This is a genomic window from Hyphomonas chukchiensis, from assembly GCF_000682695.1.
Classification (GTDB): domain Bacteria; phylum Pseudomonadota; class Alphaproteobacteria; order Caulobacterales; family Hyphomonadaceae; genus Hyphomonas; species Hyphomonas chukchiensis.
In genome coordinates this window covers 1-85,624 of the sequence record NZ_AWFG01000013.1, presented here as the reverse complement: position 1 = coordinate 85,624, position 85,624 = coordinate 1, and the positions used below count along the sequence as shown (strand labels likewise).

Genomic DNA, 85,624 nt, shown 5'->3' with positions numbered 1-85,624 from the left:
GGCTCCAGGCCTACCTGCGCGGGCACACCGGCCAGCTGGAGGGATTCAACCTGGATCTGCGACTGCACGATCCCTGCACGGAAACCTGTGGACGCGGTAACGAACATCGTCAGGTCGTCGGTGGGCAGGTAGGAGAGGTTCACGCGCCATGTGGTGACGTCCTTTTCGGTCGCCAGCGAACTGGTTGCGTCCTCGAAGGTACGTTTGTCGTGATACTGACGAAGGCCGACAAGCGGAACCAGCTTGCCGTCGAACAGGTCATAGCTGACCTCTCCGAAGACGGCGTGGTTCTTCGTGATCGTGTTATTGTCCGCGTTGATCAGCACACCCGGGCGCTCAAGCGTGTTAGCCTGCGGGCCCTCACCGTCCTGATAGGACGCGCCGATAAGCCAGTGCAGAGGACCTGCACCCGTCGAGTTGGCGCGAACTTCCTGTGCGAACATTTCCGGGTAGAACTGGCTGGAGAAATAGCCTTGTGGCGCGAGCGGAACATAGATGCCGAAATTGCCCGTCAGGTCGCTTGTCGCGCTGGTGATCGAGAAATTGTCGAAGTCCACGTTGGCGGTGAAGCTCAGCAGTTTGAAATCGCCATTGCCGTAGCTGGGCTGGCCCGCCGTGTTGGCATAATAGGCTGGCTCGACCGAGGCCATGTTGCCGAGGAAATCCTGACGGGGCTGGAAGTGCCAGTACTGGGCACGCAGGGTGATATTGTCGGTCGGTTTGGCCAGGGCGACGATGCGGACATCGTCATTCTTCGAGCCGTTGACGCCAGTGGCATCCGGTGTGCCGTCATAGGCGCCGAAGTATTCGTCGGCCCAGCCGGGGTTTTCGGATGTGCCGCCGCTGATGCGGATTGCCAGCTTGTCCTTGATGAGCGGAACGGAGACAGCGGCTGCCGCACCAAAATTGTCGCCAACGGCGTCCTTGGTTTGCGAGGCTTCGAGTTCAGCGCTCCATTCCATGTCGGTGAGGTTCGGATCCTTCGTGTGGAAAATGAACACACCGCCGGAAGAGCCCTGTCCGTAGAGTGTGCCTTGCGGGCCACGCAGGACTTCGACGCGTTCCATGTCGAGGAAGCGGACGGGCGGCGCGATGCCGAAATTGGTCACGATGAACGGGACATCATCCAGATAATAACCGATGGGCGAATCGCCGTTCGCGTTGCTGCCGCCGGCGCCGCGCAGATTGTATGAGCGCGATGCGACGGACTGGCGTTGGCCTTCATAGGCGCCCGGTACGGTCGAGATCAGATCATCGATCGTGTTGATGTTGCGGACCTTGAGGTCTTCGCCGCTGAATGCCTGAACGGCAAGCGGCACGCTTTGTAGTTCCTGGGCGCCGGTTTTCGAGGCCGTGACGACGACGGTGTCGAGTTCATAGTCCTTGTCTTCCGGCTCGGACGTGCGCGCCTGAGCATAAGCAGAACTGGTCGCCATGGAGATCGCAATCACCAAAGACAATGCGGTTGTATTACGTGTACGCAGCATTTTATCCCTCCCTAAGGGTTTAATATTCTTTTGTAGTCCAAACGTTTGCATACTCCTAGTTCACGGATATTCCTAGAGGGCAAGATGTCGGCAAAAATATTTTTTATTGGGCGTTGCTGAAATGCACGGAAGGCGCGGCCAGCCTCTGGTTGATCCCATGATCGAAGCCCCATGCATGGCCCCTACCTTAGGTTTTTATCCCCCTGGCTTCCTCGGGACTTGCGTGTGCAGCGGTCCAGGCCTATTGAAATACAAACGGTTGCAATATTCAGAACAACCCAGAGGGAGCTGCCAATGATCACTAACAACTTGAATCAAAATCTATTTTGCGCGGGACGGAAGCTGCTGGCGCGCTTGGCTGCGCGTCTTGTTTCAATGCGTGCGCCTGCGATTGTCGGCGCATCGCTATGCCTTGCTGCGCCACTGGCGGCCTATGCTGGGCCCCTGAAGGTGGGCGCCGCAAAGGTCGACATAACGCCGTCCCCCCTGCCCGAGAATTTCCTTGGAGTGCTCGACCCGATTTATGCCCGCGCCATTGTCGTTGAGAGCGACGGTAACCGCGCGGCCTTCATTACGGTTGATACGGGCGGTATTTCCACCGACATCTGGAAAACCGTCAGCGAGCGCGCCGCGAAAGAGCTGAACATTCCCGTGGACCAGATGATGCTGACCGCGACCCACACGCACAGCGCGCCGTTTGGCAGAAAAGGTGACGCCTATGTGGACCTCATCTACAAGTCGGTGAAGGAAGCCGCCGCAGCGCTGCAGCCTGCGCAGATGGCCTATGGAACAGGCGTTTCCTATATCAATGTAAATCGTAACATTATTGATCCCGAGACGCATCGCTGGTGGGAAGGCCCCAACTATGACGGTCCGACCGACAAGACGGTCGCTGTTGTCAGGTTTGAAACGCCTGAGGGCGAACCGATCGCGGTTTACTATAATTACGGCGTTCATGCTGTATTGACGGGCAACCTGGACCTCATAAGCGGAGACCTGCCCGGCGCCACATCGACCTATATCGAGGACTCGCTGGGCAAGGATGTTATCGCTGTCTATTCGAACGGTGCAGCCGGTGACCAGAACCCCATCTATTTCCAGCAAACCTATGACCTTCGTGCGATCCGGATCGATGACTACGCCGCGCGCGGCGAAGACATCAGCAATGCCATGCCGCCGGGCGGCCAAGGCATGGATCGCAGTAATCCCGAAGTTGCGAAACTGATGGAACAACAAAAGCAGATGAAGCTTTCAATGGGTCAGATGCTGGGCGAAGAAGTGCTTCACGTAATGCGTCGCTCGCTGGAGCGGCCTGTATCTGAGGCGAGTATCCGCGGTATGCGCAAGACGGTATCCTGCCCCGGCCGAGTGCGTCTCGACAAGGGGCGTGCAGGCTATGCCGGGCAATATGAAGATGCTGACCCTGTCGACATACAGCTGAGCCTGCTGAAGATCGGCGATACGGTGATTGGCGGCGTCAACGGGGAGGTCTTCACGACCATTGCCCAGCGGTTCAAGCAACTGTCGCCCTACAAGCACACGATGATGACCACACTCACGAATGGCACGGCCAAATCAGGATACATTCCGAACGATGCGGCCTATGGCCAGTATACATTCGAAGTTATTTCCTCGCGCCTTAAGCCCGGTTGCGCCGAGACGGCGATTGCCGAAGGCCTTGTCGACCTGATCGACGCAGTCGAGTAGGGGCAAGGGGACTGACATCGGCTTAGACGGAGCCGTTCATCCGATCCGTTCAGGGTGCGCGTCTGCTTGGCAGGAGCGCGCCCTTTCTTTTGTGCCGACACCAGTCAGCCGTTTTGGCGCAGGCTCTGGCACCGCGTTCCACCGCCGCAGGTCCATACGTGTAGATACAAAAAAGGGGCGCCGTGCTGTCGCGCGGCGCCCCGAAGTTTAGAGGAGGAAGTCTTCCTCGGTGGTGGTGTGTCCGAATTAGACCTCCAAATGGTCCGGCCACATGGCATGGCGGGATCATTTCAGTTGGACCGGACCTCAGCTGCCGAGATGGCTGTTGAAGAAGTCGATCATGACCTTGTAGGCGTCGCGCGATTCCGGGACGTCGGGATTGTAGAAGAAGCCATGGAACATGCCTTCCCAGACGTGGAGGTCTGCTTCGACACCGAGCTTCACGAGACGGCTATGAGTGTAGACAGCGGCGCTCATTTCGAATCCGCGTGTGCCCGTGATGATCTGCGTTGGTGGAAAGCGGGACAGGATCTCATCGGACTCCGTTGGCGCGACGAGCGGATCGTATGGGTCGGCTTCGGACAGGTAAGGCATTTGCGAGCGTGCCGGCTTGTCGGAGGCCGGTGCGTCTGTCGGCGGCGCCATGAAGCGTCCCTCGCCAATGGCTGTGGCGGTATAGTTGGCGTCACCGCCGAAGCCCTTCACTGGCGGGGCTGCGCCTGCACAATAGATGCCGATGGCACCTGGCATCGGCAGATCATGGGTCTGGAACCAGGCCATGGACATGCCGGTCAGCATGCCGCCGGCTGAGCAGCCGTAGATGCCGATATTTTCAGGCGCATAGGTTTTGAGGAGCTCGGCATAGACCTTGGCGACATCTTCGCTGGCGGCCGGGAACTTGTACTCAGGGCCCTGGCGATATTCCACGGCAACAACCCGGAACCCACCCAGCGATGCCAGCGGAACGGACTCAAGTTCCGCACAGGCAGGCCAGCACGTCATGAAGCCGCCGCCATGAAGATCAATCAGGACGCGGTCCTGTTGCTCGGCGGAGACGCCGCCAACGGGCGTGTAATCATAGACATGGACACCGCCGATGCTGGTGTCCGTCTTGCTGAAGGGAAACAGCTCTGCCTGACGGTCCATATAGGTTTTCAGGAACATGGGCGCGCCGATCTCTTCGACGGTCTTCAGGAGTTCCGGATTCTGCATCGTGTTCAGGTGGTCGGTGAGATAGGCCTTGCCCTCAGGGCTGAGATAGTCAGAGACCGGCACGGACATGGCAGGAACCTGGACCGTACCGTCCGGCTGCACGACGACCTTGCTGGAGGCGGGCGGCACCTCGGCCGGGGTGCTTGCGCACGCCGCAATGGCCATAACGGAAAAGGCGATTGCGCACGCGAGTGCGAAATCTCCGGGTTTTCGTTGCGAGGTTGGCTTTGTATCCATTTCTCTTCTCCCTGGCGTTATTGTGAGGTTATCGGGCTTCATGGGTGATCTGCCATCGCGGCACCGTCCGCGGTGGCGACTTCGGTCTTGACCCACCAGACGGCCGCAGCCGCGCAGAACATGCAGACGCCGCACAGGCGCAGTACGTTGCGGGCATCGCCGCCGAGCAGCGGTTCGTAGTAGAATGGCAGGGTGGCGGCGAGCAGCAGCATCGGGATCACGATCATCATGTTGAAAATGCCCATGTAGACGCCCGTGCGATCTGGCGGGATGGCATTCGACAGGATGATGTAGGGATTGCCCATGATGGAGGCCCAGCCGATACCAATGCCGATGGCCGGGATGAACAGCATCCACTTCTCCGAGGCGAAAGGCAGGCTGAACATGCCGATGCCTGCCAGAATGAGGCAGAAAGCGTGAATGCGATGCGCGCCGAAACGTTTGGCAAGCGGCACCATGGCGAAGGCGAGGAGGAAGCCGAGGCCGTTGTAAAAGGCAGCCATCTCACCATTCGCCAGAACCGCGGAACGGAACCCATCCGAAACGGCATCCGATGTGCCGAACACAGAGTGGCCGATCGAATAGACGACATAGGCCCAATAAGCGGCCATCGCGTACCACTGGAAGAGGCTCATCAGGGCCAGCTTGCGCATGGCGACGGGCATCTCGATAATCGCCTGCCAGATCTCCGCGAAGACTGGAAGAAAGCCTTTCGGCTTGGCGTCGATGGCGGCTTCTTCCTCAGGGGTCAGGGGGAGCTCAGGTACCCGCAGAATGGACCAGAGAATGGTGGTGAGAGAGAGGAAGGCGCCAACCATGAAGGCATAGCGCGTGACATAGGGAATGTTGTGGCTGTCGATGGCGTTCATGTTCATGCCGAGCACGTAGACCATGAAGGAGGGGGACAGGAAGGCGAGCATCTGGGCAAGGCCGGTAAACGCGCTCTGGGTCAGGAATCCGAGTTGTCGCTGTTCCGGTTCAAGACGGTCACTCACATAGGCCCGGTAGGGCTCCATGGTGATATTGTTGCCGGCATCGAGGATCCACAGCAGGCTGGCCGCCATCAGGATGGACGAGCTGAGGGGCATGAAGAACAGTCCCAGCGAACATAGGATGGCGCCAAAAATGAAGTAGGGGGTGCGTCGGCCCCAACGTGACTTGGTCTTGTCGCTCAAGGCGCCGATGATGGGCTGGACGATCAGTCCGGTCATGGGGCCAGCCAGCGTCAAAATGGGAAGCGCTGCTTCATTTGCCCCAAGATAGGAATAGATCGGGCTCATATTGCCCTGCTGCAGACCGAAGCTGAACTGCAGGCCGAGGAAACCGAGATTCATTTCCAGGATGCGCAGAACGCTGACATGCGGACGGGGAATCACGCCCTCGTGTGCGGGTCTGGTGCCTGTAGACTGAACCATGTTGTCCTCCCAGCCCTGAAATATTTATGAGATCATCAGGATCAGACTTGCTTATACGAGGCATATTTGCGGCACACAACAATCGATTGCTTTTTTGCTTCTGCCATGGGAATTTTAGGTTCGGGAGTGTGTAGATGCCTAAACAGAATGGTCTTTTCGTCGGCGGTGTGGATGGGGGTGGAACCACCTTCAAGTGCTGCATCTCCACGGTTGAAGGCGAAATACTGAGATCCGAGCGCTTTGTCACGGAAAGGCCCAAAGATACGATAGACGCCTGTGCCGATTTCTTCGCGCGCTGTGCCAAGGATGGCCAGCCTGCTGAGGCTATTGGGATTGCCTGCTTTGGTCCACTCGATATTGATCCTCAGTCTGCTAACTATGGCTCCATCCTGAATACGCCAAAGCCTGGCTGGAGTGGTTTCAACGTCAGGAATGAGTTGGCCCATGGGGCGGGCCTTCCTGTCGTTGTCGATACGGATGTGAATGGCGCGCTGGCAGCCGAAATGGCCTGGGGCGCGGCGCGCGGGGCCAAAAGCGCTGTTTATGTAACTGTTGGAACGGGAATCGGTGCCGGGATATTCGCCAATGGCGACTTCCTCGGGCGCCCGACCCATCCGGAATTCGGCCATATCCGCGTGACCCGCCATCGGGATGATATCTATGCCGGGGCCTGCAGCTTTCATGGCGACTGCCTTGAGGGCCTTGCGAGTGCGCCAGCGGTAGAGGCCCGGTTTGGCCCGCCCGCACTGATGGCGGCGGACCATCCCGGCTGGGAAATCGTGGCCTGCTACCTTGCCCAGGCGTGTATCTCGCTGACACTGACTGTGCGCCCCGAAAAGATTGTGCTGGGCGGGGGATTGCTGCTGGCGCCGGGGCTGATCGATCACATTCGCGAACAGTATGCCGCCATGCTGAATGGTTATCTCGATATGCCGACAGACGCCGTTGCGCAGTTGATCGTGCTGCCGGGGCTGGGCGACAATGCCGGGCTGCTGGGCGGCGCCCAATTGGCGCTGAAGCGCCTGGCGGGCGAGTGATGGTGACGGCGGAGCAGCTTGCGCTTGAGGCGTGGTGCAGGGGCGAACAGGTATTCCTGTGGCCCGACGGCGTGCCTGGTGGGGCATTTGCTGCGCAGGCAGTGCCTGATGGGTGGCCGCAAACCCAGATACGCAATACCGCGCAGCCTTATGTGCGTGTTTTCCGGTCGGCGAGCCCCAACGGGCGCAGCCTTCTGGTCATTCCCGGCGGCGCCTACACATTTGTTTCCATTGCCAATGAGGGTGTTGATATTGCCCGGTCAATGACCGCCAAGGGGTATACGGTTTTTGTGCTTGTCCACCGTCTTCCGTGTGAAGGATGGGATTACCCGTCGAAGGTTGCACTTCAGGATGCGCGGCGTGCCCTTGCATTGATTGGTGAAATGTCGGCAGCGCTTGGGACAGACGCTACGCAAGTGCATGTCCTCGGATTTTCCGCTGGCGGGCATCTTGCCGCGTCACTGGCCACACGGCCGGGCGATGAGACGACAGATGCGTCGTCCCTACGCTCGATGGCGCTTATTTATCCCGTTATTTCGCACGAGAAGCGCATTGGAAATGCCCTGTCGACGCAGAGCCTGCTGGGCGACGATCCTTCGGCAGATATGATCGCGCTTCACTCGCCTGCGCAGCATGTTTCGGCGGATACACCACCGGGATTTTTCGTGCATGCGCTGGATGATGCTGATGTGCCATCCGAGAATAGCCTGCTCATGGTCGGAGCCATGCAGGCAGCTGGCCGTCCGGTCGACCTGCATTTGTTTGAAACCGGCGGACATGGCTTCGGCCTTGGCGATCCGCACCTGCCGGTGGGCCATTGGATTGAGCTCTACTGTGCTTGGCTCGACCGGAATGACGACAAACCAAAAAGCGCCCGTGATGCGCGATAGAAAATATAGAGGAGACAACGAGGATGGTTGATTTCAACAGACGGCAGTTTGCCATGCTGGGCGGCATGACATTGCTTGGCACGCTTGCGGCCGGGTCGCTTGGGGCGTGCGCCTCGGCCCCCACAGCGGTTAGCAGACCTGACCTAAGTATGGTCGATCCGGAACTGCGCGAAGCTGCGACACGGATCCTGGAAATGTCTTCCAAAGGCAGCGGATATTCAGATAAGACCCTGCCGGCAATGCGTGAGCGAGGCGCGTCCTTTGTGAAACCGTTTCTGCCAGACGTGCCGGTGGAGGAGCGGAAGATTCCCGGGGCAACTGGCATGCCGGATGTTGCCGTTTTCGTGGTCAATGGCGGAGGCGATAGGGGGCGCCCAGCCATCCTTCACACACATGGCGGCGGACATATTCTTGGGTCGGCAAAAGGCGAAGTCCCTTACCTCCAGGCCATGGCGCGCGAACTCGATTGCGTGATCGTGACCGTCGATTACCGGCTTGCGCCGGAAACCAAATATACCGGATCGGTAGAAGATAATTATGCGGGTCTGCTCTGGCTCTACAAGAATGCAGATGCGCTCGGTGTGGACAGGGCCCGCATCGCGCTTCTGGGCGAAAGCGCCGGCGGGACGCATGCGGCGCTGCTGGCGATTGCAGCACGCGATCGCGGCGAGGTGCCTATCGTTCTTCAGGCGCTGATATACCCGATGCTTGACGATCGGACTGGCAGCACGCGTTCCGTACCGCCCTTTATCGGCGCGATTGGGTGGGATGCGAAAGCCAACCGCTATGGCTGGACATCATTCCTGGGACAGGAAGCTGGAAGCGCGACTGTTCCAGCGGCTGGTGTGCCTGCACGCGTCACCGATCTTACGGGATTGCCGCCCTCATTTATAAGTGTCGGCGCGCTCGACTTGTTCGTGTCGGAAGACATCCAATATGCGAACCGGCTGATAGAGGCGGCTGTGCCGACTGAGCTGCTGGTGGTGCCGGGTGCGTTCCATGGATTTGACCGTATCGGTGCCGAAGCGGCTGTTTCGAAGCGTTTCGATGCCGCGAAGATGGCTGCTTTCCGGCGTGCTTTCGAACAGCCTGTGTAGGTCTGCGCTCTGCGCGATCCCATGCGACCACACAGGGTGTCTGTCGTTACGAATGAATATAGCAATCGATTGTATATTGCGGTAGACAAGCAATCGAAACGCCAAAGCCTTACCGGGCCTCTATCAGTCCGGGGACGAAGGACCTTATGAGATCGAAAGTTAGTGTGAATGTCCCGGAGGCATCGGCAACGCGCTTTACCAAAGGTATCGTGCATCCAGACCTATGGCTGTGGGACTCATGGACCTGCAAGTCTGAGGGCAAGGATCACCTGTATTGTCTGGCCTTTGCCCGGAAGGATTCCGAGGGACGTCCAACCTCACCGGCACAGAGGAATGATTTTACATTCCATATCCGGCATTTTGAAAGCGAAGACGCCGGAGCGTCATGGCACGACCGCGGCGCGGTCGTGCAATCAAGCTCTGAGCCGAATGTGACCTTGAGCGATAATATATGGAGCGGATCCACCCTAAAAGACAGCGATGGGAAGTTTCTGTTTGCTTATACCGGCCTGCCAAGGGTCTCGATGGATCGGCGGTTTCTTCAAACCATCTGTATCGCGGAAAGCGCTGTGCCAGACAATGTGCCAGGATTGCCCCTGACGCCTGTTTCAGACCCGGTACGCGATTACGACTCCATTCGTGCCGCGGGTTACTTCCTCGGCGAGCGTGAGATGCTGGGTGCTAATTGTGGCGAATCAGGTGGTCCGATCCTGGCCTGGCGCGACCCGTTCCTGTTCATGCATGGAGACAGAATCCATGCGCTCTGGGCGGCCAAGGCTGCGCCTTTGCAGCCCGCTGTGGCGCATGCGATCCTGTCCCGGAATGATAGCGGGGACTTCGTCGTGGACGAGTTGCTTCCGCCGATGCTGTTGCCCGATGGCGATGAGTTTACGCAGGCCGAAGTTCCGAAGATCTATTTTGATGCAAGCAATCAGCAATACTGGCTCATCATTTCTGCCTGCAATCGCATTTCGGAAGATCAGCCTGATGATGAAATCGTCAAAGACCAGCGGCTATATGTAAGTGAATCCCTGCGTGGCCCCTGGATCCAGTATCGCGGGACGACGAGTGTTATACCGGATATCGAACATCTGTTTGGTGCCAGCGTGATGGACGCAGACTTTCCGGCGGGTCAGCTCACGCTGATTGCTCCCTATACCGAAATGGCGGATCCCTCGTTGCAGCTGACATTCGCGCCGGTTGCAACTGTCGCGCTTCCGGGGCGGGACCAAATGACGGCACTATTGGGAAGAAGCCTGGCTGACGGAGCCTAGCCAGTGCGTGCGATGGGCTATCGCGTTGGAACGCTGGACTGACGGACAACAAGTTCGGTATTCGTCAGGCGTGATCTGACCCGCTCTCCATTGATCTTTTTCAGGAGCAGGGAAACCAGGAGCTCGCCGCCTTGCGCAATGTTCTGGTTGATCGTGGTCAGGGCAGGGGTCGAGAGAGCAGACTGGCCGATATTGTCATAGCCCACGACGCTGACATCATTCGGAACACTCAGCTTGACGGAGTGAAGGGCGTGGATCGCGGCCATGGCCAGCACGTCGGATGCCGCAAAGATCGCGTCAAATTCCACACCGGATTTCGCAAAGTCGATCACGGCCTTGTAGGCTTTGCGGCCACCGAAGTTCACGGGAAGAATGAGACGTTTGTCATGGGACTTGCGGGCTTTGGTGTGGACTGCGGCAAAGCCGTCATAGCGCAGCTGCACTTCCGGAAGCGAGACATCGCCCAGAAACAGTATGCGTCGGCGGCCCACGGAAAAGAGATGTTCAGCCGCGAGGCGGCCCCCTTTTTCGTTGTCACTGCCGACAAAGGTGTAACGGTTGTGCGCGAAGCGGCCGCCCCAGACCACGACATTCTTGCGAAGGTCGCTGGCTTCGTTCAGCCGATCTGACCGGCCGGCTTGCCCAATCACGATCAGGCCGTCAGCCCGGCCCGTCTGCAGGAGACGACGCTCAGCAATCTGACTCTCGGACTGGGGAAGACTTATGACCAGATCATAGCCAGCCCGTGCAGCGGCGTTTGACACCGCACCAACCATTTCCAGATAGAAGGGATCCGAAATGGTCTGTTCGGACTTCGCATCGATCGGGATCACGATTCCGAGCATGTTGCTGGACTGGCGCCGCAGGCTTTGCGCGGAAGCATTGACCACATAGCCGAGCTCATCGGCGAGTTTCATGATGTGATCTTTGGTCTTCTGTTTCACGAGGGGGCTGTCGGCCAATGCGCGCGATACCGTCGAAATATCGACTTGAGCCTGCTTCGCCAGCTCGCTCATGGTTACGCGCTTGTTCATTGTTTTTGCTCCAAACTTGCGCCTGCCCACGCCGCTTGTTTCTTATCTGCCAACCCAAGAAATACAAGAATTTTGTAAAACATATGGGGCATTTCGCGTTATGCAAGCAAGTGTGGCGTCCGGCACGCAAATCGATTGGCCGGAAATGGAAAATAGGCGAGATGGGAAATTCCCGAATGGCGCTAAAGATATATCTTGCCTGGATCCGCTCGCGGCGAATTCGGAGTAATGCCCCGCGGTGGTGCGGTCCCGGCATCACGTCAGTAAAGGGATATTACCACGTCAGGCGGTAATTGTTTCACTGAAAGATCTGGAGATCGATGGCATCTGCCATGGCGCTGTAGCCGGCGTCGGAGGGGTGGATCGAATCGCCTGAATTATAAGCCTCAGCCAGGCGGCCTCCATCCTGCGGATCCCTCACCACGGCATCAAAGTCAATCACGGCATCGAAGGCGCCTTCATTCCGTATCCAGTCGTTCACCTCCTGCCTGATCACTTCTTTTTCATCCGTTGCGTAACCGGGAAGGAATGAGCCGAGATCGGGCGTGAGTGTTGCGCCGATGATTGTCACGCCGCGCGCTTGGGCGCGGTCGATCAGCTGTGAATAGGCTGCGATGATGTCGCTCGTGCCGAGCGTGCGGTATGATTGGGACATACCATTCAAAGTGAGGCCGCTGAGGCCGATATCATTGATGCCCTCCATCAGGATGATGTGGGTAACGCCGGGAACAGACAGGGCGTCCCTGTCGAATCGCGTTAGGGCGCTTTCGCCAAGCACCCCTTCCTCGAGCAGGCGGTTGCCGCCGATGCCCTGGTTGGCAATGGCGACATTCTCCATGCCTTCCGCCCGCAAGCGTGCCGCCAGATAGTCGGGCCATCCGCGCATAAGGGGGTCGCGGCTGCCATTCCCGTCGGTAATGGAGTCGCCAAACGCAACGATCACGCGGTCCACGTCCTGATTATCGACAAGGACGGCCGTCACGAGAGGCCGCGCAACGACGGTCGTTGCGCCTTCGAGGGCTGTGTCGCTTGTCCTGTCATCGCCGGGTGCCATGCTGACAACCAGCTGCTTGTCGGCCTGTGGCGGACTGACGGGATCGACCAGATAGAGGCTGATGGCGACGACATCGCCTGCCGCGACAGACAGGGTTACTGGATCGCTCCACACCGTTCCTCCCGAAAGCACGGAGACGCCAGCCTTATCGTTGAAGGTGAGCTTTTGCATCGTGTCAGGCTTGATTCCGGTTGTATCACTGAGCGCGATGGTTGCGCCATCTATGGCAAGTTTCGGCACGCTCGGGCCGCCAGACATTGCGATACGTACCGAGTCGCCACCGGCGCTGACCCGCATGAGGTAGCGCAGGTTTCCCTCGAGTTGTGGCGAGGTGACACCTGGCGGCAGGATTTCAGGCGGGATCGGCGTGGAGGGGCTGCTTGTCCATGAGGCAACCCAATGCGCATCGCTTGTCGCTATTGGCGAAGCGTCAGGCATGGTCGCGCACGCGGCAGCCGCGACGAGCATGGCGGTTGCGAACAGTGTTCGCCGCGCTACGACGTGAATGGCAATAATGCGCATGGAATGCATCCTTTGAAATCTGCCGACGCTTTAGCCTGACGGTCGGGGGAGGGGACTAGTTTTCTGCCTTGGCGACTGCCTTCTTGATGGCGGCGACGGCATCATCGTGCATGGCAGAATAGCCGAGGCGCTGGGGGTGCACACCGTCATGCGTGTATCCGGCCTGCAGTTCACCCTCATCGCCGACCAGGGCGGCGTAATAGTCGACGTAAATGCCGCCGATCTCTTCAGCATAGTCCTTGAGCCACTGGTTGAGCGAGACGATGCGTTCAACAGGCTTGATGTCGGCGCGCCAGCCAAAGGATTTCGCGGGCGGGATGCTGGCAAGAATAACGACAATACCCTGACTTTGCGCCATGGCGGCCATGGCGCGAATGTTGTTCTTGTAATCCTCGTCTCGCACATAGCCCGTATTTTCGGCAAGATCGTTCGTGCCGGCCATGATGTGGACGGCCGTTGGATGAAGGGCGACCACGTCCTGCCAGAAGCGCGCCACCATTTGTGTGCTCGTCTGGCCGCTGATGCCGCGACCGATCACGCCATCAGAGAAGAGGTCTTTATCGCCGACAGTCCAGAATTCCGTTATCGAGTCGCCCATGAAGACGACTTTCGGGGCCGGTTCACCGGAAAGAGCAGCATTGGCGTCCTTGTATTTGCAGACATAGGCCCAGTCGTTTTTCTGGCGATATTTCTCGCCCTCTTGCAGGGTCGCCAGTTCTGGCGCGCCCCTAATGGACTGATGGGTAAAATTGCTGTCCGGATCGAGAAGGTCATGAACGACGCCGGCCATGAAGCTTGTCACGTCGGGGTCTTCGAGCTGGCATGGTGGCGCCGCATCTGCCGGTGCGCTTTGAGCATTCGCGGCAAAGGGAAGCGCGATACATGCGGCTGACAAAGCCAGGGTTATAGGCCAACGGATGAGCGGATCATTCTTCACTTCGAATTGCCTCCAATGCGTACTTTGTTTTGAGTTGGACATGACGATGCCGAATACGCAATGGCCGTCATTAGAGTCTGACAAGGTGGGTGCATCAAACTTTACTGATGCTGACAAACGATTGTATTGCGGCGGGGTGTTCAGTGCAAGCATGAAGTCTGATGGGCGGAATGTCCAAATGGCAACACTGTCCAAATATTTAATTGAGTGCATTGCGATGCTCAATACACGGTGATAAAGAGTCATGCAATCGATTGGATTTAAGATCGAGTAGATAGGGAGAGGAGCTAGCCATGGGCACTGATCGTGTTCGTCGGGATCATTCGACATCGTCTAAATATTTATTCCTGAAATCTGCGCGACTCGCAGGATTGAAATCCGCGACTAGTGCGATTGGGCTGTCGGCTATGGCGGTCCTTGCTGTTGCGCCAGCGGATGCGCAGGGCGAGGAAGCCTCCGCGCCGGATGACAGCGTGCGCCGCGAGGCCACAATCGTCGTGACTGCCACCAAAACCGGCGCGCAGGCGCTGGAAGATGTGCCGTTTGCGATCCAGGCCTTCAGCGGTGAATCCCTGACAAACCGTAACATCCGGGAAGGTGCCGACCTGATCGAGCTCATTCCGGGCGCGTCGCAGGTGCAGCAAATTGGCGCCGGGTATCGGATCTTCGCTTTCCGCGGAACGGGCGCAGGTGGTCCGGTTGGCGACGGGATGGTTGGCTATTACCTCGATGACACGCCGTTCGGCGTTCCGAATAACCAGACTGCTCCGCCGCTTCAGTATTTTGATATTGAGCGAGTCGAGGTTCTGCGTGGCCCGCAGGGCACACTTTACGGTCAGGGCTCAATGGGTGGCGCGATCATCTATCGCACCAAGAACCCTGACATGCGCGAGTTCACGACCGAGGGCGAAGCCGCCGTGTCGTCAACTGCCGATGCAAGCGATCCGAACTACAGGGTTTCTGCTGCGGTCTCAGTCCCTTTGATCAAGGACAAGCTTGGACTGCGCCTTAGCGGCGGATATGATTACCAGGCTGGCTATGTGGATGTCTATTCAGACGGTCCGGTTGGCAAGCCGCGTCTGACCGATGCCAATGACATTACAGCCAAAAACCTCCAGGCCGTTTTGCTCTGGCAGCCGACGGATGACCTTTCTGTGCGCCTGCGCGCCTGGGAATTCTCGACGGACCAGGACTTCCTGTCTGTCTTCGCCTCTGTCGATCCGCCATATGCAGCGAACCAGGGCGATGTGAATGGCTATGACAAGCGCAAGGCGCGGTTTTACTCCAACACGATCAACTATGATTTCGGCAATTTCACGCTGACGAATGCGACCAGCTATCAGGAATCCCTGCCGGGCGGCTTCAGCACCGGTCTCGGACTGGGCCCACCACTTGGCACGGGCGTCCTGAAAAATGGGGGCGATTCCGACAGCTTCGTGAACGAATTCCGTCTCGCGACCAATACCGACGGCCCGTTCCACTGGGTCGGTGGGCTGTATTACCAGAAAGCCGAGGGCCTCTATACGTTCAACCTCGACTTCCCTTCGCTGTCACTTGATGGCACGACGCTCACGAAAACAGAGAACAGCTCGGTCTTCTCGGAGATCAGCTATGACCTGTTCGACGGCAAGCTCGTACCACTCGTCGGACTTCGTTATTATCAGGACACCCGCAGTTCTGAATCGGTGTCAAATGGTGTGCCCGCCAACAGTAAGGCTGATCTCGACGCAACAACATGGCGTGTGAACCTTGCCTATTATCCGACAGAAGACTGGACGGTGTTTTTCAACGCCGGCACAGGATTCCGTAGTGGCATCCTTCAGTCGCAGGCGCAGGCCGATGCTGTTATTGCGGATGGCGTTCCGACCGACATCTCCCTGCGTCCGGATGAGTTGCGCAATATTGAAGTCGGCGTGAAAGGATCCCTCCTGAATGGCGCCCTGAATGTTGCAGCAAGTGTCTACGATGTGAAGTTCACCGACTTGCAGGCTGCGTTCAATACGTCGATTGGTCTCGCAGCCTTCGCCAACCAGGGTGACGGCAAGACGCAAGGCCTGGACGTTGAAGTCAGGTGGGAAACGCCTGTCGAAGGTCTGAGCCTGGCGGCAATTGCCAACGTAAACAAATCGGAATTCACCAATATCGTTCCTGAGTTTGCTGCAGCCGACCCACGCGCCGGCAATGGGCAAACACTGTTCAATACGCCGCCGCATAACGCCCGGGTTGATCTGGACTACTTCCGTCCGCTTTCCGGGAAGTGGGAGCTGAACGCGAACGCGTCGGCCACCTTCAACAATACCGGTAAGAATCAGGACGCATCCGTAGAACTCATCGGCAATTATGAGCTATTCGATGCGAGCGTGGGCTTCCGCCGCGACAATTACGAGATCCGGCTCTTTGGTGACAACCTCTCGGACGAGCGCGGGCCGACGACGGCCAACGGCGTAACATTGCTGGCTGGTCCTCGGCCCCGCACGATTGGCGTGCAGTTGAGACTGCTGACGAAATAGGTCGGCGAAGTTTTAACTGAGCTGGAGGGGGCGGTCTTGATGCTGGATCGCTCCCTTCCTGACGCACATTTTCTGTGCTGGCTTGTGGGAGAAGACTTATGGCGACCAGAGGTAGGAGTGAGGCGGAAGCAGGCGGCTCGGGTATTGCGCGTCGTGCTGTGCTTAAGGGATCTGCACTCTTGGCTGGTGGTTTGGCAACGGCCTGCGCCGCCGGCAGTGGGGCGAGTGCAGATCTGTCGCAGGCGTCCCGTCCGAAAGAAGATGAGGGTCCGGCCGTGAGAGCGGGAAAAGATACCGCGATCGTCGATACGCAATCCGGCAAGGTCGCCGGGTTTGTTCGAAACGGCATCTTTGGATTCAAGGGCTTGCCCTATGGCGCGCCCACGGGCGGCGAGAACCGGTTCCTTCCGCCCAAGCCCCCTGCGAGATGGACTGGCGTGCGCAGCTCGCGACACTACGGCCCTGTTTGCTTACAGGACAAGGGCATGGGCCGCTTCAATGACGAAGAATCCTTCATTTTCCAATGGAATGACAGCGTCGAGGCGGAAGACTGCCTTCGCCTGAATGTCTGGACGCCCGGACCCGACCAGACGGCGAAGCGTCCGGTCATGGTGTGGCTGCATGGCGGTGCTTTTTCAGCTGGGTCTGGACATGATCTGCCAGCCTTTGGTGGCGAGAACCTGTCGCGGCGCGGCGACGTGGTTGTGGTTACCCTTAATCACCGGCTCAATCTTCTCGGCTATCTCGATCTCTCAGCCCATGGCGACAAGTATGCCGCGTCCGGCAATGTCGGAATGCTTGACATTGTCGCCGCCCTAAAATGGGTGCGCGACAATATCGAAAACTTTGGTGGTGACCCGGGCCGGGTGATGATCTTTGGACAGTCAGGCGGTGGTGCGAAGGTTTCCACGCTGATGGGCATGCCAGCCGCAAAGGGACTGTTCCATAGCGCCGCTGTGATGAGCGGCTCGTTCGGAATGGTCAATACGACCGCAAATTCGCACCGTCTGACGGATCTGTTTCTGAAGGAACTTGGCCTCGACGCAGCCTCGGTCGAGCAGCTTCACACATTGCCTTATGACACAATGCAAAGGGCAGGCGATGCCGTGATGCAGCGCGAAAATGCACCCTTTGACGGCTATGTAGATATCCGCAAGATTCGCAACAATCTGAGCTTTGCGCCGGTTGTTGACGGCAAAGTGCTGCCCGCCTGGCCCTTCAAGGAGTCTGCGCCCGAGACATCAGCGGATGTGCCCATGATCATCGGCACCACCCAGAACGAGTTCGTGACCGGGATCAATAATCCCGAAGCCATGTCCATGACGGAATCGGCCTTGCGTGAGCGTGTCGAGCGTGCCTATCCGGGACGTACTGAGGCAATCATTGCCGCGTTCCGAGAGACAGCGCCTCAAGCGAAACCATTCGAGCTTTGGTCGCGCATTGCGACAGCGCCGATACGCGCGGCGGCCATCCGGCAGGCGAAGGTGAAGGCAGATCTGAAACAAGCACCAGCGTATCTTTACGAGTTCACGTGGCAGACGCCAATCCTGGAGGGCCGACCGATGGCTTTCCATTGCGCCGATATCCCGTTTGCCTTTTTCAATACCGATCGTTGTGACACGATGTCTGGCGGCGGGGCCGATGCACGCGCCCTGAGCGCAACTATCGCTGATGCCTTTATCCATCTGGCGCGTACCGGCGACCCGAACCATGCCGGACTTGTCGATTGGCCCGCTTATATGCCTGCGACATCCCCCACGATGATATTCGATCAGGATGTTCGCGTTTCACTGAACGGTGATGAAGACGCATTGGAAACACTAGGCGACCTTTAGGCGGTTCCAAGCCTCCGGAAGCCATGCAATATACAGCAAAAGCCGGGGGAGATGGGCTATGCAAGATAAGACTGAAATTGACGGCAAGGGCTATTGGCGCGCTGTGTTGCGCCTCACCCTGTCATTGCTCGCGATCTGGTTCCTGGTTTCGTATGGCGCTGGCATCCTGTTTCGCGACTTTCTGGATCAGATGAATATCGGCGGCGCGCCGCTTGGCTTCTGGTTTGCCCAGAACGGCGCGATCTATGTCTTCGTGGCGCTCATTTTCTATTACTGCTGGGCCATGGGTCGGCTGGAACGCAAGTTTGGTCTGAAGGGCTGAGATGATGGATCAGGACTTCTGGACTTACTTCTTCGTCGTTCTCACATTTGGTCTCTACATTGGCATCGCGATCTGGGCACGCGCGGGGTCGACACAGGATTTTTACGTCGCCGGACATGACGTGCATCCGACCATCAACGGCATGGCAACGGCCGCTGACTGGATGTCTGCCGCGTCATTCCTCTCTATGGCCGGGTTGATTGCTTTCCTCGGATATGGCGGTTCGGTCTACCTGATGGGCTGGACCGGCGGCTTCGTTCTGCTCGCGCTGCTGCTTGCGCCGTTCCTGCGGGAGTTCGGAAAATTCACGGTGCCGGATTTTGTCGGCGACCGCTACTATTCCACGACGGCGCGTGTTATCGCGGTAGTCTGTACCCTGTTCATTTCGTTCACCTATATCGCCGGCCAGATGAAGGGCGTTGGCGTTGCCTTCTCCGGCTTCCTCGGCGTGCCGTTCGAATGGGGTATCGGGATCGGCATGGTAATCGTGTTCATCTATGCTGTGCTTGGCGGCATGAAAGGCGTCACCTATACGCAGGTCGCCCAATACGTTGTAATGATATTTGCCTATACGGTGCCGGCGATCTTCATCTCCCTGATCATCACCGGTAATGCAATCCCGCAACTCGGCTTCATTTCCAATGTGCGTGGGGATGATATTTCCATGCTCGACAAGCTGAACGAAGTCGTCACCGGGCTGGGCTTTGGCGCCTATACTGAGACAAGCAAGTCAAAGCTGGATATCTTCGCCATCACGGGCGCCCTGATGTTCGGCACGGCTGGACTGCCGCATGTGATTGTGCGCTTCTTTACAGTGCGCAGTGCCAGTGCCGCGCGATATTCCGCCGGATGGGCACTCGTGTTCATTGCGCTCCTCTATACGACGGCGCCTGCGGTTGGAGCTTTCGCCCGCCTCAACTTCATTAATACGGTCAATGACGCGACCTATATCGAGGATGGCGAAGACTATGATGCGTCCGCTGCGGCCATTGTCGCCGAGGGCGGCAAGCCGGTGCCTGTTTGGTACAAGGATTGGGAGAAAACGGGGCTCCTGTCTTTTGAAGACATCAACGGCGACGGCATCATGCAGTATCGTGGGCCGAATGCGCCTGACGGCATTCAAAACGAACTCAAGCCGAGCAATGATATCTTTGTTCTGGCCAATCCGCAGATCGCGCAATTGCCCGGTTGGGTCGTTGGACTGATGGTGGCGGGAGGTCTGGCCGCGGCACTGTCGACGGCCGCGGGCCTCCTCATGGTGATCTCGTCGGCGGTCAGCCACGACCTGTGCCGGAAGACGCTGTTCAAGGACATGAATGACAAGACAGAGCTGATGGTGGCACGCGGTGCAGCGGCCTCTGCCGTGTTCGCAGCTGGTCTTCTGGGGATATTCTCGTCACAGCTTGGTTTTGTCGCACAGGTCGTCGCCTTCGCGTTCGGCCTGGCGGCCGCCTCGCTGTTCCCGACCATCTTCCTCGGCATCTTCTGGAAGCGCATGAACCGCGAAGGAGCGATCGCGTCCATGACCTTCGGGCTCGTCGCGACCTTCTCCTACATCGTGTATTTCAAGTTCGTGGACCTGGACCCGGCGCACTGGTTGCTTGGCGTGTCGCCCGAAGGGATCGGTTTCCCGTTCATGCTTGGGTCTCTGGTCGTTGGGATGGCCGTATCACTGATGACGGCACCACCTCCGCAGGAAATCCAGGACATCGTGGAGGATATCCGCGTTCCGGGCCTGCGGAGGACATTGGCCGTTGCGCAGGAACATACCGCGCCCTAGCGGCGCGGTTGGCTGGCAACATACAGTCCGTCTTTGATTCAGGCGGACTGTAGTTCCGAGCTGAGACGGTCACGCAGTTCGCGCTTGATGAACTTGCCGCTCGCATTGCGGGGCAGGGCGTCATCAAGGAACCAGATGTAACGCGGCACTTTATGCTTCGCCATGACTGCTGCGCAATGATCGCGCAGTTCTTCCTCCGTGAGGCTGTGCCCCGAATTGAGGACGATGGCAGCACCGACTTCTTCGCCCAGCCTGTCATCCGGCACGCCGAAGACGCAGCACTCTGCAATGGCAGGATGGGTGTAAAGCGTCGACTCAACTTCGGCGCAGTAGATATTCTCGCCGCCGCGCAGGACCATGTCTTTCTTGCGGTCGACGATGAAGATGAAGCCGTCCTCATCAATGCGCGCGACATCGCCCGTATGAAGCCAGCCGTCGGTGATGGAATCAGCGGTCGCTTCGGGGCGGTTGATATAGCCCTTGATGACGGAAGAGCCGCGGACCCAGAGCTCGCCGGTTTGGCCGGCGGGGACGGTCTCACCCATGTCGTCCACGCACTTGGCTTCGAAATTGGGCATGGCTGGGCCGGCGCTGTCCGGCTTGTCGACGAAGAAGTCGCCGGAGACCGACGTGATGATGCCGCATGTCTCGGTCATGCCGTAGCCTGTTCCTGGGCGCGCGGTTGCGACCTGGGATTCGATCTTCTTGACGAGGTCAGGCGGCACTTGCGCCCCTCCACCCGCCAGGGACGTGAGGCTGGACGTGTCGGATGTGGCAAAGTCGGGATGGTTGATCAGTTCGCGCGCCATGACGGGTACGCCGCTCATGGCGGTTACGCCTTCGCGTGCGATAAGGCGGAGCGCCTCGCCAGCGTCCCAGCGATACATCAGCACGAGCGTGCCGCCGCCGGCGGTGACCGCATAGGCGCCGCAATTGTTGGCGGTGACGTGGAAGAGGGGCGTCGTGATCAGGGTCACGGGGATCGGTGGATCTTCAGGAGGTGCCACGCCTGTGGCCCGCTGTGTCGCAAGCGAGGCCGAGGTGGCGGCGTAGACCATGTTGAACAGGTTCGCGATGCAGCCTCGGTGCGTTAGCTGCGCGCCTTTCGGGTGGCCTGTCGTGCCGGATGTATAGAAAATGCAGCAATCGGAATCCGGGTCAACGGTTATATCCGGCATCGTGCCGCCATGGGCGATGACCTCAGCCCATGGGGTGACGTCTGCGCTGGCATCAGGGATACGCACGCCGACGATCTTCATCTTGTCAGCCGTTTCGGGGCGTTCACGTAGTCGATCAAGGCGTTCCGCATCGAGAAATAACACCTTGGGCGCCGAGTCGGTCAGGGCATAGGCCATCTCTTCGGCGGTCCACCAGGCGTTCATGCCGACAACGGCAATCCCGCTGCAGGCGCAGGCCCAGTATATCAGCATCCATTCGGGATAGTTGCGCATGGCAATGGCGACGCGGTCGCCAGCCGTGACGCCTTGGTCTGCGAGCCAGGCCGCGACGGCGTTCACCTGCTCATGTGATTGAGCATATGTGAGTCGCTCGTCGCCATAGACGAGATAGGGGCGGTCAGCGAACTCAGCGGTCGACAGCCAGAATTCCCGCACGCTAGGAGGGGCATTCTTGTAGGTCCGGATCCGGTTGCCAAGCACCTCGGCTTCAATGATTTCAAAGTCGCCACCCGGCCCGGTCAGCTCTTCACGAGCTTTCAACAATTCGGCGTAATGCATGTTTCTTCCCAATGATTTTGAACGATCATACACGCAAGCTCACCGAGGGGAACACATGGCGCCGGGGCAAGTAGTGTCATCGGAAGCATGCCCTGAGCCGCGACGTCCAAGTGGAAGTGGTATGCAGCGGTGTAAATCGTGGGATCATGTAGTCCAAAGTGCATTATCTCATTATAGAACAATGTATTATGTAGCGTGTGCGGCGGTGTGTCAGTCTAATGCGATCCCATCTCTATTATTTGCGGACGAACAGGTATTTGGCAACGAGGAGGTCGCGCTACTCGCGAAGCGCCGCATCTCGTTTCTGTTTGAACCTTATTTGGCAGTTGATGTGCCTTTCGAGCCGGATGAGCCTTCATCACATCTCGCTTTATCGAAAGCCTTGGCCTCAGTCTGATGGCGGGGCGAGAAGATTTCAGGTGAAGTCTTGAACTGCATGGGCGCGCGTCTAGTTCATTTCGTGTCTAACTGAGGGCTACGGCTCTCCTGATCCACAAAACTCAACACTGTCGACCTTGGGGACTGCACCCGCTCCCAGATGGGATAACATGCCCTGATTGCCTTAAGTGTGCTAACGCAATCAAATTGAAGAGCAGAAATACGGAAGATGGCTGACAAAGAAGACAATGCGATTCCCGCCGAGCACGCGCCGGCATCTGTCCGGATCCGTCAGCGCATCGAGCGCGCGCGGAAACGTTTTCATGCTAATGACAATATTGCTGATTTCCTTGAACCGGGTGATCTCGATGCGCTGTTGGCTGAAGTTGAAGAGGGGATGAGGACGGTCCTTCAAAGCCTGGTGATCGATATCGACAATGATCACAACACTCGTGACACGGCGCGCCGGGTTGCGAAGATGTATCTTACCGAAGTTTTTGCCGGCCGCTATGTCGCGCCGCCGGCGGTGACCGAATTTCCAAACGCGGAATCCCTCAATGAGTTGATGATTGTCGGCCCGATCACGGTTCGGAGCGCGTGCAGCCATCACTTTTGTCCGATCATGGGACGGCTATGGATCGGGCTCATGCCTAATGAGCACTCTAACCTGATCGGCTTGTCAAAGTATGCCCGGCTTGCCGAATGGATCATGTCGCGGCCGCAGATACAGGAAGAAGCGATTGCCCAAATAGCGGAAATACTGATGAGCAAGGTCAGTCCTGACGGCCTCGCCGTCGTCATGGAGGCCGACCATTTCTGCATGCATTGGCGCGGCGTGAAGGACGAGGCGGTCATGATCAATAGCGCAATGCGCGGCTCATTCCTCAAGGATCATACCCTTCGTAGTGAGTTCCTGGCGCTGCTTAACTTGAGAAAGCGAGATTGAGATGATTGTTAGGTGCCTGTACGCGAGCCGACCTGCCGACGCCCTGAAGGGTACGTTTCTTGATAATATCCTCAACCAGTCGCGGACAAACAATCCTGCGCTCGGCATTACAGGACTGCTGTGCGTGTCGGACGATCTGTTCATTCAGGTCCTGGAGGGCGGTCGCGATGAGGTCTGTGAATTGTTCAACGCAATTGTCCGTGATTCACGCCACACCCATGTCCGCCTTCTGGACTATGCGGAGATTGACGAGCGCATGTTCGGAAACTGGACCATGGGGCACGTCAGCATCGCCAAGCTCAATCCGGGCATGCTTCTGAAATATTTCAAGCGCCCGACTCTCGACCCGTTCGAAACGTCCGGCAAGGCGACGCTGGCGCTCCTGTCTGACCTGGTCGCGACCGGATCCATCGTTCGCCGCGGCGATTGATCCAAACGCTGCCTGTGCAGGATGGCTGACGGCAAGAACCATTGCGAGCTAGTGGAAAACCGCATCCATCGGGCATTCATTTCGGCCCCCCCTATCGGTATCGAGAAGCACGGGCTCGCCCTCACGGCGCGCCCGATGTGCCAGAAATAGTTCGAATGAGACTGTTTCGTTCATTGAAGGCATACGCGGCGGCTCGTTTGTGTTTGAGTTCCCATTGCATACACTGCTGAAGACAACTGCATCAATTTCGGTGGAGGATACGTATCTTTGACATCACGTTTATACAGTTAGTGTCAAATGAACCGTTTTCTAACTCTGTGCTTGGCGACAGGCTTTGCGCTGTGTGTGGCGATCCTTATGTCATCTTCACTGCGCGGCAATCCGGGTCTGCTGGGCCCGAAAGCAGCGTGTTATCCTGAAGTGGTACAGGTCGCCGCGTCGCAGATCATCGCAGATCCGGATGATCAGGAAATCGCGATTCAGGCGGCACGCTTGTTCATCAACACTGGACGCAGGATTGGTGATGCAAGCCTGGTTAAATCTGGCCTCTCTGCATTGCAGCCCGCCCTTAATAGCCGGCCTGATGCGCGTCCGCTCATACTCGCCGCAGTCGGCAAGCAATACCTTCACGATTTTGATGGCGCACTGGAATTGCTCGGCCAGGCGGAAACCCTACAGCCGCGGAACCCGACTCTGCTGCTTACGCGCGCGAATATTCTTGTTGTTCAGGGTCATACACTAAAAGCGCGTCCGGAATGCCGGGGCCTTGCAAAAGCTGGCGCGTTCGACCTCGCGCTGATTTGCGCCGCCACGACCGATATGCTCTCGCCTGACGCTGATGCAGCTTACGCGAAACTGAGCCGCTATATGGAGTTGAAGCCGGTCATGGAGCCTGCATTGCGTGGATATGCACACAGCGTTTTGGCAGAAATTGCAATGTATCATGACTGGACAGATCTGGCCGCCGGACATTTTGTCCAGGCCATCAAGGCAGATCCGGCGAGCATTCGGTCTGCAGCGCTCTACGCTGATTTCCTCATAAGTCGTTCAGAGTACGAAGCAGCTCTCAAAGCGCTGCAGGGTAAACCGCCAACCGACGCGGTGCTGGTTCGAAGGGCCATTGTCTGCAGTCAGCTGAAGAAATTCGGCTGCCTTCTCAGATCGCGCAGGACCCTCCAAGCGCACCTTCTTGCAGAGAAAAAAATCGGAAGCTTCGCTCATGCGCGAGAAGAAGCGCGCTATCTGCTGGACGTCGAAGGCAAACCCTCTGAGGCGGTGGAACGGGCACGGCTGAACTGGACGCTGCAGCGAGAGTTTGAAGATGCTGATATCTTGCTTCGGGCAGGGAGAGCGGCTGGAGACATAGCGGCCGAACAAATGGTCAAGTCGTGGGTGGCCGAGAATGGGTTATCCATCCCCGCTCTGTCGGTTGAACTCGGTTTACATCCACACGCCAGTGCTGAGACGATACCAGGAAGAGGACCTGCGCTTTGATTTTTACATCGCCACAAACCCGCAAAGCCCTAATATTATTCAGCTTTCTGCTTGTGGCTGCACCTGCGGCGATAGCCCATACAGGCGAGGGGCTCAGTGGAGGATTATTGAGCGGGTTCGTCCATCCAGTTCGTGGTTGGGACCACGTCGCGGCCATGGTCGCCGTTGGATTATGGGGCACCTTTCTTGGCCGACCAGCCATATGGGTTCTCCCAGTCGTGTTTCCCCTCGTAATGGCATTGGGCGGCGCGGTGGGGGTACTGGGTCTGCCTTTGCCAGGTGTGGAGACAGGCATTGCGCTCTCGTCAGTCGTCCTTGGGGCATTGATTTTGGGGAAGGTTCGCATGCCATTGTGGGGCGCGGCGATCATTGTCGGAGTATTTGCGATCTTTCACGGCTACGCACACGGTATTGAATTACCAACAGCGGCCAATCCGGTTTCATTCGCGGTCGGGTTCGTTGTGGCGACGGGTCTGCTCCATCTCGCTGGTATAGCGCTTGGACTGGTCACAACGCGACCGAGAGGAGAGGTCTTTGTCCGCGCTGTTGGAGGATTGATCACGGCGGCTGGCGCTGGATTTCTGCTAGGCATAATCTGATAGGAAAGGGCGCCCAATGAACTCACTATATCTGCTTGCCGCTGTTCTTTCGCAATTTGGAGATGTCCGGGCAGGGTACATTCCTGCTGATCTGAAAGTTGCGCAGGTGATACTGGTTGTCGCTGCAGGCTTGTCGATTCGCTGTCTGGCCAAAGCGGGTATCAAACGGGCATCTGTCGCATTCTGCGGGGGCGTTGCCTTGGGAACTGTTGCTATATTGCATTTCGGGCAGCTGAACGGTCCGCCTGCAATCGTGATTGGCTTTGCAGTCGTGCTGGGCGTACTCACTGCGATGCGGTTTAGCGCAAATACTGCGACTGCTTCCATCATCATTTTCCTGATTGGCTCTGCGTTAACGGTAGCGAGTGTTCCGGCAAATGGGGAATTCCCACAGGCTTTCAGTCTTATGGCTGTAAACGTGATCGCAGGCGCCGGCGCCATCATATGCCTTTCGCAGCTTGTGGTGATTATAAATCCAGAACGCGCGCCAGCGTGGCGGTCAATCGCGGTTCGAATAGCGGGATCCTGGATCGTTGCGATATCAGTTCTGATCATCGCAGTTAGTTCGCAGACTAACCTTTTCTAACCGACACGCCGATTGTTTTGGATTGCCTGCACCATACGATGCCAGCGCTACGTATCTCTGATGCGTCTGATCCTTCAATGGCGCAGTTACAACCCGCCTTTTTACGCTACCAGCGTCCTTACAACACTCATGAGGGGCTTTGAGCGGTAGGCCAATCTGGAGATTACCAATGCAATTGAAGCGCTCCCTACTGATATCAAGCGCGGCTATCGGTGCCCTTTGCGCTGTGGCCATTCCGAGCTGGGCGTCCAGTCACCGCGAAGCGCCTGGCACCACCGAACAGCCCAAGATCGATGGAACAGACTTTTATATGTTCAAAAGTTATGAGCCGGGCCGTGACCAGTTCGTGACCTTTATCGCCAACTATCAACCCCTGCAGGACCCATACGGCGGCCCCAACTATTTCACGATGGATCCTGATGCGCTCTATGAAATCCACGTCGACAGCGACGGCGACGCGGTGGAAGATCTGACGTTCCAATTCGACTTCGACAATCGCCTCGTCAACGACACCGGCGTGACGTTGGACATTGCCGGCAAGGATATCCCGATTGCGTTGCGCGCGGCGGGACCAGTCAGTGCGCCTGAAGATGCGGCACTTGGCGAAAACGAATACTATTCGCTTACGCTCGTGTCGGGCGATCGCAGGTCGGGAACGCGCGACGCCATCACGAATGCTGCTGATGGCTCGGCGGAATTCGTCAAGCCTCTGGATAATGTTGGCAACAAGACTATCTCGGACTATCCGACTTACGCGGGACAGTTCGTTTATGACATTACGATCCCGAATTGCTCGACGCCTGGTCGTGTCTTTGTCGGTCAGCGCGCGGAAGCCTTTGCCGTCAATCTGGGCGAGATATTCGATCTGGTGAATTTAGTCCCTATTGAAGGTGACAGCGCCCCTGGAGCGGGTGACGGCGGTGGATTTCCCGGCGGCATCACCCAAGACCGAGCAAATGATGATCTCGTCGGCAAGGCCAATGTGACGTCGTTGGCAATCGAAGTTCCGGTGGACTGCCTTGTTGGTGCCGGCAACGGAACCATCGGTGCGTGGACGACAGCAAGCCTGCCTCAGGCAAACATCGAAGACCCGCTGCCAACATACAAGCAAACGTCTCTTTATGGCGGCGCCTACGTGCAGCAGTCGCGTCTCTCTGCGCCATTGGTAAACGAAGTGGTGATCGGTTTGCCGCAAAAGGACCTGTTCAATGCGGCCGAGCCAACTCAAGACGGTGCATTGGCTGATTATGTTACCAACCCTACTTTGCCCGCCATCCTGGACCTCTTGTTTCGTGATGCAGTCAACCAGACGCTCGGTACGAGTATCGCCAATCTCGCTCCCACAAATATTCCGCGGGATGATCTTGTTGCGGCCTTCCTCACCGGGATCCCGACGCTGAACCAGCAGTCGATTGTGACTCCGTCTGAAATGATGCGGTTGAATACCGGGATTGCTCCGACGCCGCGCGCAACTCAAAGCACCTTTGGCGTTGCGGGTGATGATCTTGCCGGCTTCCCGAACGGACGTCGTCCGGGTGACGACACGGTTGATATCGCGTTGCGCGTTGTCATGGGAGCCCTTTGCTATCCGGTGCCGATCAATGGGACACCGACGGATCTGGGCTTTTGCACGTCGGATGACGCACCAGTTGGTAATGTTGCCTTCACTGACGGGGCGCCGATCAGCGCGACTGAGCTGAAGAATGCGTTCCCATACCTGAACGACCCGCTTGCAGGTTCGCCAAACAACTGAGGATAAAATATATGACCAAGAACATATGGAAACCTTTGCGGTTGGTGATGATAGCTGGCGCGGCCAGCACAGTACTGGTCGCCTGCGGAAAAGGCGGAGGCGGCAATGACGTCTTCATGCCACCACCGCCTCCGCCACCACCAGCACCGGCCAATATTGAGGACCAATTCGGAGCAGGATTTGCCGCTGCTTTCGGAAAGATGACAACCGATGATCCAAATCCTGTTGCTGCAGGAGATGTGATTGACGTCGACAAGACGGCAGATCCGGTGGATGTGCCCGACCCTTCCTGAGCACGACAGCCCATCTCAAAACAACGGCGGCGAACCTCTCGGGTTCGCCGCCGTTACTGTTTGTGGGTGACTCGGCGAATCGTCTGAACGTTTACTCCGCCGCCATATGTGTGCCGCGCGAGAAGGGTTCTGGAATACATGTCGGCGCTGCTCCAGTTTATATTTGCTTCGACACTGATGAACTGGGTGGTCAGGCCCGTCCCCGCTGGGGCCAGCAGGGAAGCATCGCTGAGATCCTCACGGGTCACGTAGCCCCCGCGGCTCCGCAAGGCGAGCAACTTCCCGGCCGAGAGAGGGTTGTCGAACAGAGCGCGAACGAGCGTATCACTTGCTGTATTGAGATTGATCGTGGTCGTGTCAGGTAATGTGCAACCAATTGATGTCAGCGCGGTGATTTCCGTTTCGTCGAAGCCGAAGGCGGCGAGGTCCGACATATCGCTAACAGGCCCGCCGAGGGCGATGGCGGCGACCAGCCTATCATTCCACGAGGCGTCGCCCTTTGCGGCAGCGACGATTCTGGCGAACATCGCTTTGGCCGCGAGATTACCATTTGCCAGATTATTGATGTTGAACCTGGATTGCTCGTCGCGAACAGATACCGAGAACGCTCCCTGCGGCAGATCGATTGGGACCTGAGACGCCAGGTACCACGCTTCGCCATAGTGATCGACGCTTGATCCCAACTGGCCGTCACGCCTGAAAGCGGACACGACGGATGATTCAGCGCCGCGCAAGAGAGCTTGCGCCTGCAACCGGTCCCCTGACTTCCGCTCGAAGGCGACCGCCTGATCCTGAACAATCATGAGTGTCAGCGTCATGGCGCTGGCGAAGGCGACAATGACAAGCACCTGGACAAGGACAATTCCTGATTCAGACTGTTTCATTTGGCGTACGTGTCCGGCATGTCGAACAGTCCCTCGATCGACCCGGTAAGGGCGCCCGGTTGATCTGGCATGCGTATATCGACGCGCACGGCCTGGGCGTGAAGCGCTTCATCAGTCGGCCATGTATCCCATTCGGCCCTCTCGGAGTCGATCACTGTGAAACGGGCGGTCTCTATTTCTGAATAACTGGACGTGCCACTTATGCACTCGCCTGAAGTCCGGCGGAACGAGCGGTCCACAACACTCAGGCTTACCGTTCCAGACGCATTGCACACTTGTGTCCGCATTTTCAGTGTGCCCGAAGCAAGCGTCAAGGATGCCGGGTCAGCCTGGGCGAAATCGTCAGACAGGTCCGACAGCAACAGTTGAAGTTCTTGAATGGCGTCATACCGAGCATCAATCCGCGATTGCAGACTCGCCAATGTGTCTACAAGCGTAAATCCCGCAAGGCTCACAAGGCTGATGATGGCCAGCGAGACGATAACTTCGATTAATGAGAAGCCACTTTCATCATCGCGCGACAGCGTCGCTGCACCTGAAGGGCATCTCGGCTGCGTATCTGGACTCAGACGACGGAGACGGAACCATGTCGCAAACCCGTGAGGCTCATGGCGGGCCACTTTACGCATCATCATCATCCCCTCGCTGCTGGATGCTGCAGGGGCTTTTCGCGGGCGTTGCCGGCATCGCTCTCGCCGCGATGCTGCTAGCCACCGCTCCGGCGGAAATCCTCAAGGCTTTCGTGCCCGGGATGCGCGAGGCGCATGTCTCTGGGTCCGTCTGGAAAGGCGTGGCCATGTTTCCGCAGGGATTGAATGCTGACTGGACGCTGTCTCCAATGCGCTCGCTGATGACGGCAAGTCTCGCGGCAGATTGGACTCTGGAAGGCGTGGATTCGAGCCTGAAGGGCAGGATGCGATTGACCAGTGGTGTTGAGCTTGATGATGTTGATGGCGTTGTCTCGATTGCAGAATTGAGCCACTTCGCAAATACCGACTTTGGGCCTTGTGACCTGTCTGCGCGGCTTTCATCGGTCCGCCTGTCGCTAAGAAACCAAGCGCTCTTGCTGGAAGGGAAAGCGATGATTGGCGAAGGCAGATGCTCCGGACGTGATGTACCTGACTTGCAGGTTGTATCCGAGCCGATCGGCGGGTCGAGTGAGATCGTGGTCAATGCTGCCGACGCTGGAGGGAACGCCCAGCTCGCACGCGTAACGCTCGACAAAGAAGGCCGCACCGTCTTGACCGTCTCGCCGGCAGGTTCAGTGCTCTTCCTCGATCGTATAACGACGTCAGATACAGTTTTGGAATTTGGCCCGCGTCTCATGCCATCAAACTCCTGACAATGTATTCAGGTTGACGATTGGAGTCAGGATCGCGAGGACGATGAACAGTACAATGCCGCCCATGACCAGAAGGACCATAGGTTCCATCAGCGCAACCAACGCCTTGGTCTGGGCCCCGAGTTCTTTCTGTTGATCCCTGGCTGTCCGCGCCAAGGCTGGTCCAAGTTCGCCGGATCGTATCGCGCTGGCAACAATTGCCAGCATCATGGGCGGCATGACGCCGGTTCTTGAAAGCGCCAGATCAAGCGCAGTGCCTTCGCCAACGTCATTTGCTGCCATATGCATGCGATTGCTGACATAGTCGTTGCTCGCCACACCGGCGGCGGTTTTCAGCGCCTCAACCAGGGGAACGCCGGATTGGATAAGTATGGCGAGGGTGCCCGATATTTCAGCAGCCTGACGGCGGAGATTGAACGGCCCAAACAAGGGTGCCTTCAAAGACCATCTCCCCCAGGCCTGGCGGCCTGCTTGTCGTCGCATAGCCCACGCCAGCGCCGCATAGAGCAGCGTAAGCGCAAAAAGAATACCTACTCCGAACTGCCTGAGGAAATCCGAAACGGCAATCAGCAAGTCGGTAGAGAGCGGCAGGTCCGCGCCTCTCCTCTGGTAGACCGAGACGACGTCTGGAACGACTTTCGTGAGAAGAAGGACAATCACCGCGCCTGAAACAAGCGCAAGAAACGCCGGGTAAATGAGGGCGAGCTGCAGGGTCTGGCGGTTTTCCTGCCGTGTCTCTGTATAGTCGGCCAAGTGCTCCAGAACGATATCCAGGCGTCCGGAGGACTCTCCAGCGGCGACGGAGGAAATATACTGTCTGGGAAAAACGTTGCCTTGTGCGGACAAGGCTTTCGCCAGGCTGCTGCCGTCGATGATTTGATGGCGGATTTCTATAAGGACCGTCTTCGCGCGGGCAGGCAAGTCCTGCCGGGCGATGGCAGCCAGCGCTTCCTCGATCCGGATCGAGTTTGCAATCAGCGAGGCGAGCTGTCGTGTGATCAGCGTCAATGTCTTGCTGGTGATAGCGCTCCGGAATGTTCGGTTCCGTTTCTTGCTTGTGGGCGCAGACGCTTTTCCGGATGCGAGTGTGATCTGCACTGGTAAAAGCGCCTTGCTTCTCAATACTTGCCGCGCTTCGACAAGGGTTCCGGCAGTCAGGGTTCCGCTACAGGCCTTTCCGGTGCTGTCGACGGCATTGTAACGAAATTGCATCATGGCGCTTTTCCGACGTCGGCTGCGCTCAGGATTTCCTCGACAGTCGTGATGCCTTCCCGGATGCGAGCGGCGCCGTCCATGGACAGGCTAGGTCCGCTCAGCCGTGCAAGTGCGGTCAGTTCGGATTCCGCCGCACCTGAGTGAATGAGTTTCTCAAGTTCGCCGTCGACCTCGACCACCTCGTAGATAGCAGTCCTGCCCCGATATCCGTGACCCGCACAGGCAGGGCAGCCAGCGGCGCGAAATACCGGCATGCCAATCTCTGCACCTTTTCCAAGTCGCGACGCCTCGGATTCAGTAAGTTCATCGGCGAGCTTGCAGGTATCGCAAAGCCGTCTCACGAGCCTTTGGGCAATAAGGCCTGACAAAATCGTGGCGAGAAGGTATCGATCGACACCCATATCGACGAGACGCGTGATACTAGCGATCGCGCTTGTCGTGTGCAGCGTGGACAAGACAAGGTGACCGGATGTCGTCGCCCTGACGGCCGCGGATGCGGTTTCGGGATCCCGGATCTCACCGATCAGGATAACGTTAGGATCCTGTCGCATAAGAACGCGAACGCCTTCCGCGAAAGTCACTCCCTTGTGAGGATTGACCTGCATCTGGCCGATGCCATCAAAGGCATACTCAATCGGATCTTCGACCGTCATGATATTTCGTGAGCGATCATTGAGGTATGTGATTGCCGAATAGAGCGTTGTCGTCTTGCCTGATCCGGTCGGCCCAGTCACAAGTATCATGCCGCCTGGCTTCGCCAGAAGGCGTTCTGTGACGGAGTGATCGCGATGCGTCATTCCTAATTGGGTAAGATTGAACTTTGCCGTGGTCCTGTCGAGTAATCGCAAAACCACACGTTCCCCGTACTGGGAGGGAATTGTGGAAACGCGTACATCAACTTCGTGTCCGCCGACATTCAGGGTTACGCGGCCATCATGAGGCTTGCGCTTCTCCGCGATATCCAGACCGGCCATTACCTTGATGCGGCTCACGAGCATGGGCGCCAGGTTGCGCTTCGGTTCGATACGGTCGCGAAGCACACCGTCTATCCTGAAGCGTATGACAAGCCGTGTCTCGTGCGGCTCGATATGAATGTCGGATGCCTTCTCGCGGATCGCTTCGGAGAGGAGCGCATTTATGAGCTGCACAACAGGGGCATTCGCTCGGTCATCCAGAATATCTTCAGACGCAGCCGCATCATCGGCGAGCGCTGCGAGATCGGAGTTGGATTCTGCGGCAAGGTCTGCCGCCCGGCTGGCGCTTGATTTGTAGGTTTCTGCAAGAGCCTGCTCGAAATCTGAAGCGCTCAGCTGCTTGAAAGCATCGATCCGCCCAGATAGCCTCTGGCATTCGAGCAATGTTGCCAGACTCATCTTGTCGCGGTGAAGCAATGTAATGCCAGAAGTCCGATCACCTGAGAGAATGGCACCAGACTGGAGCGCAAAAGCATAGGGAAGGCGCGTACATTCTTGCGTCATGGGCCCTCCAGAGTCATTTGCGCTGAGACCGTGCCAGGCTCCGGCAGGCGTGAGATTTCGGCGTCAATGACCCTGATAGAATGGTCACGTGAAAGGGTTTCCAGCCAGGACATCAACGGTGCGAAATCTGCCAGCTCAAATTCGACGACGACTTGATTGGCGGACTGCTCGATCCTCTGAATGGGCAGTTTTCGCGCCGACGCCGTCGCGGAAACGATCTCGCGCAGGCTTGAGGTATGGACACCACCGGCAGAAGGAAGACCAATTTCGACGGGAAGAGCGGAGAGCGTTGAGCGGGCAGATTCAATGCGGGCGATGCGTGTGATCGTATCGGCTCGTGCAGTCTGCAGGGGTGACCAGACAAGGGTCCACCAAGTTACAACAACCAAAAGACCGACAGCAGACGCGAGCAGCCATTGGTCTCTGGTCGACTTCGTGCGCCACCAGGCCGTCATTTGAGAGAGGCTAGTGTTCACGCTCATTGGATTCCGTCTTTTGCCATGATGGAAAGGAGGCCTTCGGCGCCACCAGGTACAACGGTCGCCGCACCCAGTTCTGCCGTGATGCCTGATTGGGCGAGCCGGGAACTAAGCGACTGAAACGTGTCGAGACTATCTGTCTCGACATGGAGATCGAGGCGGTTCCCAGCCTGCTCAAAGGCCATGTCCTGGACAGACATCGTTGTTTCGTTCTTGAGCGTCATGCTTGTGGCAGACAGGGTCGAGATGAATGTATCCACTGGTCGGCCAAGGGCATTGCTGCTCAGTGAATCGATCGTCCCCATCAGGGCTGTTCCAGCTGGCGCATTGGGAAACCGGATTCGAAAGTCGTCAATCAGTCTGGCTTCTCTTGTGTGAGCAACATGTTGCAGCGCGAGCGCATCTGCACCGGAGATGGCTGTAGTGGCGGAGACGATTGCGAGTGTCAGCGCTGTCGCTGCGCGGATGGTTCGAACCGTGTTGCTAGCGTCAGGCGCAAACGCTCCCTGCCGCAGGTCAAGAAGAGTGCTGCGGTCTGGCCAAACTAAACTCTCAGCGGAGGTGAGCGCGTCAGCCCGGCCGCTATCGTCGATAATGATCCGGCATTCCGGCGAACCCTCCGCCAGCGCAAAGACAGGCAACAGCCCTTTTGCCGTGGCAAATCCGGAGCCATCGGGGAGGCGAACAAGCACGCGATCGGCGAGGCTCGCGACGTGCCAGACATCCTGGGGGGGGATTGGTAGGATCAGGACATCAGGAACTATCATCACCTGACGCGCACTTGCGTAGGTCGAAACCCATTCTGCCACGCGCTCGGCATTGACCGCGCAGGCGAGGTATCGCCCGTCTTCGAGCCTGCTTCCAAGCGCGAAATGAGTCTGCTCAATCGGTTCGCCCAGCAAAGGCTCCATCGCAAACGGCAGGCTGGCTTTCCGTTGCTCAGCGCGCTTTAGTGGAAGGGCAACGGCCGTAAGCCTCACGCGCTCGGTCGGGACGAAGACGATATCGGGATCGGACATGATCGCGAGATTCAATTCGTATGACCGTAAACCCGCAAGCTCTGCGAACTCGCTGTGGTCCGTTGGTCTTGCAACGATGTCCGAGCTTTGCATCCTGAGCTGACCTTCCACCGTATCTGTTCCATCAAGAGGATTTCAGACCAGATACGATGGAGATCAGCGTAACGATGCGACCCCAAGCGACCCATGTACAGACGCTGCCTCCGAAGGATGCGGGGCTGTCCCTCATTGAGACATTGATCGTATTGGTCATCATCGGACTCGTGTCGGCGATGATCGTGCCCAAAGTAATTGGCCGGCCGGACGAAGCCCGGATAACCGTCGCGCGCAACGATATCGCGGTCATTGCATCAGCCTTGAAAATGTATCGGCTCGACAACCGCGCTTATCCATCAACAGCCCAGGGGTTGTCAGCGCTGGTCCAGCGTCCCTCGGGTTCCCCTCAGCCTGCCAACTGGCACCCGGAAGGGTACTTGGACGAGGCCCCTAAAGACCCTTGGGGGAACTTTTACGAGTACAGGTCGCCTGGCGAAAAAGGGGGCTTTGATCTTCTCTCGTTCGGGGCAGATGGAAAAGTGGGCGGCGATGGCCAAAACGCCGATATCCTTATTCAGGATGGGGCGCGATAGCCGTGCGGTACCGACTGTCCCCTGCACCAGTTGATGTACCTGCGAATGCTGGGTTCAGCCTCATCGAAGTGTTGATCGCATTGACAGTGCTCTCAATCGCCGGTGGCGCCTTCATTCGTGTCGCGCAAAATCACATCGAAACGGTGGATCGTCTCGAAGTGCGAATGATCTCTGATATCGTGGCGCAGAATACGCTCGTGGAACTTCGGCTAGATCCTTCACGCATAACCGCTGCGCCATCGCTTGTGCATATGGCTGATCGCAGCTGGCGCGTAACGGTCAAATCCAAAGGCTCCAGCGATCCCGATCTCGCCGAAGTCAGTATCTCGGTCTCCGAAGACGGGGGAACCGGCGCGGCATCGCTACTCGATGCATTCGTCGACACGGCCGGTCCGTCATGAAACCCTCGCCATTTCTTTGGGCTATATGGATGGCAGGCGGAGCGGGCATGATGTTTGCGCTCTACAACCTATCCGAGTTGACATGGCACGCCTTGGGTTACGTCAACCTGCCTGCAAGCAAAGCTATGATCGCTGCAGGTCCATACAGCTCGTCGCATGAGACGCCCGATATTGCGCCGATATTGGCCTGGGCACCTTTCGGGCGACGTGTCGAACTCGCCAGCAGCGGGGCGTCACAGACAAGCCTCAATATCAAGTCTCTGAAATTGCTTGCCGTCCGTGTGTCTGAAGGCGCGTTCCAGTCAACCGCTACGATATCGGTGGAAGGGCGCCCGGCAGAAATTTTTCGGTCCGGTGACGCTGTGAGCCCTGGCATCCGTCTCGATCAGGTCATGCAGCGCGGTGTGGTGCTCGACGTAAACGGAAAATCCGCAGATCTCGGTTTCGAGATGATAGGGGGTGCCGAGCGTGCCAACATCCTGCAGGTCGATGCTGATGCCTCAGGGCAACGGCTCCAAAGAACAATTTCACCCGCACCTGCGCCGGAAGAGATCATCGATGCATACCGTCAGCAGATTGCGTCTGATCCGGCAGGCCTAGTGCGCCGTTTCAGCTTGCAGCCATCACCTCAAGGCTATGTCGTCGGGGAAAATCCCCCGGTAATTCTGCTCGCAGCCGGACTGCAGCCGGGCGACCGGGTAACGCGGGTGAACGGGGCGCCCGTTGGAAACGTGTCGTCTGACAGTCGCCTGTTTGAAACCGTGATTGCATCGGGCCGTGCGCGCGTCGAGATCGACCGGAACGGTCGAGCAATCATTCTTACCTTTCCGCTTCAATAGGGATAATCTGATGAGCCGTCGACTGACCCTTTTGATATTTGTGATGCTTCTGGTGCCTATCGCAGCGGCGCATGCGGAAGACCTGCTGCAACAGGCCAAGGTTGAGACCGGCCCGGGATCTACATTTCTTCTGAATGCGCGCGACGTGGACATCGCAGTCTTTGCCGATGACGTGGCGACGGTCACCGGTCGGACTCTGATCCTTGACCCGGCTGTTCGTGGTAAGGTCACGGTCATTTCGCAGGAACCACTAGATGCAGACGGCGTGTGGACGCTGTTTCAGTCTGTTCTGCGCGTACAGGGGTTTGCCGCCATTCGGTCTGGTGATTCATGGCGGATCATACCGCAGGCAGAGGCACGGCAAGGGGGGCCTATTGCGGGTTCTGCGGGCGCGCGTGATGCTGACCTCGTAACGCGCCTGATCCGTCTGGATAATCTTGCCGCGACAGAGGCCGCGACAGCGCTGAAGCCATTCCTGTCGGCTTCGGGCTCTGTTGAGCCTTTCAGTCGGCCCAATTCGCTAATCATAACGGGATATGCCGATGATATTTCGCGCGTTGAAGCGCTGGTCAGGCAACTCGATGGCGGTGCAAGCGATTCCATGGCGGTTATCCAATTGTCGAACGCCAGCGCACCTGATGCGGCCGCGATGCTTGAACGCCTGCTCGGTGGAGCCGGGAAGGGACCAAGCATTGCTGCTGACGTCCGGAGCAACCAGTTGTTCGTACGGGGCAATCAGAAAGAGCTCGAAGAGGCACGCCGACTGGCAGCGGATCTGGACAAAGGAGGCGGCGCGGCCATTACCACGCGTGTTTTCCGTCTCAGCAACACTGACGCAGAAGCAGTGGTCGAGGTTCTGCGTGGCGCAGTGGGTGCAGGCGCGCCGGTCACTAACCCTGTAGCCCGAAGCCTCGTGGACAATGATAAACCGGCCATTGGATCTGGCTATGCGACGCTCGCGTCCAATCCCGCAACTGGCGGCGCACAGACTCCAAGCCGTTTCGGTTCCGAAGCAAACCAAACGGCAATCGGGTTTGGCATCGGGCGTGGCGACAGCGAACTCAGCCTGCAGGCCGCAACAGATATAAACGCAATCGTGGTGCGCGGCACATCCGGACAAATTGCCGAAGTAGAAGGGCTAGTCGAGGACCTAGATGTTCGGCGCCCACAGGTCGTGATCGAGGCAGCCATTGTCGAAATCACCGGGGATGCAGCTGAACAGTTTGGCGTACAGCTGGGCATAGGCGACGCTGCGCCCGGAGGCGGTGCTGCGGCTGTTTCATTCTCTGATCAGGGACTGTCCCTTAGACGGATTCTGTCCATTCTGGGTGCCCCGGTTGCGACCGGCTTGACGGAAGACGGGTTGAGCGCCGGGATCGGCGTGAACGATGATTTCGGTCTTCTCGTTCAGGCGTTTGGATCGTCAACCAAGGCGAACCTCCTTTCGACCCCTAGCATTACAACCCTGGACAACCAGCCTGCAGAGATTGTCGTCGGACAGAATGTTCCATTCCGCACCGGCTCTTTCACCACGACGGGCAACTCGACAAACCCATTCACCACAATTGAGCGGGAAGATGTCGGCATCACATTGCGGGTTTCTCCACGAATCTATGATGGAGATGTCGTGCGCCTTGATGTCAGCCAGGAAGTCTCATCCCTTGTTAATTCTGTGGTCCCGGGCGCTTCTGACCTGATTACCAACCGGCGTAGTATCCAGACGACCGTTCTTGCAGATAATGGCAGTGTGGTCGTGCTCGGTGGGTTGATAACGGACGACAGGATCTCGGCCGAAAGCAAGGTGCCTTTGCTAGGTGACGTTCCCCTCGTCGGCAACCTGTTCAAGAATACGACCGAAAGTGGGACCCGCCGAACGCTGTTCGTGTTTTTGCGGCCGACGATCATCCGTAGCCGCGAGGAACTCGACCAATTGGCCGCTGATCGGATTGAGGATTTAAACAAGGCATCAGCCTCACTGGAAAATCGCGAAAGCCTCATGATAAGCGGGAACAAATCGCCTCGCGTGATCGGCGTCGACAAGATTTATTAGGGACGTCACGCACCCTTTTTCGTTACGAAATGGGAGAAATTTCGAGTTTCAGTCATCCAGTCGGCCACCCTGCTCGTAGAGTATACCACATAGAATAAAATATAGTGGGAATTGTGGAGATGGACGCCGAGCGCGAACGTGAAAACGAAGTCCTCAAGAACGCATTATTGCGTTCGGCCGAGGGGGACAAACAGGCATTCTCAAGAGTCTATGAGCTTACGGCGCCCCGATTGTCGGCGATCGTAATGAGTATCGTATGCTGCGAAGAAACGACGAGTGATGTGCTTCAGCGGGCGTATCTTTCTATCTGGCAGAACGCGGGAAAGTATGACGCCCAACAGGCGAACCCTTTTACCTGGATGCTCGTCATCATGCGAAACCGGGCTATCGATGCGCTGCGGGCCCGCGCACGCTTCCACGTCACGGAAGAACTGGACGAGGCCGTTGAGGACGATGGGTTGCGGCCTGAAGCGTCTGCCCGGTTTGAGCAAGTGGGTAGGTTACTGACCGAAATGATCGGAAATTTGCCGCCCAACATGGAGGCCGCGATCATGCTACAGGTCGTTCATGGTTATACGTGCCGTGAAATCGGCGACCAGCTGAACCAGTCTCCCCATACTGTGAAGAGCTGGATCCGGCGTGGGCTCGAGCGCATGCGTAGCGAAATGCCTTATGCGACAAGTGCCGCCGCTATTTAGCGCAATATTAATGCTCCAGGCATTCGCTAGAGGGCTTTCGCGCAAACGGCCTGTAGGCCAAAGTAAGGTATGCTTGGCGCCTCGAGATTAGCAGATTTTGGTCTGCCCCCAGCAAAGTGGTCCATTATTTGAGTTAGCCCCGGCTTCAGATATGGAGCTGAGACATGGGCAAGAGATTGAAGCCTGAAGAGATCATCGCGAAGCTGCGGGAAGTTGAGGTTCGCCTCGCTCGCGGTGAGACAGCAGCGGCGGCAGCGCGCGCCATCGGCGTGACGGAGCAGAGTTACTATCGATGGCGCAAGGAGTATGGCGGCCTTCAGGTTGGCCAGGCAAAACGCATGAAGGACATGGAAAAAGAGAATGTCCGGTTGCGCCGAGCTGTGTCCGATCTCACGCTCGACAACCAGATCCTTCAGGAAGTTGTGCGGGGAAAGTTCTAAGCCCTTCACGCAAACGCATTGCAGTCGATCACGTGGTGGAAGGGTTAGGCGTATCAGAGCGCCGGGCCTGCCGCGTGATCGGCCAGCATCGCTCGACACAACGCAAGCCATGTTCACTTCGTGATGATGAGGAGGCTCTGACGACAGCCATCATCAACCTCGCCTCTCGGTTCGGACGATATGGCTATCGCCGGATCACCGCATTGCTGAGGCGCGATGGCTGGCATGTGAATGAGAAGCGCGTCTACCGTATCTGGCGACGTGAAGGGCTCAAGGTCCCAATGAAGCAGCCAAAACGCAGTCGGTTATGGCTGAATGACGGCTCGTGCCTGCGGCTGAGGCCTGCGCACAAGGGCCATGTCTGGTCGTACGACTTTGTCCAGGATCGCACCCATGAGGGAAAGGTCTTCCGCATGTTGTGTGTTATCGATGAGTACACGCGCGAGTGCCTCGCTATCCGCGTTGAGCGGCGGTTGAACTCTCGCGATGTCCTGGATGTGTTGGGCGAACTGTTCGTCACACACGGCGCACCTGAGCACATCCGATCAGACAATGGTTCTGAGTTTATCGCGATTGCGCTTCGGGAATGGCTCGGCAACATCGGTGTGAAGACGCTCTACATCACACCGGCGAGCCCTTGGGAGAACGGTTACTGCGAAAGCTTCAACAGCAAACTGCGGGACGAACTTCTCGCCCGCGAAATCTTCTATGGTCTACGAGAAGCGAAGGTCCTCATCGAAGGCTGGCGACACCACTACAATACAGCCCGACCACACTCATCGCTTGGTTACAAACCACCCGCGCCAGAAGCCGTCTTGCCCGCGGCGTTCATACCGCCTTACTATGGGGGTGTAGCAGCATGAACGCCGCTACATGGAAACCGCCGGACTAACAAAGGCGATGGACCACCTCAGTGGGGCAGACCACAGGAGCAGCAGTTGAACAAGCAGCTCCTGTTTGCGGTCGATATCGATGCTAGCGAGCGAACTCGCGCTCTCCGAAGTTTAGATAAGATGAACATCACAGCTGAGCACTTATTTCCCGGAGTGTTGGACAGTGTGTGCGAGCGTCTACGAAACCGGAGTTTCTTAGAATAGGTCAGACATCTGCGGCTATCGGAACGTGATGTCCTTGCTGGCCTACAATTCCGGCCACACTCGTCCTACACTTGCAATGTGCCGCCAGACTAGTGCTCTGATTTTATTGTATATTACTGCCGAAAATAGTTGCTGGCGGAGAGGAAGGGATTCGAACCCTCGATACGCGTTAACGTATACGCCCTTAGCAGGGGCGCGCCTTCAGCCGCTCGGCCACCTCTCCACACGAACCTAGTCGTCTATTGAAACCGGAGCGTAACCGCAAGTCCTGCTTCGCGTGAAAACACATACCGGCCCTTTCAGGCACATGTGGTGATCGCCGATCAGAAAGTCACGGTCGCAACAAGGGAGTCCGCATAACTGCCTGCGCCCACGGTCTGGCCAGGCGGAATACGGCCATAGACCGGGAAAGCGTCGGTCTTGGGAAACAGAAGGCTGAGCGTATAGCTGTTGCCCAGCGTGACTGTTCCTCCGGCGCCATTTCCCCAGACGCTGGTGCGGGACGGGTTTGTGTAGAGGTTATAGGCGAGGGTCGAGCCGCCATTGGCCATGGAGCGCGACAGGGCTGTGCCACTGCTGCCGCTGCTGAGAGAGATCGTATAGGAAACGCCCACGCTGGCGACGAGCGCCCCGCATGTCACGCGTACCTCGCCGGTCGCATCATGATTGGAGCCGCTCAGTGGATCATAGGTGCCAAAGGACACATCATCTGAGCTGATCGAGCAGCTGCACCCGAGGCCGGTGCAAGTGGCTTCCGCGCGTTCGCAGAAGATAATGACCGGCACCATCAAGAGGCTAAGCGGGATGAGGGCGGGTCTCATGCAGGTGCCCCTTCGCTGGCCGGGTGACAGGTGATTGTGCCGAGATCGGTGACTGCAACATCCGCTCGACCGGCGGGGCCGTGGAGGCTTGCCATGCAGGCGTCTGTGTCTGATTCCTGCATCAGGCGGACCAATGAGCCGGCATCCGGAACAAAGACGCGACCGTCACTTCCGACAACATAGGATTTCCCCGTTGCAGTATCCCGCAGTCGTGTGCCCGTCTGAAGCGGACGACCATCAGGCTGGACGACATAAGCAATGACATCCGCATGATGGGAAATGCCGAAATCCACCCGATGCCCGGTTCGGAACCCCGGTACGAGTGCGACTTGGGTCCTCGAGAAATCGGCTGTGAGGGGCAGGTCCGTCGGTTCGAAGGCAACCACATTTGTTTCATGGTTCCTGATATCCGAGATGACCAATCTGCCTCTCTTGTCGGTCACGCCAACGAGCTGCCTGTCATGATAGACGCGGACGCCGGGTTCCCCGTCCAGTTCTACCAGGGCCATGCTGTCAGTTATGGCGGGAGCCACGACAAGCTCACTGCCGAAATAGGCCAGCCCGCCGCGCAGGCCCAGGCGGCCGGCGCGGCGGCCTTCAACATCGCTGAAGTCGGCCGATGCCTCGCCGACAGAGCCGCGATAGATCACGCCCCCCGCGAACCGCTCAAGGCTGTCCCGTTCCAATTCGACATTATAACCCAGCCCACCACTGCGCGGCGCGCTCCTGCGGAAGCGGGCTTCTACGCCCGTTCTGTTGTTTCGGTAGTCCACGCCCGTTGCTGCCGTTCCATCGGGGCCGAATGGAATGGAGACGCGCAGGCTCGCCAACAATTTATCGTCAGGCTCGGTGGCTTTCAGGGCAGAGACAGCGATGGACGCGCGCCGCCATCGGCTGTTGAGACCAAAGCCCACGGCTGAATAGTCCTCACCCGTGCGTTCGTCCTGTTTAACCCAGTTGAGCGTTGCGGTACCAACGGCGTCGATATTCCACCCGAGAAAGGCGCGCGCTGTTGTGCGGGGCAGGGCGCCCTCTTCCCCAATGCGCCTGTAGGCTTCCGAAGCGTAAGTCACTGTCGATCCCAGGGTGAGGGACCGGCTGCGATATTCATGGCTTACCTGAAACTGGCTGCCGGTATGCCCTTCGCTATCTGAGAGCGCTGCCGAGGTTTCAATGACGCCGAAGTGCGTGCCTGACTTTGTTGCCGATAGGCCTGCGATATAAACGCCATCTGAGATTTCAGTCCGGGCGCCCATGGTCAGCGTGTCGCTCAATCCGCGCGCATAGCCACCCGCGAGGAAAGGATCGCTATAGTGGTTGGACTCCAAGCCGAAATCTTCTCTTAGCCAGCCGGCTTCCAGAGAATAGTCCGCAAGGCCGGGGCGCAGCAATTGAGGCGCCGCATAGAATTGGGTGGCGACAATCGTCTCCCGCCCGAGCACATCCGTGACGACCGCCTGTGCCGTGCCGGCGCCTGTGACAACGGGTAGGTCAGTGATCGTGAACGGTCCCGGCTTGAGATTGCCCTGGAAACGTTCCGTAGCATTGATCAGGACAGACACTGTTCCCGGCACGGTCGCGTCGCCGGAGAGTGATGGGGTCGGGAAGGTCAGGATGTCGGGATTGAGGCTGAAGTCTGTGCCCCAGCGCACCCCCCCGAAGCGCACCGGCATGCCCCATGTTCCGGCATCGCTGACCGTATCGCCCAGTCGCAGACGACGCGTCGAGCCCGGGTCGTCTATCGTCCAGTTTGATTCAAGCCGTATGCATTCGCTCGGAGGCTTTGAAATGCAGAACAAGTCTGTGAGGCCTGTGCCCCAGGGTGTGAACAGGCCTGTCTCGGCAAAACCGGCGACTGACTCGCCCGTGTCGCCGAACTGGGAGTAAAGATCATAGTTGATGAACAGGCCAGGCGTTACGGCCGAGAAGGCCGGTTGCGTCACAGTATTGAAATTCAATCTGTTGGGCTCATAGCACTGAGTGCTGCAGGTAATGTCGAGACGGGTATGGTCGGCCGAAAAACGCACTTGCGCATCGCCAATGGTGCTGATCGGCACATAGTCCTGGCCGCGTACTGTCTCAAAGCCGTCAGGGATCCTCAGCCCAACCTGCCCAAGATAGGCCTTCGGGAGCCAGATTATTCCATCGCGTTCCATAATCATCAGGGGGGCTGGCGACGCCTGGCCGTTCAGGCGCGTCTCAACTATGTGATACGCGTCAGTCGTGGACGACAAGAAACCTCTCAGTCCGAGCGTGCGGGAAAGGGATGCAGCCACCATGCGGCCTCCCTCCCTGGCGGCGGGCGTGTCTGCGTAGACCAGGCCGCCAGCGACGACGCCCGGTAAAATAAGACTAATCGTCAGTCTGGTGCGGAACACTTGCATTGCCCGCCACCAGGTAAAGCGTTTGTGCATTTGAGGCATATGTTGGCGCCAGATCGGCCATGATCCGGTCGCGCGGAACGCCTGCGAGCGCTTCCGAACATATGGTCGCCTCCGATGCCGGCAGGATATATTGCTGGACTGAGATCATCTCCGCCGTGCCTTTGTGGCCCCCAAGGCCGACAATCTTCTGGTAGGAGCTGCCCTCATTGCGCAGGCGGATGCACAGGGCGCCATCCTGTTCACGCGCATCGGCGAGCCGAAGTTTAGACTGCGGCGCATTTGCCGGTACGATAACCGGCAACAGAAACTCCATGCGGATACGTAGCGCGTTCGCGGTATTCGGGCCGGTCGGCGTGATGTCACGGACACGTATCCGAAATGTCTCTTCGGCGTCGCCATTTACAGACGGGGAGGCGAGACCGATACGGACGAGGGTTTCCGTGCCAGGCGCGAGCGACGCCACAGGAGGGGTGATGATCAGGGCTGGCGCGCTAGAGAGTTGGTCACTGCCATCGGCTTGCTTCCAGGAGAACCCTGTCAACTCATATGTCTTGTCTGTCGCACCATCGTTTACCAGTCTCAAAGTGGCGATCGGATGGTCGCGCTCCAGCGTGATCATCGTGGGGGCAAGTTCAAGAGCGCTTGACGACGGGAGCAGGATTGAAACCGCGGCCCCGAAGACGATTAATTTCACCTTGTTCAACATTGAAAAATCGCCTCTTGCCGCTAGTAGGTTATCGTCGCCGTCACTGTGTCGGAATAGTCGCCGGCGGGTTCCCCCTGGCCTGCAGGCATGCGTCCATAAACTGTCAGATCCTGAACACTGCCACTGCCTGTGCCGGTAACGTCAGAAGAGCCGCCAGTACCATCACCCCAGACTGTACCGTAGCCCGAGTTCGTGTAGAGGTTGTACGAGAGTGTATTGGAGCCATCAGTCATGAGGCGTGCGGGTATGGTGCCGCCCCCTGTGGTTCCGGCATTCAGCGCAACTGAATAGCTGGCGCCTGACGTGCAAGTAACTGAGATTGTCGACGTCGAGTCGAGTGGGCTTGGCGATAGTGCGTCATAGGTTCCGAAGTCGTGGTCGGTAGCGGATATCTCGCATGCTGCAATAACTGTTACAGTCACATCGAAGGTATCTGTATCGGTTGCAGCGCTTGACGTCCCCAATGGAAGCAGCACCCCTGCAATCGCAAGGATGATGCATGGTGTGTAGTTAAACGGTACTTTTTGCATCGCGCCTTCCCAAGCTGCGTCCCCATGGAAGGGGATGTCTCTCCGGGAGGTAGAATGATATGTATACGTTACGCGATAGTTAATCCTTACTTATATCCACACTCATAAAATGAGCTCTGCGAACCCCTCCTCAAACGTTGAATCGGAAGTGGAGTACGTCACCATCCTGGACGACGTATTCCTTGCCCTCTGCGCGCATTTTGCCGGCTTCCTTCGCACCGGCTTCGCCGCCATTGGCAACGAAGTCTGAATAGGCGATGGTCTCGGCCCGGATGAAACCTTTTTCGAAATCTCCATGGATGACGCCTGCGGCCTTCGGGGCCGTCCAGCCGCGCCGGATGGTCCAGGCGCGCGCCTCTTTTGGGCCGACCGTGAAATAGGTCTGGAGGTTGAGCAGGTCATAGCCGGAATGGATCAGGCGGGTCAGGCCCGGCTCTTCCAGACCGAGCGTTTCCAGATATTCGGCGCGGTCGGCATCATCGAGCAAGGCCAGCTCGCTCTCGATCTGGGCCGAGAACACCACGCATCCGGCGCCTTCTTCCTTGGCGCGCGCCACCACACGTTCGGAATGGGCATTGCCGGTGGCAGCACTGTCTTCATCGACATTGGCCACGAACAGAACAGGCTTGGAGGTCAGCAACTGGAGCATGTTCCAGGCGCGCGTCTCGTCTTTGGGCACAGCGGCCTTGCGGGCAGGGCGGCCTTCGTTGAGTTCAGCAAGGGCGAGGTCGATCAGCGCAACTTGCGCCTTGGCATCCTTGTCACCGGATTTGGCCTTCTTCTCGACGCCGGCTTTGCGCTTGTCGAGACTTTCCAGGTCGGCCAGCATAAGCTCGGTCTCGACCACCTCGAAGTCTGCGATCGGGTCGACCGTGCCGCGGACGTGCGTGATGTCATCGTTCTCGAAGCAGCGCAGGACATAGATGACTGCGTCGGTTTCGCGGATATTGGCCAAGAACTGGTTGCCGAGACCTTCGCCCTTGGAGGCCCCCTCAACGAGGCCGGCGATATCGACGAAGTTCATGCGCGCCGGAATGATCTCCTTCGAACCTGCAATCCGGGCCAGTTCGTTGAGCCGGGGTTCCGGCACCGCGACTTCACCAACGTTCGGCTCGATCGTGCAGAACGGATAATTGGCGGCCTGTGCGGCGGCGGTCTGCGTGAGCGCGTTGAAGAGGGTCGACTTGCCGACATTGGGCAGGCCCACAATTCCACATTTGAAGCCCATTCCGGCCTCCTTTTTCTGACTGTCTGACGGGGGCCTTAGCGCTATTTCGCCACGAAAAACAGGCAGTTTTGTCGCCTGAAAGCGGAATTGGGTGGCCAAGGGGGGCAGTATTGCTATGCTCGGCACAAGAGTTGCAGGAATGACCCCATGGCATATGACGTCTTTCTGGTATCCGCGAACGAAGATCGCGACACGGCGAAGCTGATCGCAAGGCGGCTTCGCGCCCTCAAATTCAAGGTCTGGTTTGACCAGAAGCAGGTCGACGAGACCTTTGACGCCAAGGACGCGCGTAATGCGATGAACTCCACGTCCATGCTCGTCCTGTGGTCCGAGAACGCGGTCAAGAGCGACTGGGTCAGGGCCGCCGCTTCGGTGGGCCATTCCCGTCCTGGCACGCTTGTCCAGATGGGCCTCGACAAGACCATTCCTTATGAGCCATTCCGGACCAACAAGCGTTTCTCGATTGTTGGCATGACATCCCGCAAGACGCCTGAGGGCTTTTACCAGGCCGTGGACGAGCTTGGCAGCCGTGATGGTCGCACCGACCTGCGCGAGTGGATGGGTTATGGTTCGAAGGATGAGGATGAGCGGGCAGACTGGCTCGCCGCCCACCCCGAAGACCCTCTGGCGCTCCACGCGAAGACACAGCGTGAAAAAGAGCTTGGCAAGAAGCCAGCGCCTGCCCCTGAGGCACAAGGCGCTGCAGCGCTCGCTGCGGCATCACTCAAGGGCGCGAATGGTAACGGCCATCGTCCGGTCGCCGGGGTCAAGATTGCCGAAGCGGCTCGGCCGACAGCCGCCACCATTCGTCAGGCGGATGCCGACATGGGCATTGGCTGGGGCACGATTGGCGGCATCATGGTCGCAATCGCGGCCATGCTGATCCTTGCATGGGTCTTCCGCTCCCAACCTCTCACACCTGAAATGCGGGCCTCCATGCCAGCGATCAGCAATGGTACGGCAGTGGCCCTGACATGCCCTGCCGGTCAGGTGCCACGCTCGCTCATGAACCAGGTGCTTCAGCCGGGCGCCATCGTGGACGACACCGCCGAGTAGGCATTCCTCCACGGTCAAAAGAAAAGCGCCGCCGGATCTCTCCAGCGGCGCTTTTCTTTATGAGCTCGAGCCTGCGCTGCTAGCTCAGGGCGCGGTCGATCTCGCGGGCAGCTGCCTCGAACTGGTCAACGCCGTTATCCTCGCTGAGGACGCGGCGTGCGGCCGAGATGGCGGCATCCGCTGCTGCGCGGCGCACCTGTTCGGTCGCTTCGGCTTCCGCGCGGTAGATACGCGCCTCGGCAAGCGCTTCACGGCGAACGAGACGGTCGGCAATGTCCTTGCGGGCCTCTGCCATGATCTGTTTCGCGTCAGCCTTAGCCTGGTCGATCATGGCCTCGGCTTCCTTGTCAGCGTCCTGCTGGCGACGTTCAGCCAGGGCAAGCGCCTCGGCAGCGCGTTCACGCAGGTTGCGGGCCTCTTCCAGTTCGGCAGAGATGGCGCTGGCGCGATTGTCCAGGCCACCAAGAATGGTCTTGAAGGCGCCCATACGTGCCGCGATCAGGAGGAAGACAACAAATGCCAGGAAGGCGGTGAATGTCACCGGGTCGGTGAACGCATAGGCCAGTCCGCCAATGAAGCCCTCACCATGACCGGCAGCGTGGCCTTCTTCCGCCGCCAAGGCTGGCAGGGCTGCGCTTGCAGCCAGTACGCTCATCGGGATGAGATATTTCATCGTCCGCATGTGACTACTCCAGCGCCGCAGTAACGGCTTTTTTCAGCTCGGATTTCGAAGCCGATACGCCGAACCGACCAACAATCGTGTCTGCGGTCTCAATGGCGATCTGCTCGACATTCTTCATGGCTTCAACGCGAAGACTTGCGATCCGCTCGTCAGCCGCATCCAGCTTCTTTTCAATTTCGGCGTCGACGCGTGCCGTTTCGGCGGCCATTTCGGCATCCATCTTGGCGCGAGCCTTGTCAGCCGTTTCGCGGGCCTTGTTCTTGGCCTGCGCAATGCGCAGCTCAAGAGCCTGCTGGGCTTCCGTTGCCTGGTCGTTCAGGCGGGCCGCCTGGTCGAGGTCGGATGCGATCCGGTCAGAACGCTTTTCGAGCGTATCCGACAGTTTCGGCAGGATGACCCGCGACATGGTGAGGTAGAGGATGCCAAACAGGATCGCCAGCCAGAACAGCTGGGATGGCATGTGCCATGTTTCGAACGGCGGAAACGGCGGCGGTGTGTCTTCCGCAAGATGTTCGGACCCGTGGGCCGCAGTTTCTGCAAGCAATGCGATCAGCATCAAAATATCCTCGGTTTCATGTCAGTCGTCAGGGCTGGAGACGCAAATGTCGCCAGCCCGAAGCCGGAAAGCTTCCTAGACGACGAACAGGATCAGGATGGCCACGAGGAACGACAGAATGCCGAGCGCTTCGGAGAGGGCCATACCGATGAAGAGGTTGCCGGTCTGCTGCGGGGCAGCCGATGGGTTGCGCATTGCGGCGTCGAGGAACGAGCCGAAGATGTTGCCCACACCGATAGCGGCACCGATCATGCCGAGTGTTGCGAGGCCTGCGCCAACATATTTGAGGCCGAGGGTGATATCGCCTTCCATGGGGATCTCCTTATGGGAATGCTGTTGTTCTACAAAGTGCCGCCCGTGAAGCGTGTTCCGTGTGCGGCGTCAAGCGGTTTGGTGTGACCATGTGGCCGCACCGGCGAAAGGGTAACTAGTGTGCGGGGTGGAACGCGTCGTTAAGGTACACACAGGTCAGAATGGCGAAGACGTAAGCCTGCAGGCCAGCGACCAGAAGCTCAAGTGCGTTGAGCGCAACGCCCATGGCAAAAGCGAATGGCGCGATGATGATATAGGCGCCGCCTGCTGCGATCAGGCCGACAGCGAAACCGGCGAACAGTTTCAGCATGATGTGTCCGGCCAGCATGTTGGCGAACAGACGCAGCGACAGGGTCAGCGGGCGGGCAAAGAAGGAAATGATCTCAATCGGGATCAGAATGATATAGATTGGCCATGGTGCGCCCGACGGGGCGAAGAGCTTCAGGAACTTGAAGCCGTTCTTGTAGAAGCCGAAGCCGATCACGATGGAAATCACGAGGAGGGCCAAGGCGCCGGTCACGATGATATGGCTCGTGGTGGTGAAGGCGTAAGGCACCATGCCGATCATGTTCGCGAAGAACAGGAAGAAGAAGAGTGTGAAGACGAACGGGAAGAACTTGAGGCCTTCCTCGCCAGCGGCGCCGCGCACCATGTCGGCCACGAAGCCGTAACCGATTTCAGCGAGCGACTGGAGGCGCGAAGGCACGAGCTGGCCTTTCGAGGCGGCCACGCCGAAGAAAGCGATCGTCAGGATGACGCCCAGCGCCATGAAGCCGGATGCGTTGGTAAACGACAGGTCGATGCCGCCGACATTGAAGTCGAGCCACTTGGTGACCTTGAACTGGTGGATGGGATCCAGCGCAACGCTCGGCATAAACAGGTTCATCCGTATCAATTCCCGTCTTCGGAGGCCTGCGGCCCCTCTGTATGTTTCAGCGCCTGAGCATTCAGCTCTTTATAGGCGCGTAATATGGCCCGAATGCCCGCTGCGAAGCCAAAAGACCCCATGATCAGCAAGCCCCAGGGCTTCGTTCCTGCGAAAACATCGATCCAGTAGCCCATGAAGCCACCGACAAAGATGCTGGCGCCGAATTCCGCGCCATATCGCAGGGCATAAGCCCCGGCCGAATGATTTCCTTCGTCAGCCTTGGTTTGCGCTTGCTTCGTCGCTTCCCGTTCAGCGCGGGCCGCCCTTGCTTTGGCGATTTCCTCACCAAGGCCGTCTGGACCCTCACTGGACATGTTTTAAAGCGCTCCGCAGCCGCGAATCCTTGCTGATCGGGAGACCCCCGGATTTCGGCGCAAACTATGAGGGGGGCTCTGCCAAGTCAACCGCGATTACAGAAACACAATTCCTTGTTTTTATTGTAATTCCTGACTGTGCGTCTGCGCTACTCCGCCGCAACAAGCTGTTCGGCGGCTTCAAGGTCCACAGAAACGAGTTTTGAAACGCCCTGTTCGCGCATGGTGACGCCGAAAAGACGGTCCATCCGGCTCATGGTGACCGGGTTATGGGTGATCACCACGAAGCGTGTGTCGGTGCGCTGGCGCATTTCGTTCAGCATGTTGCAGAAACGGTCCACGTTGGCGTCATCCAGCGGCGCGTCCACCTCGTCCAGCACGCAAATCGGTGCAGGGCGCGACAGGAACACGGCGAAGATCAGGGCGGCTGCTGTCAGCGCCTGCTCGCCGCCTGACATCAGGTTCAGCGTGCCGAGCTTCTTGCCGGGCGGTTGGGCGAAGATTTCGAGGCCGGCGTTCAGCGGGTCTTCGGCATCGACAAGGCGAAGTTCCGCCTGTCCGCCCCGGAAGAGGGCCGTGAACAGGGCCTTGAAATGCTCATTGACGGTCTCGAAGGCGGCCAACAGGCGTTCGCGCCCCTCTGCATTGAGCGCATCGACGCCTTCCCGCAGCTTGGCGATGGCGGCCGTCAGGTCTTCTTTCTCATGAACCTGGCTGCCAAGGCGGGTTTCGAGTTCCTCGGCCTCTTCCTCGGCATTCATGTTGACGCCGCCGAGCTGGTCGCGTTCGCGGCGCAGGTCTTCGACCTTGCGTTCCGCGTCGCGCGGCGTGAATTCGCCCATCTCCGCTTCGTCGAGGCCTGACTCGGCAATTGCCAACAGGCCTTCGGGCGTACGCTGGAACGAGTTGCGGGCAATCTCGACGCTTTCTTCGAGGCGACCTTCAGCCGTTTCCAGCTTCACGCTCCAACCCGCCAGTGTCTCGCGGGATTCAGATGCGGCGACGGCAGCCTGGCGTGCGGCGGTCTCGGCTTCCCGCGCTGCAGCTTCCTTTTCCGAAAGCTGGTCTGCGATGCGCTTGCGCTCTGTCTCAAGCCGTTCGACATCGGCCGCCATGGACTCGATCTCGGTGGCGAGTTCCTCGGGACGAGACTTGGCGGCGATGGCTTCGGACGCGGCACTGGCGCGGCGCTGGACGAGCCGTTCGACACGGTCACCTGCGGCGATCGCGCGGGTGGTCCAGGTTTCCACGTCGCGCTCAAGGCCCGCGCGACGGTTGGCGGCCTGTTCCCGGCCGCGTGTAATGTCTGTGAGTTGGCCGCGCGCCTCGATTTCGGCATCGCGGGCCTTTGTGACGCCCATGCGTGCTTCTGTCAGCCTTGCCTCAAGCGTTGATTCCTCTTCGGCGGAAGACTGTGGCGACATCAGCGACAGGGCTTCCTTGACCACAGCCAGATCGGCATTGGCGCGGGCGAGGGCTTCTCCGGCCGTGTCGCGCTTCATCGCGGCCCGTTCGGAGGCCTGGGAGGCTTCCGTGACCCTTGTGCGGGCCTCGCTGAGGCTACGCTGAGCCGGTGCGATGGTTTGGCGCAGACCGCGCAGGGCCTCCTCGGCGGCCAAGCGCGCATCGCGGGCTTCTGTCAGTTTGGTGGTGAGGTGCGCGAGTTCGGCCTGAAGCGGCTCGATCTCTTTTTGCGCAGCTTCAAGCCTGGCCTGCTGTTCAAGTCGGGCAGCAGCTGACACCGGTGCATCCGGTGTGCGTGTGAAACCATCCCAGCGCCACAGATGTCCCTCCCGTGAAACGAGGCGCTGGCCCGGTTTCAATTCAGCCATCAGGCGCGCGCCGTCTGCTGCCGCCGCAACGCCGCATTGAGAGAGGCGAGCCGCCAGCTCGGAAGGCGCTTCAACGAATTCGCTCAATGGTGTTGCGCCCGCAGGCAGGGACTGGATGGCAGCTCCAGCGCCGCTCCAGAACATGGCCGCAGAACGGTCCGTTGGTGCCTCGATATCGTCCCCAAGCGCGGCAGCAACGGCCTTCTCGTAGCCGTCATGTGTGCGGATGCGGTCGATAACAGGGGGCGCGCTGGGGCCATCGGCCTTGCGCAGGAGTTTTTGCAGTCCCGCAATCTCGCCTTCTAGCGCGCGCACGTCCTTGTCGGCGGCGTCGCGCGGGGGCTGGGCGTCGGCTTCCGCTGCGCGTGTCTCGGTCAGCCTTGCTTCAGCGGCTTCGACGGCTTTCTCTGCATCCTGCAATGCCTGCTCGGCTTGCGCCTCGGCGTCCTTGGCATCCTTCAGCTTGCGCACGAGCGACACGGCATCTTCGAGGCCCGCCATCTCGGCGGTCAGCCGGTTGATATCCGCCGTGATCTGGTCGCGGCGACGTGTCTGCGCGCCGACATTCTCTTCCGATGCCTTGCGGCGGGCACGCACTTCAGAGAGCTGTGCCTGTGCGTTGTCGGCGGCTTCCTCAGCGGCGGAGAGCTGGTTTCGCGCTGTTTCGAGACGGGCGCGAATCTCTGCCTCGATTTCGTCATTGCGCGCTTCGTCCATGACGGGCAGCGCGGACAGTTCATTCCGGGCGTTTTCGGTGGCCGCTTCGGCTTCGGCCTTTGCGGCTTGTTCGCGCTCAAGGTCTTCAACGAGGCGGGCAGCCTCTGCTTCCAGACGTGCATGGGCGTCAGCAGCGACCTTGCGCTCGGTTTCCAGTCTGGCGAGCGCTATACGGGCCTGGCCGAGTTTGGCGGAGGCGCCACTTTCGGCCTCGCGCAGCGGGCCAAGGCCTTCGCTGGCTTCGATACGCTCACGCTCGCAGATCGCGTCCCGACGCGTCAGGTCTTCAACAGCCCGGCGCGATTCTTCCAGTTTTTCACGGGCAATGTCGCAGGCGAGCTTGGCTTCGCTCCAGCGCAAATGGGCGACAAGGGCGTCCAGCGCGTGGATTTCATCCGACAGGCGCTTGTACTTGCGGGCCTTGCCAGCCTGACGCTTGAGACTGGCCAGCTGGCGCTCCACCTCGGCGGACACTTCTGTCAGGCGTTCAAGGTTCGCTTCGGCGCCATTGAGCTTCAGTTCGGCTTCATGGCGGCGTGTGTTGAGGCCAGCGATACCGGCAGCCTCTTCGAGAATCCGGCGGCGGTTCTGCGGCTTGGAGCCGATCAGTTCCGAAATCTGGCCCTGGCGCACGAGGGCAGGGGAGTTGGCGCCCGTCGAGGCATCGGCGAACAGGAGCTGGATGTCCTTGCCGCGCACTGTCCGGCCGTTGAGCTTGTAGGATGTGCCCGCGCCGCGGCGCAGCTTTCGCACGATTTCCAGCGTATCGGAGGAATTGAACTCGGGCGGTGCAGTTCGTTTGGAATTGTCGAGGACGAGCGTGACTTCAGCCGTCTCGCGCGCGGGCCTGCCCTGCGCGCCGGAGAAGATCAGATCGTCCATCTCGCCGCCGCGCATGGCCTTGGCCGAGCTGGCGCCCATGGCCCAGCGAAGGGCCTCAAGAAGGTTCGACTTGCCACAGCCGTTCGGACCCACAATCCCCGTGAGCCCCGGTTCTACGGGCACGGTTTGCGGGTCGACGAACGACTTGAAGCCGGCGATGCGGAGTTCGGTTATCTGCATGCCGGCCTCATATCCTTATTGTCCTGCCGTGTCGCCAGCGAGCAAGGAATCAAGCTTCGCTGAAAAGCCTTCGACCGTGCGGATGTCACCTTCGAAGCGAGACACCTGGCCGTTGAAAATGAATGTCGGGGTGCTGTCGACGCCGTCTTTCTGGGCTTCGTCATATGTCGCCTTCAGGCGGTTCCGAATGGTCTCATCCGCCATACAAGCATCGAAAGCGGCTTCGTCGGCGATCCCGTGGCGCTCGCCAATCGCGACCAGCGCCGCTTTCAGCACGCCATTGCGGGCCGCATCGGTGATGCCGGACTGGTGTTCAAACATGTCGTCCAGCACGGCAAAGAACTTGTCGTCGCCTGCGCACAGCGCCATCGCGTAGGCGGGCACGTCGATGTCGTGAACCGGATATTCCCGGTAGACCATGCGGACTTTACCTGTGGAGATGTATTTCTCGGTGATCTCCGGCAGGACAGAGTCGTGGAAATACTTGCAGGCCGGGCAGGTGGGTGAAGCGTATTCGATAAATGTCACGGGCGCATCAGCCGAACCGACAACGTGTCCGATCGCGGCCGGGTCGTTTCCGGTCTTCTTGGGGCTCGTTGCGCTATCGTCGCTGCCGCCACAGGCAGCAAGAGCCAACGCCGAAACGGCGGCCAAAGCGGTTCGTCTGGAGATGCGTTCCATCATCATAACCTTCGCGTTAAGAATTGAGTCGGGTTGGTTGCCAAATCGTTAATGCTGTGTGCCGAGCCGCCTATTCAGACAGCTTGGCCAGTTCGCCGTTCAGATAGGCCTCGAATGTTTCGCCGGAGCGGGCGTCCTGATCAGCTGGTTTGACCTGTCCGTTGACCACAAACGTCGGCGTAGCGTGCACGCCGAAAGTGTCGCCGGTCATGATCGTGTCTGCAATGCGCTGGCGGATTGCCCGGTTTACCGTGCAGGCATCAAAGGCTTTTTCGTCCGCGATGCCGTGTCGCGCAGCGATATCGAGGAGGATTTGCTTGATCGTCCCGGACTTGGAGGCATCGAAGATGTCCTGCTGGTGCTCAAACAGGTCATCCAGCACGTCAAAAAATTTGTCCTCGCCGGCGCAGTTGGCCATCGCATAGGCAACAACGTCGATATCGTTCAGCGGATATTCCCGGAAGATGAACTTTACTTTGCCCGTGGCGATGAACTTTTCTTCGACCGTCGGCATGACATCGTCGTGGAAATGCTTGCAGTGCGAGCAGGTCGGCGAGGCATATTCGATGACGGTCAGCGGCGCGTCGGCGGCGCCCTTGATGTGCCCCAGTATGGCTGGCGCGGCAGGCGCTTCAGTGGGCGCTGGCTTTGCGGCATCTCCGGTTGCATTGCCGCAGGCGGCGATAAGGAAAGCAAGAGCCGTGACAAGTGCGGACGGGCGAGGAATCAGAGACATTGAAACGGGCCTTCAGGACAGGAGGTCTACGTGGCCGGACGCGAGTCCGGGGTGGAAGTATCGGAGTCGTCTGCGGTTAGCACAGCTGCGCCCAGCGCAACAATCGCTGCGCGCAGGCTGGAATCCTGAATGCCGGCGGTCCGCGCTTCGAGGGCCTGCCGCTCTGCTGCGGTAAGGGGGCGCTTCTTGCGGCGCGGCGCGGCGGGCTCGCTGGTCGTCAGGGCGCCCTGCACGATCTTGATCGCAACGATGTCGCCGCCTGCCGATACCGAGACGCGCTGGCGGATCGTCTCGGCCTGGTGCTGCACCAGAGGTGCGGCCTGCGGAATGACGCGCAGAGTCAGCACGCGGCCGTCCTTGCCGCCGGTAATCCTCTCCGGGCGGCAGAAGGGATAGAGCTTCTCGCCGACGATTTCCCGCCAGCGGCGCTGCAGGATCTGCACGGCGGGCAGTTTCTTTGCCCCTGACTTGCGCGTCAGGCGCTCGGCGGCCAGGCCGATCTGCGAGATGCCGGGATGGACCTTGCGGGCGCGCAGATAGCGCAGCCGAACTCGGGCGCGTGCCTCTTCAATGGGGTCCAGGGTTGATCTTGTTACCATTCCCCAAGACAAGCACGGCTTGGTGGCGAGGAAAAGGCACACATGCCCGGCAAGAGGTCTTTCAAGGAACTGCCCGCACGGCTTCTGGCCTGGTATGACAAGCATGCCCGCGATTTGCCCTGGCGGGTTTCGCCAGCAGACCGGGCGCTCGGAAAACGCCCTGATCCTTACAGGATCTGGCTATCCGAGATCATGCTGCAGCAGACCACCATCCCGCACGGTACGCCGTATTTTCATGCGTTCACACAGCGCTGGCCCACGGTGGAAGCGCTCGCAAATTCTCGTGATGAGGAGGTCATGACCGCCTGGGCGGGACTCGGATACTATGCACGGGCGCGCAACCTGTTGAAATGTGCACGCGAAGTGGTGGCCCTTGGCGGCTTTCCGGAGACCGAGAAGACACTCGTGAAACTGCCGGGCATCGGCCCCTATACGGCCGGGGCGATTGCCGCGATTGCATTTGACCAGCAGGCGGCAGCTGTTGATGGCAATGTGGACCGTGTGTTCGCGCGTCTACTGGCGCTAAAGGGCGAGTGGGCGGAAGAGAAGAAGGTAATTGCGGCTGAGGTGCGGGCGCTCGTGCCTGAGAAGCGGCCGGGGGTATTCGCCGAAGCGCTGATGGATCTGGGTGCCACCATCTGCACACCAACGCGGCCGAACTGTCTCATCTGCCCGCTGGCGGACATGTGCGCAGCGCGGGCCGAGGGCGAACCGGACACTTATCCCCGCAAGCCTGCAAAGGCTGCGACAAAGGTACGTCACGGGGTGGCTTATGTCCTGCTGGAAGGGGACGAGGTCATGCTCGTGCGGCGCCCTGACAAGGGCCTGCTTGGGGGGATGCTGGCCTTGCCTGGAACGGAATGGCCGAAGAGCGGCATGCCCGACGAAGCGCCGCCAGTGGAGGCGAACTGGGAAACAATTGGCGAGGTGCGCCACGTTTTCACGCACTTTGCCCTGATCCTGACCGTCAAACAGGCCCGCCTAACGGCAAAACGCCCGGACGGGGTGTGGACACCCATCCGGGACGTTGAGGGATTGCCGAGCGTGTTCGCGAAAGCCTTCCTGCTGGCGCTGCCCGAAGCCTAGTTGAGGCCCATTTCGTCCCGATAGCGGCGGCGCAGCAGGTCGATCGGCGCGAGGTTCCGCTTGGGGTCTTCGAAGTGCCAATAAGTCCAGCCATTACAGGCAGGCGCCTGCTGGACATGTGCGCCGAGGCGGTGGATCGAGCCGGAAACGGCACCGGTTGTCAGCGAACCATCGACGCGGATGCGCGCCTGGAAGCGACGCTGAGGCGAGAAGAGGCGGTCGCCCGGTTTCAGCCAGCCATTGTCGATGAGGGCGCCGAACGGTACGCGGGGCAGGGACTTCTTGCTGCGCTCGGTTTCGAGGATCTCACCTTCAATTGGCGTGATCGCGGCGATGCGGGCGCGCGACAGGCGTACATAGTCAGGATCGCGTTCGATGCCGATGAAGTCGCGGCCAAGGCGCTTGGCGACGGCAGCCGTCGTGCCCGTGCCGGAGAAGGGGTCGAGCACCACGTCGCCCGGATGGGTCGTGGCGAGCAGGATGCGTGAGAGCAGGCTTTCCGGCTTTTGCGTCGGGTGGGCCTTCTTGCCGGCCTCATCTTTCAGGCGCTCGCCGCCCGTGCAGAGCGGGATGACCCAGTCGGAACGCATCTGCTTGTCTTCATTGAAGACTTTCAGGGCATCATAGTTGAACGTGACGCGCGAGGCTTCCGACTTGCCGGCCCATATCAGCGTTTCGTGGGCGTTCTGGAAGCGCGTGCCCTTGAAGTTGGGCATCGGGTTGGATTTCAGCCAGATGACGTCATTCTGAATCCAGAAGCCCTGGTCCTGCAGCACGGTGCCGACGCGGAAAATGTTGTGGTACGAACCGATGACCCAGATCGCGCCATCATCCTTCAGAACGCGGCGGCACTCTTCCATCCACTCATGCGTGAACAGGTCATAGGCATCGAAGCTGTCAAACTTGTCCCAGGCATCGTCCACGCCATCGACAACCGACTGGTCGGGTCGGGTCAGACCGCCGCCTAGCTGGAGGTTGTAGGGCGGATCGGCGAAGACCAGGTCGACGGAGCGGTCGGGCAGGCGGCGGAGAATGTCGATGCAGTCGCCCTGCAAGATCGTGTTGCGCTTCAATTCCATATGGCCGGCCCCGTATTGTCTACTTGTGTTTCGTGGAGACGAATCACTGAAGGACGCCGGTTTCCGAAACCCTAATAGTTGCGCAGCCGAATCAGTCCGAAATCGTTTCGATATCGAAACTAACGGATTTTGAGCCTGTGGATAGACCTGTTGATAAGTCTGTGGATGGAATCGGGATAATCGGTGAAAATCCTGTCAAAAACCAAACCGCAGCTGGCCATTTGGAGCGACCGGTGGCTGGAACAGGTCTGTTCGCAACGCGGGGCGGGGCGTGTCGAGGCCAAGCCGCCGGGTCTCCCGGGCAAAGCGCTGCGAAATTATCTGCGCAACGGGACCACGCCCGCTGCCGCGCTCAAACCAGCGGGCATCATAATCCTTGCCGCCCCGCATTTCGCGGATCGTGTTGATCACTTTCGCCGCGCGATCAGGCACGTGGGTCACCAGCCATTCATGGAAGAGGTCCTTTATCTCATGCGGCAGGCGCAGCAGAACATAGCCGGCGCCTGTGGCCCCATGTTCAGCGGCGGCCTCCAGGAGGTGCTCGATCTCATGGTCGGTCAGCCCGGGAATGATGGGGGCGGTCATGACCGTTACCGGTATGCCCGCGTCCGAAAGCGCGCGGATGGTCTGCAGCCGCCGTGAGGGCGTTGCCGCGCGCGGCTCCATCTTGCGCGCGAGGGTGCGATCCAGCGTGGTGATCGAGACGCCGACGCGCAGCAGCCCTGCTTCTGCCATGGGCGCCATCAGGTCGATATCACGTTCTATCAGGGAGGATTTGGTAAGGAGGCTGACGGGGTGGCGATAGTCCGACAGGATTTTCAGCAGTTCGCGCGTCAGTCCCAATTCGCGTTCCACCGGCTGGAAGGCATCGGTGTTGATGCCCAGCGCGATTGAGCGAGGGCGATAGCCGGGGCGGGACAATTCCCGCTTCAGCAATTCCGGCGCGTTCGGTTTGAAGAAGAGCCTGCTTTCGAAATCAAGCCCGGCAGAGAGGCCGCCATAGGCATGGCTGGGCCGGGCGAAACAATAGATGCATCCATGCTCACAGCCCCGGTAGGGGTTGATCGAACGGTCAAACGAAATGTCGGGTGACTTGTTGAAGGTGATGATCGTCTTGGCCGCTTCACGCGTCAGCGTCGTGTCGATACGGGCGGCTGCCTCTTCGACAGTATCCCAGCCGTCATCGAAGGTGTGACGCGTTTCGGGCTCGAACCGGCCAGTCTGGTTGGACACTGCGCCGCGCCCGCGCTGGTCAGACCGTTCGACGGCCTGCTGCGTGTCGATCAGCGTCACGCGGCCCGTAGGCTTGAGTTTCTGTCCTGTCCTCATGGGGCTCATGTGCCCACAAGAGCAAGAACAAAACAAGAACATATTTGGAGGTAATGCGTAGAACCTGTGGATTCAGGCTGGTGTCATCAGCCCAACAGGTTGTCGAAATTCTTGATGATCGTGCGCACGTTGTCCGGCATGTCGAGCGCCATGATTTCGGACATGGTCACCTCAGGCACATCATCTTCAGCCGTTTCAGGTTTCACCTTCTTGAACAGCATGGCCCATGGCGCAAAAATCCGCGTGTCGGCATCGCCCTGAAGAATGGAGGCGACAGACACATGCCGCTTATCATTGGAGATCTTCTCGAAGAGGGGTTCGATATCGTCCCGCTTGCCTTCAAGCACCTGCATGAAGTTCAGTCCGTTGTACATCAACAGGCCTGTGATCTCCATATCCCGGTTATTGGACACAGCGGTTGTAAGGATATCCCGAATGTCCGTTGCGGAAATATCTTCGGACGCGGAGCTGATATAGATAAGCCGGTACATGCTGTCCCCTAACGTGTGAAATCAGAGGTTAATCCACAGGCATTCACGCGCTCAAGCGATAACATAAATTAATTTCACTGCTCAGCGGACTGCATTCCACGCATGCCAGTCATTTGCCTCATCAATATCAATCAGCATGGGCAGAAGACCGACACGCGCATGCGGTGGAAGGTTTCCCCACACGTCTTCCATCGCGTGCGGCCCTGACCAGCGCACCTTGCCGAACGGCGACCGGGTACGCGGGCCCTTGTTGAGGCCGAACAGCCAGAAGCCGCCATCCCGCGCCGGGCCGAATACAGCATCGTGGGTCTGCAGCGTGCGGATGGCAGCTCGCAAGAGGGCTGGTGACAGGTCCGGAGCGTCGGCGCCGATGAACAGGACCGGGCCAGACCGCGCTTCGGCAAGCCCCTTGTCGAGGCGCTCGGTCAGCCCGCCATGCCCCTGGCTACGACGTGTCAGGGTGGCTGGCCAGAGACCGCCAATGCTATCGTCCAGGGCGCTATCAGGTGCGGTGTAGAGAAGGGGTGTCCAGTATCCGCTGCGCGCAGTCCGCATCGTACGTGCGAGGGTAAAGTGCGCCACACGGCGCGCTTCGGTGAGGCCGAGGCCGGCAGCCAGCCGCGTCTTGGCAAGGCCCATGCGGGGCGGTTTAGCATAGATGAGCAGGGTCGCTTTTGTCATCGCTTGGCCTTACTTTCGACCCTAACCAGAGGAAAGCTGGAATTCAGTGGAGGGAGAAAGTTCATGGTCCCGTTTCGTATCCTGACAGCTCTGGCGAGTCTCGCAGCGCTCTCTGCCTGCTTTTACAGCGAAGTGCCGCTGATCCCGCCCGGCGAGCAAGTCAATTTGCCGTATGATGGCGTTGTCCTCTGCCTCGCTGACGATTGTCGCAATGTGATGGTCGGTGAAGACGGCGTCTATGAGATAACCCCGCCACGGGAAGAGGCCGAGGAAAAGCCGCTGCGCGTGCGCTTCCAGGTGCTGAGAGCGGAGGACACGAACCCGGTCTATCTCGCCGAGGTCGAGATGCGTGATGAGCCGGAGGTCAGTTACCACTATCTCGTCGCCCATATTCGCGCGGGCGCAGCCACACATGTGCCAACCTACGAGTTCGCGATGCCCGCGTGCAATGACACCGAGGCTGAGATGTTGACGAAATATGGGCTCGAACGCGTGGACAACTATTCCTGCCGCGTGAGCGACCTTGCCGCCTTCAAGGCCTATCTGATCGCTGCCCATGGCGAGGATTTCGGCACGGAAGCATTCTGGACCGAAGACTAGGTATATTCCTTGGCGAGCTTGTCCGGGCTGACGCCCAGAAGGAAACGCGCCAGCATCCAGGAATTCTTCCACGCGCGGCGGCGCCAGCCATCGCGCTCATACTTCACGGCCGAAGTGCGCGCTTCTGCGTCTAGGAAGCTCAGCCTGTTCTTGCCGACAGCCCGCACGATCATGACGTCTTCCATCAGGCGCACATCCGGGAAGCCGCCCACATCGTCATAAAGCTCGCGCGAGATCAGCAGGCCCTGATCGCCATAGGGCAAGCCGAGCCACCGCGCGCGGCGGTTGGCGCGCGATTCCAGCCAGCGCGCACGCTTGTCGTCGGAGCGATACTTGAGACGGAAGGCGCCAGCATGACCGGGACGATCACGAATATGGTCAGAAACGCGCTCGGCCCACTCGCGCGACAGGATGGTGTCGGCATGGAGGAACAGGAACCAGTCGCCGCGTGCGGCTTCGGTTCCGGCAATCAGCTGCCGGCCTCGGCCCTTTGCTGTCGCGATATAGGTGGCCCCGGACGCCTGAGCTATGGCCTCTGTTCCGTCTTCGGAAAAGGCATCGCACACAATGACCTCGCGGATCAGCCCGGACTCAAGCCCTGGCATCAGGCTTTCGAGACATAGCGGCAGGTCATAGGCGGCGTTCAGTGTGGGAATAATGACGGAAAGGGGAGCGGGCATTGGAAATCCCTAGCAGGCGCTTGTGATATCAGGAACTCTCTTGGGTCAGCTGCGTTCCATGTCCAATCCCCAATGCACAAGGAAAACGCACATGACCAGCATCTATGACCGTCTCAAATCTGACCATGACCGCCAGCGCGACATGCTCGCGAGCCTCGCCGAGACGTCCGGCGACAGCGACGAGCGCCGGAAACTCTGGAAGACATTCTACTATGATATCGGCGCGCACGCTGCTGCCGAAGAGGAAGCCTTCTACGCCCCGTTGATGGAAGACTCGAAAGGCCAGCCCAAGGCACGCCACTCCGTTTCAGAGCACCATGAAGTCGACGAGATGATTCAGGATATCGAAGACATGGATTTCAGTTCGCCGGGCTGGCTGACGCGCTTCAAGACGATGCGCGAACGCTATGAGCACCACATGAAAGAGGAAGAAGAAGAGATCTTTGCGACCGCCCGCAAGGTGCTGGGCGCGGATTCCTCAGGTGAAATGGCGGACAAGTTCGACACGCGTAAGAAGAAAGAACGCGGCCTCGTCGACAAGAAAGTCGAAGAGGAAATGGAGGAATAGTCAGGCGAGCTCTTTGAGCCGCTGCTCCACCAGCAACAGGTCCCGCCAGGCGCGGGACTTGTCCTGGGGGCGGCGGAGCAAATAGGCCGGGTGCAGGATCGGGATCAGCGGAATGCTGGTCCCGTCTTGCGTTTGAAAGACATGTTCGGTGCCGCGCAGGCGCATGATGCCATCGCTCTTGCCCAGCAAGGCCTTGGCCGGAACACCGCCCGCTGCGATGATCAGCTTGGGCTTGCCCAGCACGATCATCCGTTCGACGAAGGGGCGGCATACGTCGAGTTCCTCGTCTTCCGGGTTCCGGTTCCCCGGCGGGCGCCAGTAGGTGACATTGGTGATGAACGTGTTCTCGGCCCGCGAGCGATTGATGGCCGCCAGCATCTTGTCGAGCAGCTGCCCGGCCTTGCCGATGAAAGGCAGGCCGCGTCGGTCCTCTTCGGCTCCCGGGCCTTCGCCAATCACCATCAGGTCTGCGCCCTGCACGCCGTCAAATACGACCGTGTTTTCACAGGAAGATTTCAGGGGGCAGCCCTCGAAAGCCTCGATGGCCGCCTTCAGCGCGTCGAGCGAATCGGCGGCGGCAGCAGCTGTTTCGGCTTCCGTGACCCAATTCCTGGGTGCGCGAGAGCGGCGCTGCATGGGTTTCGCTTGGGGAGTGTCGGGTTTGGCGGGGGTGTTTGACGGGTTTTGGCGTGGCTTTATCTCGCGCATCAGCGCGTCAATGCGGGCCGAATCGACTTCCACGCCCATGTCCTGCCACCACTCGGTCAGGGCCTGAAGGGCTGCGGTTGACGTAGGGGCGGACATTGCGACGCTCTGGACCTTCTTGAAACAGGCTGTAATTGCTTAATGTTTGAAATATACGGCGGTATCCTACACGCCAAAATGAGGAGTTACCAATGGCTGATGACGCCCCGCAGCGCGAGTCGATGGAATATGATCTGGTCATCGTCGGCGGCGGCCCGGCCGGGCTCTCGGCAGCGATCCGATTCAAGCAGCTTGCCAATGAGAAAGGCGAGGACCTTTCGGTCGTCGTTCTGGAAAAAGGCGGCGAGATCGGCGCGCACATCCTGTCGGGCATCGTGCTCGACCCGAAGGCGCTCGACGAGTTGCTGCCTGACTGGCGCAACAATAGCGATTGTCCGCTGAAGACAGAGGTGAAGATCGACCGCTACAAGCTGCTCGGCGAGAATGGCTCGGCCGAGCTCGGCTGGCTGCCTTTCCCGCCGCTGATGAGCAACCATGGCTGCTATGCTGGCTCGCTCGCGAATGTCTGCCGCTGGCTGGGCCGTGAGGCCGAAGCGCTGGGCGTGGAAATCTATCCGGGCTTTGCCGCTTCTGAAGTCGTCTATGACGCCGAAGGCGTCGTGCGCGGTGTCGTGGCCGGTGTCATGGGCATCGGTGCAGACGGCCAGAAGAAGGCCGATTATGAGCCCGGCATGGAACTGCTTGGGAAATATGTGCTGTTCGCCGAAGGCGCGCGCGGCTCGCTGACCAAGCAGATCATGAACCAGTTCAACCTGCAGGCCGATTGCGACCCGCAGAAATTCGGCATCGGCCTCAAGGAAGTGTGGTCCGTGCCGGAAGAGATTTTCGTCGACGGTCTCGTCCAGCACTCGTTTGGCTGGCCTGTCCAGGACAAGGACGGCAATGGCGGCGGCTTCCTCTACCACTTCCGCGACAATGGCGAGCCCTTCGTCTCGGTCGGCTATGTTGTCCACCTGAATTACAAGAACCCCTATCTGGCGCCTTACCAGGAATTCCAGCGCTACAAGCACCACCCCGACATCCGCCGCTATCTCGAAGGCGGCAAGCGCGTGGCCTATGGCGCCCGTGCGATCACTTCGGGCGGCCTGCAGTCCATTCCGAAGCTCAGCTTCCCGGGCGGCGCGCTGATTGGTTGCTGTGCCGGTTTCGTGAACCTGCCGCGCATCAAGGGAACGCACAATGCCATGAAGACCGGCATGCTCGGCGCCGAGTCGGTGTTTGCTGCCCTGCAGGCTGGCCGTTCGGGCGACGAGATGACCGAATATGATGATGCGATGCACTCCAGCTGGGTGCAGAAGGATCTCTCGACGGTGCGCAACATGAAGCCGCTGATGTCGCGCTTCGGCACCATGATCGGCGCCATGATCGGTGTGCCGGACATGTGGCTGCGCTCGCTGATGGGGTTCGGTTTCCTGCCAACGCTGAAACACGGCAAGACGGATGCGGCGTCGCTGAAGCCTGCCAAGGATTACAAGCCAATCGCCTATCCAAAACCCGATGGTGTGCTCAGCTTCGACAAACTCACGAACGTCTCCTTCACCAACACATTCCATGGCGAGGACCAGCCGTGCCACCTGATCGTCAAGGACATGGCACTGCAGAAAGCGTCCGAGCATGACGTCTATGCCGGGCCTTCGGCGCGCTACTGCCCGGCAGGTGTCTACGAGTGGATCGGGGAGGGGGCTGACCTCAAGTTCCAGATCAACGCGCAGAACTGCATTCACTGCAAGACGTGCGATATCAAGGACCCGAACCAGAACATTACCTGGACCGTGCCTGAAGGCGGCGGCGGCCCTGCCTACCCGAATATGTAGCAACGGCTACACAAAGGCGTGACAAGAGCGCGGGCAGGGAAACCTGTCCGCGCTTTTACCATCTGCCGCCTTGCTCTTGCCGCAAGGGGCTGCTTCACTCTTCGCACACGCGAAAACGGAGATACCTGACGCCCATGCGCCTCAAGCCAGCCCTTGCCGCCTCTGCTCTTGTCCTCGCCTTTGCACTCGGCGGGTGCGCTTCCACACAGTCCGCCGGAATGGCTGGCGCGACAGCCAACGCCTATGCCGATGAGGCATTGTCCCCCGCAGCGCGCTCGACCGCTGTTCTGGGCGATAATGGCAAGCCGATCGGAATCTCTGCCTATCCGGCCCCCATTGATGCGGTGAAGGCTGGCGACATGGCTGCCTTCCTCGTGATGACGCAGGGCCTCGACGCCGAGGACAGGAACTCCAATCCCTTTTTCAACGCTTTCCTCGCCCTCGACCGTGCCGCAGCCGGCGACACTGCGGGCGCCCGGACGATCCTGAATATTCAGGATGATGCCGACGCAGCCGACGCTGGTTCCAACCTTTATGCCTATCTCGATGCCTGGTTTCTGGCGATGGACGGCCAGCCGGATGCGGCGATTGAGCGTCACCGCAGCGCCTCCGCCGGCATGCCGGGCCTGACGGGAGAGCTGTCGCTGGCGGCCATGCTCGAGGCCGTTGGCCGGCCGGACCAGGCCCTTGCGGTCTACGAGTCCCTCACGCCTTCCAAGATCGAGGCGCCGGAACACCAGTTCGACCCGCGCGGCCTGCTTTACTCGCATATCAAGACGGTGATCTCGCGCCATGCACTGCTGCTTCAGCGGCTCGGACGCATCGAAGAGGCCAAGGCCGTCTACCAGCGCCTTGCCGATGCAGAGCCCGAGGAAGCCATCAGCTATGCGGCCGCGCTCGACAGTCTCGAGACGGGCAAGAACCTCAAGAACAAGCCCCTCACGGTCCGTGCAGCCTTTGCCCAGTCACTGTCCGATGTGTCGCGCACGCTGCAGGAACAGCGGATCATTCGCAAGATCATGATGGGCGGACGGCCCGACGGGTTTGACGATCAGCGCTCTGCGATGGATCAGGTGGCGCTGCTGATCAATCCGGAAGATGACGGCCTGCGCTCGGCCATCATCGATGATTTCTACGATAATGCGCTTTACGATTCGGCTGCGCACATGGTCTCGGTCAGCCCCAAGCCGACGGCGTCGCTTGAACTGGCGGCCGGTCAGGCCCTGCTGATGGGCGGCAAGGTGGATGAGGCCCGCGAGGCCATCGACAAGGCACTTTCGCTGGCGACAGATGATGACCGCCTGCCAACGCTCTATGGCGCCCTCCAGCTGACGACCTTGCTGGATGATGAAGCGCGTTCCGACAAGCTGCTCGATGAGTTGCTGAAGACGGCCGAGAGCCCAGCAGAACGCGCATCCGCCCATGGCCTCGCCGCCGAGATCTATGGCCAGTTCGGCAATTACGAGAAGGCCGCGACGAATGCCGAAGAGGCGCGCAATCTGGACGATACGCATGATCGCCGTCTCGCCATGGCCGATGCGCTGGGCAAGGTCGGCAAGGTCAATGAGGCGATCATCCTGCTGCGCACGGAGCGGCTGGCCCGACCGAATGATCCCTACACGCTGAATTCGCTCGGGTATTTCCTGATCGTGAATACCGACAAGTATGAGGAAGGCTATCGCGTCCTCGCCCGGGCCCGCGCGCTCGCCCAGCACGATCCCTACATTTCGGACTCCTTTGGCTGGGCCCTGTTCAAGATGGGCGACCTTGAGGCCGCCCGCCGGATGATCGAGTCATCGCGTCAGGAGCTGCAGCCGCACCGTCACTGGGAAATCGAGAACCATCTCGGCGATATCTATTGGTATCTCGACCGCAAGGACGAGGCCCGCGAAGCCTGGCAGTACGCGCTCGACAACCGCCCGCCGGCGGTTGAACGCAAGCAGCTTGAGGCCAAGCTGGCCTCCGGCCTGACAGCGCCGGCGCCCGAGAAGCGGCCCTTGCCGGATGTTTCGCTGACCGACGGAGAAGTCGATAGGCAGGACATCTGACACTGCACCCTTTAACGCGCCGCCGACGCGCCTTACTATCGCCGGAAACGGATGCGATTCCAGCGCGCGGCGCCAGGAATGGCTGGCCCTTGTAACAGGACAAGTACATGGCTGATGCCTACGAGAAACCCCGCGTTCCGGCCTGGGTTTGGCCGGTAGCAAAGTGGACCGTCATTGTCGGCTTTGTCCTGGCAATCATTGGATTCATTGCGATCTGGATGTACTTCCTGGCGCTTGGCCGCGATGTGCCCAGCATTTCCAAGCTCAAGCAGTATGAGCCGCCGATCACGTCGCGTGTTCACGCAGGCGACGGAACACTCATCGCGGAATTCGCTGATGAGCATCGGGTCTTCGTTCCGTACGAGTCCATGCCCAAGCATGTGATCGATGCCTTCGTGGCCGCCGAAGACAAGAATTTCTTCACCCATGACGGGCTCGACTATCAGGGCATCGCCAGGGGCGCCGTTAATTCGGCGAAGAACAAGCTGACCGGTTCTGGCGGGCTTCAGGGTGGCTCGACCATCACCCAGCAGGTCGCCAAGAACATGCTACTCACGCGTGACCAGAACCTGACCCGCAAGGCCAAGGAAGCGATCGTCGCCCAACGCATGGAGAAGGAATTCTCCAAGGGTCAGATCCTCGAACTGTACCTGAACGAGATTTATCTCGGCGGACGCTCCTATGGCGTTGGCTCTGCGGCGCTGAACTATTTCAACAAGTCGCTGCCTGAGCTGAACCTTTCAGAAGCGGCCGTGCTGGCTTCGCTCGCCAAGGCCCCTTCGGCGGTGAACCCATACACGAACCCGGAAAAACTTCTGGCGCGCCGCAACTACGTGCTCAACCGCATGGTCGAGGACAAGTATATCACGCGCGAACAGGCCGATGAGGCCATCGCGATGCCGCTCACCACGACCAAGCGCCTGCGCGGACCGGAATATGCCGCTGCGACCTATTTCGTACAGGAACTGCGCCGCGACCTGATAAAGACCTATGGCGAGGAAACGCTGGAGCAGGGCGGCCTCTCGATCCGCTCGACAATCGATACGCGCATGCAGCTCGCCGCGCAGGATGCGCTTCAGAATGGGCTGATCGCCTATGACCGCCGTCATGGCTATCGCGGACCGGTGACCAATCTGCCCATCGGCGATGGCATGCTGGAAGCGCTGAACGCGGTCGAGCTGCCCGGCGGCTATGGCACGTGGGAAGCTGGCCTTGTCACCTCCATCAATGACAAGGGCGCCCAATTGCTGCTGATCGACGGGGCCAAGATCAAGCTGCCCGCCGAGGAAGTCGAATGGGCCAGGACCTACAAGCCCAAGGACGGCAAGCCGGGTCTTCAGGTCGGCGATGTCGTGCTCGCAGAACTGAAGCGTCAGGTGCTCAATGCGAAGGAAGCATCGGCGCCCGAGCTGAAAGAGGAGCTGGACGAAGAAGGCAACCCTGTTGCCAAGCCGGTCGCCCAGCCCATGCTGCTGCCGGTTGGCAATGCGACCCTGCGCCAGGTGCCTGCGGTCGACGGTTCGCTTGTCGCGCTGGACCCGCACACCGGCAGGATCCTGGCCATGCAGGGCGGCTATTCCTTCTTCAAGAGCAGCTACAACCGCGTCACCCAGTCCAAGCGCCAACCGGGTTCGAGCTTCAAGCCGTTCGTTTATGCCGCCGCCCTTGAGAAGGGATACACGCCTGCGACGCGCATGCTGGACGCGCCTTTCGTGTCGTTCGATGTGTCGACCGGCGACTATTGGCGCCCGGCCAACTATACCGAAGGCAGGTCCTACGGCATGGTCACGCTGCGCATCGCGCTTGAGAAATCCCTCAACCAGGTCACTGCGCGCGTGGCACAGGATATTGGCATGGAAGCCGTTTCCGAACTGTCGGAACGCCTTGGCGTCTATGACAAGCTGCCGCCCTATGCGGCCATGTCGCTGGGCGCTGGTGATGCCTACCTGATCGATATGGCGAAGGGCTATGCGGCTTTCGTCAATGGCGGCAAGAAGATCACGCCAACCCTGCTCGACCGCGTGCAGGACCGTCATGGCCGCACCCTGTTCCGCCACGACCAGCGCCCTTGCGAGGGCTGCGAGGCCGAGGAATGGAACGGGCAGGAGCCACCTGAACTGCCGGAAACAGGGGAGCAGGTGCTGGATCCGATCATCGCCTATCAGGTCACCCACATGCTGGAAGGCGTTGTCGAGCGCGGCACAGGCCGCCGGGCCCTGCGCGTCGGCAAGCCACTCGCCGGCAAGACCGGTACGACGGATGACTATCGCGATGCCGTCTTCATGGGCTTCTCGCCCGATATTGTCGTCGGCATCCGCGTTGGCTTTGATGACAACCGTTCGCTTGGCGAAGGTGAAGCCGGTGGTTCCGTTGCGGCACCGATCTTTACCGACTTCATGGAAAAGGCGCTCGAAGGCACGCCCGCCATTCCGTTCCGGATTCCTCCCGGCGTGCGGCTCGTGAAAATCGATGCCCGCACGGGCGAACTGCCCGGCCCGAATACATCGGTCATCATCGATGAGGCATTCCGGCCCGGCACCGAGCCAGGCATGGCGGCCTTCAATGGCTCCGATGACTGCCTGTCGATTTCCGGCAATTGCGGTCCGGGCGCTGGCACGGGCACCTACGGGACGTTTGACCCGCGCACGGGCGAGCAGCCTGTGCCGGAGGACGGCCAGCCGGCCAAGGCGCCCGAGGCCACATCCGGCGGCAATCTCGACGGGATTTTCTGACCCAGGTCTTTTGACGCAAGGCGAGGGCTCGGCTATCCCGTGCCCAGCCAATCAAGTTACGTACTTCAGCCCCAAGAGGCCCGTTCAATGTCCGCAGAAATCAAATCCCTGATCGACCAGATCCGCCAGTCGTCAGACCTGCTACGGAGGCGTCTTTGACTGGGATACAGCCACAAAACGCCTCGATGAACTGACGGCCCTGTCCGAGCGTCCCGATTTCTGGGACGATCCTCAGGAGGCCCAGGCGATGATGCGCGAGCGCCAGCGCCTTGCCGACGGAATTGCCACGGTCGAAGCCCTGCAGCAGGAATCATCCGATGCCGAAGAGCTCCTGGAGCTGGCCGATGGCGATGCCTCGATGATTGCCGATATTGAGCGGACGCTCTCGAAAGCCGCGGAGCGAGCAGAGAAGGCCGAACTGGCCGCGCTGCTCTCCGGCGAGGTCGATGCGAACGATGCCTTCGTGCAGGTCAACGCAGGCGAAGGCGGCACGGAAAGCCAGGACTGGGCGAATATCCTGCGCCGCATGTATATGCGCTGGGCCGATGCACATGGCATGCAGGTCGAGGAACTCGACGAGCGCGAGGGTGAGGAAGCGGGCATCAAGTCGGCGACCATCCAAGTGAAAGGCGAGAATGCCTATGGCTGGCTGAAATCGGAGCAGGGCGTGCATCGCCTCGTGCGCATTTCCCCGTTCGACAGTTCGGCGCGGCGGCACACGAGTTTTGCGTCTGTCAGCGTCTCTCCTGTCATCGATGACAAGATCGAGATCGATATCAATCCGGGAGACGTTCGCACGGACACATATCGGGCCTCCGGCGCGGGCGGCCAGCACGTGAACCGGACCGATTCAGCCGTTCGACTCACGCACATTCCGACAAATATCGTGGTCCAGTGCCAGAACGACCGGTCGCAGCACCGGAACCGCGACCAGGCCTGGCAAATGCTGCGGTCGAAGCTCTACGAACTGGAAATGCAGAAGCGGCGGGCCGTTGCGGACGCCAGCTATGCCGGAAAGAGTGAAATCGGCTTTGGCCACCAGATCCGCTCCTATGTGCTTCAGCCCTATCAGATGGTGAAGGATCTGCGCACCGAAGTTGAAACGTCTGACACGCAGGGTGTACTGGATGGCGACATCGACCGGTTCCTCAGCGCTGCTCTGGCGGCTGCAGTGAAAAGCGAGAATGGAGACGATGATGCGGCGTGAAGGCCGCCTTGTTGAGTGGCATGCGGACAGGGGATTTGGCTTCATCGCTCCCGATGACGGCGGACCCAACGTCTTCCTGCACATTCGCGCCCTGCCGAAGAACGACAAGCGGCTTGAAATCGGTCAACCCTATGCGTTTGACGCCGTCCTTTCGCCGGACGGCCGGGAGCGGGCTGACAATGTGGTGCCGCTCGACAAGCCAGTTGCGCCGCAGCTCGAGCCGGAGAAGCCGAAACGCAGCCGCTGGCGGCTGCTGGAGCACTTGCCGCCTTTCCTGGTGATTATTGCTTTTGCGGGTATTTTTGCCAGCGTTTCGCTTGTGACTGACGTCTCGAGCAATTGGTACATCATCTATGGCGAGGCGAGTTTTGCCTGCCTGGTCGGCTACTGGATCGACAAGAATGCAGCGATCCAGAAGAACTGGCGTGTATCGGAAACGATTCTGCTTCTGATCGGCCTCGTCGGCGGCTGGCCGGGGGCGATCGTGGCGCAGGAAGTTTTCCGCCACAAAACCCGCAAGGGCACGTTCCGCTACCTGTTCTGGATGACGGTTGCAATCAACATGGCGGCCTTCGTGCAGATCAACGTGTTTACGTCGCTCTAGCCGTAGGCAGCGAGCACTTCATCCACAGCCCGTTCCAGGTCCTTCAGCGTTGCCACATGACTCATCTGTGAGCAGAAGGGCAGGTAACGCGGAATGGCGCTGTCGCCGGTTCCCCAGAGGGGGCGGCCTTCGGGATTCAGCCAGATCATGCTTTTGGCGCGCTGGGCAAACTCGCGGAAGAGATCGGCGCGCGGGTCGCCATAGTTCGAGCGGCCATCGCCGAGGACGATCACGGTCGTGCGCCGGTCGATAATGCTCTCGTGACCCACCTTCAGGTCTGACCAGGCCTGACCGTAATCGGTTGAGCCCATGCCCATCTCGCGGATGATCTTGGTCATGGCCTGCTCGAACTCATTGTCGGCGAGGATGTCGTCGACGGGTTTGAGCCGATGCGAAAAGGCGAACGCATGAATGTCCGGCACGGCGTCTGCCAGCGAGTAGAGCAGCAGAAGCAGGAAGCGGACATATTGGGCGACTGAGCCCGACACGTCGCAGATGGCGACGATCTTCGGCCGGTCCTTCTTCTTCTGGCGCCAGATCACGTTGAAGGGCACGCCGTCGAGCCCTGCATTCGCGCGCATCGTGCGGCGCACATCAAGCTGGCCGCGATTACGCTTCTTGCGGCGGCGGGAATGTTTCACCGCGAGGCGTTTGGCGATCTTGGCGATAAGGATCTTCATCCGCTCCATGTCATAGCGGTCGAGGGCGTTGAGGCGTTTCTCGGCGGCGAAGTCGTCACGGAACTGCTGGGTCTCGCCGGCGCCGAACACGTCAAAGGCGCGCTCGGCGCGTTCGCGGGCGCGCATTGTCAGGTCGCGGCGAATGTCGATCAGTTCCTGCGCGTCGGCTTCGTCCTGCGGTTCGCGGCCCTGGAGGGCTTCGAGCAGGCGCTCCTGCAGGCCTTCGCCGCCCATCTGCTTGACGATCTGCTGGGCGTAATACGCGACTTGCGTGGAGAAGCGGATATCGTCGATACCGGCCGCTTCAGCTGCGCGTTCCATGGCTGTGGAAATGGCGGCTTCGTCGCCGGACTGCATGAGTTCGATGAGGTTTTCGGGGGCTGGCTGGCTTTCGCCGTCTTCCGGTTGGAACTCCTCGTTGTTGGAGTCCGATTTCGACTTGGATTCGGAATGGGAGAAGTAGAGGTCGAAAAGGCGGTCGTGGACCTGTTTCTCCTGTTCGGATTTCGCGAGCACGCAGCCGAGGGATTCCTTCAGCAGGGTGCGGTCACCATAGCCGATCAGGGCAACCGCGCGGGTCGCGTCGAGGGCTTCGCCTGTGGACACGCGTACTTCGGAGGAACGCAGGGCCCGGATGAAATTGGTGAGCGTGCGCTCCATCTCCGCTATCCGAGATCAGGATAGCCGGAGGAGGTGCGGCCTGCCTTGTCCGGCCCGGCGGCCTCGCGGACGAGCCGTGGGACTTCCTTGGAGACCGCAGCGATGTCGCTCTCATGCTTGAGCAGCACATTGAGCGTGGAGCGCACAAAGTTCTCGTCGAGCGCATTGGCGTGCATCAGGAGGAGCGTGCGGGCCCAGTCCACCGTTTCGGAGATGGACGGGCGTTTCTTGACGTCGGTTTCGCGCACGCCCTGAACGAAGCTGACCAGCTGTTTCAGCAGGCTCTCGGTGACATCCGGCACGCGGGCCTGGACGATCATCCGTTCGCGGGCGGCATCGGGGAAGCCGATATGGAGGTGCAGGCAGCGGCGTTTCAGGGCGTCGCCCAGCTCGCGGACATTGTTCGAGGTGAGGATCACGATGGGCGGGACATTGGCGCGGATCGTGCCGATCTCGGGAACCGTGACCTGGTAGTCCGACAGGACTTCCAGCAGGAAGGCCTCGAATTCCTCGTCCGACTTGTCGATCTCGTCGATCAGCAGGACTGAGCCAGCCGGCTGCTGCATGGCGGTGAGTAGGGGACGCGATTCGAGGAATTGCTCGGAAAAGAACAGGTCTTCAAACGAGGACAGCTTGCCCAGCGACTGGGAGAGATTGTCGGCCGAGCCGATCAGCTCGTTGAGCTTCTCTTTCAGGATCTGCGTGTAGAGCAGCTGCTTGCCGTATTTCCATTCATACAGCGCCTTGCCCTCGTCGAGGCCCTCATAGCATTGCAGGCGCAGGACCGGCAGGTCGAGCCATTTGGCGAGCGACTGGGCAAGATCGGTTTTGCCCACGCCCGCCGGGCCTTCGATCAGGATCGGCTTGCGCAGGCCATGGGCAAGGAAAACAGAGGTCGAAATTTCGCGGGTCGAAATATAGCCGACGGTTGCGAGCCCGGATGTGACCGCCTCGATCGAAGTAAGCGGCTCGTAGCCGGTGGAAATGTCTTTTGCCATGGCAAAAGGGGTAGGGGGCGGGCGAAAGGCTGGCAAGGCATATCGCTAGGGCAGGGTGCTGTGGGGCCGTTCTTGGCGGTGTGCGCACTTATCCGGAAACGCCCTTCTTCTCCGGCTTCTCCGGCCCTTGCTCGGGCAATCGCGGGGCGATTGCTGGTCCTCACAAGCGCAGAGGGAGAGAGGGAGCGTGTGGCTGGCTATGCCCTCCAATTACTTCAGAGGGCAATCGTCGCCGGGACGGGGCGGTTGACGGTTCGCTGGGGCGGGATCAACGTTGAGGCCGGGTTGGTGGGAGTGTGGTCATGGTGGTTCTGGTTGTGGGGGCGTCGACGGGGTTTGGGGCAGCGATTGCCGAAGCGTTCTTGGCGCAGGGAGAGCGTGTGATCGGCACGAGCCGGTTGGCGCCGCGGAACGGTGCTATTGCGGCGACGGGGCTGACCATGGCGCAGCTGGATGTGCGGGACGAGGCGTCTGTAGCTGCGCTGGCGTCGCGGTTGGACGGCGCGGGGATCGTGCCGGACGTGGTGGTGCTGAATGCCGGGTACGGCATATCGGGCGCCATCGAGGACACGCCGGTCGAGGCGGCGATGGCGCAGTTCAATACGAATTTCTTTGGCGTGCACCGCATGGTGGGGGCGCTGCTGCCGGCGCTGCGGGCGCAGGGCAGTGGGCGGCTGATCGTGATCGGTTCGGTGGCAGCGCAGATCCCGGTGCCGTTCCAAGCCTTCTACAGCGCGTCAAAGGCGGCGGTTGCATCCTATGCGGCTGCGCTGCGCATGGAAGTGGCGGCATTCGGCGTGGATGTAACGGTGGTGGAGCCGGGCGATCACAAGACCGCGTTCGGGGCGGCGCGTCCCCTCTCTGACAGCGGGCCGGAGAGCGCCTACCAGCCGCAGGCGCAGCGCGCGGTGGCGATCATGGAGACGAGCGAGCTGGCGGGTGCGCCGGCGAGCGATGTCGCGCGGCTAGTGGTGAAGATCGCGGGGCTGAAGAAGCCGAAGGCGCGCTATGTTCAGGCGAACCGCATGGAGCGGCTAGGGCTGGCGTTAAAGCGCATGCTGCCAGCTGCCCTGTTCGAGCGGATCATAATGGACACATATAAAGTGCCGGGCCGGGGGCGGCGGACGAGTGGCTAGCCTTCGACGTCCGTCTGCGGGCGGTCATCACCATGGGCGTATTCGGTATGCCATTTGCCGGCTTCGTCTTCCCAGGTGATATGGGCGTCCTTGCCGGGCAGGTTCTGACGGCGGGCAGCCGAGAGGGCGGCGGCGCGGGCCGCGTCATGGGTGCGGAACTCTTCGGAGATGGTGTCGCCGAGCTTGTAGGCCCAGCCGTCACCGTGTTTGACGACGTGATAGACGATCTTTTCCATTCTGTGTCTCTTTCCGGAATGTCTGCGAACCTGACCCTGTATATTGGGCTGCGCGCGGCGGCTCACAAGTGAAATCAGGCTATGGCGCCGAGAGGTGATGCTGGCGGACTTGGGCACGTCTTTGCGTTTCTCCTTGCAAACGGGGTGTTTGCCCGCAGACCGGAAGGGGATCTGATATGGCATTTAGTGGCTCAAGACTTGTTCTGGCAGGTTTGGTGGGGGCGATGGCCCTTTGCGCGGCCTGTTCGGGAAGTGCGTCGCCGGAGACCGATGGCACGGCCGAGGCAGCGCAGGGAAAGAAGGTTGCCGGGGGAGAGGCGGACCGTCTGCTCGGAGCGGTGAACCTGCCGAAGCCCGACTGGCTGCCGAAGGGCTTCCCGCTGCCGGGTGATGCGCACATCTATAGCGTGACCAAGCCCAACGTGACGCCGGCGGCTTACCAGCTGCAGGCGCGGACCCTGGCAGACGGCGACAAGCTGTTCGCGGACATGATCCGGTGGGGCGAGGACCAGGGCATCTCGGTCACGGATGCTTTGGCGGGCAGGGAAGTGGGCGCGACGCGTGTGCTGGAAGTGTCCGGCGGCGGCTGGGCGGGGGTAAGTTCGATCCAGATACAGGATGATGCGAGCGGCTATCGGCGGATTGTCCTGTCATTGCAGAAGGCGGAGTAGCAAGGGCCCTGCCTCGGCGGGATGACGCCTTGGCTTAACGGCGCTAAGCCAAGGTCATGGCTGTCGCGCGGATTCTCTTTGTCCTGCCCCTGCCGGAACCGTTCGATTACGCGGTGCCGGAAGGGATGGATGTGCGCGTCGGTTCCTATGTGACCGCGCCGCTGGGGCAGACCGAGCGGCTGGGCGTTGTGTGGGAATTGCTGGGCAACGAGGCGGTGGCGGGGCGCACGCTGAAGCCTGTGCTTTCTGTCTATGACGTGCCGCCGATGCGGGACGCGATGCGCGAATTCATCAGCTGGGGCGCGAAATATACGGTGTCGCATCCGGGCCATGTTCTGGGCATGACACTCAGGGCGCGGGGCGGGCTGTCGCCTTCGCCGACGGAGACCGTGTTCCACCTGACGGGCGATGTGCCACCTAAGCTGACCGGCGCGCGGCGGCGGGTGCTGGACGCGGCGGAGGAGGTGGGCGCGGTGAACGCGGCGACGCTGGCGGCGGCGGCGGGCGTGTCGAGCGGCGTGGTGAAGGGGCTGGAGAAGGCGGGCGCGCTGCGGGCCGAGGAGATGGCGGCGGACCTGCCCTTTGCCTTGCCGCAACCGGACCTGCCGGGCGCACAGCTGACGGGTGAGCAGGCCGAGGCCGCCGCGGTGATGAAGGCATCCATGCGGACGGGGGGCTTTGCGGCCTTCCTGCTCGATGGCGTGACGGGCTCCGGCAAGACGGAAGTGTATTTCGAGGCGATCGCGGAAGCGCTGCGCGTGGACCCTGACGCGCAGATACTGGTGCTGCTGCCCGAGATTGCGCTGACGCAGGCGATTCTCTCGCGGTTCGAGGCGCGGTTCGGGGCAGCGCCCGCGCCGTGGCATTCGGGGCTTTCGGACAAGGAGCGCCGGCGGACATGGCGCGAGGCGGCGCATGGCCGGGCAAGGATCGTGATCGGCGCGCGCTCGGCGCTGTTCCTGCCCTATGCGAACCTGAAGCTGGTCATCGTCGATGAAGAGCATGACGGCAGCTACAAGCAGGAAGACGGCGTGACCTATCATGCGCGCGACATGGCGGTGATGCGGGCGAAGCTGGAGGGCGCGGCCGTCGTGCTGGCCTCGGCGACGCCTGCGCTGGAGACAATGGTGAATGCCGAGGCCGGGCGGTACACGCGGCTGATGCTGGCGGCGCGGCCGGGAGCGTCGCGGCTGCCGGATGTGGAGCTGGTGGACCTGCGCAGGGCGCCGCCGGAGAAGAATCACTGGCTGTCGCCCTGGCTGATCCAGGCGCTGAAGGAGACGCTGGCGGCGGGCGAGCAGTCGCTGCTGTTCCTGAACCGCAGGGGCTATGCGCCACTGGTGATCTGCAAGGCGTGCGGCGAGCGGCTGAAGACGCCGGGCACCGAGAACTGGCTGACCGAGCATAGGTATAGCGGGCGGCTGGTCTGCCATGTGACGGGCTATTCGATTCCCAAGCCGAGCGTCTGCCCGGCCTGCGGGGCGAAGGATTCGCTGATGGGCGTGGGGCCGGGCGTGGAGCGGGTGGCCGAAGAGGTGCGCGTGCTGATGCCGGAGGCGCGGATCGAGATATTCTCGTCGGACACGGCCATGGGCGGCGACGCGACGCGCGGCATTATCGAGCGGATGGAGACGGGCGACATTGATGTGCTGATCGGCACCCAGATCGTGGCCAAGGGGCACAATTTCCCGAACCTGACGCTGGTGGGCGTGGTGGATGCCGATTCGGGCATGAAGGGCGGCGACCTGCGGGCCGGGGAGCGGACCTACCAGTTGCTGAGCCAGGTGGCGGGCCGGGCCGGGCGCGCCGAGCGGCCGGGGCGGGCGCTGGTGCAGACCTATGCGCCGGACAATCCGGCCATGCTGGCGCTGGCGGACGGCGACCGGGACGGCTTTCTGCAGATCGAGCGGGATGTGCGGGCGGAACTGGGCCTGCCGCCATTCGGGCGGCTGGCGGCGATGATCGTGTCGGCGCCAAGTGCGGAAATGGTGGAGGAGGCCTGCCGCGAGATATCGCTGGCGGCGCCAAACGGGGCGGGAATCGAACTGTTCGGGCCGGCCCCGGCGCCAATCACCGTGCTGCGCGGGCGGCACAGGCGGCGATTCCTTGTGAAATCGCCCCGGAACGTTGATCTTTCGGCCTATATGGCGGCCTGGCTGGCGCGGCTGAAACCGCCCCGCCCTGTCAGGATTTCGGTGGATATCGACCCATACTCGTTCATGTAGGCCGCGTGCGTGTGTTGCCAACGCAATCGTAAGGTTATCAAGTCATAATCTGGGGTAGGGAGACCGGAGATTGCTTATGATCAATTGGCTTAAGGTCGCCTCGATTGCTTTGGTTGCGCTTGCTTATTCCGAACAAAGCCATGCTTGCCGGTTCAATAAGCCGTTTGATCCAGAAAAACTTCAAGCTGATGTGGTTATTAGGGGGCACGTGACGGCATACGCGAATCCAAGAGAACTCGCCAAAAATTTATTCCTGACCCCACAACATTACGTTCTGAGTGATGGGATCGTTTGTGTCAAAACCGTGGAAACATACTTGGGGGAAGCACGCAGCGAATGGTGTTTTGACATCGATAATTCGACGGCCTGGGCGACTCCAAGGGAATCTATCCCGGATGACGTGATCATCGCTGCCAAAATCTTTCCGCCTTTTTTTGACGAATATGTGCATGACAATCAGCTCTATTTTCGCCCATTCGGTGTGGACCACCGGATATACAATTCGGGATGCACTAGACCCTACATCATACCCTACAGTGACACCGCCGAGCGTGAGATGGTTGAGCGGTTGGCGCGGCTGGGCTTCACGTCAGTAGAGACGACCAAATAAACACCGCCCCGACACCTCAAATTGCCACCAACTGCGCGGCTTTGGGTCGATATTGATCCTGCCTGATTCCGGAAGGGCCGGTCCCAAGCTATCCGCCTTGCCATTTCGCCGCAGAAATTGGCGCGGCGGCTATGTTGTCAGGGTGATTTTCTGGTGCTAAGCGGCGCACAGATCAATGGGGCGCGCGTGTCGGGCACGCTGTCTCTTTAACATAATTCCGGGCCTTACCCGCCCCGACAAGCAACGGATCCTGGACCCTTGGCGGCATCGACACGTACACATGCGAGTGAAGCTGCCCGGCGCTATGCGCGGGCACTGTTTGAACTGGCGCAGGACACGGGCCAATTGGCCGATGTTCATAATGATTACAAAGCTTTCGTCGAAATGGCGAAGGGCTCGAAAGACCTGACCATCCTGCTCGATTCGCCCGCGTTTTCGCGCGACGAGAAGGTGAAGTCGCTGGCCGAAGTGATGAAGAAATCGGGCCTTGGCACGCTGCTGGCGAACTTCGTCGGCGTGATGGCCACGAATGGCCGCACGGCAGACATTGTGCCGGCCCAGAGCGCCTTTGATGAGCTTTATGCGAAGCAACGCGGCGTTCAGCGCGCTGTTGTTCGCACTGCAAAAGACATGACAGGCGCCGAACGCGCCCGCATCGAATCGATCCTCGCAAAAGCCGTTGGCGGCGAGGTGGAACTGACAAGCGAGGTTGATCCCTCGCTCATCGGCGGCATCCAGCTGCGCATCGGATCGAAACTGGTCGATGCGAGCATTGCCGCCAAACTTGAACGCATGAACACCGCCATGAAGGGAGCATAGTCAGCTCGATGGATATCAGCGCAGCAGAAATTTCGGGCATCCTGAAGTCCCAGATCGAAAACTTTGGCGTCGACGCTGAAGTCTCCGATGTTGGCCAGGTGCTTTCAGTAGGTGACGGTATTGCCCGTATCTATGGTCTCGACAGCGTGCAGGCTGGCGAACTCGTCGAGTTCGATGGCGGCATCAAGGGCATGGCCCTGAACCTTGAAAGCGACAATGTCGGCGTCGTGATCTTCGGTAGCGACAGCTCGATCAAGGAAGGCGACACCGTCAAGCGTTCGGGCGAGATCGTTTCCGCACCCGTCGGCAAAGGCCTTCTCGGCCGCGTTGTTGATCCGCTGGGCGAGCCAATCGACGGCAAGGGCCCGCTGACAGACATCGCTTCGCGTAACCGCGTTGACGTGAAGGCACCGGGCATTATCCCGCGTAAAGGCGTTCACGAGCCAATGATGACAGGCATCAAGGCGATCGACGCCATGATCCCGGTCGGCCGCGGCCAGCGCGAGCTGGTCATCGGTGACCGTCAGACCGGCAAGACCGCTGTCTGCATCGACACGATCCTGAACCAGAAAGCGACGAACGACGCTGCCAAGTCCGACAAGGACAAGCTGTTCTGTATCTATGTTGCCATCGGCCAGAAGCGTTCGACGGTTGCCCAGGTTGTGAAGACGCTCGAAGAGCGCGGCGCCCTGGACTACACGATCGTTGTGTCCGCTACGGCGTCCGAGCCCGCTCCCCTCCAGTACCTTGCACCGTTCACCGGCTGCACGATGGGCGAATGGTTCCGCGACAACGGCATGCACGCCCTCATCATCTATGATGACCTTTCCAAGCAGGCTGTTGCGTATCGCCAGATGTCGCTTCTGCTTCGCCGTCCACCAGGTCGTGAAGCCTATCCGGGCGACGTGTTCTACCTTCACTCGCGTCTCCTCGAGCGCGCTGCGAAAATGGGTGATGCCGCTGGTGCCGGTTCGATGACCGCCCTGCCGATCATTGAAACGCAGGCAAACGACGTGTCGGCCTACATTCCGACGAACGTGATCTCGATCACCGACGGCCAGATCTTCCTTGAAACCGACCTGTTCTACCAGGGTATCCGCCCTGCCGTGAACGTCGGTCTCTCGGTGTCGCGTGTGGGCTCTGCTGCCCAGACGAAAGCGATGAAGAAGGTTGCCGGCTCGATGAAGGGTGAACTCGCCCAGTATCGCGAGATGGCCGCCTTTGCGAAATTCGGCTCCGACCTTGATGCCGCCACCCAGCGCCTGCTGAACCGTGGTGCCCGCCTGACCGAACTCCTGAAACAGCCGCAATACTCGCCGCTGCTGATGGAAGAGCAGGTCTGCGTGATCTACGCCGGTACGCGCGGTTATGTGGATAAAGTGCCGGTTGCTGACGTGACCCGTTACGAGAAAGAGCTTCTGGCCCACCTGCGTGGTTCCAAGAAAGAGCTTCTCGCCACGATCCGCGACGAAAAAGCCGTGTCGGACAAGACAGAAGCCGAGCTCAAAGCAGCGCTCGAATCCTTCACGTCGAAGTTCGCCTGATCCCGCCCGTCCTGACGCATAGTTTGAACAACCAGAAGGCCTGACATGCCCAGCTTGAAGGACCTCAAGAACCGGATCACCAGCGTGAAATCCACGCGGAAGATCACGAAGGCCATGCAAATGGTGGCCGCAGCGAAGCTGAAGCGCGCGCAAGACGCCGCGACGGCCTCGCGGCCCTATGCCTCGCGCATGGCCTCCGTTCTGGCAAACCTGTCGGCTTCGGCCGGCGCCGGTGGCCCGAAACTGCTGGCCGGTACCGGTGAGGACAAGACGCACCTGATCGTCGTGATGACGGCAGAGCGCGGCCTCGCAGGCGGCTTCAACACCTATGTGGTGAAGCTGGCCAAGCAGAAGATCGGCGAGCTGCGGGCAGAGGGCAAGACGGTCAAGATCCTGACCGTTGGCAAGAAGGGCCGTGAACAGCTGTCGCGTGAATATGGTGACATGTTCGTGGCCCACGTTGATCTCGCAGACGTGAAGGGTGGCAACTATACCGAGTCTGCCCTCGCCCTCGGCCATTCCCTGACCACACGGTTCGAGGATGGCGAGTTCGACGTTGCGACGCTGATCTATTCGCAGTTCCGGAACGTGCTGAGCCAGGTGCCGACCGCGCAGCAGATCATTCCGGCATCCGCACCGGCTGATGCGCCGAAAGTGGACCTGAAAGGCGCGATCTACCAGTACGAGCCTTCCGAGACCGAAATCCTCGAAACGCTGCTGCCGCGCTACATCAATACGCAGATCCTGTCGGCCATGCTGGAAAGCGCGGCGGGTGAGCAGGCGAGCCGCATGACAGCCATGGACAATGCCACGCGCAATGCCGGCGACATGATCGACTCCCTGTCGCTGCAATATAACCGCGCCCGTCAGGCGCAGATCACCAAGGAGCTGATCGAGATCATCTCCGGGGCCGAGGCACTCTAGTCATGGCCAAGACCACATCCCTATACACGCTCCAAAGGAGACGACCCGCATGAGCACTCCCGCAAACGCAAAAGGCCGCGTATCACAGGTCATCGGCGCCGTGGTCGACGTCGAGTTCGACGGCGAGCTTCCGAGCATTCTGAACGCGCTTGAAACCGACAACAATGGCAACCGCCTTGTTCTCGAGGTTGCCCAGCACCTCGGCGAGAACACTGTGCGCACGATCGCCATGGACTCCACGGAAGGCCTCGTTCGCGGCAATCCGGTGGCTGACCTTGGCCGCTCGATCAACGTGCCGGTTGGCCCGGCCACGCTCGGCCGCATCATGAACGTCATCGGCGAGCCGATCGACGAGCGCGGCCCAATCGACACGGACATGCGCCGCTCGATCCACGCGGATGCCCCTCCGTTCACCGACCAGTCGACCGAGTCCGAAGTGCTCGTGACCGGTATCAAGGTTATCGACCTGCTCTGCCCATACGTGAAGGGCGGCAAGATCGGCCTCTTCGGCGGTGCCGGCGTGGGCAAGACAGTTCTGATCATGGAACTGATCAACAACATCGCGAAACTGTTCGGCGGATACTCGGTGTTTGCCGGCGTTGGCGAGCGGACACGTGAAGGTAACGACCTTTACCACGAGATGATCGAATCCAAGGTTATCAACCTGGAAGGCGAAAGCCGCATCGCGCTGGTCTACGGCCAGATGAACGAGCCTCCAGGTGCGCGTGCACGCGTCGCCCTGACCGGTCTCGCACAGGCTGAGTACTTCCGTGATGAAGAAGGCAAGGACGTTCTGTTCTTCGTCGACAACATCTTCCGCTTCACGCAAGCCGGCGCCGAAGTGTCCGCGCTTCTTGGCCGTATTCCTTCGGCTGTGGGCTACCAGCCGACACTGGCCACCGACATGGGCCAGCTGCAGGAACGCATCACCTCGACCAACAAGGGTTCGATCACTTCGGTTCAGGCCGTGTACGTGCCTGCAGATGACTTGACCGACCCTGCGCCAGCCACATCGTTTGCCCACCTTGACGCGACCACGGTGCTTAACCGCGCCATCGCTGAAAAGGGCATCTATCCCGCTGTGGACCCGCTCGACTCCACGAGCCGTATCCTTGACCCGCGCATCGTTGGCGAAGCGCACTACGAGATCGCCCGCGGCGTGCAGGAAATCCTGCAGCGCTACAAGGAACTGCAGGACATCATCGCCATCCTCGGCATGGACGAACTGTCGGAAGACGACAAACTGGCCGTGGCTCGCGCCCGGAAAGTGGAACGCTTCCTGTCGCAGCCGTTCGACGTGGCTGAAATCTTCACCGGTTCGCCAGGCGTTCAGGTGAAGCTGGAAGACACGATCAAGGGCTTCCAGGGCCTGATCGCCGGCGAGTTCGACCACCTGCCAGAGCAGGCCTTCTACATGGTCGGCAACATCGACGAAGCCAAAGCCAAAGCCGCCAAAATGACGGCTGACGCAGCCTAGGATACAGGATCAGCCTTATGGCCGACAAACTTCACTTTGCGCTTGTTTCACCTGCCAAGGAACTCTTCTCCGGTGAGGTCGATCAGGTGATCGCGCCTGGAACCGAGGGTGAGTTCGGCGTGCTGGTGAACCATGCGCCGTTCATGACGACGCTGAAGAATGGTGTCGTGCGCGTGCTCGAAGGCGACAGCGTGAAGATGCGCATCTTCGTGCGCGGCGGCTTTGCCGACGTGACGCCGGACGGTCTGACCATCCTCGCGGAAGAGGCCCGCAATCTTGACGGCGTGAAAGTCGAAGAGGTTCAGGCCGAGATGGAAGCGACGCTTCTGAAGATCCAGGCGCTGGACAAGGATGATACCGCCAAGGGCGCCCTGCAGGCGCACTTCGACTATCTCGAAAGCCTGAAAGCCGCGCTGGTCCACTAAGGGACCAGTCTGGCCCTAGCCAAAAATTGCAATTGTCTGACGGCCAACCATCACAGGTTGGCCGTTTGCGTTCCAGAGGGTCATGGCCTGGCTGGAATAGCCGTGGCGGGCCGTCTCGGCCACGTGACGCGCGAGGAACCAGCCGTCGCGCGTGGTGATCTCGTCAGTCAGGAATTCAGCCATCCAGGTCATGGAGCTGATCCGGGCGGGCGCCTTGAACATGGACATGGCGGCAGGCGGCGGCGCATCGGCGATGGCGAGCACGGCGATGGCATCCGGAACGACGGCCGGATCGACATGGCGCATCCAGATCGTGACGTCGCCCTTGTCAGCACCGGAAATGGGGCGCTCGCCCGCCGCCATGCGCATGTTGAAATTGCGCGTGAAGTTGGGGCGGTTGGGATTATCGCCGAAATAGCTGGCCGTGTCCTCGGGCGAGGTAACGTCAGGTGCCGGCATGTTGGCGAAGTCGAGCGCTGATTCCCGGGCGGCACCGAAGGCAAAGATGGCTTCGGCGGCCACGCCATCGCTGCCCATCATGCGGACCGAGACGAAGACCGTGTTCTTGCCCTGCCGCAGCAGGGTAGGCGTGCACGTCACCTCGCCGCCCACGGGGCCGACAAAGGCGACCTGCGCGGAGCGGATCGGCATGCCGGGGGCCAGCGGCATGGCTGCTTCGAGGCAGAGTGCTGCCGTCAGGCCGCCATAGGTGGTGCGGCCCTGCATCCATGCGTCGGGCAGCACCACTTTGGTGGTGTTCGCGGCATCGCGTTGGATGCCTGCGAGCAGTTCGGTATAGGCAGCCAAGACCTAGTGCTGGCTTTCCGGCGTCGTGACGCGCAGGCCATCCAGCGCATCAGACACGGTGATCTGGCAGGACAGGCGCGAGTTTTCCTGAACGTTTTCAGCGAAGTCGAGCATGGACTTTTCCATTTCCTGCTGCTCGCCGACTTTGTCCATGAAGGCTTTGTCGACATAGACATGGCAGGTGGCGCAGGCGCAGGCGCCGCCGCAATCGGCATCAATGCCGGGAATGCCGTTTTTCACGGCGGCTTCCATCACGGATTCGCCATTGGTGGCCTCGACGACGCGTTCTGTGCCGTCATTGTCTACGTAAGTGATCTTTGCCATGGGCTGTATTGTCTCCTTCAAGCGGCAGTGGCTGCCGCGGCAATGTCTTTCATCGAAACTGATGTATCGCCAAGCGTGGCGGGCGCAAGCTTGGCCCCCGACATGATCAGCTTTTTCGAGGCGA

The 85,624-nt window shown here is 59.7% G+C and carries 79 protein-coding genes and 1 tRNA gene; 41 read left to right on the top strand and 39 right to left on the bottom strand.

Features of this window, described 5'->3' with window-relative positions:
- On the bottom strand, window positions 1–1,487 hold a 1,487-nt coding region (locus tag HY30_RS05525), incomplete at its 3' end, for a TonB-dependent receptor (protein ID WP_034738006.1).
- A gap of 354 nt (window positions 1,488–1,841) precedes the next feature.
- On the opposite strand from HY30_RS05525, the gene HY30_RS05520 reads away from it, so the two are divergent.
- Window positions 1,842–3,194: a neutral/alkaline non-lysosomal ceramidase N-terminal domain-containing protein gene (locus HY30_RS05520; RefSeq protein WP_206741417.1), complete on the top strand. Its 1,353-nt coding sequence runs from the start codon at window positions 1,842–1,844 to the stop codon at window positions 3,192–3,194.
- Between the two features lie 306 nt (window positions 3,195–3,500).
- Here HY30_RS05520 and HY30_RS05515 read toward each other — a convergent pair whose 3' ends face one another.
- Window positions 3,501–4,643, bottom strand: a complete 1,143-nt coding sequence (locus HY30_RS05515; RefSeq protein WP_081812075.1) for an alpha/beta hydrolase — start codon at window positions 4,641–4,643, stop codon at window positions 3,501–3,503.
- A gap of 38 nt (window positions 4,644–4,681) precedes the next feature.
- Entirely contained in the window at window positions 4,682–6,058 is a 1,377-nt protein-coding gene (locus HY30_RS05510) for an MFS transporter (protein WP_051614903.1), read from the bottom strand.
- 134 nt (window positions 6,059–6,192) lie between these two features.
- Between HY30_RS05510 and HY30_RS05505 the strand changes: the two genes are divergently transcribed.
- From HY30_RS05505 to HY30_RS05490, 4 genes are all read left to right on the top strand, one after another.
- Window positions 6,193–7,095 (top strand): ROK family protein, encoded by a 903-nt coding sequence (locus HY30_RS05505; RefSeq protein ID WP_034737963.1) that lies wholly within the window; start codon window positions 6,193–6,195, stop codon window positions 7,093–7,095.
- Window positions 7,095–7,985: an alpha/beta hydrolase gene (locus tag HY30_RS05500; RefSeq protein WP_051614901.1), complete on the top strand. Its 891-nt coding sequence runs from the start codon at window positions 7,095–7,097 to the stop codon at window positions 7,983–7,985. The genes HY30_RS05505 and HY30_RS05500 overlap by 1 nt, the downstream gene beginning before the upstream one ends.
- Window positions 7,986–8,008: 23 nt before the next feature.
- Window positions 8,009–9,082, top strand: coding sequence for an alpha/beta hydrolase (locus HY30_RS05495; protein WP_034737961.1), 1,074 nt, complete (start codon window positions 8,009–8,011; stop codon window positions 9,080–9,082).
- Between the two features lie 146 nt (window positions 9,083–9,228).
- Entirely contained in the window at window positions 9,229–10,356 is a 1,128-nt protein-coding gene (locus HY30_RS05490) for a glycoside hydrolase family protein (protein ID WP_155839257.1), read from the top strand.
- Window positions 10,357–10,373: 17 nt separating this feature from the next.
- Here HY30_RS05490 and HY30_RS05485 read toward each other — a convergent pair whose 3' ends face one another.
- From HY30_RS05485 to HY30_RS05475, 3 genes are all read right to left on the bottom strand, one after another.
- Window positions 10,374–11,390: a LacI family DNA-binding transcriptional regulator gene (locus tag HY30_RS05485; RefSeq protein WP_034737957.1), complete on the bottom strand. Its 1,017-nt coding sequence runs from the start codon at window positions 11,388–11,390 to the stop codon at window positions 10,374–10,376.
- Between the two features lie 298 nt (window positions 11,391–11,688).
- A complete protein-coding gene (locus HY30_RS05480) occupies window positions 11,689–12,966 on the bottom strand; it encodes an SGNH/GDSL hydrolase family protein (RefSeq protein WP_051614899.1) in 1,278 nt (425 codons plus the stop codon).
- A 55-nt stretch (window positions 12,967–13,021) separates the two neighbouring features.
- On the bottom strand, window positions 13,022–14,233 hold the full coding sequence (locus HY30_RS05475) for a GDSL-type esterase/lipase family protein (RefSeq protein ID WP_081812073.1): 1,212 nt from the start codon (window positions 14,231–14,233) through the stop codon (window positions 13,022–13,024).
- Window positions 14,234–14,310: 77 nt separating this feature from the next.
- On the opposite strand from HY30_RS05475, the gene HY30_RS05470 reads away from it, so the two are divergent.
- The 4 genes from HY30_RS05470 to HY30_RS05455 all read left to right on the top strand — a co-directional run bounded on the left by HY30_RS05470 (window position 14,311) and on the right by HY30_RS05455 (window position 20,350).
- On the top strand, window positions 14,311–16,413 hold the full coding sequence (locus tag HY30_RS05470; protein ID WP_081812072.1) for a TonB-dependent receptor: 2,103 nt from the start codon (window positions 14,311–14,313) through the stop codon (window positions 16,411–16,413).
- Window positions 16,414–16,688: 275 nt separating this feature from the next.
- On the top strand, window positions 16,689–18,248 hold the full coding sequence (locus HY30_RS05465) for a carboxylesterase/lipase family protein (protein ID WP_206741416.1): 1,560 nt from the start codon (window positions 16,689–16,691) through the stop codon (window positions 18,246–18,248).
- A 58-nt stretch (window positions 18,249–18,306) separates the two neighbouring features.
- Window positions 18,307–18,570, top strand: coding sequence for a DUF4212 domain-containing protein (locus HY30_RS05460; RefSeq protein ID WP_034737954.1), 264 nt, complete (start codon window positions 18,307–18,309; stop codon window positions 18,568–18,570).
- 4 nt (window positions 18,571–18,574) lie between these two features.
- Window positions 18,575–20,350, top strand: coding sequence for a sodium:solute symporter family protein (locus HY30_RS05455; protein ID WP_034737993.1), 1,776 nt, complete (start codon window positions 18,575–18,577; stop codon window positions 20,348–20,350).
- Between the two features lie 38 nt (window positions 20,351–20,388).
- Here the strand turns inward: HY30_RS05455 and HY30_RS05450 are convergent, their stop codons facing one another.
- Entirely contained in the window at window positions 20,389–22,086 is a 1,698-nt protein-coding gene (locus HY30_RS05450; protein ID WP_034737952.1) for a class I adenylate-forming enzyme family protein, read from the bottom strand.
- Between the two features lie 607 nt (window positions 22,087–22,693).
- On the opposite strand from HY30_RS05450, the gene folE reads away from it, so the two are divergent.
- The 7 genes from folE (at window position 22,694) to HY30_RS05415 (ending at window position 28,565) form a co-directional block, all read left to right on the top strand.
- Complete coding sequence (folE, locus tag HY30_RS05445) at window positions 22,694–23,410, top strand: GTP cyclohydrolase I (RefSeq protein ID WP_034737950.1); 717 nt, start codon at window positions 22,694–22,696, stop codon at window positions 23,408–23,410.
- 1 nt (window position 23,411) lies between these two features.
- Window positions 23,412–23,840: a BLUF domain-containing protein gene (locus HY30_RS05440; protein ID WP_034737948.1), complete on the top strand. Its 429-nt coding sequence runs from the start codon at window positions 23,412–23,414 to the stop codon at window positions 23,838–23,840.
- A gap of 357 nt (window positions 23,841–24,197) precedes the next feature.
- Window positions 24,198–25,334 (top strand): tetratricopeptide repeat protein, encoded by a 1,137-nt coding sequence (locus tag HY30_RS05435; protein WP_162176898.1) that lies wholly within the window; start codon window positions 24,198–24,200, stop codon window positions 25,332–25,334.
- Window positions 25,335–25,387: 53 nt separating this feature from the next.
- Window positions 25,388–25,933, top strand: a complete 546-nt coding sequence (locus tag HY30_RS20655; protein WP_422119993.1) for a HupE/UreJ family protein — start codon at window positions 25,388–25,390, stop codon at window positions 25,931–25,933.
- Window positions 25,934–25,949: 16 nt separating this feature from the next.
- Entirely contained in the window at window positions 25,950–26,519 is a 570-nt protein-coding gene (locus HY30_RS05425) for a hypothetical protein (RefSeq protein ID WP_034737944.1), read from the top strand.
- A gap of 169 nt (window positions 26,520–26,688) precedes the next feature.
- Window positions 26,689–28,272 carry a DUF4331 domain-containing protein gene (locus tag HY30_RS05420; protein WP_034737942.1) on the top strand — a complete coding sequence of 528 codons (1,584 nt, stop codon included), beginning with the start codon at window positions 26,689–26,691 and terminating at the stop codon, window positions 28,270–28,272.
- A gap of 11 nt (window positions 28,273–28,283) precedes the next feature.
- Window positions 28,284–28,565 (top strand): hypothetical protein, encoded by a 282-nt coding sequence (locus tag HY30_RS05415; protein WP_034737940.1) that lies wholly within the window; start codon window positions 28,284–28,286, stop codon window positions 28,563–28,565.
- A 53-nt stretch (window positions 28,566–28,618) separates the two neighbouring features.
- On the opposite strand, the gene HY30_RS05410 is transcribed toward HY30_RS05415, so the two are convergent.
- Both HY30_RS05410 and HY30_RS05405 read right to left on the bottom strand, forming a co-directional pair.
- Window positions 28,619–29,413: a type II secretion system minor pseudopilin gene (locus HY30_RS05410; RefSeq protein ID WP_162176897.1), complete on the bottom strand. Its 795-nt coding sequence runs from the start codon at window positions 29,411–29,413 to the stop codon at window positions 28,619–28,621.
- A 32-nt stretch (window positions 29,414–29,445) separates the two neighbouring features.
- Complete coding sequence (locus tag HY30_RS05405) at window positions 29,446–30,087, bottom strand: PulJ/GspJ family protein (RefSeq protein ID WP_034737928.1); 642 nt, start codon at window positions 30,085–30,087, stop codon at window positions 29,446–29,448.
- Between the two features lie 14 nt (window positions 30,088–30,101).
- Here HY30_RS05405 and HY30_RS19085 point away from each other — a divergent pair, with 14 nt between their 5' ends.
- Entirely contained in the window at window positions 30,102–30,791 is a 690-nt protein-coding gene (locus tag HY30_RS19085) for a type II secretion system protein N (RefSeq protein ID WP_051614893.1), read from the top strand.
- On the opposite strand, the gene HY30_RS05395 is transcribed toward HY30_RS19085, so the two are convergent.
- From HY30_RS05395 to gspL, 4 genes are all read right to left on the bottom strand, one after another.
- On the bottom strand, window positions 30,780–31,913 hold the full coding sequence (locus HY30_RS05395) for a type II secretion system F family protein (RefSeq protein ID WP_162176896.1): 1,134 nt from the start codon (window positions 31,911–31,913) through the stop codon (window positions 30,780–30,782). The genes HY30_RS19085 and HY30_RS05395 overlap by 12 nt on opposite strands.
- An 89-nt stretch (window positions 31,914–32,002) precedes the next feature.
- Window positions 32,003–33,484, bottom strand: coding sequence for a GspE/PulE family protein (locus HY30_RS05390; RefSeq protein ID WP_034737924.1), 1,482 nt, complete (start codon window positions 33,482–33,484; stop codon window positions 32,003–32,005).
- Window positions 33,481–33,939: a type II secretion system protein GspM gene (gene gspM / locus HY30_RS19080; RefSeq protein WP_051614891.1), complete on the bottom strand. Its 459-nt coding sequence runs from the start codon at window positions 33,937–33,939 to the stop codon at window positions 33,481–33,483. Before gspM ends, HY30_RS05390 begins: the two co-directional genes overlap by 4 nt.
- Window positions 33,940–33,962: 23 nt before the next feature.
- Window positions 33,963–35,075, bottom strand: coding sequence for a type II secretion system protein GspL (gene gspL / locus HY30_RS19075; protein ID WP_051614889.1), 1,113 nt, complete (start codon window positions 35,073–35,075; stop codon window positions 33,963–33,965).
- Between the two features lie 74 nt (window positions 35,076–35,149).
- Between gspL and gspG the strand changes: the two genes are divergently transcribed.
- The 6 genes from gspG (at window position 35,150) to HY30_RS05345 (ending at window position 40,902) form a co-directional block, all read left to right on the top strand.
- Window positions 35,150–35,611 (top strand): type II secretion system major pseudopilin GspG, encoded by a 462-nt coding sequence (gspG, locus tag HY30_RS05375; RefSeq protein WP_051614887.1) that lies wholly within the window; start codon window positions 35,150–35,152, stop codon window positions 35,609–35,611.
- A gap of 2 nt (window positions 35,612–35,613) precedes the next feature.
- Window positions 35,614–36,012, top strand: a complete 399-nt coding sequence (gene gspI, locus HY30_RS05370) for a type II secretion system minor pseudopilin GspI (RefSeq protein ID WP_034737923.1) — start codon at window positions 35,614–35,616, stop codon at window positions 36,010–36,012.
- 47 nt (window positions 36,013–36,059) lie between these two features.
- Complete coding sequence (locus HY30_RS05365; RefSeq protein WP_162176893.1) at window positions 36,060–36,851, top strand: type II secretion system protein N; 792 nt, start codon at window positions 36,060–36,062, stop codon at window positions 36,849–36,851.
- A gap of 10 nt (window positions 36,852–36,861) precedes the next feature.
- On the top strand, window positions 36,862–38,901 hold the full coding sequence (gene gspD / locus HY30_RS05360; protein ID WP_081812068.1) for a type II secretion system secretin GspD: 2,040 nt from the start codon (window positions 36,862–36,864) through the stop codon (window positions 38,899–38,901).
- Window positions 38,902–39,020: 119 nt separating this feature from the next.
- Window positions 39,021–39,599: an RNA polymerase sigma factor gene (locus HY30_RS05355; RefSeq protein ID WP_034737921.1), complete on the top strand. Its 579-nt coding sequence runs from the start codon at window positions 39,021–39,023 to the stop codon at window positions 39,597–39,599.
- Between the two features lie 164 nt (window positions 39,600–39,763).
- A protein-coding gene (locus HY30_RS05345; RefSeq protein WP_241765653.1) for an IS3 family transposase occupies window positions 39,764–40,902 on the top strand; the annotation gives its coding sequence in 2 pieces (ribosomal slippage) (window positions 39,764–40,022 and window positions 40,022–40,902; 1,140 coding nt in all).
- Between the two features lie 367 nt (window positions 40,903–41,269).
- On the opposite strand, the gene HY30_RS05340 is transcribed toward HY30_RS05345, so the two are convergent.
- From HY30_RS05340 to ychF, 6 genes are all read right to left on the bottom strand, one after another.
- Window positions 41,270–41,359: transfer RNA gene (locus HY30_RS05340), tRNA-Ser, on the bottom strand.
- 100 nt (window positions 41,360–41,459) lie between these two features.
- Entirely contained in the window at window positions 41,460–41,957 is a 498-nt protein-coding gene (locus HY30_RS05335; RefSeq protein ID WP_081812067.1) for a Csu type fimbrial protein, read from the bottom strand.
- Window positions 41,954–44,236 (bottom strand): fimbria/pilus outer membrane usher protein, encoded by a 2,283-nt coding sequence (locus HY30_RS05330; protein ID WP_034737912.1) that lies wholly within the window; start codon window positions 44,234–44,236, stop codon window positions 41,954–41,956. The genes HY30_RS05335 and HY30_RS05330 overlap by 4 nt, the downstream gene beginning before the upstream one ends.
- Window positions 44,237–44,309: 73 nt before the next feature.
- Entirely contained in the window at window positions 44,310–45,047 is a 738-nt protein-coding gene (locus HY30_RS05325; protein ID WP_034737910.1) for a fimbrial biogenesis chaperone, read from the bottom strand.
- 20 nt (window positions 45,048–45,067) lie between these two features.
- A complete protein-coding gene (locus HY30_RS19660) occupies window positions 45,068–45,577 on the bottom strand; it encodes a Csu type fimbrial protein (RefSeq protein ID WP_081812065.1) in 510 nt (169 codons plus the stop codon).
- 130 nt (window positions 45,578–45,707) lie between these two features.
- Window positions 45,708–46,805 (bottom strand): redox-regulated ATPase YchF, encoded by a 1,098-nt coding sequence (gene ychF, locus HY30_RS05315; protein WP_034737908.1) that lies wholly within the window; start codon window positions 46,803–46,805, stop codon window positions 45,708–45,710.
- A 147-nt stretch (window positions 46,806–46,952) separates the two neighbouring features.
- Here ychF and HY30_RS05310 point away from each other — a divergent pair, with 147 nt between their 5' ends.
- Window positions 46,953–47,861, top strand: coding sequence for a toll/interleukin-1 receptor domain-containing protein (locus tag HY30_RS05310; RefSeq protein WP_034737906.1), 909 nt, complete (start codon window positions 46,953–46,955; stop codon window positions 47,859–47,861).
- Window positions 47,862–47,940: 79 nt separating this feature from the next.
- Here HY30_RS05310 and HY30_RS05305 read toward each other — a convergent pair whose 3' ends face one another.
- The 9 genes from HY30_RS05305 to HY30_RS05265 all read right to left on the bottom strand — a co-directional run bounded on the left by HY30_RS05305 (window position 47,941) and on the right by HY30_RS05265 (window position 56,280).
- Window positions 47,941–48,543, bottom strand: a complete 603-nt coding sequence (locus HY30_RS05305; RefSeq protein ID WP_081812064.1) for a F0F1 ATP synthase subunit B family protein — start codon at window positions 48,541–48,543, stop codon at window positions 47,941–47,943.
- Window positions 48,544–48,547: 4 nt separating this feature from the next.
- Window positions 48,548–49,099 carry a F0F1 ATP synthase subunit B family protein gene (locus HY30_RS05300; RefSeq protein WP_034737904.1) on the bottom strand — a complete coding sequence of 184 codons (552 nt, stop codon included), beginning with the start codon at window positions 49,097–49,099 and terminating at the stop codon, window positions 48,548–48,550.
- Between the two features lie 75 nt (window positions 49,100–49,174).
- A complete protein-coding gene (locus HY30_RS05295; protein WP_034737903.1) occupies window positions 49,175–49,411 on the bottom strand; it encodes a F0F1 ATP synthase subunit C in 237 nt (78 codons plus the stop codon).
- A 115-nt stretch (window positions 49,412–49,526) separates the two neighbouring features.
- Window positions 49,527–50,285, bottom strand: a complete 759-nt coding sequence (locus tag HY30_RS05290) for a F0F1 ATP synthase subunit A (protein WP_034737980.1) — start codon at window positions 50,283–50,285, stop codon at window positions 49,527–49,529.
- A gap of 17 nt (window positions 50,286–50,302) precedes the next feature.
- Complete coding sequence (locus HY30_RS05285; RefSeq protein ID WP_051614877.1) at window positions 50,303–50,653, bottom strand: AtpZ/AtpI family protein; 351 nt, start codon at window positions 50,651–50,653, stop codon at window positions 50,303–50,305.
- Window positions 50,654–50,802: 149 nt separating this feature from the next.
- Window positions 50,803–54,264 (bottom strand): chromosome segregation protein SMC, encoded by a 3,462-nt coding sequence (gene smc / locus HY30_RS05280; RefSeq protein ID WP_034737898.1) that lies wholly within the window; start codon window positions 54,262–54,264, stop codon window positions 50,803–50,805.
- Between the two features lie 15 nt (window positions 54,265–54,279).
- Window positions 54,280–54,945: a DsbA family protein gene (locus tag HY30_RS05275; RefSeq protein ID WP_162176892.1), complete on the bottom strand. Its 666-nt coding sequence runs from the start codon at window positions 54,943–54,945 to the stop codon at window positions 54,280–54,282.
- 70 nt (window positions 54,946–55,015) lie between these two features.
- Entirely contained in the window at window positions 55,016–55,681 is a 666-nt protein-coding gene (locus HY30_RS05270) for a DsbA family protein (RefSeq protein WP_051614876.1), read from the bottom strand.
- Between the two features lie 26 nt (window positions 55,682–55,707).
- A complete protein-coding gene (locus tag HY30_RS05265) occupies window positions 55,708–56,280 on the bottom strand; it encodes a DUF721 domain-containing protein (RefSeq protein WP_051614874.1) in 573 nt (190 codons plus the stop codon).
- 42 nt (window positions 56,281–56,322) lie between these two features.
- On the opposite strand from HY30_RS05265, the gene mutY reads away from it, so the two are divergent.
- Window positions 56,323–57,366 (top strand): A/G-specific adenine glycosylase, encoded by a 1,044-nt coding sequence (gene mutY, locus HY30_RS05260; protein ID WP_034737894.1) that lies wholly within the window; start codon window positions 56,323–56,325, stop codon window positions 57,364–57,366.
- Here the strand turns inward: mutY and HY30_RS05255 are convergent.
- From HY30_RS05255 to HY30_RS05240, 4 genes are all read right to left on the bottom strand, one after another.
- On the bottom strand, window positions 57,363–58,445 hold the full coding sequence (locus HY30_RS05255) for a site-specific DNA-methyltransferase (protein ID WP_034737892.1): 1,083 nt from the start codon (window positions 58,443–58,445) through the stop codon (window positions 57,363–57,365). The two genes, mutY and HY30_RS05255, sit on opposite strands and share 4 nt — an antisense overlap.
- A 195-nt stretch (window positions 58,446–58,640) precedes the next feature.
- Window positions 58,641–59,774: a PA0069 family radical SAM protein gene (locus tag HY30_RS05250; protein ID WP_034737890.1), complete on the bottom strand. Its 1,134-nt coding sequence runs from the start codon at window positions 59,772–59,774 to the stop codon at window positions 58,641–58,643.
- An 86-nt stretch (window positions 59,775–59,860) separates the two neighbouring features.
- Window positions 59,861–60,265 carry a BLUF domain-containing protein gene (locus tag HY30_RS05245; RefSeq protein ID WP_051614872.1) on the bottom strand — a complete coding sequence of 135 codons (405 nt, stop codon included), beginning with the start codon at window positions 60,263–60,265 and terminating at the stop codon, window positions 59,861–59,863.
- Between the two features lie 81 nt (window positions 60,266–60,346).
- Entirely contained in the window at window positions 60,347–60,946 is a 600-nt protein-coding gene (locus tag HY30_RS05240; protein ID WP_034737888.1) for a TIGR04282 family arsenosugar biosynthesis glycosyltransferase, read from the bottom strand.
- Window positions 60,947–61,009: 63 nt separating this feature from the next.
- Here HY30_RS05240 and HY30_RS05235 point away from each other — a divergent pair, with 63 nt between their 5' ends.
- A complete protein-coding gene (locus tag HY30_RS05235) occupies window positions 61,010–61,546 on the top strand; it encodes a hypothetical protein (RefSeq protein ID WP_034737886.1) in 537 nt (178 codons plus the stop codon).
- Here HY30_RS05235 and HY30_RS05230 read toward each other — a convergent pair.
- Window positions 61,543–62,226, bottom strand: coding sequence for a TIGR04283 family arsenosugar biosynthesis glycosyltransferase (locus HY30_RS05230; protein WP_034737884.1), 684 nt, complete (start codon window positions 62,224–62,226; stop codon window positions 61,543–61,545). The genes HY30_RS05235 and HY30_RS05230 overlap by 4 nt on opposite strands.
- 91 nt (window positions 62,227–62,317) lie before the next feature.
- Between HY30_RS05230 and HY30_RS05225 the strand changes: the two genes are divergently transcribed.
- Window positions 62,318–62,794 carry a hemerythrin domain-containing protein gene (locus tag HY30_RS05225; protein ID WP_034737882.1) on the top strand — a complete coding sequence of 159 codons (477 nt, stop codon included), beginning with the start codon at window positions 62,318–62,320 and terminating at the stop codon, window positions 62,792–62,794.
- Here the strand turns inward: HY30_RS05225 and HY30_RS05220 are convergent, their stop codons facing one another.
- A complete protein-coding gene (locus tag HY30_RS05220; RefSeq protein WP_034737880.1) occupies window positions 62,795–63,598 on the bottom strand; it encodes a uracil-DNA glycosylase in 804 nt (267 codons plus the stop codon).
- A gap of 92 nt (window positions 63,599–63,690) precedes the next feature.
- Here HY30_RS05220 and HY30_RS05215 point away from each other — a divergent pair, with 92 nt between their 5' ends.
- The 5 genes from HY30_RS05215 to HY30_RS05195 all read left to right on the top strand — a co-directional run bounded on the left by HY30_RS05215 (window position 63,691) and on the right by HY30_RS05195 (window position 71,964).
- The gene (locus tag HY30_RS05215) at window positions 63,691–65,373 is read left to right on the top strand and encodes an electron transfer flavoprotein-ubiquinone oxidoreductase (RefSeq protein ID WP_034737878.1); all 1,683 of its coding nucleotides are present in this window, start codon (window positions 63,691–63,693) and stop codon (window positions 65,371–65,373) included.
- A 134-nt stretch (window positions 65,374–65,507) separates the two neighbouring features.
- On the top strand, window positions 65,508–67,421 hold the full coding sequence (locus HY30_RS05210; protein WP_034737876.1) for a tetratricopeptide repeat protein: 1,914 nt from the start codon (window positions 65,508–65,510) through the stop codon (window positions 67,419–67,421).
- 107 nt (window positions 67,422–67,528) lie between these two features.
- A complete protein-coding gene (locus HY30_RS05205; RefSeq protein WP_081812062.1) occupies window positions 67,529–70,153 on the top strand; it encodes a penicillin-binding protein 1A in 2,625 nt (874 codons plus the stop codon).
- 87 nt (window positions 70,154–70,240) lie between these two features.
- Window positions 70,241–71,360, top strand: a protein-coding gene (prfB, locus tag HY30_RS05200; RefSeq protein WP_155839254.1) for a peptide chain release factor 2 whose coding sequence is annotated in 2 segments (ribosomal slippage) — window positions 70,241–70,309 and window positions 70,311–71,360 — 1,119 coding nt in all. Because the reading frame shifts where the segments join, the coding sequence is not laid out codon by codon here.
- Window positions 71,338–71,964, top strand: coding sequence for a DUF1294 domain-containing protein (locus tag HY30_RS05195; protein WP_051614870.1), 627 nt, complete (start codon window positions 71,338–71,340; stop codon window positions 71,962–71,964). Before prfB ends, HY30_RS05195 begins: the two co-directional genes overlap by 23 nt.
- Here HY30_RS05195 and HY30_RS05190 read toward each other — a convergent pair.
- Both HY30_RS05190 and HY30_RS05185 read right to left on the bottom strand, forming a co-directional pair.
- On the bottom strand, window positions 71,961–73,304 hold the full coding sequence (locus HY30_RS05190; RefSeq protein WP_034737875.1) for a vWA domain-containing protein: 1,344 nt from the start codon (window positions 73,302–73,304) through the stop codon (window positions 71,961–71,963). The genes HY30_RS05195 and HY30_RS05190 overlap by 4 nt on opposite strands.
- A gap of 5 nt (window positions 73,305–73,309) precedes the next feature.
- Window positions 73,310–74,302: an AAA family ATPase gene (locus HY30_RS05185; protein ID WP_034737874.1), complete on the bottom strand. Its 993-nt coding sequence runs from the start codon at window positions 74,300–74,302 to the stop codon at window positions 73,310–73,312.
- A gap of 302 nt (window positions 74,303–74,604) precedes the next feature.
- On the opposite strand from HY30_RS05185, the gene HY30_RS05180 reads away from it, so the two are divergent.
- Window positions 74,605–75,438 (top strand): SDR family NAD(P)-dependent oxidoreductase, encoded by an 834-nt coding sequence (locus HY30_RS05180; RefSeq protein ID WP_034737873.1) that lies wholly within the window; start codon window positions 74,605–74,607, stop codon window positions 75,436–75,438.
- On the opposite strand, the gene HY30_RS05175 is transcribed toward HY30_RS05180, so the two are convergent.
- Window positions 75,435–75,674: a DUF2188 domain-containing protein gene (locus tag HY30_RS05175; protein WP_034737872.1), complete on the bottom strand. Its 240-nt coding sequence runs from the start codon at window positions 75,672–75,674 to the stop codon at window positions 75,435–75,437. The two genes, HY30_RS05180 and HY30_RS05175, sit on opposite strands and share 4 nt — an antisense overlap.
- Window positions 75,675–75,850: 176 nt before the next feature.
- Here HY30_RS05175 and HY30_RS05170 point away from each other — a divergent pair, with 176 nt between their 5' ends.
- From HY30_RS05170 to HY30_RS05135, 8 genes are all read left to right on the top strand, one after another.
- Window positions 75,851–76,345, top strand: coding sequence for a hypothetical protein (locus tag HY30_RS05170; RefSeq protein ID WP_155839253.1), 495 nt, complete (start codon window positions 75,851–75,853; stop codon window positions 76,343–76,345).
- Between the two features lie 56 nt (window positions 76,346–76,401).
- Window positions 76,402–78,570, top strand: a complete 2,169-nt coding sequence (locus HY30_RS05165) for a primosomal protein N' (protein WP_034737870.1) — start codon at window positions 76,402–76,404, stop codon at window positions 78,568–78,570.
- Between the two features lie 76 nt (window positions 78,571–78,646).
- Window positions 78,647–79,180 (top strand): hypothetical protein, encoded by a 534-nt coding sequence (locus HY30_RS05160; protein ID WP_034737869.1) that lies wholly within the window; start codon window positions 78,647–78,649, stop codon window positions 79,178–79,180.
- A 258-nt stretch (window positions 79,181–79,438) separates the two neighbouring features.
- The gene (gene atpH / locus HY30_RS05155) at window positions 79,439–79,999 is read left to right on the top strand and encodes an ATP synthase F1 subunit delta (RefSeq protein WP_034737867.1); all 561 of its coding nucleotides are present in this window, start codon (window positions 79,439–79,441) and stop codon (window positions 79,997–79,999) included.
- 8 nt (window positions 80,000–80,007) lie between these two features.
- Complete coding sequence (gene atpA, locus HY30_RS05150; RefSeq protein ID WP_034737865.1) at window positions 80,008–81,543, top strand: F0F1 ATP synthase subunit alpha; 1,536 nt, start codon at window positions 80,008–80,010, stop codon at window positions 81,541–81,543.
- 45 nt (window positions 81,544–81,588) lie between these two features.
- Window positions 81,589–82,467 (top strand): F0F1 ATP synthase subunit gamma, encoded by an 879-nt coding sequence (locus tag HY30_RS05145; RefSeq protein ID WP_034737863.1) that lies wholly within the window; start codon window positions 81,589–81,591, stop codon window positions 82,465–82,467.
- Window positions 82,468–82,516: 49 nt separating this feature from the next.
- Window positions 82,517–83,944, top strand: a complete 1,428-nt coding sequence (gene atpD, locus HY30_RS05140) for a F0F1 ATP synthase subunit beta (RefSeq protein WP_034737861.1) — start codon at window positions 82,517–82,519, stop codon at window positions 83,942–83,944.
- Between the two features lie 17 nt (window positions 83,945–83,961).
- On the top strand, window positions 83,962–84,369 hold the full coding sequence (locus HY30_RS05135; protein WP_034737859.1) for an ATP synthase F1 subunit epsilon: 408 nt from the start codon (window positions 83,962–83,964) through the stop codon (window positions 84,367–84,369).
- A 15-nt stretch (window positions 84,370–84,384) separates the two neighbouring features.
- Here the strand turns inward: HY30_RS05135 and HY30_RS05130 are convergent, their stop codons facing one another.
- Both HY30_RS05130 and HY30_RS05125 read right to left on the bottom strand, forming a co-directional pair.
- A complete protein-coding gene (locus HY30_RS05130; protein WP_034737857.1) occupies window positions 84,385–85,176 on the bottom strand; it encodes a thioesterase family protein in 792 nt (263 codons plus the stop codon).
- 3 nt (window positions 85,177–85,179) lie between these two features.
- Window positions 85,180–85,500 carry a 2Fe-2S iron-sulfur cluster-binding protein gene (locus tag HY30_RS05125; protein WP_034737855.1) on the bottom strand — a complete coding sequence of 107 codons (321 nt, stop codon included), beginning with the start codon at window positions 85,498–85,500 and terminating at the stop codon, window positions 85,180–85,182.
- Window positions 85,501–85,624 lie beyond the last annotated feature (124 nt).

What these genes read in the sequence shown, in the direction of transcription:
- HY30_RS05515 (WP_081812075.1), bottom strand. Translation starts at nt 4,643, where the DNA reads ATGGATACAAAGCCAACCTCGCAACGAAAACCCGGAGATTTCGCACTC.
- HY30_RS05510 (WP_051614903.1), bottom strand. Translation starts at nt 6,058, where the DNA reads ATGGTTCAGTCTACAGGCACCAGACCCGCACACGAGGGCGTGATTCCC.
- HY30_RS05505 (WP_034737963.1), top strand. Translation starts at nt 6,193, where the DNA reads ATGCCTAAACAGAATGGTCTTTTCGTCGGCGGTGTGGATGGGGGTGGA.
- HY30_RS05500 (WP_051614901.1), top strand. Translation starts at nt 7,095, where the DNA reads ATGGTGACGGCGGAGCAGCTTGCGCTTGAGGCGTGGTGCAGGGGCGAA.
- HY30_RS05495 (WP_034737961.1), top strand. Translation starts at nt 8,009, where the DNA reads ATGGTTGATTTCAACAGACGGCAGTTTGCCATGCTGGGCGGCATGACA.
- HY30_RS05490 (WP_155839257.1), top strand. Translation starts at nt 9,229, where the DNA reads ATGAGATCGAAAGTTAGTGTGAATGTCCCGGAGGCATCGGCAACGCGC.
- HY30_RS05485 (WP_034737957.1), bottom strand. Translation starts at nt 11,390, where the DNA reads ATGAACAAGCGCGTAACCATGAGCGAGCTGGCGAAGCAGGCTCAAGTC.
- HY30_RS05480 (WP_051614899.1), bottom strand. Translation starts at nt 12,966, where the DNA reads ATGCGCATTATTGCCATTCACGTCGTAGCGCGGCGAACACTGTTCGCA.
- HY30_RS05475 (WP_081812073.1), bottom strand. Translation starts at nt 14,233, where the DNA reads ATGTCGAATGATCCCGACGAACACGATCAGTGCCCATGGCTAGCTCCT.
- HY30_RS05470 (WP_081812072.1), top strand. Translation starts at nt 14,311, where the DNA reads ATGGCGGTCCTTGCTGTTGCGCCAGCGGATGCGCAGGGCGAGGAAGCC.
- HY30_RS05460 (WP_034737954.1), top strand. Translation starts at nt 18,307, where the DNA reads ATGCAAGATAAGACTGAAATTGACGGCAAGGGCTATTGGCGCGCTGTG.
- HY30_RS05455 (WP_034737993.1), top strand. Translation starts at nt 18,575, where the DNA reads ATGGATCAGGACTTCTGGACTTACTTCTTCGTCGTTCTCACATTTGGT.
- HY30_RS05450 (WP_034737952.1), bottom strand. Translation starts at nt 22,086, where the DNA reads ATGCATTACGCCGAATTGTTGAAAGCTCGTGAAGAGCTGACCGGGCCG.
- folE (WP_034737950.1), top strand. Translation starts at nt 22,694, where the DNA reads ATGGCTGACAAAGAAGACAATGCGATTCCCGCCGAGCACGCGCCGGCA.
- HY30_RS05440 (WP_034737948.1), top strand. Translation starts at nt 23,412, where the DNA reads ATGATTGTTAGGTGCCTGTACGCGAGCCGACCTGCCGACGCCCTGAAG.
- HY30_RS05435 (WP_162176898.1), top strand. Translation starts at nt 24,198, where the DNA reads ATGTCATCTTCACTGCGCGGCAATCCGGGTCTGCTGGGCCCGAAAGCA.
- HY30_RS05425 (WP_034737944.1), top strand. Translation starts at nt 25,950, where the DNA reads ATGAACTCACTATATCTGCTTGCCGCTGTTCTTTCGCAATTTGGAGAT.
- HY30_RS05420 (WP_034737942.1), top strand. Translation starts at nt 26,689, where the DNA reads ATGCAATTGAAGCGCTCCCTACTGATATCAAGCGCGGCTATCGGTGCC.
- HY30_RS05415 (WP_034737940.1), top strand. Translation starts at nt 28,284, where the DNA reads ATGACCAAGAACATATGGAAACCTTTGCGGTTGGTGATGATAGCTGGC.
- HY30_RS05405 (WP_034737928.1), bottom strand. Translation starts at nt 30,087, where the DNA reads ATGATGATGATGCGTAAAGTGGCCCGCCATGAGCCTCACGGGTTTGCG.
- HY30_RS19085 (WP_051614893.1), top strand. Translation starts at nt 30,102, where the DNA reads ATGCTGCAGGGGCTTTTCGCGGGCGTTGCCGGCATCGCTCTCGCCGCG.
- HY30_RS05390 (WP_034737924.1), bottom strand. Translation starts at nt 33,484, where the DNA reads ATGACGCAAGAATGTACGCGCCTTCCCTATGCTTTTGCGCTCCAGTCT.
- gspM (WP_051614891.1), bottom strand. Translation starts at nt 33,939, where the DNA reads ATGACGGCCTGGTGGCGCACGAAGTCGACCAGAGACCAATGGCTGCTC.
- gspL (WP_051614889.1), bottom strand. Translation starts at nt 35,075, where the DNA reads ATGCAAAGCTCGGACATCGTTGCAAGACCAACGGACCACAGCGAGTTC.
- gspG (WP_051614887.1), top strand. Translation starts at nt 35,150, where the DNA reads ATGCGACCCCAAGCGACCCATGTACAGACGCTGCCTCCGAAGGATGCG.
- HY30_RS05365 (WP_162176893.1), top strand. Translation starts at nt 36,060, where the DNA reads ATGATGTTTGCGCTCTACAACCTATCCGAGTTGACATGGCACGCCTTG.
- gspD (WP_081812068.1), top strand. Translation starts at nt 36,862, where the DNA reads ATGAGCCGTCGACTGACCCTTTTGATATTTGTGATGCTTCTGGTGCCT.
- HY30_RS05355 (WP_034737921.1), top strand. Translation starts at nt 39,021, where the DNA reads ATGGACGCCGAGCGCGAACGTGAAAACGAAGTCCTCAAGAACGCATTA.
- HY30_RS05335 (WP_081812067.1), bottom strand. Translation starts at nt 41,957, where the DNA reads ATGAGACCCGCCCTCATCCCGCTTAGCCTCTTGATGGTGCCGGTCATT.
- HY30_RS05330 (WP_034737912.1), bottom strand. Translation starts at nt 44,236, where the DNA reads ATGGTGGCTGCATCCCTTTCCCGCACGCTCGGACTGAGAGGTTTCTTG.
- HY30_RS05325 (WP_034737910.1), bottom strand. Translation starts at nt 45,047, where the DNA reads ATGTTGAACAAGGTGAAATTAATCGTCTTCGGGGCCGCGGTTTCAATC.
- HY30_RS19660 (WP_081812065.1), bottom strand. Translation starts at nt 45,577, where the DNA reads ATGCAAAAAGTACCGTTTAACTACACACCATGCATCATCCTTGCGATT.
- ychF (WP_034737908.1), bottom strand. Translation starts at nt 46,805, where the DNA reads ATGGGCTTCAAATGTGGAATTGTGGGCCTGCCCAATGTCGGCAAGTCG.
- HY30_RS05310 (WP_034737906.1), top strand. Translation starts at nt 46,953, where the DNA reads ATGGCATATGACGTCTTTCTGGTATCCGCGAACGAAGATCGCGACACG.
- HY30_RS05305 (WP_081812064.1), bottom strand. Translation starts at nt 48,543, where the DNA reads ATGCGGACGATGAAATATCTCATCCCGATGAGCGTACTGGCTGCAAGC.
- HY30_RS05300 (WP_034737904.1), bottom strand. Translation starts at nt 49,099, where the DNA reads ATGCTGATCGCATTGCTTGCAGAAACTGCGGCCCACGGGTCCGAACAT.
- HY30_RS05295 (WP_034737903.1), bottom strand. Translation starts at nt 49,411, where the DNA reads ATGGAAGGCGATATCACCCTCGGCCTCAAATATGTTGGCGCAGGCCTC.
- HY30_RS05290 (WP_034737980.1), bottom strand. Translation starts at nt 50,285, where the DNA reads ATGCCGAGCGTTGCGCTGGATCCCATCCACCAGTTCAAGGTCACCAAG.
- HY30_RS05285 (WP_051614877.1), bottom strand. Translation starts at nt 50,653, where the DNA reads ATGTCCAGTGAGGGTCCAGACGGCCTTGGTGAGGAAATCGCCAAAGCA.
- smc (WP_034737898.1), bottom strand. Translation starts at nt 54,264, where the DNA reads ATGCAGATAACCGAACTCCGCATCGCCGGCTTCAAGTCGTTCGTCGAC.
- HY30_RS05275 (WP_162176892.1), bottom strand. Translation starts at nt 54,945, where the DNA reads ATGGAACGCATCTCCAGACGAACCGCTTTGGCCGCCGTTTCGGCGTTG.
- HY30_RS05270 (WP_051614876.1), bottom strand. Translation starts at nt 55,681, where the DNA reads ATGTCTCTGATTCCTCGCCCGTCCGCACTTGTCACGGCTCTTGCTTTC.
- HY30_RS05265 (WP_051614874.1), bottom strand. Translation starts at nt 56,280, where the DNA reads ATGGTAACAAGATCAACCCTGGACCCCATTGAAGAGGCACGCGCCCGA.
- mutY (WP_034737894.1), top strand. Translation starts at nt 56,323, where the DNA reads ATGCCCGGCAAGAGGTCTTTCAAGGAACTGCCCGCACGGCTTCTGGCC.
- HY30_RS05255 (WP_034737892.1), bottom strand. Translation starts at nt 58,445, where the DNA reads ATGGAATTGAAGCGCAACACGATCTTGCAGGGCGACTGCATCGACATT.
- HY30_RS05250 (WP_034737890.1), bottom strand. Translation starts at nt 59,774, where the DNA reads ATGAGGACAGGACAGAAACTCAAGCCTACGGGCCGCGTGACGCTGATC.
- HY30_RS05245 (WP_051614872.1), bottom strand. Translation starts at nt 60,265, where the DNA reads ATGTACCGGCTTATCTATATCAGCTCCGCGTCCGAAGATATTTCCGCA.
- HY30_RS05240 (WP_034737888.1), bottom strand. Translation starts at nt 60,946, where the DNA reads ATGACAAAAGCGACCCTGCTCATCTATGCTAAACCGCCCCGCATGGGC.
- HY30_RS05235 (WP_034737886.1), top strand. Translation starts at nt 61,010, where the DNA reads ATGGTCCCGTTTCGTATCCTGACAGCTCTGGCGAGTCTCGCAGCGCTC.
- HY30_RS05230 (WP_034737884.1), bottom strand. Translation starts at nt 62,226, where the DNA reads ATGCCCGCTCCCCTTTCCGTCATTATTCCCACACTGAACGCCGCCTAT.
- HY30_RS05225 (WP_034737882.1), top strand. Translation starts at nt 62,318, where the DNA reads ATGACCAGCATCTATGACCGTCTCAAATCTGACCATGACCGCCAGCGC.
- HY30_RS05220 (WP_034737880.1), bottom strand. Translation starts at nt 63,598, where the DNA reads ATGTCCGCCCCTACGTCAACCGCAGCCCTTCAGGCCCTGACCGAGTGG.
- HY30_RS05215 (WP_034737878.1), top strand. Translation starts at nt 63,691, where the DNA reads ATGGCTGATGACGCCCCGCAGCGCGAGTCGATGGAATATGATCTGGTC.
- HY30_RS05210 (WP_034737876.1), top strand. Translation starts at nt 65,508, where the DNA reads ATGCGCCTCAAGCCAGCCCTTGCCGCCTCTGCTCTTGTCCTCGCCTTT.
- HY30_RS05205 (WP_081812062.1), top strand. Translation starts at nt 67,529, where the DNA reads ATGGCTGATGCCTACGAGAAACCCCGCGTTCCGGCCTGGGTTTGGCCG.
- HY30_RS05195 (WP_051614870.1), top strand. Translation starts at nt 71,338, where the DNA reads ATGGAGACGATGATGCGGCGTGAAGGCCGCCTTGTTGAGTGGCATGCG.
- HY30_RS05190 (WP_034737875.1), bottom strand. Translation starts at nt 73,304, where the DNA reads ATGGAGCGCACGCTCACCAATTTCATCCGGGCCCTGCGTTCCTCCGAA.
- HY30_RS05185 (WP_034737874.1), bottom strand. Translation starts at nt 74,302, where the DNA reads ATGGCAAAAGACATTTCCACCGGCTACGAGCCGCTTACTTCGATCGAG.
- HY30_RS05180 (WP_034737873.1), top strand. Translation starts at nt 74,605, where the DNA reads ATGGTGGTTCTGGTTGTGGGGGCGTCGACGGGGTTTGGGGCAGCGATT.
- HY30_RS05175 (WP_034737872.1), bottom strand. Translation starts at nt 75,674, where the DNA reads ATGGAAAAGATCGTCTATCACGTCGTCAAACACGGTGACGGCTGGGCC.
- HY30_RS05170 (WP_155839253.1), top strand. Translation starts at nt 75,851, where the DNA reads ATGGCATTTAGTGGCTCAAGACTTGTTCTGGCAGGTTTGGTGGGGGCG.
- HY30_RS05165 (WP_034737870.1), top strand. Translation starts at nt 76,402, where the DNA reads ATGGCTGTCGCGCGGATTCTCTTTGTCCTGCCCCTGCCGGAACCGTTC.
- HY30_RS05160 (WP_034737869.1), top strand. Translation starts at nt 78,647, where the DNA reads ATGATCAATTGGCTTAAGGTCGCCTCGATTGCTTTGGTTGCGCTTGCT.
- atpA (WP_034737865.1), top strand. Translation starts at nt 80,008, where the DNA reads ATGGATATCAGCGCAGCAGAAATTTCGGGCATCCTGAAGTCCCAGATC.
- HY30_RS05145 (WP_034737863.1), top strand. Translation starts at nt 81,589, where the DNA reads ATGCCCAGCTTGAAGGACCTCAAGAACCGGATCACCAGCGTGAAATCC.
- atpD (WP_034737861.1), top strand. Translation starts at nt 82,517, where the DNA reads ATGAGCACTCCCGCAAACGCAAAAGGCCGCGTATCACAGGTCATCGGC.
- HY30_RS05135 (WP_034737859.1), top strand. Translation starts at nt 83,962, where the DNA reads ATGGCCGACAAACTTCACTTTGCGCTTGTTTCACCTGCCAAGGAACTC.
- HY30_RS05125 (WP_034737855.1), bottom strand. Translation starts at nt 85,500, where the DNA reads ATGGCAAAGATCACTTACGTAGACAATGACGGCACAGAACGCGTCGTC.